General features: G+C 37.3%; 101 protein-coding genes, 1 tRNA gene and 1 pseudogene. 28 read left to right on the top strand and 75 right to left on the bottom strand.

From position 1 onward, the window contains the following. Positions 1–94: 94 nt before the first annotated feature. The 5 genes from rnr to BAQ46_RS15515 form a co-directional block, all read right to left on the bottom strand. Entirely contained in the window at positions 95–2515 is a 2421-nt protein-coding gene (rnr, locus tag BAQ46_RS15535) for a ribonuclease R (RefSeq protein WP_000391094.1), read from the bottom strand. A 142-nt stretch (positions 2516–2657) separates the two neighbouring features. Then, positions 2658–3398, bottom strand: coding sequence for a carboxylesterase (gene estA, locus BAQ46_RS15530; protein ID WP_000761976.1), 741 nt, complete (start codon positions 3396–3398; stop codon positions 2658–2660). 161 nt (positions 3399–3559) lie between these two features. After that, entirely contained in the window at positions 3560–3793 is a 234-nt protein-coding gene (gene secG, locus BAQ46_RS15525) for a preprotein translocase subunit SecG (protein WP_000557262.1), read from the bottom strand. 94 nt (positions 3794–3887) lie between these two features. Then, positions 3888–4580, bottom strand: coding sequence for an LrgB family protein (locus BAQ46_RS15520; protein WP_000078304.1), 693 nt, complete (start codon positions 4578–4580; stop codon positions 3888–3890). Continuing rightward, complete coding sequence (locus tag BAQ46_RS15515) at positions 4577–4945, bottom strand: CidA/LrgA family holin-like protein (RefSeq protein ID WP_000673222.1); 369 nt, start codon at positions 4943–4945, stop codon at positions 4577–4579. The genes BAQ46_RS15520 and BAQ46_RS15515 overlap by 4 nt, the downstream gene beginning before the upstream one ends. A gap of 275 nt (positions 4946–5220) precedes the next feature. On the opposite strand from BAQ46_RS15515, the gene BAQ46_RS15510 reads away from it, so the two are divergent. Beyond that, entirely contained in the window at positions 5221–6171 is a 951-nt protein-coding gene (locus tag BAQ46_RS15510) for a nucleoside hydrolase (protein ID WP_001125031.1), read from the top strand. Positions 6172–6221: 50 nt separating this feature from the next. Here the strand turns inward: BAQ46_RS15510 and eno are convergent, their stop codons facing one another. The 9 genes from eno to BAQ46_RS15465 all read right to left on the bottom strand — a co-directional run bounded on the left by eno (position 6222) and on the right by BAQ46_RS15465 (position 15278). After that, positions 6222–7517: a phosphopyruvate hydratase gene (gene eno / locus BAQ46_RS15505; protein ID WP_000103957.1), complete on the bottom strand. Its 1296-nt coding sequence runs from the start codon at positions 7515–7517 to the stop codon at positions 6222–6224. A 30-nt stretch (positions 7518–7547) separates the two neighbouring features. Then, positions 7548–9077, bottom strand: a complete 1530-nt coding sequence (gpmI, locus tag BAQ46_RS15500; RefSeq protein WP_001231150.1) for a 2,3-bisphosphoglycerate-independent phosphoglycerate mutase — start codon at positions 9075–9077, stop codon at positions 7548–7550. After that, a complete protein-coding gene (gene tpiA, locus BAQ46_RS15495) occupies positions 9074–9829 on the bottom strand; it encodes a triose-phosphate isomerase (RefSeq protein ID WP_001231036.1) in 756 nt (251 codons plus the stop codon). Before tpiA ends, gpmI begins: the two co-directional genes overlap by 4 nt. Before the next feature lie 32 nt (positions 9830–9861). Further along, a complete protein-coding gene (locus BAQ46_RS15490) occupies positions 9862–11046 on the bottom strand; it encodes a phosphoglycerate kinase (protein WP_001036343.1) in 1185 nt (394 codons plus the stop codon). 139 nt (positions 11047–11185) lie between these two features. Beyond that, the gene (gene gap, locus BAQ46_RS15485; protein WP_000161231.1) at positions 11186–12190 is read right to left on the bottom strand and encodes a type I glyceraldehyde-3-phosphate dehydrogenase; all 1005 of its coding nucleotides are present in this window, start codon (positions 12188–12190) and stop codon (positions 11186–11188) included. A 26-nt stretch (positions 12191–12216) separates the two neighbouring features. Next, positions 12217–13245 carry a gapA transcriptional regulator CggR gene (cggR, locus tag BAQ46_RS15480; protein ID WP_001258187.1) on the bottom strand — a complete coding sequence of 343 codons (1029 nt, stop codon included), beginning with the start codon at positions 13243–13245 and terminating at the stop codon, positions 12217–12219. A 135-nt stretch (positions 13246–13380) separates the two neighbouring features. Further along, positions 13381–13626: a glutaredoxin family protein gene (locus BAQ46_RS15475; protein WP_000869729.1), complete on the bottom strand. Its 246-nt coding sequence runs from the start codon at positions 13624–13626 to the stop codon at positions 13381–13383. Positions 13627–13635: 9 nt separating this feature from the next. Continuing rightward, positions 13636–14943, bottom strand: a complete 1308-nt coding sequence (gene rpoN, locus BAQ46_RS15470; RefSeq protein ID WP_000647985.1) for an RNA polymerase factor sigma-54 — start codon at positions 14941–14943, stop codon at positions 13636–13638. Positions 14944–15202: 259 nt separating this feature from the next. Beyond that, positions 15203–15278: transfer RNA gene (locus tag BAQ46_RS15465), tRNA-Arg, on the bottom strand. Positions 15279–15483: 205 nt separating this feature from the next. On the opposite strand from BAQ46_RS15465, the gene BAQ46_RS15460 reads away from it, so the two are divergent. From BAQ46_RS15460 to clpP, 8 genes are all read left to right on the top strand, one after another. Further along, a complete protein-coding gene (locus BAQ46_RS15460) occupies positions 15484–15690 on the top strand; it encodes a DUF1657 domain-containing protein (protein WP_000216166.1) in 207 nt (68 codons plus the stop codon). 93 nt (positions 15691–15783) lie between these two features. Next, complete coding sequence (locus tag BAQ46_RS15455; RefSeq protein WP_001170598.1) at positions 15784–16269, top strand: YhcN/YlaJ family sporulation lipoprotein; 486 nt, start codon at positions 15784–15786, stop codon at positions 16267–16269. Between the two features lie 29 nt (positions 16270–16298). After that, a complete protein-coding gene (gene spoVAC / locus BAQ46_RS15450; protein WP_000095407.1) occupies positions 16299–16775 on the top strand; it encodes a stage V sporulation protein AC in 477 nt (158 codons plus the stop codon). After that, a complete protein-coding gene (gene spoVAD / locus BAQ46_RS15445; RefSeq protein WP_000938956.1) occupies positions 16776–17792 on the top strand; it encodes a stage V sporulation protein AD in 1017 nt (338 codons plus the stop codon). Then, positions 17789–18139 (top strand): stage V sporulation protein AE, encoded by a 351-nt coding sequence (spoVAE, locus tag BAQ46_RS15440; protein ID WP_000575919.1) that lies wholly within the window; start codon positions 17789–17791, stop codon positions 18137–18139. The genes spoVAD and spoVAE overlap by 4 nt, the downstream gene beginning before the upstream one ends. An 11-nt stretch (positions 18140–18150) precedes the next feature. Beyond that, positions 18151–18357 (top strand): DUF1657 domain-containing protein, encoded by a 207-nt coding sequence (locus BAQ46_RS15435; protein WP_000215911.1) that lies wholly within the window; start codon positions 18151–18153, stop codon positions 18355–18357. A 20-nt stretch (positions 18358–18377) separates the two neighbouring features. Further along, on the top strand, positions 18378–19247 hold the full coding sequence (locus tag BAQ46_RS15430; protein WP_000018916.1) for a DUF421 domain-containing protein: 870 nt from the start codon (positions 18378–18380) through the stop codon (positions 19245–19247). A gap of 241 nt (positions 19248–19488) precedes the next feature. Further along, positions 19489–20070, top strand: a complete 582-nt coding sequence (gene clpP, locus BAQ46_RS15425) for an ATP-dependent Clp endopeptidase proteolytic subunit ClpP (protein ID WP_001049162.1) — start codon at positions 19489–19491, stop codon at positions 20068–20070. Positions 20071–20381: 311 nt separating this feature from the next. Here clpP and BAQ46_RS15420 read toward each other — a convergent pair whose 3' ends face one another. From BAQ46_RS15420 to BAQ46_RS15305, 24 genes and pseudogenes are all read right to left on the bottom strand, one after another. Beyond that, the gene (locus BAQ46_RS15420; RefSeq protein WP_000250307.1) at positions 20382–20630 is read right to left on the bottom strand and encodes an HPr family phosphocarrier protein; all 249 of its coding nucleotides are present in this window, start codon (positions 20628–20630) and stop codon (positions 20382–20384) included. 23 nt (positions 20631–20653) lie between these two features. Then, on the bottom strand, positions 20654–21604 hold the full coding sequence (gene whiA, locus BAQ46_RS15415) for a DNA-binding protein WhiA (RefSeq protein ID WP_000006561.1): 951 nt from the start codon (positions 21602–21604) through the stop codon (positions 20654–20656). Positions 21605–21693: 89 nt separating this feature from the next. After that, a complete protein-coding gene (locus BAQ46_RS15410; protein WP_000712175.1) occupies positions 21694–22647 on the bottom strand; it encodes a gluconeogenesis factor YvcK family protein in 954 nt (317 codons plus the stop codon). 3 nt (positions 22648–22650) lie between these two features. Then, complete coding sequence (gene rapZ, locus BAQ46_RS15405) at positions 22651–23532, bottom strand: RNase adapter RapZ (protein WP_000138457.1); 882 nt, start codon at positions 23530–23532, stop codon at positions 22651–22653. A gap of 20 nt (positions 23533–23552) precedes the next feature. After that, the gene (locus BAQ46_RS15400; protein ID WP_001190080.1) at positions 23553–24011 is read right to left on the bottom strand and encodes an NUDIX hydrolase; all 459 of its coding nucleotides are present in this window, start codon (positions 24009–24011) and stop codon (positions 23553–23555) included. Between the two features lie 228 nt (positions 24012–24239). After that, the gene (locus tag BAQ46_RS15395; protein ID WP_000455203.1) at positions 24240–25046 is read right to left on the bottom strand and encodes a DUF368 domain-containing protein; all 807 of its coding nucleotides are present in this window, start codon (positions 25044–25046) and stop codon (positions 24240–24242) included. Between the two features lie 165 nt (positions 25047–25211). Then, positions 25212–26168 carry a thioredoxin-disulfide reductase gene (gene trxB / locus BAQ46_RS15390; protein ID WP_001288072.1) on the bottom strand — a complete coding sequence of 319 codons (957 nt, stop codon included), beginning with the start codon at positions 26166–26168 and terminating at the stop codon, positions 25212–25214. Positions 26169–26252: 84 nt separating this feature from the next. Beyond that, complete coding sequence (locus tag BAQ46_RS15385; RefSeq protein ID WP_071742123.1) at positions 26253–27764, bottom strand: tetratricopeptide repeat protein; 1512 nt, start codon at positions 27762–27764, stop codon at positions 26253–26255. A 139-nt stretch (positions 27765–27903) separates the two neighbouring features. Then, positions 27904–28416 (bottom strand): acyltransferase, encoded by a 513-nt coding sequence (locus BAQ46_RS15380; RefSeq protein WP_071742122.1) that lies wholly within the window; start codon positions 28414–28416, stop codon positions 27904–27906. 23 nt (positions 28417–28439) lie between these two features. Continuing rightward, positions 28440–29090, bottom strand: coding sequence for a pyrophosphatase PpaX (ppaX, locus tag BAQ46_RS15375; RefSeq protein WP_000700956.1), 651 nt, complete (start codon positions 29088–29090; stop codon positions 28440–28442). A gap of 67 nt (positions 29091–29157) precedes the next feature. Then, positions 29158–29970, bottom strand: coding sequence for a prolipoprotein diacylglyceryl transferase (lgt, locus tag BAQ46_RS15370; protein ID WP_071742121.1), 813 nt, complete (start codon positions 29968–29970; stop codon positions 29158–29160). Between the two features lie 24 nt (positions 29971–29994). Then, positions 29995–30924, bottom strand: coding sequence for an HPr(Ser) kinase/phosphatase (gene hprK / locus BAQ46_RS15365; RefSeq protein ID WP_001127244.1), 930 nt, complete (start codon positions 30922–30924; stop codon positions 29995–29997). A gap of 156 nt (positions 30925–31080) precedes the next feature. Further along, positions 31081–31461: a phage holin family protein gene (locus BAQ46_RS15360; protein ID WP_001267308.1), complete on the bottom strand. Its 381-nt coding sequence runs from the start codon at positions 31459–31461 to the stop codon at positions 31081–31083. A gap of 115 nt (positions 31462–31576) precedes the next feature. Then, a pseudogene (locus BAQ46_RS15355) lies at positions 31577–31934 on the bottom strand (DUF4275 family protein). Positions 31935–31992: 58 nt separating this feature from the next. Beyond that, entirely contained in the window at positions 31993–34869 is a 2877-nt protein-coding gene (gene uvrA / locus BAQ46_RS15350) for an excinuclease ABC subunit UvrA (RefSeq protein WP_000045569.1), read from the bottom strand. 5 nt (positions 34870–34874) lie between these two features. After that, positions 34875–36851 carry an excinuclease ABC subunit B gene (uvrB, locus tag BAQ46_RS15345; protein WP_000441046.1) on the bottom strand — a complete coding sequence of 659 codons (1977 nt, stop codon included), beginning with the start codon at positions 36849–36851 and terminating at the stop codon, positions 34875–34877. Positions 36852–37126: 275 nt separating this feature from the next. Further along, positions 37127–37747: a hypothetical protein gene (locus BAQ46_RS15340; RefSeq protein WP_000025190.1), complete on the bottom strand. Its 621-nt coding sequence runs from the start codon at positions 37745–37747 to the stop codon at positions 37127–37129. Next, positions 37744–38505 (bottom strand): MerR family transcriptional regulator, encoded by a 762-nt coding sequence (locus BAQ46_RS15335; protein WP_000260368.1) that lies wholly within the window; start codon positions 38503–38505, stop codon positions 37744–37746. Before BAQ46_RS15335 ends, BAQ46_RS15340 begins: the two co-directional genes overlap by 4 nt. Positions 38506–38605: 100 nt before the next feature. Further along, entirely contained in the window at positions 38606–38833 is a 228-nt protein-coding gene (locus tag BAQ46_RS15330; protein WP_000524119.1) for a hypothetical protein, read from the bottom strand. A gap of 16 nt (positions 38834–38849) precedes the next feature. Then, complete coding sequence (locus tag BAQ46_RS15325) at positions 38850–39242, bottom strand: hypothetical protein (protein ID WP_000043107.1); 393 nt, start codon at positions 39240–39242, stop codon at positions 38850–38852. After that, on the bottom strand, positions 39239–39460 hold the full coding sequence (locus BAQ46_RS15320; RefSeq protein WP_001150194.1) for a hypothetical protein: 222 nt from the start codon (positions 39458–39460) through the stop codon (positions 39239–39241). Before BAQ46_RS15320 ends, BAQ46_RS15325 begins: the two co-directional genes overlap by 4 nt. An 18-nt stretch (positions 39461–39478) precedes the next feature. Further along, positions 39479–39868: a hypothetical protein gene (locus BAQ46_RS15315; protein ID WP_071742120.1), complete on the bottom strand. Its 390-nt coding sequence runs from the start codon at positions 39866–39868 to the stop codon at positions 39479–39481. Between the two features lie 11 nt (positions 39869–39879). Beyond that, positions 39880–40077, bottom strand: coding sequence for a helix-turn-helix transcriptional regulator (locus BAQ46_RS15310; protein WP_000538359.1), 198 nt, complete (start codon positions 40075–40077; stop codon positions 39880–39882). 334 nt (positions 40078–40411) lie between these two features. Then, a complete protein-coding gene (locus BAQ46_RS15305; protein ID WP_000438463.1) occupies positions 40412–41434 on the bottom strand; it encodes a YeiH family protein in 1023 nt (340 codons plus the stop codon). A gap of 151 nt (positions 41435–41585) precedes the next feature. Between BAQ46_RS15305 and BAQ46_RS15300 the strand changes: the two genes are divergently transcribed. The 4 genes from BAQ46_RS15300 to BAQ46_RS15285 are packed head-to-tail and all read left to right on the top strand — an operon-like array spanning position 41586 to position 43811. Then, positions 41586–42479 carry a LysR family transcriptional regulator gene (locus BAQ46_RS15300; protein ID WP_001100010.1) on the top strand — a complete coding sequence of 298 codons (894 nt, stop codon included), beginning with the start codon at positions 41586–41588 and terminating at the stop codon, positions 42477–42479. A gap of 51 nt (positions 42480–42530) precedes the next feature. After that, positions 42531–42899: a MerR family transcriptional regulator gene (locus tag BAQ46_RS15295; protein ID WP_001219201.1), complete on the top strand. Its 369-nt coding sequence runs from the start codon at positions 42531–42533 to the stop codon at positions 42897–42899. Positions 42900–42903: 4 nt separating this feature from the next. Further along, positions 42904–43449 (top strand): flavodoxin family protein, encoded by a 546-nt coding sequence (locus tag BAQ46_RS15290; RefSeq protein WP_071742119.1) that lies wholly within the window; start codon positions 42904–42906, stop codon positions 43447–43449. Between the two features lie 2 nt (positions 43450–43451). Beyond that, positions 43452–43811: a macrolide transporter gene (locus BAQ46_RS15285; protein ID WP_071742118.1), complete on the top strand. Its 360-nt coding sequence runs from the start codon at positions 43452–43454 to the stop codon at positions 43809–43811. A gap of 100 nt (positions 43812–43911) precedes the next feature. On the opposite strand, the gene BAQ46_RS15280 is transcribed toward BAQ46_RS15285, so the two are convergent. The 23 genes from BAQ46_RS15280 to BAQ46_RS15160 form a co-directional block, all read right to left on the bottom strand. Continuing rightward, the gene (locus BAQ46_RS15280) at positions 43912–44223 is read right to left on the bottom strand and encodes a YbjQ family protein (protein ID WP_000637521.1); all 312 of its coding nucleotides are present in this window, start codon (positions 44221–44223) and stop codon (positions 43912–43914) included. A 65-nt stretch (positions 44224–44288) separates the two neighbouring features. After that, positions 44289–46004 (bottom strand): ABC transporter ATP-binding protein, encoded by a 1716-nt coding sequence (locus tag BAQ46_RS15275; RefSeq protein ID WP_000944619.1) that lies wholly within the window; start codon positions 46002–46004, stop codon positions 44289–44291. Between the two features lie 309 nt (positions 46005–46313). Next, on the bottom strand, positions 46314–47516 hold the full coding sequence (locus BAQ46_RS15265) for a PDZ domain-containing protein (RefSeq protein ID WP_070807173.1): 1203 nt from the start codon (positions 47514–47516) through the stop codon (positions 46314–46316). Positions 47517–47757: 241 nt separating this feature from the next. Beyond that, positions 47758–49194 (bottom strand): S41 family peptidase, encoded by a 1437-nt coding sequence (locus BAQ46_RS15260; RefSeq protein ID WP_000830290.1) that lies wholly within the window; start codon positions 49192–49194, stop codon positions 47758–47760. A 118-nt stretch (positions 49195–49312) separates the two neighbouring features. Next, positions 49313–50206, bottom strand: coding sequence for a permease-like cell division protein FtsX (gene ftsX / locus BAQ46_RS15255; RefSeq protein ID WP_000645019.1), 894 nt, complete (start codon positions 50204–50206; stop codon positions 49313–49315). Further along, complete coding sequence (gene ftsE / locus BAQ46_RS15250) at positions 50196–50882, bottom strand: cell division ATP-binding protein FtsE (RefSeq protein ID WP_000594318.1); 687 nt, start codon at positions 50880–50882, stop codon at positions 50196–50198. The genes ftsX and ftsE overlap by 11 nt, the downstream gene beginning before the upstream one ends. 289 nt (positions 50883–51171) lie before the next feature. Beyond that, positions 51172–51495, bottom strand: a complete 324-nt coding sequence (gene cccB, locus BAQ46_RS15245; protein WP_000727972.1) for a cytochrome c551 — start codon at positions 51493–51495, stop codon at positions 51172–51174. A gap of 443 nt (positions 51496–51938) precedes the next feature. Next, positions 51939–53037 (bottom strand): peptide chain release factor 2 gene (prfB, locus tag BAQ46_RS15240; RefSeq protein ID WP_096001580.1). Its coding sequence is split into 2 segments (ribosomal slippage): positions 51939–52964 and positions 52966–53037, totalling 1098 coding nucleotides; the frame shifts between segments, so codons are not numbered across the junction. Between the two features lie 144 nt (positions 53038–53181). Beyond that, a complete protein-coding gene (secA, locus tag BAQ46_RS15235; RefSeq protein ID WP_048553050.1) occupies positions 53182–55689 on the bottom strand; it encodes a preprotein translocase subunit SecA in 2508 nt (835 codons plus the stop codon). Positions 55690–56193: 504 nt separating this feature from the next. Further along, positions 56194–56721: a hypothetical protein gene (locus tag BAQ46_RS15230; RefSeq protein ID WP_071742125.1), complete on the bottom strand. Its 528-nt coding sequence runs from the start codon at positions 56719–56721 to the stop codon at positions 56194–56196. Between the two features lie 41 nt (positions 56722–56762). Further along, entirely contained in the window at positions 56763–57401 is a 639-nt protein-coding gene (locus BAQ46_RS15225; RefSeq protein ID WP_000371027.1) for an ATP-binding cassette domain-containing protein, read from the bottom strand. 3 nt (positions 57402–57404) lie between these two features. Next, complete coding sequence (locus BAQ46_RS15220; RefSeq protein ID WP_061131956.1) at positions 57405–58169, bottom strand: hypothetical protein; 765 nt, start codon at positions 58167–58169, stop codon at positions 57405–57407. Positions 58170–58240: 71 nt separating this feature from the next. Then, complete coding sequence (locus BAQ46_RS15215) at positions 58241–58936, bottom strand: hypothetical protein (RefSeq protein WP_071742117.1); 696 nt, start codon at positions 58934–58936, stop codon at positions 58241–58243. Continuing rightward, positions 58923–59711, bottom strand: a complete 789-nt coding sequence (locus BAQ46_RS15210; protein ID WP_071742116.1) for a hypothetical protein — start codon at positions 59709–59711, stop codon at positions 58923–58925. Before BAQ46_RS15210 ends, BAQ46_RS15215 begins: the two co-directional genes overlap by 14 nt. A gap of 31 nt (positions 59712–59742) precedes the next feature. After that, positions 59743–60312: a hypothetical protein gene (locus BAQ46_RS15205; protein ID WP_071742115.1), complete on the bottom strand. Its 570-nt coding sequence runs from the start codon at positions 60310–60312 to the stop codon at positions 59743–59745. Between the two features lie 117 nt (positions 60313–60429). Further along, the gene (locus tag BAQ46_RS15200; RefSeq protein WP_016718925.1) at positions 60430–60912 is read right to left on the bottom strand and encodes a DUF2712 domain-containing protein; all 483 of its coding nucleotides are present in this window, start codon (positions 60910–60912) and stop codon (positions 60430–60432) included. Positions 60913–61234: 322 nt separating this feature from the next. Beyond that, complete coding sequence (gene hpf / locus BAQ46_RS15195; RefSeq protein ID WP_000671190.1) at positions 61235–61777, bottom strand: ribosome hibernation-promoting factor, HPF/YfiA family; 543 nt, start codon at positions 61775–61777, stop codon at positions 61235–61237. 321 nt (positions 61778–62098) lie between these two features. Then, complete coding sequence (gene cspC, locus BAQ46_RS15190) at positions 62099–62296, bottom strand: cold shock protein CspC (protein ID WP_001162041.1); 198 nt, start codon at positions 62294–62296, stop codon at positions 62099–62101. Between the two features lie 126 nt (positions 62297–62422). Then, on the bottom strand, positions 62423–63127 hold the full coding sequence (locus BAQ46_RS15185; RefSeq protein ID WP_001998620.1) for a ComF family protein: 705 nt from the start codon (positions 63125–63127) through the stop codon (positions 62423–62425). Then, the gene (gene comFA, locus BAQ46_RS15180; RefSeq protein ID WP_071742114.1) at positions 63127–64476 is read right to left on the bottom strand and encodes an ATP-dependent helicase ComFA; all 1350 of its coding nucleotides are present in this window, start codon (positions 64474–64476) and stop codon (positions 63127–63129) included. Before comFA ends, BAQ46_RS15185 begins: the two co-directional genes overlap by 1 nt. A 127-nt stretch (positions 64477–64603) precedes the next feature. Next, on the bottom strand, positions 64604–66019 hold the full coding sequence (locus BAQ46_RS15175; protein ID WP_071742124.1) for a C40 family peptidase: 1416 nt from the start codon (positions 66017–66019) through the stop codon (positions 64604–64606). Between the two features lie 146 nt (positions 66020–66165). After that, on the bottom strand, positions 66166–66480 hold the full coding sequence (locus BAQ46_RS15170; protein WP_000400857.1) for a winged helix-turn-helix transcriptional regulator: 315 nt from the start codon (positions 66478–66480) through the stop codon (positions 66166–66168). Between the two features lie 173 nt (positions 66481–66653). Further along, positions 66654–67496, bottom strand: a complete 843-nt coding sequence (locus tag BAQ46_RS15160) for a DegV family protein (RefSeq protein WP_000844764.1) — start codon at positions 67494–67496, stop codon at positions 66654–66656. Between the two features lie 239 nt (positions 67497–67735). Here BAQ46_RS15160 and BAQ46_RS15155 point away from each other — a divergent pair, with 239 nt between their 5' ends. Further along, a complete protein-coding gene (locus BAQ46_RS15155; protein WP_000926683.1) occupies positions 67736–68371 on the top strand; it encodes a YigZ family protein in 636 nt (211 codons plus the stop codon). A 74-nt stretch (positions 68372–68445) separates the two neighbouring features. After that, entirely contained in the window at positions 68446–69579 is a 1134-nt protein-coding gene (locus BAQ46_RS15150; RefSeq protein ID WP_000392770.1) for an LCP family protein, read from the top strand. Positions 69580–69612: 33 nt separating this feature from the next. Here BAQ46_RS15150 and wecB read toward each other — a convergent pair whose 3' ends face one another. Both wecB and BAQ46_RS15140 read right to left on the bottom strand, forming a co-directional pair. Then, a complete protein-coding gene (gene wecB, locus BAQ46_RS15145) occupies positions 69613–70728 on the bottom strand; it encodes a non-hydrolyzing UDP-N-acetylglucosamine 2-epimerase (RefSeq protein WP_000140134.1) in 1116 nt (371 codons plus the stop codon). Positions 70729–70802: 74 nt separating this feature from the next. Next, positions 70803–72173: a UDP-glucose dehydrogenase family protein gene (locus BAQ46_RS15140; RefSeq protein WP_000287649.1), complete on the bottom strand. Its 1371-nt coding sequence runs from the start codon at positions 72171–72173 to the stop codon at positions 70803–70805. Between the two features lie 488 nt (positions 72174–72661). On the opposite strand from BAQ46_RS15140, the gene BAQ46_RS15135 reads away from it, so the two are divergent. The 3 genes from BAQ46_RS15135 to BAQ46_RS15125 all read left to right on the top strand — a co-directional run bounded on the left by BAQ46_RS15135 (position 72662) and on the right by BAQ46_RS15125 (position 77453). Next, the gene (locus BAQ46_RS15135) at positions 72662–73735 is read left to right on the top strand and encodes a UDP-N-acetylglucosamine--undecaprenyl-phosphate N-acetylglucosaminephosphotransferase TagO (RefSeq protein ID WP_000378309.1); all 1074 of its coding nucleotides are present in this window, start codon (positions 72662–72664) and stop codon (positions 73733–73735) included. A 200-nt stretch (positions 73736–73935) separates the two neighbouring features. After that, a complete protein-coding gene (locus tag BAQ46_RS15130) occupies positions 73936–74673 on the top strand; it encodes a polysaccharide deacetylase family protein (protein WP_000597163.1) in 738 nt (245 codons plus the stop codon). Positions 74674–74777: 104 nt separating this feature from the next. Then, positions 74778–77453 carry a sigma-54-dependent transcriptional regulator gene (locus BAQ46_RS15125; RefSeq protein WP_046198054.1) on the top strand — a complete coding sequence of 892 codons (2676 nt, stop codon included), beginning with the start codon at positions 74778–74780 and terminating at the stop codon, positions 77451–77453. A 257-nt stretch (positions 77454–77710) separates the two neighbouring features. Here the strand turns inward: BAQ46_RS15125 and exsM are convergent, their stop codons facing one another. After that, the gene (gene exsM, locus BAQ46_RS15120; protein ID WP_000207029.1) at positions 77711–78124 is read right to left on the bottom strand and encodes an exosporium regulatory protein ExsM; all 414 of its coding nucleotides are present in this window, start codon (positions 78122–78124) and stop codon (positions 77711–77713) included. 189 nt (positions 78125–78313) lie between these two features. On the opposite strand from exsM, the gene BAQ46_RS15115 reads away from it, so the two are divergent. Beyond that, the gene (locus tag BAQ46_RS15115; RefSeq protein WP_000429773.1) at positions 78314–79495 is read left to right on the top strand and encodes a chromate transporter; all 1182 of its coding nucleotides are present in this window, start codon (positions 78314–78316) and stop codon (positions 79493–79495) included. Between the two features lie 38 nt (positions 79496–79533). On the opposite strand, the gene chbG is transcribed toward BAQ46_RS15115, so the two are convergent. From chbG to BAQ46_RS15090, 5 genes are all read right to left on the bottom strand, one after another. Next, complete coding sequence (gene chbG, locus BAQ46_RS15110; RefSeq protein ID WP_071742112.1) at positions 79534–80238, bottom strand: chitin disaccharide deacetylase; 705 nt, start codon at positions 80236–80238, stop codon at positions 79534–79536. Between the two features lie 50 nt (positions 80239–80288). Continuing rightward, on the bottom strand, positions 80289–81614 hold the full coding sequence (gene celF / locus BAQ46_RS15105) for a 6-phospho-beta-glucosidase (RefSeq protein WP_000145757.1): 1326 nt from the start codon (positions 81612–81614) through the stop codon (positions 80289–80291). A gap of 3 nt (positions 81615–81617) precedes the next feature. Further along, positions 81618–81941, bottom strand: a complete 324-nt coding sequence (locus tag BAQ46_RS15100) for a PTS lactose/cellobiose transporter subunit IIA (RefSeq protein ID WP_000989050.1) — start codon at positions 81939–81941, stop codon at positions 81618–81620. A 183-nt stretch (positions 81942–82124) separates the two neighbouring features. Beyond that, positions 82125–83432 carry a PTS cellobiose transporter subunit IIC gene (celB, locus tag BAQ46_RS15095; RefSeq protein WP_061131818.1) on the bottom strand — a complete coding sequence of 436 codons (1308 nt, stop codon included), beginning with the start codon at positions 83430–83432 and terminating at the stop codon, positions 82125–82127. Between the two features lie 16 nt (positions 83433–83448). Beyond that, on the bottom strand, positions 83449–83751 hold the full coding sequence (locus BAQ46_RS15090; RefSeq protein WP_001023567.1) for a PTS sugar transporter subunit IIB: 303 nt from the start codon (positions 83749–83751) through the stop codon (positions 83449–83451). A 382-nt stretch (positions 83752–84133) separates the two neighbouring features. On the opposite strand from BAQ46_RS15090, the gene BAQ46_RS15085 reads away from it, so the two are divergent. Next, positions 84134–85216 (top strand): polyamine aminopropyltransferase, encoded by a 1083-nt coding sequence (locus BAQ46_RS15085; protein ID WP_071742111.1) that lies wholly within the window; start codon positions 84134–84136, stop codon positions 85214–85216. 27 nt (positions 85217–85243) lie between these two features. Beyond that, positions 85244–85615 carry an adenosylmethionine decarboxylase gene (gene speD, locus BAQ46_RS15080; protein ID WP_048557375.1) on the top strand — a complete coding sequence of 124 codons (372 nt, stop codon included), beginning with the start codon at positions 85244–85246 and terminating at the stop codon, positions 85613–85615. A gap of 109 nt (positions 85616–85724) precedes the next feature. Here speD and BAQ46_RS15075 read toward each other — a convergent pair whose 3' ends face one another. The 3 genes from BAQ46_RS15075 to BAQ46_RS15065 are packed head-to-tail and all read right to left on the bottom strand — an operon-like array spanning position 85725 to position 87670. Further along, on the bottom strand, positions 85725–86042 hold the full coding sequence (locus BAQ46_RS15075; RefSeq protein WP_000379634.1) for a PTS sugar transporter subunit IIA: 318 nt from the start codon (positions 86040–86042) through the stop codon (positions 85725–85727). 9 nt (positions 86043–86051) lie between these two features. Then, positions 86052–87353, bottom strand: coding sequence for a PTS cellobiose transporter subunit IIC (gene celB, locus BAQ46_RS15070; protein ID WP_000617774.1), 1302 nt, complete (start codon positions 87351–87353; stop codon positions 86052–86054). 14 nt (positions 87354–87367) lie between these two features. Beyond that, on the bottom strand, positions 87368–87670 hold the full coding sequence (locus BAQ46_RS15065; protein ID WP_071742110.1) for a PTS sugar transporter subunit IIB: 303 nt from the start codon (positions 87668–87670) through the stop codon (positions 87368–87370). A 223-nt stretch (positions 87671–87893) separates the two neighbouring features. On the opposite strand from BAQ46_RS15065, the gene BAQ46_RS15060 reads away from it, so the two are divergent. The 3 genes from BAQ46_RS15060 to BAQ46_RS15050 all read left to right on the top strand — a co-directional run bounded on the left by BAQ46_RS15060 (position 87894) and on the right by BAQ46_RS15050 (position 90940). Beyond that, positions 87894–89111: a dicarboxylate/amino acid:cation symporter gene (locus tag BAQ46_RS15060; protein ID WP_000649370.1), complete on the top strand. Its 1218-nt coding sequence runs from the start codon at positions 87894–87896 to the stop codon at positions 89109–89111. A 248-nt stretch (positions 89112–89359) separates the two neighbouring features. Beyond that, on the top strand, positions 89360–90517 hold the full coding sequence (locus BAQ46_RS15055) for an acyltransferase (protein ID WP_071742109.1): 1158 nt from the start codon (positions 89360–89362) through the stop codon (positions 90515–90517). A 42-nt stretch (positions 90518–90559) separates the two neighbouring features. Beyond that, positions 90560–90940 carry a VOC family protein gene (locus BAQ46_RS15050; RefSeq protein ID WP_000609839.1) on the top strand — a complete coding sequence of 127 codons (381 nt, stop codon included), beginning with the start codon at positions 90560–90562 and terminating at the stop codon, positions 90938–90940. A 40-nt stretch (positions 90941–90980) separates the two neighbouring features. Here the strand turns inward: BAQ46_RS15050 and BAQ46_RS15045 are convergent, their stop codons facing one another. After that, positions 90981–92981 (bottom strand): YhgE/Pip domain-containing protein, encoded by a 2001-nt coding sequence (locus BAQ46_RS15045; protein ID WP_000676362.1) that lies wholly within the window; start codon positions 92979–92981, stop codon positions 90981–90983. A gap of 135 nt (positions 92982–93116) precedes the next feature. Here BAQ46_RS15045 and BAQ46_RS15040 point away from each other — a divergent pair, with 135 nt between their 5' ends. After that, a complete protein-coding gene (locus BAQ46_RS15040) occupies positions 93117–94001 on the top strand; it encodes a LysR family transcriptional regulator (RefSeq protein WP_071742108.1) in 885 nt (294 codons plus the stop codon). A 47-nt stretch (positions 94002–94048) separates the two neighbouring features. Here the strand turns inward: BAQ46_RS15040 and BAQ46_RS15035 are convergent, their stop codons facing one another. Then, positions 94049–95134, bottom strand: a complete 1086-nt coding sequence (locus tag BAQ46_RS15035) for a hypothetical protein (RefSeq protein WP_001231578.1) — start codon at positions 95132–95134, stop codon at positions 94049–94051. Between the two features lie 91 nt (positions 95135–95225). Further along, complete coding sequence (locus BAQ46_RS30675; RefSeq protein WP_000283184.1) at positions 95226–95375, bottom strand: hypothetical protein; 150 nt, start codon at positions 95373–95375, stop codon at positions 95226–95228. A gap of 244 nt (positions 95376–95619) precedes the next feature. Here BAQ46_RS30675 and cydA point away from each other — a divergent pair, with 244 nt between their 5' ends. From cydA to BAQ46_RS15015, 3 genes are all read left to right on the top strand, one after another. Further along, positions 95620–96975, top strand: a complete 1356-nt coding sequence (gene cydA, locus BAQ46_RS15025; RefSeq protein ID WP_000381959.1) for a cytochrome ubiquinol oxidase subunit I — start codon at positions 95620–95622, stop codon at positions 96973–96975. Beyond that, a complete protein-coding gene (locus BAQ46_RS15020; protein ID WP_000544181.1) occupies positions 96968–97993 on the top strand; it encodes a cytochrome d ubiquinol oxidase subunit II in 1026 nt (341 codons plus the stop codon). The genes cydA and BAQ46_RS15020 overlap by 8 nt, the downstream gene beginning before the upstream one ends. Positions 97994–98382: 389 nt before the next feature. Further along, a complete protein-coding gene (locus BAQ46_RS15015; RefSeq protein WP_000021134.1) occupies positions 98383–99741 on the top strand; it encodes an arsenic transporter in 1359 nt (452 codons plus the stop codon). The last annotated feature ends 67 nt before the right edge of the window (positions 99742–99808 follow it).

The raw sequence follows: 99808 nt of genomic DNA, 5'->3' as shown, positions 1-99808 counted from the left end.
GCTGGATTCCATAAAAAGCGAAAGTGGCTCGTTCTCCAGCCACTAAGAAAAAAGAAAAAGCCCCGCTTTTTATCAAAGCGAAGCCATCCTTTTCTTACTTACGCTTTTTCTTCTTCTTCTTGAATCCTGGTACGTTTTCGAAGAATGCTTTTTTCTTCTTGCCGTTACCATCTTTTTTCCCTGGTTGGCTAGCGGACGCGGATGCAGATCCTCTTCCTTTACCTTTGCCACCACGGTCAAATTTTCTACCTGTGCCACGTTCTCCGCCGCGCTCATTACTGCGTTCGCTACGTCCGCCGCGTTTCTTTCTGCCTGTTCTTGGCTGTTCAATCACGACTGGACGATCTTTGAACTTACGACGAGGCGTACCTTTCATGCCAACGATTTCAAAGTCGATTGCTCGCTCGTCTTTGTTTACGTTAATAACGCGAATTGTAATTTCGTCACCGATGCGGAATACGTTACCTGTACGTTCTCCGATCATTGCGAAATGCTGCTCATCATAACGATAGTAATCATCCGTTAAGTAGCTAACGTGTACAAGACCTTCAATTGTATTTGGAAGCTCTACGAATAAACCGAAGTTTGTTACAGAGCTAATCATACCGTCATACTCTTCGCCGATCTTATCAAGCATATATTCTGCTTTTTTCAGCTCGTCTGTTTCACGTTCTGCTTCAACTGCACGACGCTCCATATTAGAAGAGTGCTCTGCAATCTCAGGTAATTTTTCACGCCATTTTGCTTGTGTTTCATTGTCGACTTTACCGTTAATGATGTATTCACGAATTAATCGATGAACAATCGTATCTGGGTAACGACGAATTGGTGATGTGAAATGTGTGTAGAACTCAGTTGATAAACCAAAGTGACCTAAACTTTCTGCATCGTAACGCGCTTGCTTCATAGAACGAAGCATAACTGTTGAAATGACTACTTCTTCAGGCTGCCCTTGAACCATTTCAAGAATTTGTTGCAGCGCACGAGGATGTACTTCATTTGCACGTCCTTTTACTGCATATCCGAAGTTCGTTACAAACTCAAAGAAACGCTCTAGCTTATCTTCTTTCGGATCTTCATGGACACGGTACATGAATGGTACGTTCATCCAGTGGAAATGCTCTGCTACTGTTTCGTTTGCAACAAGCATAAATTCTTCAATTAACTTCTCTGATACAGAACGATCACGCATAACAACGTCTGTCGGTTTTCCTTCTTCATCTACTAATACTTTCGCTTCTTTAAAGTCAAAGTCGATTGCCCCGCGGCGCATACGTTTTTCACGTAAAATTTGTGCCAATTGGCCCATCTCTTTAAACATCGGTACGAGCGGCTCATAGCGTTTAATTAATTCTTCGTCCTCATCTTCTAAAATGCTTCTTACGTCAGCATACGTCATACGCTCTGTCGTTTTAATTACACTTTGGAAAATCTCGTGTTTAACAACGTCACCTAAATTATTGATTTCCATTTCACAAGATAACGTCAGACGGTCTACTTTCGGATTTAATGAACAAATACCGTTAGATAGACGGTGCGGAATCATCGGAATTACACGGTCAACAAGATATACACTCGTCGCTCTTTCCGCTGCTTCTACATCAATTGGAGAACCTTCTTGAACATAATGGCTTACATCCGCAATGTGAACGCCAAGCTTATAGTTACCGTTCTCAAGCTTCGTTACTGTAACAGCGTCATCTAAATCTTTCGCGTCTGCACCGTCAATCGTTACGATCATTTGGTCACGCAGGTCACGGCGATCTTTTAAATCTTCCTCTGAAATCGTTTCTGGTACACTGTTTGCGTGTTCCATCACTTCTTCAGGGAACGCTAAAGGTAAATGATGTTTATGAATAACAGATAAAATATCTACTCCTGGGTCATTTTTATGACCTAGAATTTGAACAACTTCACCTTCTGCACTTAAACGATTCTCTGGATAGCTCGTAATTTTCACAACTACTTTATGACCTTCTACAGCACCCATTGATGCGCTTTTCAATACGAAAATGTCACTTGTCCAGCGTTTATTGTCAGGTATAACAAATCCAAAGTTTTTCGATTCTGTATATGTACCAACTAATTCTTTCGTTCCGCGTTCTAAAATGCGTACAATGGAACCTTCTTGACGCGAACCACTCGATTGGGAACTAAGGCGTGCTAATACTGTATCGCCGTGAAGTGCACCGTTTAATTCTGTAGGCGGGATGAAAAGATCATCGTCTCCTGTTTTCTTCTCGTCTGGTACAACAAATGCAAAACCACGCGCATGTCCAATTAACTTACCACGTATTAAATTCATCTTTTCAGGAAGACCGTAACGGTTGCTACGAGTACGAATAACAAGTCCCTTTTCTTCCATCGTTACAAGTGCTTTTACGAAATCTTTAAAGCCCTCAGAACCTTCAATCCCAAATGCCTCTTCTAACTCTTGTATCGTTAGCGGTTTATACGCTTCTTCTCTCATAAATAATAACAACTTATCAATATGTTCTTGTATGATTTCTTCCAAGCAAAAATACCTCCTTTAAAACCTTATATTATTTAGTGTATCCGAAAGATAGGGGATGTATAAAGCGAAACTTCAATACTCCCCTTATGATTTTTACAGTTTTCACAAAAAATTCCTTATGAAAAAAAGAGGCAACTAGATCTTACCAATCTAGTTGCTCCAAGAAGTTATATACATCCTCATGTAGCTCGTCACGCTGCTTATCAAGTGTAATGACATGCGTAGAGTCTTCATACCATTTAATGTCTTTTAACGTTGATTCTACACCGTTATAAATAATGTTCGCACTATCTGTATTAATCATTTCATCATGACGCGCTTGTACAACAAATGTTGGTGCATAAATCATGTCCACATTGTTACGTACGTCAGCAATTAATTGTTGTAATGCTTTTAATGTATTCATCGGTGTCTTTTGGAATTCCAACATTTCTTGTTCGATTTGCTCTGGTGATTTTTGCTCACGCTTTTTATATTCGCGGGCATATGCCAATATACCTTGGTACATCGTTTCTTCACTCTTAATATACATTGGTGCACACATCGGCACTACACCTAAAACCGGTACTGTATAACCTAATTTTAGTGAAAATACTCCGCCAAGTGACAATCCAACGACAGCAATTTTCTCAAAACCTTTATCTTTTAAAAGCTGATATGCCTCCGTTACATCTTGCCACCAATCTTCAGGACCTGTATGAACAAGCTCTTCTGGTGGTACACCGTGCCCTTTATAAATTGGGGCATGACAAGTGTAGCCTTTCTTTTCTAAGAAACGCCCTAACATACGTACATCAGCTGAGTTTCCTGTGAATCCATGTAGTAATAAAACAGCGCGGTCTCCACCCTCAAATGTAAATGGTTTCGGAGATGCTAATTTCATCATGTACTTCTCCTCTTTCTCTTCTGTAATCTAGTCGTATTCTTTCTATATCTAGTGTACCATATTTATATTTCTATAATCTAATTAGAAACATCTTTCAAATGGCAAAACAAAAAAAGAAGAACCATTAGTACATCCTACTAACGCTCCTTCTTTCAATTCTATAAGTTTAAGTACGTAACACCAATTGTTAATGCGAAGAACAATACAGCTAAAACAATTGTAATACGGTTTAATACCGCTTCAATTCCACGTGCTTTTTGCTTACCAAATAATTGCTCTGCACCGCCTGAAATTGCACCTGAAAGGCCTGAGCTATTACTAGACTGCATAAGTACCATAACAATCATTAAAATCGATACAATAATAAGTAAAACGGATAATAACGTATGCACTTGGCGTACCTCCTACAAAGATTCAGTTATTGTAACTGTAGCATAAATTCTATAGAAAAGCGAGAGCTATAAGGTTGCTCTCGCTTTTCTTCTATTACATGAACATCATTGCAAATAGCGGCCCGAGCAAACATGTCAAAATGGCTGTTAATGTCATTGTTACCGATCCAATAACACCTTCATGTTCATTATTTTTCATCGCTCTCATCACGCCCATAATATGAGAAGCACATCCAAATCCGATACCTTTACCAACTGAGTTTGTAACGCGGCTCCATTTTAATAAAAGCGGGCCGGTAATCGTTCCAGTAATACCTGCAATAACAACGAAAGCTGCTGTTAATGACGGTACACCACCAACTTGCTCCGAAACACTCATCGCAACTGGCATTGTCACCGATTTTGGTAAAGAAGATAAAATTAAGCTTTTATCTGTTCCCATAAGTGACGCAATAGCAAAGTCACTTGCAATGGCAACTGTTGTACCTACTAATACACCACCGGCAATCGGTACAACATACTTTTGCAGAACGTGACGTTGTTTATAAAGAGGAATTGCAAATGCTACAACACCGGGTCCAAGTAGCTTTGCAATCCAGCCGCCACCACTTTCCATATAATGTTGATATGGTATATCAAGCACGATAAATAGGAAAGCCATTAATCCTGTTGCTACAAGCATTGGAATGGTGAATGGTGTTGGAAATAATTTATAGATTTTTTTAGATAATTGATATAATAGCACCGTAAAAAGAACCCAACCGATCCCGATTAATATTTGACTCATCGCGACTCTCTTTCCTTTCTATTCGCAAGATATTGTCCTGTATGTCCTGCGACAATAATGATTAAAAATGTACTCGCTACAACTGTAATGAAAAGAGAAATTCCTTTACTCATAAAAAAAGCACCGTAATTCATTAGGCCAAGCGTTGGCGGAATTAATAAAAACGGCATAATAGCAACGAGTGTTTCTGCTCCTAAATCGAACCATTTCACTGGAAGAACTTTTAGGCTAAGTAAAACAAGTAAGAGGAACATTCCAATCAAACTTCCTGGGATTGGAATATTTAACATTTCTTGTACCCAAGTTCCAACCATATAAAAAACGTAAAGAGCAGCAATTTGGACAAGAATCTTTGTAAATTTCATGTTCATCATCCCTCTTGTTTATACGATCTTCTGTTAATATCTTTATCATAGTATAAATTGTAAAAAGCTGCAATTTATCAACTTGACATCAAAAAACGCCTATGTTATACGCTTACAACCTTGATATGACTACATTTCTAAAAGAAAATTAAGTCAAAAACCTTGACCTAATATAAGAAGTTTTTATTTTCTGAATTTTAAAGGTTGTTATTTCAATAAAATAATCTTTTTACCTTTAAGCTTACATATATATAAACAAGATAGGTGGTGAACATATGCCCAAAAAAGTTCTTATTTTTTGTGATCCTGGCATTGATGATACGATGGCTCTCCTCTTAGCATTCTTTATCGATGAAATAGAAATCATCGGTATTGTTGCTGATTACGGCAATGTTCCAAAAGAGATGGCCGTACAAAATGCTCATTTTCTTAAGAATGAAACAAGGAATAGAAATATTAAGATATTCGGTGGTTCAGAACGCCCTCTTACTGGTGCCCCGCCTGCTTTTTTTACAGAAGTACACGGGAAACAAGGGCTTGGGCCAATTATCCCAAATGGGAATGTGACTAACGGAGAAATGGAGAATTTCTTTGAAGTGATTCCTCTTATTGAACAGTATAAAGATGAATTAATCATTGTAAGTTTAGGAAGACTTACCTCTCTAGCAATTTTATTTATCATGTGCAAACAGTTAATGAAACAAATTAAATCTTACTACGTAATGGGCGGTGCCTTTTTACATCCTGGTAATGTCACCCCTATTTCTGAAGCAAACTTTTATGGTGACCCTACTGCCGCTAATATAGTCCTTCAATCCTCACCTAACATGTACATCTATCCATTAAACGTCACCCAATATTCCATCATTACACCAGAAATGGCTGAATATATTGAAGCAAAAGGAAAAGCCCCACTCGTCAAACCGTTATTCGATCATTATTACTACGGCTATTATAAAAATGCTCTACCACATTTAAAGGGTAGCCCCTTCCATGACACAATGCCAATACTCGCTTTACTTGATAACTCTATGTTTACGTATCACAAATCCCCTATCGTTGTCATGACAGAATCCTCTGCACAAGGAGCAAGCATAGGGGAATTTCGTTCTTTAGTGAACCAAAAGCCATTTATTGATTGGCCGGGTCATCAAATTGCAATTGATTTTGATTATAACAGTTTCTTTAAACATTTCATGTCACTTATGACGGGGGAACAATTTTAGCATAAAAAAACAGACCGTGATTTCTCACGGTCTGTCGTTATTTTCTACAATTATCGTTTGATGTTGTAGAAAGATTTGATACCATCGTAAACAGCGATTTCGCCTAGTTCGTCTTCGATGCGTAATAATTGGTTGTACTTAGCAATACGGTCAGTACGGCTCATAGAACCAGTTTTGATTTGGCCAGCGTTAGTTGCAACTGCGATGTCAGCGATTGTAGCATCTTCAGTTTCACCAGAACGGTGAGATACAACTGCTGTGTAACCAGCACGTTTAGCCATTTCGATAGCTTCGAAAGTCTCAGTTAAAGTACCGATTTGGTTAACTTTAATTAAGATTGAGTTAGAGATACCTTTTTCGATACCTTCAGCAAGTTTTTGAGTGTTAGTTACGAATAAATCGTCACCAACTAATTGTACTTTGCTTCCAAGACGCTCAGTTAATAATTTGTGACCATCCCAGTCGTTTTCGTCTAAACCATCTTCGATAGAGATGATTGGGAAGTCTTTGCAAAGCTCTTCGTAGAAATCAACCATTTCTGCAGAAGTTAAGCCAGTACGGCCTTCGCCTGCAAGGTCATATTTACCAGTTTCTTTGTTGTAGAACTCAGAAGAAGCAACGTCCATTCCTAAGAATACGTTCTCGCCAGCTTTGTAACCAGCTTTTTCGATAGCTTCGATGATTACTTCTAATGCTTCACGGTTAGAACCAAGGTTTGGAGCGAATCCACCTTCGTCACCTACTGCAGTGTTAAGACCTTTGTCATGTAATACAGCTTTAAGTGCATGGAATACTTCAGCACCCATACGGATTGATTCTTTGAATGTTGGAGCACCAACTGGTAAGATCATGAACTCTTGGAAGTCTACGTTGTTATCAGCGTGAGAACCACCGTTGATGATGTTCATCATTGGAGTTGGTAATTGTTTTGCATTGAATCCACCAAGGTAACGGTATAATGGAAGACCTACGAAGTCAGCTGCTGCGTGAGCTACTGCCATAGATACACCAAGGATAGCGTTAGCGCCTAGTTTACCTTTGTTTGGAGTGCCATCTAATTCGATCATAGCACGGTCGATACCAGCTTGGTCAGTTACGTCGAAACCAACGATTTCTGGAGCGATAATTTCGTTAACGTTGTTTACTGCGTTAACAACACCTTTACCAAGGTAACGAGATTTGTCACCGTCACGTAATTCTACTGCTTCGTGTTCACCAGTAGATGCACCACTTGGTACGATAGCGCGTCCGAAAGCGCCGCTTTCTGTGTAAACTTCTACTTCTACAGTTGGGTTACCACGAGAGTCAAGGACTTCGCGAGCATAAACATCAATAATTGTTGACATAATAAATTCTCTCCTTTTTATATAAGCAAATTATTTAATAATTGTTTTACCTGTCATTTCTTTCGGTTGCTCAACACCAAGAAGTGTAAGCATAGTTGGAGCGATATCACCTAAGATACCACCTTCACGTAATTCTACGTCGTTCTTAGTAACAATGAAAGGAACCGGGTTAGTTGTATGAGCTGTCATTGGCTCTCCGTCAGAAGTTAATTCTTCGTCAGCATTACCATGGTCAGCAGTAATAAGTGCTACACCATCTTTTGCAAGAATCGCTTCTACAACTTTTCCTAAACATTCGTCAGTTGCTTCTACTGCTTTAATTGTTGGTTCCATCATCCCAGAATGGCCAACCATATCACAGTTCGCAAAGTTAAGAATGATAACATCATGTTTATCATTTTCGATTTCATTTACTAAAGCGTCCGTTACTTCGTAAATGCTCATTTCAGGTTTCAAGTCATACGTTGCAACCTTCGGTGAGTTAATTAAGATACGTTCTTCTCCTGGGAATTCAGCCTCACGACCACCGCTAAAGAAGAATGTAACGTGCGGATACTTTTCAGTTTCCGCGATGCGAAGTTGCTTTAATCCCGCTTGCGCAACAACTTCACCTAAAGTGTTATCAAGGTTCATTGGCTTGAATGCCACGTAACCATCTACTGTTTCACTAAAGTGTGTCATACATACGAATTCTGGAATGTGAGGTACTTTTTCACCACGATCGAACTCACGGAAGTCTTCGTTTGTAAATACACGAGCAATTTGAATTGCACGGTCTGGACGGAAGTTATAGAAGATAACTGCATCATCATCATTGATTGTTGCAACTGGCGTGTTATCTTCGTTAACAATTACAGACGGCAATACGAATTCATCGTAGATACCATTTGCATAAGAGTCTTCTACACACTCTTCTGCTGATTTATAAGTAGGTCCTTCACCATTCACCATAGCACGGTAACATTTTTCTACGCGATCCCAACGCTTGTCACGGTCCATGGAGTAATAACGACCAGAGATAGTCGCGAATTGTCCTACTCCTGTTTCTTTAATTACTTCATTTGTTGCATCGATATAGCTTTGTGCTGTTTTTGGTCCAACATCGCGGCCATCTAAGAATGCATGAATGTATACTTTCTCAACGCCTTCTTTAGCTGCTAAGCGAAGAAGAGCAAACATGTGGTTCATGTGACTGTGCACACCACCGTCAGAAAGTAAACCGAATAAATGAAGTGCAGTACCTTTTTCTTTTACGCTTTTAATTGCACTTTGGAACGTTTCGTTCTTATCGAACTCACCTTCACGAATTGCAACGTTTACGCGTGTTAAGCTTTGATATACAATGCGGCCAGCACCGATATTTAAGTGACCAACCTCAGAGTTACCCATTTGACCTTCTGGAAGACCTACTGCCTCGCCACAAGCTGTAAGCGTTGTGTGAGGGAATTTGTTCCAGTAACCATCAAAATTAGGTTTCTTAGCTTGTGCTACAGCATTCCCGTAAGTTTCTTCACGAAGTCCGAAACCGTCAAGAATAATTAGAGCTGTTGGCTTTCTCATTTTACCGCCTCCAGAAGACCTAAGAACGAAGCAGGCTCTAAGCTAGCACCGCCAACTAAAGCGCCGTCGATGTCAGATTGTGCCATGTACTCTTTAATGTTTTCTGGTTTTACGCTACCGCCGTATTGGATACGAACAGCTTCTGCAGCAGCTGGAGAAACAGCTTCTGCAACAACTTTACGGATGTGCGCACATACTTCGTTTGCATCTGCAGAAGAAGAAGATTTACCTGTACCGATAGCCCAGATTGGCTCATAAGCGATAACAGTTGCTTTAACTTGCTCTTCAGTTAAACCTGCAAGTGCTTTTGTCACTTGACCTGCTACTAGATCAAATGTTTTTCCGCTTTCGCGCTCTTCTAAAGTCTCACCACAACATACGATTGGTGTTAAACCATGTTCAAATGCTGCGATAGTCTTTTTGTTTACTGACTCATCTGTTTCAGCAAACATTTCACGACGCTCAGAGTGGCCAAGTACTACATAGCCAACTTTTAAGTCGCTAAGTGCTACTGGGCTAATTTCGCCAGTGAATGCACCATTTTTTTCGAAGTGCATGTTTTGTGCACCTACTTGTAAATCAGTTCCTTCAGTCGCTGCTACAAGGCGCTCTAAGAATAGAGCTGGAGAGCAAACTACTGCATCAACAGCTGAAGCTGCTGGGATTTGACCTTTAACTTCCTCTACGAAGCTAACTGCTTCAGATAGAGTTTTATTCATTTTCCAGTTACCTGCGATAATTGGTTTACGCATGCTTTGCACCGTCCTTTTTCTTTGGCTGCTACTTATTTGTCGTTAAGACAAACTACACCTGGAAGCTCTTTACCTTCCATGAATTCTAATGACGCACCGCCGCCAGTAGAAATGTGGCTCATTTTATCAGCCATACCGAATTTTTCAACAGCTGCTGCAGAGTCACCACCGCCGATAACAGAGTATGTACCTTCTGCATCTGCTAATGCTTGTCCTACTGCTTTTGTACCTTGTGAGAATGGAGTCATTTCGAATACACCCATTGGTCCATTCCATACAACAAGCTTAGAGTTTTTAATTACATCTGCATAAATTTCACGTGTTTTAGGACCGATGTCCACGCCTTCCCAGTTAGAAGGGATAGAATCGATATTAACGATTTTAGTTGTTGCAGTTTCAGAGAATTCCTCAGTGATTACAACATCAACTGGCATGTAGAAGTTTACGCCTTTTTCTTTTGCAAGTTGCATAAATTCTTTTGCTAGTTCGATCTTGTCGTCTTCACATAGAGATAGACCAATTTCATGACCTAAAGCTTTAACGAATGTGTAAGCAAGTCCGCCACCGATGATTAAGTTATCTACTTTGTCTAATAGATGACGAATTACACCGATTTTATCTTTTACTTTCGCCCCACCGATGATAGCTGTGAATGGACGATCTGGGTTAGAAAGTGCTTTTCCAAGAACATCTAACTCTTTTTCCATTAGTAAACCAGATACTGCTGGTAGGTAGTCCGCGATACCTGCTGTAGAAGCATGAGCACGGTGAGCTGCACCGAATGCATCGTTTACGAAGATGTCAGCAAGAGCTGCAAATTCTTTCGCAAGTTCTGCATCGTTCTTTTCTTCGCCCGCATAGAAACGTACGTTTTCAAGAACTAATACGTCGCCTTCGTTCATTGCTGCAACCATTTCTTGTGCAACTGGTCCGAATGCTTCGTCTGCTTTTTTAACATCTTTACCAAGAAGCTCGCCTAAACGTGCTGCTACTGGAGTAAGACGTAATTCTTCTACTACTTGACCTTTTGGACGGCCTAAGTGGCTTGCTAAAATAACTTTCGCACCTTGCTCTACTAAATATTGAATTGTAGGAAGAGCTGCACGGATACGAGTTTCATCTGTAATTTTGCCTTCTTTCATAGGTACGTTGAAGTCAACGCGGCAAAATACACGCTTACCTTTTAAATCTACGTCACGAATTGATTTTTTGTTCATTGGATTTCCCTCCGACTACTAGTTAGGATTGACAAAACCCACTCAAAAGCTTAACACATTTGCTTTTAAAACGAAAGAAGAGAGAGAGGGAACAAACCCTCTCCCTCGTTTTGTCATTGATAACTTATATAATTAAGAATTAAAGACCTTTTGAAGTCATGTAAGCTGCTAGGTCTACTACGCGGTTAGAGTAACCAGTTTCGTTATCGTACCAAGAAAGTACTTTAACCATGTTACCTTCCATTACCATTGTAGATAATGCATCGATTGTAGAAGAAGCTGTACATCCGTTATAGTCGATAGATACTAATGGCTCTTCGCTGTATCCAAGGATACCTTTTAATTCGCCTTCAGCTGCTGCTTTGAATGCTGCATTTACTTCTTCAACTGTTACTTCTTTGTCAAGTTCAACAACTAGGTCAACTAGAGAAACGTTAGCAGTTGGAACACGTACAGCGCCACCGTTTAATTTACCTTTAAGTTCTGGTAATACTAATGCTACTGCTTTAGCTGCACCAGTAGATGTTGGGATCATGTTTTCAGCTGCTGCACGAGCACGACGTAAATCTTTGTGTGGTAAGTCTAAGATTTGTTGGTCGTTAGTGTAAGAGTGAATTGTTGTCATCATTCCGCGTTTTACGCCGAATTTTTCGTTTAATACTTTAGCGAATGGAGCTAAGCAGTTTGTAGTACAAGAAGCGTTAGATACTACGTTGTGGCTAGCTGCATCGTATTGTTCGTGGTTAACACCCATAACTACAGTGATATCTTCGTCAGAAGCTGGAGCTGAGATGATAACTTTTTTAACTGATCCACCTAAGTGTTTTTCAGCGTCTGCTTTTTTAGTGAAACGGCCAGTAGATTCTACTACGATTTCTACTCCGTAGTCGCTCCATGGTAATTGTGCTGGGTCACGCTCAGCGATAACTTTAATTTCTTTACCGTTAACAACGATGCTGCTTTCGTTAGCAGATACTTCTGCGTTTAAAGTTCCGTGAACTGTGTCATATTTTAAAAGGTGAGCTAAAGTTTTAGCATCTGTTAAGTCGTTGATTGCTACTACTTCTACCTCTGGGTTGTTAAGTGCTGCGCGGAATACGTTACGTCCGATACGTCCAAATCCATTAATACCAATTTTAGTCATTTGAATTTCCTCCTTGGGGGATTATATTAAAGGGTAATACCCTTTGTTAACTGTTTTGCTGCACCTTCATCTGTAATTAGAATTGAAGTGTGCCCTTGTTTAATTACAGCCTGTATTGCCTTTGCCTTTGAAGAACCTCCAGCGACTGCAACAACGTGAGATACATTTTGTAAATCCTCTAGTTGCATACCAACTGTTCTTACTTTATGAACAACATTTCCTTGTTCATTAAAGTAGTAACCGAAAGCTTCGCCAACTGCTTCGCTTGCCTGAATCTTTAACCAATCTGCTTCTGAAGTATTTCTGCGACGTGCCATTGTTAACGCATCACCTATTCCATGAATGACGATATTGGAAGATCGAATCAACTCAAGAACTTCTTTCACGGAAGGCTCTGTCACAATAGACGCATATGCTTCGCTGCTAACATGGTCTGGAACATACAATAAGCGATAATTACTCATCGTATTTTGCGCCATTTTGGCACAAATGGTATTGGCTTCTAACTCGACGCCTTCTCCAATTCCACCACGTGCTGGGACAAATAGCATATGTAAATCTTTGCAATCAAGCTGCATCATGTCCGCAACAGCAGCTAGCGTAGTTCCTCCAGCCACAGCAACGATATTATTCGCTGTCAGACGGTCTTTTATACAAGTCACACAAGCACGGCCCATCTCCAGTTTGACCCAAGGTGATTCATCACTATCACCAGGGACAACGAAAACTTCATCCAAGTCTAATGTTTCCTTAAGTTGCTTTTCTAAAACCTTTAACCCGGAAATTTCTTTCATAAAGTCTTCCAAAGCAAGAACTAAAGCTGTTCCTTCTTCTGTCAAAGTCATTCCAGAAGAAGCGACGTGAACTAAGTTTTGTTCTTTCAAAACTTGAACTTCACTTCGCAATACTCGTTCTGTCATACCGAGACTTGCTGATAAATTTCTTCTTCCAATCGGCTGCATAAGCCTAATGTATTGAAGAATTTGCATTCTCGTTTGCATAACAGGTAGCAGATCAGGTAATAATTTTTTTGTGTTCTGAATCCATGAGCGCATATCTTTTCTCCTCACTACATCGGTTCATTTTCCCTCGTGGTCACTTTACGTCCCGTAGTGACATTTTGTGTCCCACATAGGTTAAAAAAATAATCCCTGCTACGTGTATTATTGTAACAGGAGATAGAAACTTATTCAACTCTTAACTGCATTCTTTATATAGTTTATTATGACACCTTTGTGAATGTTACCATATTCTACTTGTTTTCCGTCTATTTCTACAACCGGAATCATTAGATGATATTTTTCTAAAAGGTCATTATCTTCATATATATCTATTTCCTCAATTTGAAAAGAATATTCACATTGTACTTCCTGTAAAACTTGTTTCGCCTTCACGCAAAGGCCACAATCTTTTTTTGTATACAGTACAACTTTCATCTTCTTCACCTATCCGATTGTTTTTCGTAATGACGACGCTGGAATGTGCATTTGCTCTCTATACTTCGCCACTGTTCTTCGAGAAATAACGATTTCGTGCTCTTCTTCTAACAATTTTGAAATCTTTTGATCTGAAAGTGGCTTTTTCTTATTCTCTGCCTCAACAAGCGTTTGAATAAATTGTTTTACACGCTTTGTAGAGACTGCTTCATCTTCAGTAGTCGAAACGGCATTACTAAAGAACGATTTCATCTCAAATAAACCGTGTGGTGTTTGCACATATTTATTTCGCGTTGCGCGACTAATTGTCGATTCATGCACACTTAACTCTTCAGCTACTTCTTTTAAAGCAAGTGGCTTTAAATACTCCGGACCTTTCCAGAAGAAATCACGTTGTTTTTCCATAATAATGGTCATTACTTGCAAAAGCGTTTGTTTTCTCTGTTTCAAACTACGCATAATCCACTGCACATGCTGATACTTTTCTGAAACGTAAGATGCTACTTCACTTTCACTATTATTAAGAAGCGCACTATATTCAGAATGAATTTCAATTCTCGGCATATTTCTCTCATTCATTTGTAAAACGAGACGATCACCATCTTTTTTCACCGCCATATCAGGCACAATATAAAGTGGTTTATCAGAAGAAAACGCAAGACCTGGTTTCGGCTGTAATGACGTAATACAGTTCACCGCCGATTGCAATTCCTCATTACTACACTTCAACACTTGAACGAGCTTTCGCCAATCTTTCTTCACGAAATAAGCGAAATGGTCTTCTACAACCTCTTCTGCTAATCCATTCCGCCTTTGTAAGCGCTTCAATTGCAAAGTTAGACATTCCTGAATATTACGCGCTCCTACCCCTGCTGGCTCCAGTGATTGGACAAGCTCTACAGAGCGGTCAACTACATGAAGTGGTACGGAAAGAAGATTTGCTAACTCTTCGTTCGTCTCTTGTAAATACCCATTTCCATCCATGTTCATAATAATGAAAGAAGCTACTTTTCGCTCTTCTTCCTCTATTTTATAATACTGTATTTGATTTAATAAATGTTGCTGAATCGTTGTAGAATCCACACTGTAGATTTCCATCTGATTCTCGACTTGTTTGCTGGTACTTTTACTTGTGTTAGAGCTCTTTTTCTTCTCCCTCTCAAAACCACCTAACTCAATAAGGGGATTCTCTAACGATTGCTCATACAAAAACTCCGATAATTCTTGTACATTATACTGGAGCATTGTAATCGCTTGCCTTAACTCTTGTGTCATTGCCAAACGTAAGCTTTGTTCTTGTAAAAGACTTGCCTTCAAACTAATCTCCCCCTTGTTTCTATTGTACAATAAGTTTGGTAAAAGGAGAATGCTATCACAGACACCCATTCCAAAATATTATTAATTTATATGTATTAATGAGATTTACAACTTACAACCGAAATTTGAATAATATTGAAAGAAAATAATAACGGAATTAATTTATAATCAAGTACTAATAGTAAATCTTATTACCAGATATAACAAGAGGAAAATAAAAAAAGTCCTAACCTACAAAACGTAAGTTAGGACTTTTTGACGCGCCCAGAGGGATTCGAACCCCCGGCAGACGTGGTACCGGAAACCACCGCTCTATCCGACTGAGCTATGGGCGCATGATAATAGAAAACACTTCATTTTCTTCTCATAATAATAGCAATAAAATCCATCTAAATCAATAAAAATATCCCCGTAATCCTTTATGACGCTTAGTTATGAGTATATTAACAAAGCACCCACCCCTAAATTTTCCAATCATAAATTCACCCCAACTCACAAATTATAATCTTTGAATTGATATTCCAAAGGGGGCTTCATTCAATGACTGTAATTACGAAATTAAAACAAACTGTTTCTGGATTAAAAAGTGCACAAGCTAGCTTAGAGGGATTCGCTCTTGATACGGATAACCAACAAGCTAAGCAACTTTTCCAAACAGCTGCACAGCAAACACAAACGATTATCGATTCTTTAAACCCACGCGTTGAAGAAGTCCAACAAGAAGAACCACAATACTCACAGCAATAACGAATCAGTCTTGCTGTGAAATAGAAAAAGGATGATATGCAGTCATCCTTTTTCTATCACATTACATATTGCAATAGAAATGGAATGATAAATATGCAAAAACTCGGACTCATAACCGTATTATTTGCCCTTCTATTTAGCTCTTTTACCGGATGTGATAATAGTCCTTTAGATAAAAAAGTGAAAGAAGAAGCAAAACGAACGGAGAAAGAGAAAGGTCCAAAGTTAACAAAAACGAGTATGGAATCCTTTAATCAATCTATATCACAAGGAGCCAAGAAAAGAGCTCTCACTATGGATGAAATTATAAAAAGTACAGCAGTAAATTCAAATTTAGATCTCTACATAGCAGTTACACCTGAGCATCACGAAAGATTTGGATTAAAACCTCTCCGTAAGAAGCTCCAAAAGCAGCTAAGTGATGAGCACCCCACTTTCGATGTTCGTGTAAGTACAGATAAAAAAATCTTTATGTTACTTGAAAAGCTTGAAAGAAAAATTAAGGAAAAGAAGGTATCTAAAGATGAAATTAATAAACAATTAAAATTCATTGGTAAAAAAATGGAGTCTAACACTTAACGCTTTTTAAAAGAAAAGGAAGGTTTGCAATGTCTAGTAAAGATAAAAACTTAACCCCTGTGCAACAGGAATATAAAAAATTCGAGCAAGAACGCGAACCGAAGCGTCCTGTCTTAAAAAACTGTATAAAAGCCTTTTTCGTTGGTGGTTTCATTTGCCTAATTGGGCAACTCATTTCTACTTTTTATATTACGTATTTCGATTTCACTGAACGCTCAGCAGGGAATCCAACAGTAGCAACTCTTATTTTCATCTCGATGTTACTAACTGGGTTCGGCGTATATGATCGTCTCGGTCAATTTGCAGGTGCTGGGACAGCTGTACCTGTCACTGGATTTGGTAACTCTGTTGTCGCCGCATGTATCGAGCACCGGACGGAAGGGTTTGTCCTTGGCGTTGGCGGTAACATGTTTAAATTAGCCGGCTCCGTTATTTTATTTGGTGTATTTTCAGCTTTCGTCATCGCACTTATTAAAACGATTCTCGTTCAATGGGGAGGGCTATAAATGTTACAAGGACACCGAACGTGGGTATTTGAAAACAAACCAGTTATTATTTCGACAGGAGTCGTCGGCGGGCCGTTTGAAGCAAAAGGAAAAATCCCCGAAGACTTCGATATCCTTCATGAAGATTTATGGCTCGGACAAGATTCCTATGAAAAAGCACATAAAATTTTGTTCGAAGAAGCTTGTAGCCGCGCCACTGAAAAAGCAGAACTTCGTAAAGACGATATCCAATTTGTACTCGCAGGAGATTTAATTAATCAAATTACCCCTACAAGTTTTGCTTGCCGTACACTGGGCACTCCTTATCTCGGACTATTCGGCGCTTGTTCTACTTCTATGGAAGGTTTAGCACTTGGGGCGAGTATCGTAAATGCAAAAGGCGCAAAATATTTATTAACTGGGGCATCAAGCCATAACACCGCTGTAGAAAAACAGTTCCGCTACCCTACTGAATATGGTGGACAAAAGCCACCTACCGCGCAGTGGACAGTAACTGGAGCAGGAGCCGCTATTTTAAGTGATACTGGAAACGGCCCTAGGGTAACATCAGCCACAATCGGAAAAGTGGTTGATATGGGATTAACCGATCCGTTTAATATGGGAGGCGCAATGGCTCCAGCCGCCGTCGATACAATTGAGGCCCACCTACGCGAACGCCAAATCGACGCCTCTTACTACGATTTAATCGTAACCGGTGACCTCGGACATGTCGGCCGCGAAATTGCTTATGACTTATTACATAAACACGGAACGAAAGTAACGAGCGAACAGTTTCAAGATTGCGGGCTGCTCATTTATAGAGAAGGGCAACCTGTCATAGCTGGGGCTAGTGGACCAGGATGTTCCGCAACAGTCGTGTACGGTCATTTATTAAACAGAATGAAAAGAGGAGAGTTCAAAAAAATACTTGTCGTTGCGACAGGCGCTTTACTATCTCCACTTACATTCCAACAAGAAGAAACGATTCCGTGCATCGCTCACGCCGTTTCAATTGAATTCGGAGGTGCAACGCAATGATTTTTTTCTGGGCTTTCGTCATTGGCGGACTCATATGTGTAATTGGCCAACTTATGTTTGATGTCGGCAAACTAACACCCGCTCATACAATGGCAACACTCGTTGTTGCTGGAGCTATATTAGATGGATTTAATTTGTATGAACCATTAATTGACTTCGCTGGAGCTGGGGCAACCGTACCTATTACAAGCTTTGGTAATGCCCTCGTTCACGGCGCAATGGAAGAAGCCGCAAAACATGGCATCGTTGGCGTTATTACCGGCATGTTTAAAGTAACAAGCGCCGGTGTATCCGCAGCTATTATTTTCGGCTTCATCGGAGCATTGTTATTCAAACCGAAAGGATAAGGAGTGTTTGTATGACTGTTATCGCTAGCGTAAAAACCTGTCTCGCTAGTGTAAGGGGCGCTCAAGCAAGTTTAAGTTCCCTTTCACTAAATTCACAGGATGAAGAAACAAAACGTGTATTTCACGAATGCATGCTAGAAATGGACAGCATCATCGCTGATTTACAAAATAGAGTTTCAGTATTAGAACGTGAAGAACCTCAATATAAAGGGTTTTAAGTAGACTGGAGGAAATGACTATGTCTCACCTGCCGGAATGGACACTTGTCATTCTTCGCTCTGTATTCATATTAATTATTTTATTCGCTATTACGAAATGGTTAGGGAAAAGACAAATCTCTCAGCTCTCCTTCTTTGAATACATAGCCGGAATGACAATCGGTGACATCGCTGCCCAAGTATCTACAGGGCTCGATTCAAAATTTTTTCACGGCGTCTTTGCGATACTCATTTTCGCTGTGGTACCTTTTTTAACAGGAATCCTCTCTTTAAAGAACAAAACAGCTCGGGACTTCTTTGAAGGGAAATCTACCGTATTAATAAAAGACGGAAAGATACTCGAAGACAACTTAAAGAAAGAAAAATATACAAGTGATGAATTACTGGAACTTCTCCGTGGAAAAGGTGCTTTCAGCGTAGCTGATGTTGAATTTGCTGTCTTAGAACCGAGCGGAGAATTAAATGTATTATTAAAGAAAGATTCCCAGCCACTTACAGCAAAAGACATCGGTTTAAAAGTAGCAAACGAAAAAGAACCACAAACTGTTATTATGGATGGCAATGTCTTAGATGAACCGCTATCCGCAAGTGGACATAACCGCGCTTGGCTACATGCTGAACTAGAAAAGCTCGGTGTTGTTATTGAAAATGTCTTTCTCGGTCAAGTTGATTCATACGGACAACTGACTATCGACATTTATAATGACAAACTACAAATGCCTTCTCCTCAAAACAAACCTTTATTATTAGCATCATTAAAAAAATGTCATGCTGATCTTGAACTATTTTCCTTAGAAACAAAGTCGAAATCAGCGAGCGAAATGTATAGTAAAAACGCGAAACAAATCGAAAAGATTTTAAATAAAGTAACCTATCTTTTAAAAGAATAGATATCGAAAGAACGCTTCAGTCAAAAGGCGTTCTTTTCTTTTTTTCTACAGTTTTTATAACGTTTAAATTTATGTAATTCGGTTATGATGTTGAAGATACATAAGCAGGGAATTTCAAAAACATAGCGAATATTTCATGGTACAACTACATATTTTTTTGATTTAAAGTGGTTTCGTTTGACCTTTATTGACCATAATTGTATTATAAGACTAAGAAAGCTTTATAAGGAGGAAATAACAGATGAATTTAATTCCTACAGTAATTGAACAAACAAATCGTGGAGAACGCGCTTACGATATTTACTCTCGACTATTAAAAGACCGCATCATTATGCTTGGTAGCGCAATTGATGACAACGTAGCTAACTCAATCGTTTCCCAGCTTTTATTCTTGGAATCTCAAGATCCAGAAAAAGATATTCACATCTACATCAACAGCCCTGGTGGTTCTATCACAGCAGGTATGGCAATTTACGATACAATGCAGTTTATTAAACCGCAAGTATCAACAATCTGTATCGGTATGGCTGCATCTATGGGTGCATTCTTACTTGCAGCAGGTGAAAAAGGAAAACGTTATGCACTTCCAAACAGTGAAGTAATGATTCACCAACCACTTGGTGGTGCACAAGGTCAAGCGACTGAAATCGAAATCGCTGCTAAACGTATTCTATTCTTACGTGAAAAACTAAACCAAATTCTTGCTGACCGCACAGGTCAACCACTTGAAGTGCTACAACGCGACACAGACCGCGACAACTTCATGACAGCAGAAAAAGCTTTAGAATACGGTTTAATCGATAAGATCTTTACAAATCGTTAATACTTAAAAGCGGAAGCGGCTTATTTAGAGTCGCTGGAGCTGGATACATAAAAAAGCGCCTATTACAGGGCGCTTTTTTATAGTTAAATCTCCGCACGAACATACCCCACTCAGTATCCCTCTAAATATATCGGCGATTTTTCAAATATATCGACCGTAACTCCAATTATATCGGCGATTATTTTAATATATCGACGTTTCGACACAACTTATCGACTTACCGACAATTCTCGACAAGAACGCACATCCCACATACCCCCACCAACAAGCCCCAAACAACAAAAAAGCTATCGCACATGCGCGATAGCTTCTTATTGTACATATGCAGCTAATGCCTCTAAAGCCTCTTCTGCATCTGAACCTTCTGTTGTAATTGTTATCATGCTACCAGTTCCAATTGCTAAGCTCATAATCCCCATTATGCTCTTTGCATTTACTGTCTTCCCATCTTTTTCGATGAAAATATCTGCATGAAAGCGATTGGCCTCTTGTACAAACAACGCAGCCGGACGTGCTTGTAAACCGTTTTTTAATGAAACCTGAACTCTTTTTTGAACCACAGCTCCATTTCCCCTTTAACCTCTTATTTTTTTGCTACCGTTTCCCCCGCGCGTAATTTCTCTGCAATATCATCAATTTTACGCAAACGATGATTAATACCCGATTTACTAATTTTCCCCCCGGATACCATCTCACCTAACTCTTTCAATGTTACATCTTGATAATCTCTTCGTAATTGCGCAATTTCTCGTAGTTTATCCGGCAATATATCAAGACCAACCGTCTCATCAATATAACGGATATTTTCAATCTGCCTTAGCGCTGCACCAATTGTTTTATTTAAATTAGCTGTTTCGCAGTTCACTAAGCGATTTACAGAATTACGCATATCACGTACGATTCGAATGTCTTCAAATCTTAAAAGTGCATTATGAGCACCTATAATATTTAAAAACTCTGTAATCTTTTCTGCTTCTTTCAAATACGTAATGTACCCTTTTCTTCTTTCCAACGTCTTACTATTTAAATCAAATCCGTTCATCAGTTCACATATAGCATCATTATGTTCCTTATATAACGAAAAGATCTCTAAATGATAAGATGATGTTTCTGGGTTATTTACTGAACCACCTGCTAAAAATGCACCGCGTAAATACGATCGTTTACAACATTTCTTCTCAATTAATTCTTGTGATATATTTCGAATAAATGAAAAGTCGTCTCGAACGATATGAAGATCAGCTAATATTTCGCGTGACTTCTCAACAAGCCTTACGATATATACATTGTTTTTCTTCAATCGCATTTTTTTACGAACAAGTAATTCTACCGTCACGTCATATCCTTTTTTCAAAAGCGTATAAATCCTTCTTGCAATTGCCGCATTTTCCGTTTGAATATCGATTGATAGACGACGATTTGAAAAAGAAAGCGATCCGTTCATGCGAAGTAACGCTGATAATTCTGCTTTCTCACAGCATTCCTTCATCTCCAGATTCGTCAACTCTTTCTTTGTTTCTGATGCAAATGACACAGTCAACACCTCCTTATACGATTATTGTGGAACAAAAATCTTGTCCTATATGAAATGAGGAGCGTTACCTCAAACGAGGCAACGCACATCTACAACAGTGAATATAAAATAGAAGCTAGTTTTAATGTATCGTGTCTTACAACACGGTCATCATACTTCGCTAATTGATCTTGAATCACATTAATATTATTTTCAGTAAAACGCTCTTCATCTACTACAACTGGCGCTGACATTTCTTCCTCATATAACTGACGTAATTCACAAGGAATATCACGGTTATTTACAATTGCAGTATCGATAAATGGTTCACCTAAATGATCATGTAACGCCTGCACATGATCAAACGCAGTATATCCCATCGTTTCACCAGCTTGCGTCATAACATTACACACATATACCTTCTTCGCCTTTGCAGCAAGAACAGCGTCCCCAATTTTGTTAACAACTAAATTCGGTAATATACTCGTATACAAACTTCCTGGACCGAAAACAAGTAAATCAGCTCGTTTAATTTCAGTCAACGTTTCATGTAACGGCTCTACATCTTCTGGAGTTAAAAAGACACGGTTAATTTTCTTTCCGAAATAAGGAATCTTTGATTCACCTGTTACAATTTCTCCGTCTTCTAGTTCCGCATGTAGTACTGCACTTTGATTCGCTGCTGGTAATACACGTCCTCTAACATTTAAAACTTTACTCGTTTCTGTAATAGCATGGAAGAAGTCTCCTGTAATCGAGGTCATACCTGCCAATAATAAATTTCCTAACGCATGACCTTTCAGCCCATCTCCCGTTGTGAAACGATGCTGAAATAAAGCTTCCACCAGTGGCTCTACATCTGATAACGCAACAAGTACGTTACGAATGTCACCTGGGGGTGGAATTTCTAGCTCATCACGTAATCTACCTGAACTGCCACCATCATCAGCGATTGTAACAACTGCTGTAATATCAACCGGATATTGTTTTAATCCTCGTAATAAAACAGAAAGTCCAGTTCCGCCTCCCATGATGACAATTTTAGGTTTTCTCTCTTTTTTCATCCCTTAATGGCCCTTTCTCTTCTCCACATCACGATGAGATACATGAACACTATACTCTGGTTTCAAATGTTTCCCAAGGTATTCTGTAAGCGTAACAGAACGATGCTGTCCACCTGTACATCCAATTGCAATTACAAGTTGACTCTTGCCTTCTCTTTTATAATGAGGCAGCATGAAAGTGATAAGATCAGTCAATTTCTCTAAAAACTTATGCGTCTCATTAAATTTCAGCACATACGATGAAACTTCCTCATCTAGTCCTGTTAATGGCTTCATATGTGGAATGTAATATGGATTTGGTAAAAAACGAACATCAAATACTAAATCGGCATCAATTGGAATACCGTACTTAAATCCAAATGACATAACATTTACACGAAATGCTTGCTCAGTTTCAGTTGAAAATAGGTGAACAATTTTTTCACGTAATTCTTTCGGTTTTAAATCAGATGTATCAAGCACAATATTCGCGCGTGCCTTCATATCTGTTAATAAATTACGCTCTGCTTCGATTCCCTTTAACGGCAGACCAGTTGGTGCAAGTGGATGCGAGCGTCTCGTTTCTTTATAACGAGTTACAAGTGTGCTATCTTTCGCATCTAAGAATAAAATATGAGGAATAATCCATGTACGTTCTGATAAATCATCAAGCGCTTCCCATAAATGTTCAAAAAACTCTCGGCCACGTAAATCAATACCAAGTGCTACTTTATTCATTTTTCCTTTTGAATCCGCCATAAGCTCAATAAACTTTGGCAATAACATCGGTGGTAAATTATCTACACAGAAATATCCTAAATCTTCAAAACTTTGTAAAGCTACTGTCTTTCCAGCTCCAGACATTCCTGTAATAATTACCATTTTTATATCATTATTCTCTGTCATCGTATCCTCTCCTTGACGGTTTAACTCGGATCTAATCGATATGAAAGCAACTCAAAATCTGGGGTATATACAAATGTACCGTAGATTATGCCATTTCCTTTAATTAAATAATCAATAATGTGATAATCTCCTGGTGCCATTGCTAAATCATCAATTTTATCAAATGTATGCCAACCAATGATGCCTTCTTCGCTCTCTAGTTTGTTTTCTCCTGCAAAATCTGTCGCTAAAAAGGAGAACATCATCCATTCAGAAACAACTTTATCACCTTCTTGGATGACAAAGGTGAAGACCCCCTTTAACGCTGGGTTCTTTAAATAAATACCTGTTTCTTCACGATACTCGCGAACAACGGAATCTCTTACAGTCTCACCACGCTCCATTTTCCCGCCTGGTGCAACCCACCAATTCCGGCGAGGTTTTTGGAGTAAGAGTACTTCATTATCTCTAATTAACACACAGTTTGTCACTCTTTGCATGTTTCTTCACCTCAGCTACTTGCAGCAAATTTCTCACTGCATACTCATTTCATTATACTATCAAAAACAGTTTGCTACAACGAAGGAGCCAGTCCCCCTTTCGCTAAACACTGCTACTCAACAATTTTAAAAAAGCTTTTTATAACAAGCAATGTAAATGCCTGGACTTTCAATATATAGCATGAAAAATCCCCTTAACGACTTTTATCGCCAAGGGGACTCCAGCCCTTATTTCTTACCGAAATAAGTAACAATCGCAAATCCTAAAATAAAGGTAATAATTGAACTTATAATTGAAAATCCTCCAGTTGGAATACCAGGGAACACAATTACAATCGAACCGATAACTAGTCCAATAATTGCCGCAAATGTCATACTTTTATATCGATCTAATAAGAAACTAATTCCTTTACTACTTACAACGAACCCTACCATAACGCCAGCACCAATAACTGCAATTAAAGGTAAGTTGAGTGTAGTTAAAGCATTAATTGCTGTCGGATATACACCAATAATTAATAAAATAAACGATCCGCTAATTCCAGGAAGTAACATCGCCATACTAGCCATCCATCCTGCGAAAAATAAACCAATTGCATTTAAAATTGTTAACGTCGTAATTGGATCTGCTGTCTTATCTGGTTTAAAGAAAGCTGTGATGGCAACAAGAATTGCTGCAACGATTAATAAAACAATGTGCTTACCTTTAAACGACGACTTTGCATCAGCTTCTCTCATTAACATCGGTAATATACTAATAATTAAACCGAGGAAGAAAAATTGAGTCGGTTCATAATGATTTGCAAGTAAATATTTAATAACGTGACTTAACGTTAAAAACGCTGCTGCCACACCAGCTGCAAGTGGAATTAAAAATCCTAAATGTTTTTTCCATTCACGACTAAAGAATCCACTAATTGCCGCAAGCAATTGTTCATAAATCCCTAACACAACAGCGATTGTACCGCCGCTCACACCAGGAATTAAATCACTAACGCCCATACAAAATCCACGATATATATTACGCCATTCCATACTGAATAAATTCCTCATTTCTTATAGTGATTTTTTCCGTAAAGTCCAGTATATCAATAAGAAAGCTTATAATCCCAATATTTTTTGACAAAACTTTGACATTTTCACACAAAAAAAGAAGAAAGCTCCTATCGGTAGCTTTCTTCTCAAAAGGTATATTATCCCTTATTTTTCTGATACAGTTTTTAGTTCTTCTAATAATTCTTCTACGTAATGTTGTGCACTTTGTGCTGCAATACTACCATCACCTGTTGCAGTTACAATTTGACGTAGCATTTTTTCACGAACATCACCAGCTGCGAAAATACCAGGAACTTTCGTTTCCATACGCTCGTTTGTTTCAAGGTAACCATTTTCATTTGTAATACCTAGTTCAACAAATGGTTTTGATAGTGGTAACATACCGATGTATACGAATACGCCGTCAGTTTTGACTTCTTTCTCTTCTCCACTGTTTACATCTACAAGTGTTACACTTCCTACTTTACCATTTGCTTCGTTAATTTCTTTTATCGTGTGGTTCCAAATAAAGTCTACTTTTTCGTTTTGGAAAGCACGATCTTGTAAAATTTTCTGTGCGCGAAGCGTGTCACGACGGTGAACGATCGTTACTTTTGATGCGAAGCGTGTTAAGAACACACCCTCTTCAACAGCAGAATCTCCGCCGCCAATAACTACAAGTTCTTTCCCTTTAAAGAATGCGCCATCACATACCGCACAATATGATACACCGCGGCCGCCAAGTTCTGTTTCACCTGGTACACCAATTTTTTTATACTCTGCACCACTTGCAACGATAATTGCACGTGCTTTATATTCTTTTTTACCAGCAATAATTGTTTTGTATTCTTTACCATCGATGACTTCTTTCACATCACCGTATGCATATTCAGCACCAAATTTCTTCGCATGCTCGAACATTTTATTTGATAAGTCTGGTCCTAAAATAGACTCATAACCTGGGTAGTTTTCTACATCTTCTGTATTTGCCATTTGCCCGCCTGGAATACCACGCTCAAGCATTAATGTGCTTAAATTCGCACGAGATGTATATACTGCAGCTGTCATACCAGCTGGTCCTGCACCAATAATAATGACATCATAAATTTTTTCTTCTGACACACTATTCACTCCTATCCATTCCTACACAATTAAGTTACCCTCATTATACTGTTCGCATCATTTTTTTCCCAATGATTTGCTTATCTATGTGTGCGTACGCTTAACAGCTTGCACATACTTTCGAACAGTCGCTACAGATACATTATACACATCTCCGAGCTCCGACTGTGTCATCTTATTTCCTTGTTCACTGCGTACGATATATTCAACCGCAGCTGACCAGCCGTATACATTTGTAAAAACTGCCCCAGATGTATATAAACGTATAAACGTACAAAACCAAAATTGTAAACACTCTTCGATTAATTCATCATCTTTTTTCGTATAATTGTATAAAGCATCCGCGATTCGCGCGCACTGTTCAAATTGCTGTAAATCAGCTGGAATACTCTTATGGCTATTCAGTAAAAAGAAATACTTTGCAAGTTGCGATACGATTGGAACACCATTCTTCGCCTGCGTTACATCAAAGAAGAATCCAACCTTCTCCGGCGTTGATAATTCATTCATTAAATATAAAGCTAGCATTTGTTCCTCTAGCGTCGCACTTTGCTGGAATGATTTTCGTAATTCTTCCAATAACACATTTTGTCCTTCATCCGCTAAATTCAATGCATTCCACGGTTCTTTTCCCTTTTTATCAGGGTGCAATTCTACAACATGTTGCCACATTTTTTCAGCTACTTGCTGATCTTTCACCATATACGCAGAATATGCAAACCAATAATAGAAACTAACGTCTCCTTCGTATCCTTGACGCTTTAATAATTTGAACCATTTATATGCAGGCTCGAAATGACCAATTGTTGCAAGTGTCGTCCCAAGTTTCAAACGATGTTCAAACGAAATCGGATATACCGAAACTAACTGAGCAGCTAACACCTCTACTTGTTTATGCTCTCCAATTGAATATAGAAAAATAAGTGTATTACAAAGCGCATGTATATTACCAGGATTTTTCTCTAAAATCATTTCCGTTAATTTCAGCGCCTTATCTACATTACCAGATTGAAAATGCGCAATAGCTAAATTATTATGCCCCGACCAAAATTCCGGATAGTCTTTCGTAACAATTTCTAATGTAGCAATTGCTTCTTCCAATTGTCCGTTACGAATATAACGATTGGCTTCTTCCTGCATAACAATTAAATCATCTTCATCCTCAATCTCTTCCGCACCCATCGCTTCTTCTTCCATAATTTCAAGTAATTCTAATGTATCTTCAACAAATTCCTTCTCTTCTGCAACTTCTAAATAGCGATCCGCATACTTCTTCGCCTGCTGAAATAGACCCATATACGCATAATTATTTGCAATAAAATAATAACACTGTTCAAGTTCTGGATTAGATCTAACAAGCTTAAAGAAGGTTTGATTCGACTCTTGATATTCACCAGCCTCAGATAATACTGTTGCTAATTGACATAAAATAAACGGCTCCTTCTCGCTTTGTGCCGCTCTTCGAAAATATTTAATTGCATCTTGCAATTTTTGTCCTTTGTAAGCCCTCATCCCTTTTTTATAAAAGAAGTCCGCTAATTGATTAAAAGAGATAACTTGTCCGTTCTCCTTATATATTCTTTGATTTTTCCCCATATATCCTCCAGTTTTTTGTTTTCTTCGTTCACACATTCTTCTATCTATAAGTATAAACGATTCCGTAAAAAACAAAACAGTATATTATACTCAATTATTTCCTTTTTATTCATTAAAAAAGAAGAGAAATGTTACATTTCTAGTATGAACCTTCTCTAGCCTCCATTTGCTCTTTCGTATAAATAACACGCATTGGATTCCCACCCACGAAAGCACCGCCTGGCACATCTTTATGAACAAGTGTGCCAGCTGAAACAATCGCGCCATCCCCAATTTTCACACCTGGTAATATAGTCGTATTTGCCCCGATCATCACTTCGTTTCCAATAACGATTTCCCCAAGTCGATATTCGCGAATTAAATATTCGTGCGCTAAAAGCGTCGTGTTATAGCCAATAATCGAATTATCTCCCACAGTTATCTTTTCCGGGAACATAATATCCGGCATTACCATAAGCGCAAACGATGTTTTCTTTCCTACTTTCATCCGCAAAAAGGTGCGGTATAACCAATTCTTGACCGATAAAAAAGGTGTATAACGTGCAATTTGGATAATCATAAAGTTTTTCATTACCTTCCAAAAAGACACTGTTTTATACACGTTCCATAATGAATTTTCTCCTGAAACAGGATAGCGCGTTGTCCGTCGCACTTCACTCGCTCCTCTACTTATCTTTACGAACGATTCATGTCGGACAAAATCGGCAATAAATCACTCATTTTATCTAGCATAAAGTCTGGCTTGTAAGCCTCTAAATACGCTCTACCTTTCAATGTCCATGAAACCGCAGCTGTTTTCGTACCCGCATTTTGTCCGCCAACAATATCATGATGATTATCCCCAACCATCAATGCTTCTTCCGGTTTCGCATCTAATAACTGAAGCGCTTTTTGAAGTGGCTCTGGATGTGGTTTCACATGCTCGACATCATCAATTGTCACAACAACATCAAAAAACTCATCAAGCTTCGATAACTTTAATCCCATCTCAACAGTTTGTCGTGCTTTCGTTGTAACAATACCAACTTTATAACCTTGCTTCTTCAACTCTTGAACTGTTTCATATACAGTTTCATATTCTTCTACTAATTCATCATGATGATCATGGTTAAATTGACGATAGCTCGTAATTAACTCTTCAACCTTACTTTCGTCAATCTTGCTGAAAGTGTCATGTAAAGATGGACCGATAAATGGCAATACATCCTCACGCTTATATTGATTTGGATAATATGTATGTAAAGTATGTAAAAAAGAAGAAATAATAAGTTCATTTGTATTAATTAACGTTCCATCTAAATCAAATAACACTGTATTTATTTTCATTGCCTTAGTCCTTTCTCTTTCCTGAATATGAAAGAAGCAGCATCTTATAATAAGATGCTACTTTTCTCTAATTTTCTAAATATCTTTTATCAGCTTGCCCCATTTTTCGTCTCACAATAATGAAAATAATAGAAATAACAACAAGTCCAATTGACATTACTTGTGCAATACGAAGTGGCCCTAGCATTAAACTATCTGTACGTAAACCTTCTACGAAGAAGCGTCCTATTGAATACCAAATTAAATATGTGAAGAATAATTCCCCACGGCGCAAGTTCACTTTTCGTAACGCTAGTAATAAAATGACACCTGCAAAATTCCATAATGATTCATATAAAAACGTCGGATGGTAGTATACACCATCAATATACATTTGATTAATAATAAAATCCGGTAAATGAAGGCCTTCTAAAAACTGTCTCGTTACTTCATCACCATGCGCCTCTTGGTTCATAAAGTTTCCCCATCGGCCAATTGCTTGTCCCAGTAAAATACTTGGTGCAGCAATATCCGCCAACTTCCAGAATGAAACTCCGCGACGTTTCGCAAAAAGAATCCCTGTAATAACAGCCCCGATTAAGCCACCATGAATCGCCAAACCACCTTGACGAATATTAATAATTTGACTCGGGTTTTGCGCGTAATATTCCCATTCAAAAATAACATAGTACATTCTCGCAAATAGAATAGCGATCGGTACTGCAATTAATACAAGGTCAACAAATGTATCTTTTGGAATACCTAGCCTTTCTCCTTCACGAGTTGCTAGCCAAAGACCTAATAGCACACCTGTACCGATAATAATCCCGTACCAATAAACAGGAAACGGTCCAAGTTGGATAGCTACGCGGTCAAGCTGTGGTACAGAACCTAACAGCATATGTATGACCTCCCTCTCCAATGTTTACTCCTGATTTCCTAACTCAATCGCACTCATTAATCGTTCTGAGAACTGCTGTGCTGCATTGACTCCCATACGTTTTAAACGGAAGTTCATCGCTGCCACTTCAATAATAACAGCTAAGTTTCGACCAGGACGAACTGGAAGTGTAATCTTCGTAAGTTCTGTATCAATAATCTTCATCTTCTCTTCATCAAGACCTAAGCGATCATAATTTTTCTTTTGATCCCAAATTTCAAGATTAATAACAAGTGTAATACGCTTATAATTTCGCACTGCTCCTGCACCGAATAACGTCATAACGTTAATAATGCCTAGGCCACGAATTTCTAATAAATGCTCAATTAAATCTGGTGAGCTTCCGACTAACATGTCTTCATCTTCTTGACGAATTTCTACACTATCATCCGCAACAAGGCGATGACCACGTTTTACAAGTTCAAGAGCTGTCTCACTCTTACCGACACCACTTTGCCCTGTAATTAAAACACCAACGCCGTAAATATCTACTAACACACCATGAACGGCAGTTGTTGGCGCTAACTTACCTTCTAAATAATTTGTTAAACGACTTGATAGTCTTGTTGTCGTTTGAGAAGAACGTAATAAAGGCATGCCTGATTCACGTGATGCTTGCAGTAACTCATCTGGTACATCTTGATTACGAGTTACAATAATACATGGCGTCTCCTCAGTACAAAGCGCTTTCATTCTCTCTTGTTTTTGATCTGACGTTAACGTGTCAAAGAATGTAAGCTCCGTCTTTCCAAGAAGCTGCACGCGATCAGCTGGATAATATGTAAAAAATCCTGCCATTTCAATTCCAGGTCGTGATAAATCACTTGTATCAATTGGACGATGAATTCCTTCTTCACCACTTATTAACTCCAATTGAAATTGTTCAATCAAATCTTTTGTCCTTACTTTTGGCATATGTATAAACCTCCACTCCGCTGCGGGTTCAGTCTCATTTGATGTAAAATTCCATTCTACCGGATATTGTACCATTTTTTTCTGGAAACAAGAAATACGGTTTCTAATAAATAGAAAAAAACATTTCATACATATCATGAAATGTTTTTCTTTTTGTCATTTTCTCTTTTTTTCATATAAAGGTTCCACAATTGCCTTTTCAATAATCATATTAAAAATTGAAATACAAATTGCCGCAACGATCGCTACACCGAAACCTGATATATTAAATGCGTCTCCTAATAATGAATCTGCTATTTTTAACGTAATCGCATTAATAACAATTAAGAAGAAACCGAAAGTTACAACAGTAATTGGTAGCGTAATTAAAATTAAAAACGGTTTTACGAACACATTTAAAACAGCCAAAATAATACTCGCAATAATTGCAGTTTGTATATTTGCTACGTAAAACGCGTCTGGTGCAATCCCTTTTAAAAGTCCCGATACAGCGATTAACACAACGCTATTTACAAGAAGTGATACAATCCATCTCATTTTCTTACACATCCTTTTAAACATATATCTTTCATCATACGCTAATAGATAATAAACGCAAGTATGATACGAACACTTATATCAACTTATTCTACTCTTCATACTTGTATACCTACTAACACTTCTTTGCGAAATAAGGCCCACACCATCTATGCTCATGCGTTTTCACAAAGGTCCAAGTGAAATCTTTATCTACAATGTAAATATCGCCTTTATACATATCATCCATACTTAATAAACTTGCATCTTTTATTAGTAGTACATCATCACAGTGTTGATAGATGATGTAGCACTCCTTTTTCACTTCATTATGAAACGCGTTTTCCGCTTCTTCTCCCTCTAAACACTTCTTTTTCCTCATCACTTACATGATTTTCAAAGTTATCCTCCCAGCGCTTGCGAAAACATACACCCCAACTTTGAAACTCTCTCACCTTCATATTTTTCTTTCTTAAAACATCTATAAACTCCATGTTCTCCCCCTATGAACGAAAAACCGAGTGTCATTGCCACTCGGTTTTTCATAATACCTTATTGTGATAGTTCTACTTCTTTTATCTTCTCTTTCATTCTTGCTTTATCACGATTTAAAATCTCTTTTAAATACTTACCCGTATACGAGCGCTCTTCTTTCACTACTTGCTCTGGCGTTCCGGAAGCAACGATTTGTCCACCTTTGTCTCCGCCCTCCGGTCCAAGGTCAACGATATAATCCGCTGTTTTTATCACATCTAAATTATGTTCAATTACAAGAACCGTCTCACCACTCTCAACAAGACGTTGCAACACTTCTAGAAGACGTGCAATATCATGAGCATGTAAACCAGTCGTTGGCTCGTCTAAAATGTATAGTGTACGTCCTGTAGAACGACGATGCAATTCAGAAGCTAATTTCACACGCTGTGCTTCACCACCAGATAACGTCGTAGCTGGTTGCCCTAATTTCATATAACCAAGTCCAACATCTACAAGCGTTTGAAGTTTACGCTTAATTTTTGGGATATTAGCGAAGAACTCTACTCCGTCTTCAATCGTCATCCCCAACACTTCAGAAATATTTTTATCTTTATATTTCACTTCTAACGTTTCACGGTTGTAACGTTTACCGTGACAAACTTCACACGGCACATATACGTCTGGTAAGAAGTGCATTTCGATTTTTATAATTCCATCGCCACGGCACGCTTCACAACGTCCACCTTTTACATTAAAGCTGAAACGTCCTTTTTGATATCCGCGTACTTTCGCTTCATTCGTTTGAGCAAACACATCACGAATATCATCAAACACACCTGTATAAGTCGCTGGGTTAGAACGTGGTGTACGTCCAATTGGCGATTGATCAATATCGATTACTTTATCTAAATGCTCAAGACCTTTAATTTCTTTATGAGTACCCGGCTTCGCTTTCGCTTTATATAACTTTTGCGCTAACGATTTATATAGTACTTCATTAATCATCGTACTTTTACCAGAACCAGATACACCCGTTACCGCTACAAACGTACCAAGCGGGAATGACATTTTCGCGTTCTTTAAGTTATTCTCCTTTGCACCGACAATTTCCACTTTTCGTCCGTCACCTTTACGTCTTTCAAGTGGAACTGGAATAAACTCTTTACCGCTTAAATACTTCCCTGTTAGCGAATTCTCATCTTGCATCACTTCAGCTGGTGTACCTGCTGATACGACTTGTCCACCGTGAATACCTGCGCCAGGCCCGATATCAAGTAAATAATCAGCTGCCATCATCGTATCTTCATCATGCTCAACAACAATTAACGTATTACCTAAATCACGCATTTCTTGCAATGTACGAATAAGACGATCGTTATCGCGCTGATGCAAACCGATAGAAGGCTCATCAAGAATGTAAAGTACGCCAGTAAGACGAGAACCAATTTGCGTTGCTAAACGAATACGTTGCGCCTCACCACCTGATAAAGTTCCTGCGGCACGACTTAACGTTAAATAATCTAAACCGACGTTCACTAAGAACCCAACGCGCTCCTGAATTTCTCTTAAAATTAAATGAGCAATTTTTTGTTGTTTCTCTGTTAGCTCCACACTTGAGAAGAATTCCTGTACTTCTTGAACAGAATATTTCGTTACATCAGCAATCGTTTTTCCGCCAACGAAAACAGCTAAACTCTCAGGCTTTAAACGTCCACCTTTACACTTCGGACAAGCTTGCTCTGCCATATACTTTTCCATTTGCTCACGAACGTAATCCGAACTCGTTTCACGATAACGACGTTCAATATTTGGAATAACACCTTCAAATAAAATCTCATTTTCCTTTACTTGACCAAATTCATTCACATAACGGAAATAAACTTTCTCTTCTCCGCTTCCGTACAACACTTTATCAAACAAATCTTTCGGTATATCTTTCACAGGCACATCCATATCAACGCCGTAATGATTACATACAGATTGTAAAAGTTGTGGGTAATATTGTGAACTTGTCGGCTCCCAAGGCGCAATCGCATGTTCATTTAATGATAAATCCCAGTTCGGAATAACAAGTTCTAAATCTACCTCTAACTTTGAACCAAGCCCATCACAAGAAGGACATGCCCCGAAAGGACTATTGAATGAGAACATACGCGGTTCTAATTCTCCAATTGAAAAACCACAATGCGGACAAGCATGATGTTCACTAAATAGAAGTTCCTCTTCTCCCATAACATCGATTAACACTCGTCCCCCGCCAAGCTTTAATGCACTTTCAAGAGAATCTGCAAGACGGCTTGCGATCCCTTCTTTTACAACAATACGGTCTATTACAACTTCAATGGAATGCTTCTTATTTTTATCTAACGCAATATCTTCAGACACATCAAGCATTTCACCATCAACACGTACACGAACATATCCTTGCTTCTTAATATCTTCAAGCACTTTCACATGTGCACCTTTACGACCAGAAACGATAGGAGCTAGCACTTGTAATTTCGTACGTTCAGGATATTCAAGTACACGGTCTACCATCTGCTCTACTGTTTGTGACGTAATTTCAATGCCATGATTCGGACAAATCGGTGTACCAATTCGCGCAAATAATAAACGTAAATAATCATAAATCTCCGTTACCGTTCCAACAGTTGAACGCGGATTACGACTCGTCGTTTTTTGATCAATTGAAATTGCTGGTGACAATCCTTCAATCGTATCTACATCCGGTTTATCCATTTGCCCTAAAAATTGGCGTGCATACGCAGATAACGATTCTACGTATCTGCGCTGCCCTTCTGCATAAATCGTATCAAATGCTAATGATGATTTCCCCGAACCAGACAATCCCGTTACAACGACAAGCTGATTTCTCGGAATGGTTACATCAATATTTTTTAAGTTATGTGCTCTAGCACCTTTTACAACAATAAAATCCTTGCTCTTACTCACTCTTTTCACCCTTCCGCTTTTAATTCTAATAGTAAATCTCTTAATTCAGCTGCACGCTCGAAGTCTAACGCTTTTGCTGCTTCTTTCATTTCTGCTTCCATCTTCGCAATTGTCTTTTCACGCTCTTTTTTCGTCATCTTCTTAGCTGGCGTTGCTTCATATGTTTCCGGCTCTTCAGCAGCTGTCGTTGCACGGATTACATCACGCACACCTTTTTGAATCGTTTTCGGCGTAATACCATGCTCTTCATTGTAAGCTTCTTGTATACTACGACGACGCTTCGTTTCTTCAATCGCAATTCCCATCGATCTCGTTATACGATCTGCGTACATAATAACGCGGCCGTTTTCATTACGTGCTGCACGGCCAATTGTTTGAATTAATGAACGTTCTGAACGCAAGAATCCTTCCTTATCAGCATCTAAAATCGCTACAAGGGATACTTCTGGAATATCTAATCCTTCTCGCAATAAGTTAATACCAACGAGAACATCAAACTTACCAAGGCGAAGATCTCGTATAATTTCAATACGTTCTAACGTTTTCACTTCAGAATGCAGGTAATTCACCTTAATTCCTACATCTTTTAAGTAGTCTGTTAAATCCTCTGACATCTTCTTCGTTAAAGTCGTAATTAATACACGTTCATTTTTTGCAATGCGATCTTGAATTTCTCCTAATAAATCGTCAATTTGCCCTTCAATTGGTCGTATATCAATTGGCGGATCTAAAAGCCCTGTTGGACGAATAATTTGTTCTATTACTTCTGGCGACTGCTCTAATTCATACGGTCCTGGCGTTGCTGAAACGTAAATAACTTGATTCGTTTTCTCTTCAAACTCATCAAAAGTAAGCGGTCTATTATCTAAAGCTGATGGCAGACGGAATCCATGATCCACAAGTACTTGCTTACGCGCTTGGTCCCCGTTATACATCGCTCTTACTTGCGGCACTGATACGTGCGACTCATCCATAACAATTAAGAAATCTTCCGGGAAATAGTCTAATAACGTATACGGCGTTGCCCCCGCTGGACGAAGTGTTAAATGACGGGAATAGTTTTCAATACCTGAACAAAAACCCATCTCACGCATCATTTCTAAATCATAACGTGTACGCTGCTCTATACGCTGCGCTTCTAACAACTTGCCGTTATCATTTAATTCCTTTAAACGCTCTTCTAGTTCTTTTTCGATATTTTCAATAGCGACCTTCATCTTTTCTTCACGTGTAACGAAGTGAGATGCTGGGAAGATTGCTACATGATCACGTTCTGCTAATACTTCCCCCGTTAAAGCATTTACTTCGCGAATACGATCAATTTCATCGCCAAAAAACTCAATTCGAATACAATGCTCGTCAAGTGATGCCGGGAAGATTTCAACTACATCTCCGCGCACACGGAATGTACCACGCTTGAAATCAATATCATTACGACCATACTGCACATCAACAAGTTCACGAAGCAATTGATTGCGATCCTTTTCCATACCAACTCGAAGTGAAACAACTAACTCGCGGTATTCTTCTGGAGAACCTAAACCATATATACACGAAACACTCGCAACGATAATTACATCATCCCGTTCAAATAATGCAGACGTTGCCGAGTGACGCAATTTATCAATTTCATCATTAATCTGTGCGTCTTTTTCAATAAACGTATCTGTTTGCGGCACATACGCTTCTGGTTGATAATAATCGTAATAACTAACAAAATATTCAACTGCATTATTCGGGAAAAAGTCTTTCAACTCACTATATAACTGTCCTGCTAACGTTTTATTGTGAGCCATGACAAGTGTTGGCTTTTGCACTTCTTTAATGACATTTGAAATCGTAAATGTCTTACCCGTTCCTGTTGCTCCAAGCAACACTTGCTTTTTCTTTCCGCTATTAATTCCCTCTACAAGCTTCTCTATAGCTACCGGCTGATCACCTTGTGGGGAATACGCTGAGACAATTTCAAATTGACGTTCCAAGAAAATCCGACCTCCTCATAAAAATCTGTATTATTATTTTACCACGAATGCCCATAAAAAACCTAAAAAAACGAACAGATATTCGGTAAAGTTTTCGACAATATATATAGAAAAAGGAAGGAGAGTACACTTCCTTCCTTATCAAATCTTCTTCCGCATGAGCAAACAGTAAGCACCACACTGATTAAGATTCCACTTCATTTAAAATCCGCTCTTTTTCCTACTGTCATCCTCTCCTATACAAACTATCGGTATACTAAAAAAGCTACTTTCCTCTAAGAAAGTAGCTTCTCTTTCCCCTTCTCCTTCTTCGGAAAAAGAACATATGAAAATGAAATAACTGTATCCACTAAAAGTATAATCGCCCAAACTTGGCTAACCCGACTCGCTGCTTTATTTAAAACAATTCCCGTTTCTAACCAATTACGCCATTGTTCAACCGGGGCAAGACCGTACAGAAAGAAAAAGAAAATATGCACAACAACAAACAAACTAAGGTGCAATACCCAATTTTTCATTTCCTGTTTCGCATAAGCCATACCTGTTAATTCTACCTGTTCTTCTATAATAGGCGCCGGCTCATTCCGCCATTTCGCAACTAATTTTTGCGCAAATATATCAAGCTTCTTCAAATCCTTTTTCCCGTAGAAGACTGCATACAATAAAATGATTACAGTAATGATTTGAAAGTTAGAAAACTTTCCTGTTTGATAATAGTCCACTACCCCTAAAGTTAAAATAAACACTTCATTTACGAGTAGCACAATTCCCATAATAAAACTCGCCTTTTTCAAACGAAATCCGTAACGGAGTAAAAAGAAACCGATAGCCGCTAACCAAAATACAATTTCTGCCCCAATTAAAAAATACCAACGATATTCTGCGAGTATACTCATTTAGCCCTCTCCTTTTCATCATAGATACGAAAAGCTTCATCCATATATAGTAAAAGTTCTTCTTCAATCGGATACAGGCTCATTTTCTGTGAATCTTCCTTCGATTTTCTAACTTCCCATAACTTATCTAAAAACGCTTCATCACCATTAGCCATTTCTAAACATTTCTGCATTAATTTCTTCGTTGCCCCTTGTACCTCATCACTAGCTACTTCTTTACCGTCTTTCATAAAAGTACGGAATTGCTTTAATAAATCTACCCATTCTAAAACATTCGTATCTTCCTTACTCATGTTTGGTAAATTATGAAGCAATTTTTGTTCTTCCTTTGAAAACACTTCATTTTGAAATATTTCACGTATACGAGAAGACTGCTTCGAAAGCTGAATCAGTTCAAACATAACTTTCCAATCGAGTTCTCCTTCCACATCTACCGAATAAACAACTGCTTGTAAAACACTCTCCATTCGATTAAATTTCTTTTGTTCTTCTTGTACAAACCGAAGTTGTTTTTCAAGCGAATTTTTTAAATCTAGCTCACCTTTTACTAACATATTCGCAGTTTCTTTTAATGAAAATCCCATTTCCTTTAAAAACAAAATTTGTTGCAAACGAATAACGTCCGCTTCACTATATAACCGATGTCCACCCTCTGTTTTACCACTCGGCTTTAATAAATCTATTTGATCATAATAACGTAATGTACGTACCGTAACCCCTGTTTCTCTCGTCAATTGTTGAATTGAAATCACTACCATCACCTCTTCTCCTTCATTATAAAAGATGACGTTACGTAACTTTCAAGTGTTTTGTAAAAAAAATACAAAAGGCTGTTTATACGCTTCGTATAAACAGCCTTTACGGAAATAACCCCTTTTGCACAGCACGACCACAAAATAAAATAAGTGCCCCAACAACAACACTCGTTGCTGTTTTATGATAATGAGCTGAAACTAATAAATAATACGATAAACCTACAGTACCAAGCATAATACAAATACTCGGCACTGGATTATGAGAGAAGTTCTGCATTCCCCAAAACAAAGCAAAAATAGCCGTAGCGACACATAATACCGGTAATCCCATCCCAGTTCCCCTTTTTCTATCTATTCCTTGTTGCTAACACGCTCGTCGATGCCATACTTATTAATAGACCAAAAATAGCAATATATAATAACTCATTTACATGTACTACTGGCCTGTCTAAATACTTATTTACACAAAGATACATAATGAACAAGAAAACGAAGCTTGTCATACTAATCGTAAAATATGACTTCATCTTATTCACAACTCGCTCATCAATCGACGGTATTCCCTCTTCTTTCAAACGCTTCTGTTCTCTATATTCCGCAATGCCATATAAAATGACTAGTGCTACATTCGATATGAAAATAGTTCTCCATGAAATACTTAACATTATTAAACTCGCATTTAAAATAAGCTCCGCTAAAAATAAACTTCCTATAAACCTTATAACATCTTGCTTACTCATACATGATCCGCCTCTTTTTGATTTCTATACTTCCACTTCGGCCAATAGTTCACAAGAAAATACACCCACTGTCCTAGTACAAATAAAACAAACGGCATACCAGCACTTCCGTAAACAATTAAATTGTACAAACTCCATATGGCTAAACTAATCGCTAAAAACAACCCTAAATATTTAAACGCTTTATCTGACTGAAATCTCTCAAACTCATCCTGCATTTTTCATTCCTCCTATCACTATGCTCGTTTGCCTACCATAACTCCTATGATGAGACTACCCGCAAATAAGGAACTACATATCAGAAATATTTCTTGCACTGGTATAACAGCCCTGCCTATTGCTTTACTCGCAACAATATAAACAATAAGCAATAGAAACGCGAATACAAATGAGATATTTACATATTTTTTTATATTTTCATTTACTCGTTCATCTATATCTGGAAGTTCTTCTTTTCTGTACTTACGATTTTTGTAATTTGTATACAACACTAGAAATACAATCGCTAAAATATTACTACATACGAGCGGTAAAATTGGTATAGCCGGATTCATAATATGAACTATAACGTCTCCCAAAAACAATCCAAAAGTCGCACCGATCAATAGCTTTTTCGTATCGTTCATTTTTCCTCCCCTTACTCTAGCGTAAATATTTCTTCCACCTTCACTCCAAAATATTTGGCAATTTTTAAGGATAACTCTAGACTCGGGTTGTAATGATGGTTTTCAATCGCCACGATTGTCTGCCGCGTCACCTGCATCGCCTTTGCCATTTCAACTTGCGTTATATGATGTTGCTTTCTTAATTCTTTAATTTTATTTTTCACACCCATAGGCTCCACCTTCAAAAGTAAAGATATCTTTACTTAAATTATAAATATTTTCCAGTTATAAGTAAAGATATCTTTACAAATTTTAGAAAAATATTTCACTGAACATCTTTTCTAACAAAGTACAGAGGGAATTAAATTTATATCAGCGATTTCCTAAATATATCAGCGCAACTGAAATTATATCGGCGATTCCCCAAATATATCAGCGCAACTCCATTTATATCGGCGATTTTTTCAATATATCGACTTACCGACAAATACCGACATCCGTAGCACTATAAACATAAGAAAGAAGCTGTCCCAAAATATCTTTTGGAACAGCTTCTTCTTCCTACTACATAAATCCTAATGCATATACAAGAACATATCCAAGCACCGATAAGCAAACCGAGCCAATTAGCCCTGCCACGAATGCTTTGCTTCCTAACTTCCGGAACGTTTTAAACTCTACATTTAAGCCAAGCCCCGCCATCGCCATTGCGATAAGCATATAAGCGATGACTACAATATATCCCGCAACAACTTCTGGAATCACGCCAAGAGAATGCACCGCACTCATCGCTAAAAATCCGAAAATGAACCACGGAATTGGAAGGTCGCGCCATGATCTTTTTTCCTTGCTTCCCTCACTCTTACCAAACCATAATCCAATTAAAATCGCTACTGGTACAAGCATTGCAACGCGCGTTAACTTCACGATAACTGCGATGTCTACAGCCGTACTTCCTCCTGGCGCCGCAGCTGCTATGACATGAGCGATTTCATGCAGCGTCGCACCCGAGAATACACCGTAGCCGTACGGAGAAAAGCCAAGCACTGGATATAATAACGTATAAATAAGCGTAAATATCGTACCTAAAATAGCAATGATTGCAGCCCCAACTGCCGTTTCATCATCTTTTGCTTTCACTTGCGGCGCAATTGCCACGACCGCTGCCGCGCCACAAATCGCTGTTCCGCATGCTGTTAAAATTCCAAGCTTCTTCTCTACTTTAAATACTTTCGTTAGTCCGTATACAACGAAAATCGTAAATGTAATAACAACCGCTGCGATGACCAATACTTTCGGTCCCGCCTTCGCAATATCAACAAGATTTAATCGCATTCCAAGTAAGATGATCCCAAAGCGCAGCAACTTCTTACTCGCAAAGTTCGTCCCCGCAATTGCTTCATGAGGGACTCCAATTGTCGCACGCCAAACCATCCCAATTAGAATAGCAATTACTAATTGTCCCATAATATTTAAAAATGGAAGCTCCGCTAAATATTTCGCCACAATTGCGATTAATAGTGTAATCCCAATCCCTTGCGAAAATCCAAAACGCTTCTTCTTTTGTATAACAAGTGTCTGTTCCACTTTGAACCACTCCAATAATCATATTGGAACATGCATGTTCTTTCTACTTACATTATAAGAGAGTTTCTATAATAAGTTTAATACCAATACCAAATCTCTATCATCAGAAATACTTATGATAAGATGATAGAAAAAGAAAGGAGCCGATTATATGAACGTAGATATTTTAAAAATTTTTGTTACTGTCGTTGAGCAGAAACATTTCTCCCGTGCAGCAGAATTATTAAACCTTTCACAGCCTGGCGTAAGTATGCACATTCGCAACTTAGAAAACGAATTTGGAACTACACTCATTCAGCGATCCCCGAAGCACGTTCAAGTGACCGAGGCCGGAAACATATTATATATACACGCAAAGCAAATGCTCTCTCTTTATGAAGATGCCAAACAAGAAATTAATGAACTACATAACGTTGTAACAGGAACGCTTCGCATCGGTGCTAGTTTTACAATTGGCGAATACTTACTTCCAAAAATACTCGCTAATTATGCCAATGAAAATCCACGCGTCGAAGTTCATACCCTTATTTCAAATACAGAAGACGTTTTGCAAAGCCTTCGCTCTAATCAAATTGATATCGGCTTAGTAGAAGGTCAAGTTGTATACGCCGACGTTGACGTTGAAACGTTTATGCAAGATGAAATGAAACTCGTCGTCCCGCCAAACCATCCACTACTCCGCACAAATGAAATAAATGAAAGGACACTCCAAGATCAAGTATGGGTATTAAGAGAAAGTGGTTCTGGTACACGTGCCTATAGTGACCGTTTTATTCATCAACACCATTTAAAACTAAAGCGTTCCTTTACATTCAGCAGTATTCAAAGCGTGAAGGAAGCGGTGAGTGCTGGGCTTGGCATCGCTATCCTTTCTGATTGGACTGTACGGAAAGAGCTACTGGCAAAAGAACTATTCCACGTCGAAGTTCCAGATGAACAACTCATCCGTCCATTCTCCATCGTGCGCGGCAAATATTTTATTCCGTCTAAAGCTATTCAAGTGTTTCTAAATCATGTAAATTCTTTTGCGAAAAAACAGCATTGACCTTCACATTAGTGTGAAGGTTTACAATACATGTAGAAGGAGTGAAACGTATTGCGAATCGGGGAGTTATCAAAAGAAACTGGCGTTAGCGAAAGATCACTAAGACATTACGAAGAAAAGGGATTACTTCCTTCGAAGCGCCTCGCAAATGGCTATCGTGATTTTGACGAAAGTGCCATCGAAAAAGTGGAGCTTATTCAAATGTACTTACAAATTGGCTTGAATTTAGAAGAGACGGCAAGGATGCTGCGCTGCCTTGAAATTGAACCGCACTTATACGACAATCCGTGCAGCAGCATCCTTACGCTTTATGAAGATAAACTTAATGAAGTAACAAAGCAAATCTCATTGCTTTCCAATATTCAAACGAATTTGCAAAAACACGTTTCACTCCTAAAACAAGCAAAAGAAAAGGAATGATTACATGTTTGTTATACACGGCAGTTCAAGACAAAATGGAAATACGGAAGCTTTAACACATATGATGGTTGATGGAATTGAAACAGAACAAATTTATTTACGTGATCACACAGTCTATCCTATTACAGACCAGCGTCATGATGCTGAAGGATTCCAACCTGTAGATGATGACTACGAGCAGTTAACGAAACGCATGTTAGAGCACGACACAATTATCTTTGCTACACCATTATATTGGTACGGGATGAGCGGTCATATGAAAAACTTCGTCGATCGCTGGTCACAAAGCTTGCGTAATACATCCCTTCATTTCAAAGAAAAAATGAAAGGTAAAAAAATGTACGTTGTCATCGTTGGCGGCGATAATCCAAAACTAAAAGCATTACCGCTTATCTCCCAGTTCCAATACATCTTTGATTTTGTTGGTTCATCATTTGAAGGTTATATTATTGGGGATGCGAATGGGTTAGATGAAATCCAAAATGATGCTGAGGCTATAGCTAAGGCACAAGTTTATAATAACGAATTCAAAAATCACAAGCTGAAATAAGTTTGACAAACTATTTAGACTTAGCAACGCAAGAAGAATTAGAAAGCATGTTACAAGAATATCCTGGCACTATACTTTTCATTAGCCATGACCGTGCCTTTATTCGCTCTGTGGCAGACCATATTCTAAAAGTAGACGAGAGTGAACCTAGAGTATTCCACGGCAATTACGAGCAATACACCAAGAGAACAACCGAGGATTCTGTAAATGTTACTGAACAAGAATTGTTACGATTACAAACAAAATTAACAGAAATCATCGGCCGAATTTCCATACAAAATCATCACGATGACATCACATCTCTCGAACAAGAATACGAAACATTATTAGTTCAAATCCGGAAATGTAAAGAAGCGCTCTAATGTCTTCCCTATATATCGACGGGACCTGCCGCATTTCCCAAGAAATATTGAATCTTCGACATAGCATATAAAAAGCCGTGCATCAGCACGGCTTTTTACTTCAGATACGAACAGCAGTCCCGCTCACAGCAACCATTAGCATCCCTTCGCGAACTACTTCGTAATCCACATCGATACCAACGATGGCATTCGCATTTTTTTGTCTTGCGAGAGTTTTCATCTCTTCCATTGCGATGTCACGTGCTTCTTTCAATTTGCTTTCGTAAGCGCCTGAGCGACCACCGACAACGTCACGGACAGAAGCAAAAAGGTCACGAACGATATTCGCCCCCATAATCGCTTCTCCATTCACGATATCGACATAATCAATAATTTCTTTCCCTTGAATTGTAGAAGTTGTTGTTACAATCATACCGTGTAGCCTCCCATATAAGATTTCCACTTACTTATGGTGCGCTAATTCGGCAAAAATTATATTTACGAACTAAACTGCGCTTCGTATAATCTACTGTATCCTCCGCCTTGCTCAATTAATTCATCATGCGAACCTTGTTCTGCAATCCCATCTTTATTTACAACGACGATGCGATCTGCATTTTTAATCGTTGCAAGTCTATGAGCGATAACTAATGTTGTACGACCGACAGATAGTTCAGCAAGTGATTTTTGAATCGCAAGTTCCGTCTCTGTATCTAATGCGGAAGTCGCTTCATCTAATATTAAAATTGGCGGGTTTTTCAAGAACATACGAGCAATCGCTAAACGCTGCTTCTGTCCGCCTGAAAGTTTCACGCCGCGCTCACCGATAACAGTATCTAAACCGTCTGGTTGTGAGTAAATTAAATCTTCTAATTGAGCTCTCTTTACCGCCTGCCAAATTTCAGCCTCTGATGCTTTTAAATTTCCGTAAGCAATATTTTCACGAATCGTTCCTGAGAATAAGAACACATCTTGCTGCACAATTCCGATTTGCTTACGAAGTGAAGATAACGTCATATCTTTCGTATCAATACCATCAATTTGAATCGATCCAGATGATTGCTCATAAAAACGTGGTAATAGGCTACATAACGTCGTTTTCCCAGCTCCAGATGGTCCAACGAACGCAACCGTTTCACCTGCGTGGATTTTCAAACTAATATCATTTAAAATCGGTTCTTTATTTTCATATCCGAACGTAATGTTGTTATATTGAATATCACCGTGTACATGTTTTACTTCCATTGCATCTTTAGAGTCCACAATATCTGGCTCTGTTTCAAGAAGCTCTACATATCTTTTAAAACCGGCGATCCCTTTCGGATAGCTTTCGATTACCGCATTAATTTTTTCAATTGGACGGAAGAAAATATTCGTTAATAGAACGAATCCGATAAATCCACCGTACGTTAATTCTCCTTGCAGAACAAACCATGTACCGCATATTAAGACGAAGAGCGTTACGAGACGCATAAGCATATAACTAATTGACGAATTTAGCGCCATAATTTTATACGCCATTAATTTCGTTGTACGGAAACGAGCATTATTAACAGCAAATTGCTCTTTCTCAAACTTTTCATTTCCGAATGCTTGTACAACGCGAATACCACCAACGTTGTTCTCAATACATGCATTGAAATCAGCAACATCTGAGAATAAACGTCTAAATGTACCTGTCATTTTTTTATTGAAGTAAAGTGCTAACCATAATAAGAATGGAATGACGAAGAACGTTAATAGCGCTAACTTCCAGTTGATCATCATCATAAATGAAAATGCCCCAACTAAAGTCATTACGGCGATAAATAAATCTTCTGGCCCGTGGTGAGCAATTTCCCCAATCTCCATTAAATCGTTTGTAAGGCGTGAAATTAAATGACCTGTTTTATTATTATCAAAAAATCTGAATGATAGCTTTTGAATATGATCAAATAATTTCTGCCTCATATCTGTTTCAATGTTAACACCAAGCATATGTCCCCAATATGTAACGACATATTGTAAGCCTGCATTTAACATATAAACTGCGAGTAAACCGAAACAAGCCCATAAAATAAGCGTCCAGTTTTGCCCTGGCAATAACTTATCAATAAATTGATTTACGATAAGCGGGAAGCCGAGTTCTAATAATCCTGCGACGACCGCACAAGAAAAGTCGAGTATAAATAAACCTTTATACGGTTTATAGTAAGAAAAAAATTTACGTAGCATATCTTCCCTCCATTTTCCAAAATTAAAAAGACTCCCTAAATGATAACTATTATCAAATAATTATTCAAGTTATCCGTCTATGAAACTGAAAATAAGCTTTGCGATAGTTGTCGTTTTTGGCCGGAAAGTCGATATATTCGAATAATCGCCGATATATTTCGAGTTGCGCTGATATATTTGCAAAATCGCCGATATATTTCAAGTTGCGCTGATATATTTGCAAAATCGCCGATATAAATTTCATGTACTATAACTACCGCCCTGCTTACACAAAAAAGGCATCACCACAAGATGATACCTTTTCTTCTATTACATCGCTTCCGAATCCCACTCATGCTCCTGCTGAACAAACACAATACCTAATTCGTGATGTCCACCAGCGTATAATGCCGTTTGAGCAAGGCGAAGTTCTCCATTTGTATCTAAAACTTCTAACTTACAAAATGCTCCTGTCGTCTTCGTTTGAAGCGCATCATAAAATTCCTCAGCACTTCTTGGAATGACTCCATTTACTTTCGTAATCATTTCTCCAGGCAGTAAATTCAGCTCTGCTCCAATTGTATTTGGAATTGTATCTAGTACAACGAGTCCATCATTACGTGCAGCGAAGTACGCTGGTCTTGTTTCATCCGCAATTTTCTCTTGCATGGAAATTGTAAAACGTCCAAGCATTGCAACGCCCATTGCAATAATGGCAAGTACGTGCCACCAATAACTTGCGATTCCTAAAACAAGCACAAGTCCTGCTAATCCGTACACACGTCTTCCTGTAAATAATAAAGCTTCCGTCGGCTCATAACTTCTAATCCTTCTCATAAATCCAATTAAAAATGGAACGAGGAATAGAGAATATGTATGTGAACCGATTGAAACGACAGGCCACCATGAAATAAACTGCGTTACTGCGTCACCTGGTACAAGAATAAAAATAGGAACGATCCATAAACGCTTTGATTCGTGTAAACCAATCTTTAATCCGCGCTTACCCTTCCTAATCTTCGGCGTCGAATATCCTACTGCATTTTTAGAAATCAACAAGCCCTCTACAACGAGCATGATGCCTAGCAAAATAGCAAGGGATACGATTGTATTCTCTTCACCTTCTCCAAGCTGTAAGAAAGAAACTGGTAGCTTAGAAGATAATAGAACACATACAATCGCGATACTAAACGTATAAGCCGCTGATAAATATCGATACATAGCAGTTAATCCAAATAGTAACGTCCAAAGTAAAATGGCCCATAAGCTCGCCTTAGAAACAACAAGTCCGAGCCCAATCGTAATGATAGATACGATTAATCCGTATTTAACTCCCGCCAATAAAGATGTTCGCAGTTCAAACCAAATATCATAAACTTTAAAAGAAAAATCTTTTCGTTCTCGTAACATACGTAAGTATCCAACGAAGATACTACTTATTAGAAATACATAGACAGCAGGGTGTAAGAAAAAACGTCCAACTGCCCGCATTATTTCAAAAATCCACGCCTCCACGAACCCATTCACCACCATTTATATCATTCTTTCTTTTTATATTATCATAACTGGACAAACGTTTGTTTAACACAAAAAAATACAGGCAGCAAACCGCCTGTATTTCTTTTTATCCCACTTTAATGGGCAGTAAGCCTCCCACCTCAAAATTCAGCGAAAACAAAGAATTTAGGTGGGGAGTCAACTGTCCATAAAAGTCCGATTGGTGAGGGCTGATAATCAGCGGGGGATGAAGCCCCCCACTGATTAAAGTTTCACTTTACTTCGCCATTAATTTTAATGCTGACTGTAATTGTAGATCATTTTCTCCAGAACGGATTTTTTCAATAATTTTCGTTTGAATCGCCTCAGCTGTCTTTTTATCGAGCTGTCCTGTCGCTTCCATCTTATTCGCATTTTGGAATGCTTTCAGTGCTGATTCTGTCTCTTTACTAAAGTAGCCATCTTCACGTCCTGGTACATACCCTAAACTCTTAAGCATTTCTTGGGCATGTTTTACTTGTACATCATTTGCATTGTATGAAAGTGTCTTTTCAATTTGAATTGGTGTCGCATGATAATAATCTGGTTGTTTCACTTCTACAGTTGGCTTGATTCCTTTTTTATGAATCCAGTTTCCATCCGGTGTTAACCATTTGAACATCGTTAATTTGATGTTGCTGCCATCTTTAAATGGAACAGCTTGCTGAACAGTACCTTTGCCAAACGTTTTTTCACCAATTAAATCGTATCCTTCTCCCTCTTTTAGCGCACCCGCTAAAATCTCTGAAGCAGAAGCACTTCCATTATCAATTAATACTGAAATCGGATATGGCTTTCTCTCTTTTAGTTCCGTAGAGAATTTCTTCTTCTCACCATTTCTTTGCTCTACTTGTAGCATCGGCTTTTTATCCGTCATAATTTCTCCTAGTATCTCTTCTACACTATTTAAGTAGCCACCTGGATTACCACGTACGTCAATAACTAAGCCTTTTATGTTTTTCTTCTCTAACTCTTTTAACTGATCCTTAAATTCTTTCGCTGTATTTTCAGCAAAAGAAGTGATTTGCATATAACCGATATCTTTTCCACTCTCTTGTTTCACAGAGCTAAACACTGTGAAGATTGGAATTTTTTCACGCTTAATTTTAAATACAATCGGATCAGCTACTCCTGCACGCTTAATTTCAATCGCAACAGTCGTTCCTTTTTTACCACGAATCTTTAATACTGCTTCTTCACGTGATAAATCTTTCACACTATTTCCATCTACAGATAAAATTTGGTCATTCGGTTTAATTCCAATCTTTTCTGCTGGTGAGCCTTTAATTGGAGATACGATAATAAGCTTACCGTCCGTTTTGTTCACCTCAGCCCCAATCCCTTCTAACTCGGGATCAAGTGATTCACTAAACTGTTTAGCCGTTTCTTTATCCATATACGTGGAATAAGGGTCCTTCAGCGTAGACAACATGCCTTGTATTGCACCTTCGACTAATTTTTCATCTTTCACGTCTTCCACATAACGTGAATCAATTAGTGCATACGCCTCATTAATTTTTGCCAAATTCCCTTGCGCAGTGCTAGCGTTTCCATTCGAAATTGTTTGCGTTACTTCTGCTGGGTTAACCCCAAATAAAGACATACCCGCAAACATTCCGCCAGCACCAATTAAAAATGCAACAACCATTCCAATAATTGCAACTCTACGTTTCAATGCGGAATTCCCCTTTCCAAAACACACAGGTGGTGTAGCAAAAGGCATCACACAGTGTGTGATGCCTTTACCTATTTCTACTATATGATAAGCTTGTACGAATTATGTTTGCAACTTTTTATACTTTTAAGAAGCGACGAATTGACATTACACTTCCCCACATACCGATTAAAGCCCCGATTAACACTAGTAAACCAGCTAATTGGAATACGAATGGACTGTATGGTAGAAGTTCGAAAATTGTTCCGCCAAGTTTTTCGTTAAACACACCTTGCAACGAATTATACGTAACTAGAATTAAGCCAATTGGAATAATTGATCCTAATACTCCTAGGAATAATCCCTCTAATAAGAACGGCCAACGAATAAACCAGTTTGTTGCACCTACAAGTTTCATAATTTCGATTTCTGTACTACGAGCATAAATTGTAATTTTAATTGTATTAGAGATTAAGAACATCGCTGTGAATAAAAGACCAGCAATTAACACAATCCCGATGTTACGACCAGTTTTTACAGTATCAAATAATCGTTCAACTTGCCCTTTTCCGTACTGAACATTACTTACAAACTGCATTTTTTCAATCTTTTTCGCAATTGTTGCTGTATCTGTTGGTTCTTTTGCTTTTACAACGAATACGTTTTTAAGTGGGTTATCTTGTTCAAATAACTCAAATGTCTTTCCGCTATCGCCTAAACTTTTAATTAAACGTTTTAACTCTTCTTCTTTAGAAGAATATTTAATAGAGTCTACTTTTGCAATCTTACTCATATCATCTTCTAATTTCTTTTGGTCAGCTTCTTTTGCTGCTGGATCAATGTGTACACGAATTTCTACATCTTGCTCTACTTTCGTCGCAAAATGGTTCATATTCATAATCGCTGTTAAAAAGACACCTACAAGTAATAATGTAACTGTTACCGCACTAACAGAAGCAAACGTCATCCATCCGTTACGTGATAGATTCTTTACACCTTCTCGCAAATGTCGACTAAGGGTCTTAGCCTTCATATCCGTATCCTCCCTCCATCTCATCTCGAACAATTTTTCCGCCTTCAATCGCGATTACACGATGACGGATTGTATTTACGATATCTGCGTTATGTGTCGCCATAACGATCGTTGTACCACGCTCATTAATGCGCGTGAAAATCTTCATAATATCAAGAGCTGTTTCAATATCTAAGTTACCTGTTGGCTCATCGGCAATTACAACCTTTGGTCTATTAACAATTGCTCTCGCAATCGCAACACGTTGCTGCTCCCCGCCTGAAAGTTCGCTTGGAAGTGCGTCTGCACGATCTTCAAGACCTACAAGACCTAACACTTCTGTTACACGCTCACGAATTGCATCTGGCTCTTCTTCAATTACTTCTAAGGCAAACGCAACATTCTCATATACCGTTAATTTAGGTAGTAATTTAAAGTCTTGGAAAATCACGCCTAATTGACGACGGAAATATGGAACGTCTCTTTCTGCTAATGACTCGATAGTAAGACCATTTACATTAATTGATCCTGTAGATGGCTTCTCTTCACGATACATCATTTTAATAAATGTAGATTTTCCGGCTCCACTCGGTCCAACTACGTATACAAACTCGCCTTGTTTAATGTTAACTGTGAGACCAGCAATGGCTTTCATACCATTCGGGTACTCCTTATAAACATTCGTCATTTTTATCATTATTTATCACCCAATACTTAATGATTTTTTTCGAAATACTTTTCTGTACATTTGAAAATAAAAGCTAAACCTTTATTCTCTTTTAAACCACTCTTGTTGAAGGTAGTCTACTTATACTCTTTTTCTAAGCAATACTACTCTATGTAATATATTTCAGCAAAATTCTACAAACCTCATTGTAACATCAAACGGTTTCCAGTTTGGATACATTTTTGTTACAGTTATGTTACATTCCAAAAAAAGGGAAACGAGTTGATTATATGAATCAACTCGTCCATTTTACCCCTTTTTATTTATGTTCAGCTAACCACTCAGCTACTTTTTTCGCATCTTCACCTTGAATAAGTCCTGGCGACATTGAACCGCGACCTTTTTTAATAATTTCTTCGATATCTGCAGCGTCGTACTTCCCGCCTACTTTTCTTAAATCAGGTCCAGTTGCTCCTGATAAATCTGTTGCGTGACACCCAGCACAACTTCTTTGGAAAATTTGTTCTGCACTGTCTGTACTTGCAGACTGGTTCGAAGACTTACTCTCTTCTTTATTTCCACACGCTCCTAAAGCAAAAACGACTGATGTTCCTAGCGCAATAGCCAATAATTTCTTTTTCACTTCTATCGCTCCCCATTGTTGATATTCTTTTCATTCCTAACACACTCATTTTCATTATAAGCATTATCTTTATATAGAAAAACTAAGGTGTATTTCATATTCTTCAAAAATAAAGTGAGAACCCTAATGATATAAAGCTTTTATAAGTTGTTTCAATTCTGTGAACAACTTATAAACTTCTATAAAGGATTCTTTTTGAACGGGAATTTAGAAAAATTCTGTAGAAAACCTTACTCTATTGCCAATCTGTTTTACTATTTTCTACTTTTTACAAAACAATATACAACATTGTATGCTACATATAATCCCATCAAAAAGAGAAGTTGTCGTTTCCAACTTCTCTTCCTCTGTACTTCATCCATATAAATAAAATAGCACTCTTTATGTCCTCTATATCCTCAACGTGCGCCAACAATTTTGTTGGCTTTTTTTCACTTAGCTTATTAGATGCGAGAACGTAAGTAAGCATCAATAAACGGATCAATTTCTCCATCCATAACTGCTTGCACATTACCGACCTCAGTATTTGTACGGTGGTCTTTCACAAGAGAATATGGGTGGAATACGTAAGAACGGATTTGGCTACCCCATCCGATTTCTTTTTGTTCTCCGCGAATTTCATCTAACTCCGCTTGTTGCTCTTCTAATTTCTTTTGATATAATTTCGCTTTTAACATCTTCATCGCGTGCTCACGGTTTTTAATTTGAGAACGCTCTGACTGACACGTTACAACCGTATTTGTCGGTGTATGCGTAATACGAACTGCTGAATCTGTCGTATTGACGTGCTGTCCACCCGCTCCACTTGCACGATACGTATCAATTTTCAAGTCTTCTGTACGTATTTCAATTTCAACTTCATCATTGAATTCAGGTACAACTTCACAAGATACGAACGATGTATGACGACGGCCTGAAGAATCGAATGGTGAAATACGTACAAGACGATGTACACCTTTCTCAGCTTTTAAGTAACCGTAAGCGTTATGACCCTTAATTAATAAAGTAACGCTCTTAATACCAGCTTCATCACCTGGTAAGTAGTCAACAGTTTCTACTTTAAACCCACGTTTTTCAGCCCAACGTGTGTACATACGTAATAACATAGAACCCCAGTCTTGTGACTCTGTTCCACCTGCACCTGGGTGTAATTCTAAAATGGCGTTATTTTTATCATAAGGATCGCTAAGTAGTAACTGCAGCTCATACTCATTCATTTCTTGAATTAAGCCTTTTACTTCTGATTCAAGCTCCTCATGTAAATCTTCATCATACTCTTCTTTTAAAAGTTCATGCGTTATTTCTAAATTTTCGAATGTCTCATCTAACTGACGGAAACTCCCAACCATATCTTTTAACGCATTTGCTTCGTTAATGACAGCTTGTGCGCCTTGTTGATCATCCCAAAATCCTGCGCCCATCATTTTCTCTTCTAATTCTGAAATTTGTTTCTCCTTAGTAGGGAGGTCAAAGAGACCCCCTAAAAGCCGCTAATCTCTTAGCCATTTTCTCTAATTCCTGTCTAATTTCTACTAATTCCATTTCCTTCACCTCTATGTAATTGCTGTTACTTTCGTATGAAAACAAGGGAAACTCTCTCCACTTATGACGGAGAGAGTTTAATCCTTCTTAATTATACATTTTTGATGCAAAAGTTTGCAAAGCAGCCTGGGCTACCGCCCTATATTACTTCCCGATACCACAGCAGTTTTTATATTTTTTACCGCTACCACATTTACATAAATCGTTGCGGCCCACTTGGTCACCTTTTACAACTGGTTTTTTCTTCGCTTCTTCGCCATCGCTAGATGGGTGAACAGCTTCACCTTGAACAACTTCTTGACGCTCTAAGTTTTGTTCAATTTCAGCTTTCATAATGTAACGAGAAATTTCCTCTTCAATAGAAGCAATCATTGATTCGAACATTGCGAACCCTTCCATTTGATACTCACGAAGTGGATCAATTTGACCGTAAGCACGTAAATGAATACCTTCACGAAGGTGATCCATCGCATCGATATGCTCTGTCCATTTCGTATCTACAACACGGAATACAACAACTTTTTCGAACTCACGCATTTGCTCTTCTGGCATAAGCTTTTCCTTGTCATTGTAACGCTCTATTAATTTCGCGATAATTGGCTCGCTCATTTCCTCTGGAGCAAGGCGACGTAATTCTTCTTCTTTCACATCTCCTTCTTGCAGAAGGTTTGTATTTAAGTAGTCAACAAGACCTTTAATGTTCCAATCTTCTTCAATTTCCTCTTGTGTATGAAGTGCAACCGCACGCTCTACTGTAGATTTCATCATACCTTCAATAATACCGCGTAAGTTCTCAGACTCCATTACCTCTTGACGCTGTTTGTAAATAACTTCACGTTGCTGACGAAGTACATCATCATATTGTAGTAACTGCTTACGTGCATCATAGTTATTTCCTTCTACACGTTTTTGCGCAGATTCTACTGCACGAGAAACCATTTTACTTTCGATTGGCTGAGAATCATCCATACCAAGGCGATCCATCATCGCTTTCATATTATCTGAACCAAATCGACGCATTAGTTCATCTTCCATTGATAAGTAGAACTGCGTAACACCTGGGTCCCCTTGACGACCAGCACGACCACGTAACTGGTTATCAATACGACGACTTTCGTGACGCTCTGTACCGATAACGGCTAAACCAACGTTTTTCACATCGTCTCCAAGCTTAATATCTGTACCACGACCTGCCATGTTCGTCGCAATCGTTACAGCGCCTTTTATACCTGCTTCTGCAATGATATCCGCTTCACGCGCATGGTTTTTCGCATTTAAGATGTTATGACGTACACCTTTACGCGTTAACATTTTTGAAATAAGTTCTGACGTTTCGATCGCAACTGTACCGACAAGAACTGGTTGCCCTTGTTTATGACGATTTACAATATCCTCAACAACAGCATTAAATTTACCTTCCATTGATTTGAAGATTAAGTCTGCACGGTCATCACGAATAATCGGTTTGTTCGTTGGAATTACGATAACGTTCATATTATAAATGTTACGGAATTCCTCTTCCTCTGTTTTCGCTGTACCAGTCATACCAGATAACTTTTCGTACATACGGAAGTAGTTCTGGAATGTAATTGTCGCAAGCGTCATACTTTCATTTTGAATTTCTACGCCTTCTTTTGCCTCGATAGCTTGGTGTAACCCTTCGCTATAACGACGACCTTTCATAAGACGACCAGTAAATTGGTCTACAATTACGATTTCGCCTTCTTGTACAACATAATCTGTATCACGATGCATAACAACGTGCGCACGAAGTGCCTGATTAATATGGTGAAGAAGCGCTACATGTTTTAAATCAAATAAGTTTTCAATATGGAAAGCTTTCTCCGCTTTCGTAATACCATCTTCTGTTAACATTACATTTTTCGTCTTCACATCAAATGAATAATCTTTTTCATTTTCTAACGTACGAACGAATGCATTTGCAAACATGTACAGCTCTGTTGATTTTTGAGCTTGTCCAGAAATAATAAGTGGCGTACGCGCTTCATCGACTAAGATAGAATCGACTTCATCGATAATAGCAAAGTGCAGTGGGCGTTGAACGCACTGCTCTTTATATAAAACCATGTTGTCACGTAAGTAATCGAATCCAAGCTCATTATTTGTGCTATACGTAATATCAGCAGCATAAGCCTCTTGTTTCTCTTCGCGTGACATACTGTTTAAATTAATTCCTACTGTTAATCCTAGGAACTCATGAAGTTGTCCCATTTCGCTCGCATCACGTTGTGCTAAGTATTCATTGACTGTAACAACGTGAACACCTTTTCCTGTTAAAGCATTTAAATATACAGGTAATGTAGATGTTAACGTTTTACCTTCACCCGTTTTCATCTCAGAGATATTCCCTTCATGTAAGGCAATACCACCCATTAACTGTACACCATACGGACGCATTCCAAGAACACGAGTCGCAGCTTCACGAACAACCGCAAAAGCTTCAGGTAGTAGATCATCTACTGTTTCACCTTTTGTTAGACGTTCTTTAAATTCAAGCGTCTTCCCTTTTAATTGTTCATCAGTTAATGGCTTAATAGATGGCTCTAATGCATCAATTTGCTCAACTGTCTTCTGCATACGTTTAATTTGGCGTTGATTTACATCAAATACCTTTTTTAAAATACCGATCATAGGAAATACGCTCCTCTTTTTATTAAAATAAAACTTCCGATTGTTTTTTCTTTTTCTCTATTACAATCAGTCGTTATAAAAATCAAATGTATGTTATGCCAATTTTTCTCCTAATTAAAAAAACTAAAATGTATATACCTAATGATAATTGTAACACTTGTCTTATAACTATGACAACAATCGGCAAAATGTCGGGCCTTATATTCAAAAAAAGTTTTTATTTTATTTGTTACGTTCCTTTTCTCTGTCTCGCTATTTCAATTTCACGTTACAAATTTCGTATTAAATCTAAGTCCTATTCTTTCAAGTTTCCTTTTAAAGAACATGACTACCAGAAATTCCTTAATAAAATCTAAATCGACAATTACAAAAAGCCGGAAACTTCGCAGGTGTAGCATCCATGGGTACTTACACCTGCAAAAAAACTCCGACTTTAAAAAATATTGTTATGTTGCAAGATCTACAAACAACATTAAAATATAGCTGTATCAATCATAAATTTTATTAATTTATCGGTATTTCTAATTCATGATATTTCCCTTCCTTATCCTTTATACACGAAATGAATTTCACTTTAGTTGATTCATTTGAAAAGTTTTTATAATTTTTATAAGGGTCATCTCCTATAAAATAATTTGTCCCTATATACCCTCGTACTGTTTTACCAGCAGGTATTACAGGATCAAACTGATATTTTTTAGGTAATTCCATTGAATAAGGGATTACATTATAAAACTCACCTATTTTAGAATAAAACATTGTATCGGAAATAGACTTATTACTAAGCAAGTTAATATCTCGATTTGTTGTATTTGTAATATCTAAAGGTAAAACATACGTCACTACTTCACGGTCTTCATAGGGATCATAAACTTTTGTAGGATCAAGAGGATTAAGTGCATGAAACGTAACTCCTTGCCCATCTTCAAAAGTTCTATTAGATAAAAACTCATCTTTTACCACTTTATAAGATTCATTATTAAGATTTAATGTTTTAAATCTTAATAAACTAGCAAATATACATAGCAACAGACACAATCCAACGCTTATTAAGACATATTTTCTTGCCACTCTTAATCTACCAACTTTCCATTATTAACATGTACAATACGATCTACCATTTCATTATCTAGAACATGCACATCATGACTGGCTACAACAATAGTCGTTCCCTTGGCTTTTTCTACTTTCAAAATATCTAAAACATCTTTTATCCCATCACTATCTAAAGCATTCGTTGGCTCGTCTAATAACAGTAATTTTGGTTGTTCCATTAAAGCTTGCGCTATCCCTAAACGTTGTTTCATACCTAAAGAGTATCTTTTATACTTTCTCTTATCTGTTTTATCAAGTCCAACCCTTTGAATAATATTATAAATCTCCTCATCGGAGATTTTATTGTTAATCGATGATAAAAATTTCAAGTTCTGAAAACCAGTATACCCTGGAATAAAACTTGGATATTCAATCAATATTCCCATAGAATCCGGAAATTGCTTTTGTTTTCCAATTATTTCATTATCTATATAAACAACTCCAGAATTCAAACGCATTAACCCTGAGATAGCGCGTAAAATCATCGTTTTACCAGAGCCATTATGCCCCTTCAAAACTAAAAATTCGCCTTTTTTTACTGACAAACTAATATTATCTAACACAATATTTCCTTTTAATCTTTTCGTCATACATTCACATTTAATATAATTGTCCATAAATTATTCACCTATCACATCTAGTTTTTTAAAACAAAAACTACCTAATAAAATCATTACAACAACAATTACTACTCCGATTAAAAGTAACTCATGCCATTGAATAGATTGATTATTACCTAAAGTCAATTGAATTGAGCTGTGATCAACAAAATACCAACGATTTGGCATAACAAAAGAGCCTAAAAAATAAATACTATGAAAGAAAATAGACAAAAATAGGTATAACAACATTAGTACAAAAACAATAGTTATTGGTATATAAAATGTTAAAAACTCAAAAATCAAAGCTAATAAAAAGCTTATAATAATTTGAATTAGCATAGTACCTACTATCTTATAAGAAAATTGACTATATACATTTGAAAAAGAATGCCCGCCAAAAGTAAGCAAATAATAAACAGTAAACCAAATCAAATACATAACAATCCAAATACTAATTATGTAAAAAAACAAAGATAGTATTTTCGTTAACCAAAGAAAATGCTTCTTCTTAACACGAGGAAATAAATAAACACCATTCTGCTGAATATCTGAAAAAGCAAACTTCCCTACTAGCAACAAAGGAGTAATTTGAAAAAATATCCAATAAAACGGGATAGAAAATCGCCCCTCCTTATAAAAATAAGATAAATCCACAAAGTCTACTCCATGAAAAAATCGATAAAAGGTAACATCTACTAATACAGGTTCTTTACCATTACTCAGAGGCTGATTGTATAAAAAGGTAACTACAATCATAGCGTAAATTAAGAATAAAAAAGCCATTATCTTGACGGAATCTCTAAACCTTACATATAAATCTCTTTTTAACAAATGATATAAAATCATAATGTAAACTAGATCACCTCTGTCTCATCATTCATAGCAATATAACTTTTTTTAGATAAAATCCATACACTTATAAAAAAGATAAAAAAACATCCAAATAAGCGTATAAGTAAACCAGTAGCATCTTCAAACACATTTATATAAAAAGCATTTGTAAATAAAAATCCATGTAATATAAATCTATCTAATAAAACGGCAGTAATCATACATATTATTACAAGTAAACTAGGTAAAAATAATTGCAACAAAGCACTTATCATACATATAAAAATAGTCGCAAATAATTGAATGCAAAATAATAATGGATAATTCACAGAAATACTATTTACAGCCATCATATTTGACATCAAAAATAACTGTAAAATCATACTCCCAGCGAAAAAACAAACGAAAACGAATAGTTTCAAATAATATATAGAAACTAATTTCCATGCATTATTCACTCGGTAAACTACATAAATACTAAAAAAACTCGACATAGAATATACAGAAAAAACGATTGTTAAAGGAATAAATATGGTCGACAAATTATAAAACGACATAACCTTATACAGGGTTTCCAATTCGTTCATTTTCTCTTTTACAATTCCAGATTCAAAATAATTGAACAAGCAACCAATGATACTAGCATTAAGTAAAAAGAGAATACTTAACCAAATATATTTCATCCTTATAGTTTCTTTCATTACATTATAAAAGAACATGCTTCCTACTCCCCCGTAAATAAAGAACTACAGAACAAAACCAAATACATAACAGCACACTAAGAAAAATTTGTAATTCAAAAAAGCCGAAGTCTTTAATTAAATAATCTTTAGGATTGAGAATTCCCTTTCCAATACCAAGCCAAAAAATATGTAAAATAAATGGCACTAAATAAATAAAATAAACTCGTTTTATAAAAAATGACACTGATAAAGCCAAACTTGAAAAAACCGCACCGTATAAACCATTTAAAAATACATACATAAGAAAATATAAAGTCGGATACTCATAATAAACCGTATGAAATTGAGCTGTTGGTGAAACAGTAGCAGCCATATAATTTAATATCGGATGCGGAGCAACTGTCGGATAAGTCATCACATATAAATAAAAATGAAATAGTAAAGGGACACTTATAATAAAAAAAGATACAATAAAATTAATAAAATAAAGTAATCTAAAATAATGACGCGTTCCCATCTTAGAAATGACAGGATAAATAAATCCATAATTTTTATCAATTCTATAAATCCCAGCTACAGCCATTGCGGAAAGCATAGGAAATATAAGTAAATAAAACTCACTATAAAACGATAATCTATTAAAATATAAAATATTAGATAAATATGGGGATACCTTTATGATCCCAGCATCATTAAATCCTTTCGTTGTTACACACATAGAAATATATTGAGCAATGACAATTACTAACATAATAAATAAAGACAACCAAAACATCCTACCTTTTAAAATCCTTCCTAAAAAGTAACTCATCTACAGCTCCTCCATAAACCATTAATGAAATTTAAATCTTTTTTAACATGAACATTTGATCCGCAACACCATAACATTTATTTTCTTTATTTAACCAGATGTAACGAAAAGAAACATTTACTCTCTCACCTTCAAATTTAGGAAACTCAACTTCATACTGATAAACATCATTTGTACCTTTTCTTTTTACACTCTTAACTTCTTGTTTCCACTCAATTACTTTTCCATCAGTTTGTTCAATCCGCCCCAAAAGATACGCTGGTTTTTTCTTGTTCGTAACACCCGTTAAAAAAACATAATAATTTTCTGGTATAACTCCTGACTTTAAATTTTTATCTGAAAGCCTATCTTTTATTGCAATATCATTTCTATCTATTTGCCCTTGAAAGAAATCATCACCAGTTTCATTTTCCAAAAATACTTGTTCAAAAACAGTATTTTTATTAATTTCTTTCAACTGAATACTTTTCAAATTATCTTTTTCCGTTAAAGTATCTTCAATATTTACAATAGGTTCATCTACTTTCTTATGGCAAGAAGCTAATAAACAAATAATCAATATAAAACAACAGAATAAAATATATTTTGAAATAAGCTTCATTGCAGCACCTCCTATTCAAAAAATGAAATAGTAGAAAAAGTCGTATAATCCAGATGACGAACTAGACGACTTTTTCTAACGTTACACAATAAATGATTTTAATTTATAATTTCTAAATCAATATTCAGTGTAAGGTCCACTAGGTCTTACACTATCAGGACTCCAAGCAGTAGGATAAGCATTATTTTCTCTAGAATAACCACCGAATCTCACAGGTACATTTTTCCCATAGTTTTCATATGCGTAATTTTGGAAAAGATACGTTTTACCTGGTCGCACCGTTCCTTCATGCTTACCTGACTCACCTGAAACATTTACCCAATCTCTATCACCTTTACCTTTATTTTTATCCGCTTCTGTCCAAACATTGAAAGAACCACCGCCCTTCTCACTGCTCTTCACACGCATATACATAGAAGTAGGTGTCTCTTTAGGACGTGCGTTAGTAAAATCATATGCACTCCAAAGTCTAAAGGTAAATTCTACATGATCATCCCTTGTATCAGCATTAGCTGGTTCGGTTAAAACGAAAGTACTAGCTAAAATACCTAAAGATAAAACAGATCCAAGCATAAAACGACTTTTTTTCTTAATACTCACTAAAAGCACCTCCGATAATTTGTAGCATTATACTAATCTTATTTTTTCACCGAGGGAATAAATAAAATCTCTATAACGCAATATAACAATAACAATCTCTCGATGTACTCTCAATAGCATTCAGAAAACTTAATGTTATATTTATAATGGTAAACATTTTGACAAATTAACAAAAATAATAATACACTCCTAGCAAAAAATTACTTATAGAGATAACTACTTACCTATGCCTGTTCCAAATCATAAAGAGTAACTCACCTTTCGAAAAACAAAAACTAAAATATAAAAAAAGCGCAGCCATTTCGGCTACGCTTTTGAATTATTATTTAGTTTCAATTAAACCATATTTCCCATCTTTACGGCCATATACAACGTTAGTTTCATTTGTATCAGCATTTGTGAAGACGAAGAAATTATGTCCTAGCATATCCATTTGTAGGATTGCCTCTTCAACGTCCATCGGTTTTAAATCGAATCGTTTTGTACGTACAAGTTCTAGTTCATCCTCTTCTACCTCATCCAGAACAGCTACTGCTTCTGGAAGGATAAAGTTCGTTTTCATAGAACCTTTCTCACGTAACTTACGATTTACTTTTGTTTTATGTTTACGAATTTGTCGCTCAAGTTTATCAACTACTAAATCGATAGCAGCGTACATATCGCTATTAGTTTCTTCTGCACGAAGTAATAAATCAGTAAATGGAATTGTTACCTCGACACGTTGCTTGTCAGAGTATACTTTTAAATTAACTTTAATCTCTGGGAATGTATCAAAATAACGCTCTAACTTACTTAGTTTTTTCTCTACATATTCCTTTAATGCTGGAGTTACTTCAATATTTTCACCACGAATGTTGAATTTCATAGATGAATTCCTCCTTTCAAGCCTATGTACTATAATTTCGACACCGGCTTAAAAACTCCTTCTAACTTTTTTAAAAAAATTAGTGGAATTGCGATTTTTTTATCGTTTTTTGTTGAAATGAAAAGATGCATCGTTTCTATCTTTATTTTATCCTATTAACATCGTGAATAACGAATATAACTGTGGACAATTCGTTACAGAAAAGAAACAACTTTTTGACAACTCATTTTATAACAAAAACCCCTTGCAAAAAAACAAGAGGTTCTACCATATATATAACGTTGCCACAAGCGCAGCTTTCTCTTCCCAAAAACAATATACCTACAGTTTTACAACATTAGCTGCTTGCGGTCCACGTGCTCCCTCTACAATATCAAACTCAACTTGTTGCCCTTCTTCCAATGACTTATATCCATCTTGTTGAATAGCAGAAAAATGAACAAACACATCATCACCGTCTTCACGCTCAATAAACCCAAATCCCTTTTCTGCATTGAACCATTTTACTCTTCCTTGCATGTTCATTCCATTCCCTTCACTCTAAAAATCAGGGCATTTGCCCCATAATTTCACTATAACGAATGACAACTTACGAAGTCAAAGAAGACTTATCGTCTTTTTATTATCTCTTTCGACAGTTACAGATCAACTTCTACAGAGCGTCAAACTAGAAACTTCGCTTGCTCCTTTATCATAGAAAAGACTTCCAATTTGTCTCACTGTAATTCCTGTCGTATATACATCATCAACAAGTAAAATATGTTGACCATGAAACATCTCTTCTCTCTGAAAATAAAAAGGATTACTTCCCGAAAGCCTTTCTTTACGCGACTTCTTACTTTGCTTTTCTGTTTCCTTCCTTCTTAATGATGAATAAAAATTTTTGACAGGCAAACAAGCTGCTAATAACTCTGCTTGATTAAAACCTCGTTCATATTCCCGTTCCCTACTAAGCGGAACAGCAATAACGGTTGAAACGTCCGTAAAATACTTTTGAAATAACTCCCGAAAAGATTGATAAAAAATACGAACTAACTCCGCATCACCTCGAAACTTAAATTGCGCTAGTATACCTTTCATATCATCATTGTACACGTACAACGAACGATTTTTAAAAGGACGATATCCTTCCTCATTCCTCCATCTTACACAGTCCATGCAAATGTCATTTTCTTTATATCGAGTAGGTAAGTCATCTAAAGGACGACCACAATCCATGCAAATTCCTCCTATAATATAGGAAAGTTTTTGCTCACATCTATCACATACATATTTTTTGGGGGACTTTACAAAAAAGGTGTACCAACTAACTGTTTCCACCATATACTCATCACAAAGTAAACAATGCATTAATCGATCAATCCTTGTTCTTTCGCATTTTTGTTCATACTTTGAATATGTTTTTTCGCGCGTACCATTGCCTCTGTCTTACCGTAATGAAAATACATAACCTCACCATATGGCTCTTCAAAACTACGCCCCGCTCGGCCTGCAATTTGTACGAGCGCACTCTCTGAAAAAATTTCTTCTTCAGCTCCTAACACAGCCACTTGTAAGTTCTTCACAGTTACTCCTCTTTCTAAAATTGTCGTTGTAACTAATAACGGAATGTCTCCCTTTCTGAAAGATGCTACTTTTTCTTTTCTCATCGAATCTTCTGCATGCACGCCATCGATTCTATTATCCAACCCTTTCAACAACTGACTTATTTCTTCTATATATCGCACATGAGGAACAAATAAAAAAATAGGATACTTTTTGTTTAAGTTCATTTTTAACCATTGTAGTAACACGCGAGGAATTTTTTTATGATGGAGGCTTTTCTTCCAATTTCCGCACCAACTAAATAGAGGAACTGGTAACGGGTGACGATGGTATCTTCCTGACACAATAACACCTTTTTGTTTCCCCTTTCTGAAATTACGCTTCCATTTTTCATCAGGGGTTGCAGTTAAATAAATACGCGCTGCTTTCTCTTTCATTGCTTGCCTAACTGCATACTGTAACATTTGATCTGCATGATACGGGAAGGCATCAATCTCATCTACAATCATCACATGAAACGCTCTATAGTAACGTAACAGTTGGTGAGTCGTTGCAACGACTAACGCTGCATCTTTTTTATGATCTACACTCCCTCCGTATAAAGCAGCTACAGTTATACTTGGAAACACTTCTTGTAATCTCGGCGCTAATTCCAGTACAACGTCAGTCCTTGGCGTTGCGATACAAACTCTTTCTCCTTTTTGGAGCGCCTCTTCTATACCGTAAAATAACATTTCTGTTTTTCCAGCCCCGCACACAGCCCAAATAAAAAAAGATTCTTTCTGCTTAATCGCTTCTATAACTCCTTGCGCCGCCAACTCCTGACCAATCGATAAAGCCCCATTCCACTGTAATGGATTTAGCTCCCTGTCTCCGTTTCTTTCATGAATCCCGCGAACAAGTACAGCACATTCACTAACTCTCCCCATCGTGATACACTTCCGGCAATACGCGCATGCTTTACCGCACCTTTTACATAAAAATGATGCAAATAGCCGCTGCTCTATATTTCCGCAGCGCTGACATATATATTTAGAAGCCTTCTTCGTTATACCTTGTACACATACAACCTCTCCCTTCTTTTTCAAATCACTTAATTCTCTCCGTAAATCTGAAGAGAGTTCTTCTAATAGCAACTGTTTTCCAGCAAGCATTAGCACTCACCTCCAGCATTACTATAAACCTTTCTTATAATCTCGTAAAAACGCAAAAAAGCCGATAACCTACTTATAAAATAATAAGCTATCGACTTTATACACATGTTTTATTCGATTATAAATCCTAGAATCTACCGTATCCTAAGAAATGTTTTTGGTTGTAGCTACTGCTTAAGCTAGCATAAGCAATACCTTTATCACCAGCATGAATCATTTGGCCATTACCAACGTAAATACCGATGTGAGATGGGCCTGGTTTATAAGTACCTTGGAAGAATACTAAATCTCCAGGTTGTGGGCTACTTACTTTAGAAACTGAGTTCCAGTAACCTGCAACGTCTTGACGACCTACACCGAATACGTAAGAAATGAATCCACTACAGTCAAAACCACCGTTTGATGGAGATGCACTTCCCCAAACATATGGTAAGCCTAAGTATTGTTGCGCTTTACCAATTACGCCAGGAGCTGGAGCTGGGCCTGGTGTCGGTTCTGGTTTTTTATCTTCTTTTTTAGGTGCTTCTTTTTTAGGCTCTTCCTTTTTAGGTTCTTCTTTTTGAGCTTGTCCACCGTTGTTTGCTGGTGCCGCTGGCTGAGCTGGTGCCGCTTGTGCTGGTTGAGCTTGCGCATCTTTAGCAGCTTGCTCTGCTTGTTTTTGAGCAGCAGCCTCTTGTGCAGCTTTTTCTTGCGCTTCTTGTTCAGCAATACGTTGTAATTGTAATGCTTGTTTTTCAAGATCTTTCAATTGACTTTCCGTACTTGTCATTGAAGTTACAACTGTATCCATTTTACCGCTTAAATCGTTTACTGCTGCTGCTTTTTTCGCTTTTTCAGCGTCAAGTTCTTTTTTAGCAGTTTCAATTTGAGCTTGTGCTTCTTTTAATTCTTTTTGCTTTGTTTTTACCGTTTCAACATCTTTTTTCACGTTCGCTTGATCTTCTTGTTGTGTTTTCATGATATCTTCGTCAGACTCAAGAATTTTAGAAACAGAAGTTAAACGATCAACTAAATCTGCAACGTTTTTAGAGTTTACAAGAACTTCTGTTACAACGTTTGTGTTTGGTTGCTCTTGAAGTGCAACTAAACGTTTTCTTAATAACTCTTCACGTTTTGCAATTTTCGTTTGTAATTCTGCAATATCTTTATTTTTCTTTTCGATTAATTGCTCAGTGTCCGCAACTTTTTTCGTTGTTTCATCAAGCTTTGCAGCATTCTCTTGAACAGACTTATCTAAACCTTGAATTGTTTTATTTAAGTCATTCATTTGTTTTTGTAATTCATCACGTTCTTGTTGTTGTTTATGTAAAGTGTCATTTTGTGTATTAATTTGTGATTTCACGTCAGAAATTTTATCTTCTGCAAATACATTTGGTGTTAGTCCTGAAAACATTAACCCTGCCACTAATGCGCAAGATGCCATTTTTAGCTTTTTCATTTTATTTTTTACACCGCTTTCTTTTTTCTTTTTCCGTATATAACCTATAAAATTTATACCATAATTCGGGATTTTTTTTGCTAATGTTACGCTTTTGTAAAACAAATGTAATATTATATGTAACTCTATCGCAAAATATGCATATTTTTGTATATATGTGTAGAGTTTTAAAAGTTTTTTTAAGCAAAGAAAAAAACGCAAGGTTTCCCTTACGTTTTATTAAATATACTAATACGGATGAAATCAAAACGTTATTTCATCCATTTCTCAGCCCAATTTTGGACTTCATCCATAACACTTTCTAACGCTTTTCCCTTGTCCGTTAAGCCATACTCGATTCGAACTGGTACTTCTGGATAAACATTACGAACTACAATGCCTTCGCTTTCCAATTCCTTTAAACGCTCTGATAACATACGATCGCTCATATTCGGTATAATATCTGCGATTTCTCTAAAACGTTTTGACTCTTCCAGCAAAGATTTAATAATTAAGCCAGTCCACTTCTTACTAAGCAAAGTAAAAGCTGACTCAAACTTTGGACATAAACAAGAATTATGCTCCATATGTTTCACCTCTCTTCTATTATAATATAGTTTCTTGTAAAAAGTAAGTTATAAAACTTTCCTCGTTATTTTATTTTTCGTACATTTTACCATTTCCAAATATTAACTTGTCAACTTCACGTAAAATATCCGTAAAAAAACCCTCTTCCGAAAGAGAGCTTTTTATATCTTTATTACTTCGTATACCATCCAAGACCTAGTGCACCTTCACCTAAATGCGTTCCAATTACAGCACCGAAATAACCTGTACGGATTGTAACATGAGGATATTTTGCTTCTAATTCTGCCTTCCATTCATTCGCTTCCTCTTCACGTTGTGCATGAATGATAACTGCTTCCATAGGTACACCTTTACTTGCTTGCTCATCAAAAATTTCAATGATACGTTTTAACGCTTTTTTACGCGTACGAATCTTTTCAAACGGGATAATGATTTTGTCTCTAAAATATAAAACCGGCTTTACTTGTAACAGACTACCGATGAAAGCTTGCGCACTATTTAATCGGCCTCCACGTTGTAAATGGTGTAAATCATCTACTACAAAATAAGCGTCCATCGTTTTCTTCATTTCATCAAAACGGGCGATAATCTCTTTTGGATCCTTCCCTTCGCTTGCTAGCTTTGCACCTTCACGCACGTAGAATCCTTGTACTTCACAACTAATTTCAGAGTCGTACGTATATACATCAATACCCTCTACCATTTGACCAGCTGTCGTTGAAGTTTGATATGTACCACTAATCCCACTTGAAAGATGAATGCTAATAACTGCATCATAATCCTTAGATAATTCTTCATATAGCTCAACAAACTTTCCGATTGCTGGTTGAGAAGTTTTTGGAAGTTCTTCTTGCTCACGTACTTTTACATAAAAATCATCTGCTGAAATTTCAGCTTCTTCTTGATAAGATTCCGTTCCAAACACAACGTTTAATGGAATCATATATATATTGAGTTCATCACGAATATGCTTCGGTATATATGCTGTACTATCAGTAACAATAGCTGTTTTCATTTTCGTACCTGCCTTATAAAAAAGTTTTTATTTCCTAATTTTACACGAAAACTAAAAATGGTGCATCCATACATGAAAATGCGGGTTTGAAATTATACTCATCATCTCGACAAATTACAACAAAAAGGTAAAACACTCACCAAAAATTTCAGCTTATTTATAAAAAATGTTTGAATATAAAAACGCCCGCTTTTAAAATGTAAAGTACTAGTCATTTTGATGGATAGGAGCGTATACAAGTGTTATTACAATATTTAACAATAAAAGACTACGGTGAACACGAAATTGTTATTCAAAAATCAAGATTCATCTGTTATGTTAGTCGTGCTACAACCGAAGAAGAGGCTCAAGAATTCATACAAAAAATCAAAAAACAAAACTGGAATGCAACACATAATTGTTCTGCTTATTTAATTGGCGAACAAGATCAAATTCAAAAAGCAAATGATGATGGTGAACCTAGCGGTACAGCTGGCGTACCTATGTTAGAGGTACTAAAAAAACGCGGTTTAAAAGATACCGTCGTTGTCGTTACCCGCTATTTTGGTGGCATCAAACTGGGCGCTGGTGGATTAATTCGCGCATATGGAAAATGTACAAGCGAAGGCATTAATCATGTCGGTGTTGTCGAGCGAAAATTAATGCGTGTTATGCAGACCGAAATTGATTACACATTACTTGGTAAAATTGAAAATGAATTACGCAATTCAAAATATGCCATTAAAGATATACATTACCTCGAAAATGTCACATTTGATACGTATGTAGAAGAAGATGGAAAACAACCATTCACGGATTGGATGATTGAATTAACAAATGGGAAATGTACAATTACAGAAGGAGATATGTTGTACTTAGAACAAGATGTTATCTAAGAATAAATACTGTATCGCCTTTAAAGATTAATGTAGTGAATTACTTTCCTACAAATGAACTAAGGAGATTATATATGGAAGAACGTTATTATCATCTCCAAAATAGCAGAATAAAAAAGAAACGAAGAAGAAAGTTTTTCTACTTCCTTATTTTCTTATTTTTATTTGGTAGTGTAGGACTTTATATATTAAATTCCTACTCTTCTCTCATGGGGATGTATAGTGGTTTTACTCGTGAAAAATCGGATTTGAGAACCGAAGATGTAGAAATTACAAAGGAGCCTTTTACACTCCTTATTATGGGTATAGAAGATTATGCAACAGACGGCCAAAATGGTCGTACAGATTCATTAATGTTTGCGACAGTCAATCCGAAAACGCAAAAGATTTCGCTTATGAGTATTCCTCGGGATAGTCGCGTTCCAATTGTCGGAAAGAATAAAGAGGACAAAATTAACGCTGCGCATGCTTACGGCGGAGAAGAAATGGCAATCAAAACTGTCGAAGGTTTTCTAAAAGTGCCTGTCGACCATTATCTTAAAATTGATTTCCAAGGCTTTAAAGGTATTGTTGATGCTGTTGGCGGTGTTACTGTTGATGTCCCCTTCGATTTTTGGGAGCGTTCAGACGTGGATTACTACAAAAAAATCGAATTTAAGCAAGGACAACAAGAATTAAATGGTGAAGAAGCACTCGCTTACGTTCGTATGCGAAAGCAAGATCCGAATGGTGACTATGGCCGGGCTGCTAGACAAAGACAATTACTAGCTGCTGTTGCTCAAAAACTAAATTCCACCTCTACCGTATTTAAAATTAAAGATTTGACAGCAGTCGTTGGAAAATATATAAAAACTGACATTCCTATTTCTGATGGCCTTGCTCTTTACAAGAAACTTTCTGGGTTTGATCCTTCCACAATACAAACACTCAAACTTGAAGGAGAAGACAAAAAAATAGGTGGTATTTATTACTTCCTTCCAGATCCAAACGGTGTTGAGGCAGTACGTAACGAAATTAAAAAAGAACTAGGAGAAAAGGTAACCACGCAAGAAAATTCAACAACAAAAACGGAATCCACTCCTTCTTCAAATTCGAACTCTAACGAGAAAGCAAAGAAAGAAACGAATCAGAATCAGAACAAAACACCAACTGATCCCCCTCCTTCTACGAATGCTCATGCAGAGTGGATTATGAGAAATCAGCAATAAAACAGCCAAATCGCATGCGATTTGGCTGTTTTTTTATTTATTAAAATGTTTTAAGATTGCTTCTACAATACGCTCTGATGCACGGCCATCACCGTACGGATTAGATGCTTTTGACATCTTATCATGAGCTTCTTTGTCTGATAACAACTCATCAGCAAGACTAAAGATTGTCTCTTCGTCTGTTCCCGCTAATTTCAACGTACCTGCTTCAATACCTTCTGGACGCTCTGTTGTATCACGAAGAACAAGAACCGGTACACCTAATGACGGAGCTTCCTCTTGTACACCACCAGAATCAGTTAGCATTAAGTATGAACGAGCTGCAACATTGTGGAAATCAATTACATCTAGCGGCTCAATTAAATGAATGCGGCCATGATCGCCTAAAATATCATTTGCAGTTTCACGAACAACAGGGTTCATATGAACAGGATACACAACTTGTACGTCTTCATGCTTATCAACAAGACGCTTAATTGCACGGAACATATTACGCATTGGCTCTCCTAGGTTTTCACGACGGTGAGCTGTCATAAGTACAAGACGATCACTTCCAAGTTTCTCTAGTACAGGATGACTATATGTTTCTTTTACAGTCGTTTTTAGTGCGTCAATCGCTGTATTTCCTGTTATGAAAATACGTGATTCATCTTTATTTTCTTTCTGTAAGTTCGTCGCTGATTTTGCTGTAGGTGAGAAATGAAGATCTGCCATTACACCTGTTAATTGACGATTCATCTCTTCTGGGTATGGAGAATATTTATCCCATGTACGAAGTCCTGCCTCGACATGACCTACTGGAATTTGATTATAGAAAGCAGCTAAGCTTGCGATAAACGTTGTCGTCGTATCACCATGTACAAGTACGATATCCGGCTTTGCTTCTTTCATTACTTTATCCAAACCTTCTAAACCACGCGTTGTAATATCGATTAAAGTTTGGCGATCCTTCATAATATTCAAATCGAAATCTGGTGTAATTCCAAAGATACTTAATACTTGGTCTAACATTTGACGATGTTGTGCTGTTACAGTCACAATCGATTCAATTTTCTCTGGATGCTTTTGCAACTCTAATACAAGAGGTGCCATTTTAATTGCTTCTGGACGTGTCCCGAAAATTGTCATTACTTTTAAACGTTCAGTCATTTCATTGCCTCTTTTCTTTCACTAGTTACAAATCCTATTATGACATATAAGAATATACATGAATACATACCTTTTTAACGAATAACGGAAAAATCCCTCTTATGAATACTTTCTCTTCCAACAGAATAATAATCTATTCCTTGTTTCTTAACATCCTCATTAGTATAACAATTTCTTCCATCAAATAAAATAGGTTCTCTCATAAGTTGTACGTACTTTCCTAACGGATACGTTCGGATAGCCTCCCATTCTGTCACGATAAAAGCCGCACTCGCTCCTCTAATCGATTCATCTATACATTCGCTATATTGTATAGCCTCTCCAAAGATATTTTTCATATTTTGAATCGCCTTCGGGTCATATAGCACTATGTCTGCACCTATATTCATTAATTCTTGTATCATAATAAGGGACGGTGCGTCTCTTATATCATCTGTATTCGGTTTAAATGCTGCTCCCAGCACTGCAATTCGCTTCTTGTTCATATTTATTACTTTCTTCGCTTTCTCAATCAATAATAGCTGTTGTTTATTATTTACTTCAATGACGGCTTTTAACAAACGAAAATCATGTGCCACATTCCCTGCAATTTGCACAAGCGCTTTCGTATCTTTCGGAAAACACGATCCCCCGTAACCAATGCCCGCATTTAAAAAAGACGACCCAATTCTCTTATCCATTCCCATTCCTTTTGCAACATCTAATACATTAGCTCCTACCTTCTCACATATATTTGAAATTTCATTGATAAAACTAATTTTTGTCGCTAAAAAGGCATTCGATGCGTATTTAATCATCTCTGCACTTTTTATATCTGTAACATACGTTTGCAAATGTAATTTACTATATAAATTCTCAACTTTTCGCGCCGCTTCCTCATTATCAGCTCCAATTACAATACGATCTCCCTGAAAAAAATCGTAAATCCCTGAACCCTCCCGTAAAAATTCGGGATTCGATACAATATGTAATTCATGCCTATTTTGTAATGTCTCCTCAATCCATCCCCTCATAGCACCATTCGTCCCTACAGGAACAGTACTTTTTGTAACAACAATAATGTCTTTAGTCGCATATGTTCCAATATCAAAACATGCATTTTGAATATATGTTAAATCTGCTGTCCCATCTAATAACGATGGCGTTCCAACTGCAATAAATATAAATTCTGCATCATGAAATGCTTCTTCTTTACTTGTTGTAAAAGTTAAACGATTATTCTCACACGCATCATGTATTAATTCATATAAGCCAACTTCATAAATAGGCAGATCCCCTTGTTTTATCCGTTCAATTTTCTCATCATTTATATCAAAACATGTAACCGAATGTCCCAATACTGCCAATCCTACTCCTGTAATCAATCCAACGTATCCGGTACCTATTATCGTAATTTTCATTTCCTTTTCGCACAGGAATATACAATAGAAAATATACGAATACATAGAATTTCCCCTGTGCTTCCCCCTCTCACATTAAAAATGAGAAAACTTTTTTACTTCTTTATTATATGAATTGCTTTCTTCATTCTTTTTTAAGTTTTTGTAAAATTAAATATTGTCCATAAAACAAATAGAAATTTTACCGAGATTAAAGCTGCACGTTCAGACTTGAAAATTCCCACATTTTAACACGGAACTTACTCATTTCTACGTGTAACACTTATAATATTGAAATAAAATTATTCGCTATTAAAGAGAAAGAGAAAATGTCATATTCCAAAGCCCAATACGATTAACCTTCTCAAACGATTCAACATTCTGTATACCATTGTCATATATTCTATCTGCTTCCATTTACCATAAAACGAAAAAAAGATTGAATTCTAATCTTTTTGTGATACCATATGTTATGAGCCTGTAAATAAACATCATAATTTTCAGATAAATATATTAAAAAAAATTACGTTAGACTATAAAAGGGTGGGGTATTAATGGACTCACAAGTGATTTATGCCATTTTGGCATCTTTCATCACTGTACTCGTCGTTACTCCTTTAGTTATTAAGTTAGCTTTTAAAATAGGAGCAACAGATAAGCCAAACGCGCGTAAAGTGCACCAAAAGATTATGCCTCGTCTTGGCGGGTTAGCAATATTTATTGGTGTGGCTGTTGGATTTGTTGTCGGTGGCTTATATGAACAAAGAATGTTATCGATAACGCTAGGTGCGATTATCATTGTAATCATCGGTATTTTAGATGATATGTACGAGTTATCTGCGAAGGTAAAATTCGGTGGACAACTATTAGTTGCCATTATGATTGTAAAAAGTGGATTATTAGTGCAAGTATTATATATTCCAATCCTCGGGGATACTGAACTTGGATGGCTTGCTTACCCAATTACAGTATTTTGGATTGTAGGTATTACAAATGCAATCAACTTAATTGACGGCTTAGATGGATTATCCGCTGGTATTTCATCTATCGTACTGGCAACGCTAGCATACATGGCCTTCACTAGCCCATGGGGTACTGGAACGGCTATCATTTTACCGCTAGCACTAATTGCACTTGCAAGTACAATTGGATTTTTATTCTACAACTTCCATCCAGCAAAAATTTTCATGGGAGATACAGGAGCACTATTTTTAGGATACTGTATTTCTGTTATATCGTTACTTGGATTATACAAAAGTGTAACGTTATTCAGCTTTATCGTTCCAGTTATCATTTTAGGCGTACCTGTATTTGATACGGCATTTGCAATTATCCGTCGTATCGTAAATAAAAAACCTATTTCAGCACCAGATAAATCGCATTTACATCACCGTTTACTTGCAATGGGCTTCTCACATCGCAAAACGGTACTAATTATATACGCGTTTGGTATCTTCTTTAGCGTAAATGCTATTATTTTTACTAGTGCAACATTATGGTTATCCATTATTCTTCTTTTCGTTTTAATCTTCTTTACAGAAATTATTGCTGAAGTAATTGGACTTGTACATGAACGTTACAAACCACTTATTTCCTTTTATAAAAAAGTGAAAAAACGCGAAGACTAATTGTAGTATAGCCTTTACTATTATGAAATATTCAAATAGCATCCTCTTTCTTATAAGAGGATGCTATTTTTTATTCATTATTTTACATTTCCAAAATATAGCTTGTTTGAGAGTTCCACTATTGGAGAAAGATATACATAATAAGAAAAGGATTATATTTTCTTTTTTACATCTTGATTGTCAAACTGAGGGTGAATGTTATGATCAAGCGAGTATTTCAATACATTATTTTATTTTTAACGATTACTATGTACGCGTCATCTCATGCAGGAGCGACTACCATTCCCCCTGCTGAACATCATCCAAATACCGAAACTACCTCTTCTACCAAAAAAATCGCGTACTTAACATTTGATGACGGACCAAACAAATATACTACGCAAATTTTAAACATCTTAAAAGAAAAGAACGGAAAAGCAACTTTCTTTGTTATTGGTGGAAAAGTGCCACATTATAAAAAGACAATGCAACGATTAATTAAAGACGGACATTATATCGGGCTTCACAGTATGTCACATGATGTAAAACGCCTTTACACCGGTGATCCATCTGCTTTAATTACAGAGATGGAACAAACACAAAGCATCGTTCAGCAAGTTACAAAATTAAATTCACATCTCGTTCGTGTCCCGTATGGTAGCATGCCTTATTTAAAAAAAAATTACCGTGATGCACTTGTATCAGCCCAGTATAAAATGTGGGATTGGACAATCGATACATACGACTGGAAAAGCTATGATAACCCTTCTGCCATACTAGAAAGGGTACGTAATCAGAGCGATGAACAAGTCGAAGTAATTTTAATGCATGATTCGAGTGTAACCGTACAAATACTGCCACAAGTAATTGATTACTTACAGTCACAAGGATACAAGCTTCTTCCCTATAATCCATCTTCTCATCTCGAAGTAAACTTTTGGAAAGACACAAGATTGTAACAGCTTTAGTGCCTATGTGCTAAAGCTGTTTTATTTTTCTCTTCCCACCCTTCCCATTTTTGTGTAAAATTTTAAATAGTGATGAAGTTTCGAGGTGAATAGAAATGAAACGAATAGATCTCATTTTTAACGCAATACAAAAAAGCAATTATACAGAAGGTGTAACTGCATCAGAACTCGCTACCCTGTTGCAGCTAGATCGAGCCAATGTAAGTAGCGACTTAAACAAACTCGTAAAAGATAAACGTTTATTAAAAACAAATACGCGTCCTGTTCGTTTTTATATAGAAACGAACACTTCGTTGGAAACGCATTCAAAAGAAGCAACTTCATTAGATACATTTGCAGTTGAAAATACGAGCCTTAAAATCGCAATCGAAAAAGCGAAAGCTTCTATTCTCTATCCTCCAAACGGTATGCATACTTTACTGCTCGGAGAAACAGGCGTCGGAAAATCCATGTTTGCTTCTTTAATGCACGAATATGCAATTGAAGTTGAACAGCTTCCTAAAAATGCACCATTTATCGTCTTTAACTGTGCTGATTATGCAAACAACCCACAGCTACTACTCGGGCAATTATTTGGGATTAAAAAAGGAGCGTATACAGGGGCAAGTGATCAAAAAGGGTTAATTGAAAAAGCACATGAAGGGATCCTTTTCTTAGATGAGGTACATCGCCTTCCTCCAGAGGGACAAGAAATGCTTTTCACCTTTATTGACCGCGGAGTATATCGCCGCCTTGGAGAAACAGAAAACGAACGTAAAGCACAAGTATTGATCATTACTGCAACAACAGAAGAACCAAATTCATTTTTATTAAAAACATTTACAAGACGTATACCAATGACTGTCACGCTGCCACCACTTCGTGAGCGTACACATAAAGAACGTTTTGCTTTACTGCAACTATTTTTCACAAATGAAGCAATTCGCTTGCGAAAAGAAATTCACGTTAGCCCGAATGCAATGCGTGCTTTCGTCTTTTACAATTGTCCTAATAACATCGGCCAATTAAAAACGGATGTACAAATTGCCTGTGCGAAAGCCTATTCTGACTTCGTGACAAAGAAACGTGATTCTGTCTATGTTTCAAGCACAGACTTACCTTGGTATATGAAAGAAGGACTATTCATTGAAAGAAAGAGCCGTCATCTATACCAAATACCGAATGAAACATTTATATTTACAGGTGATGAAGGTTGGAGTAATCATAAAATAGAAAATGAAAAACAGTCTTCTATTTACGATTATATTGACTATAAATATGAAGAACTTCAAGCTCGTGGTATTGAAGAGGAAGAATTAGAATTACTAATAGAAAATGATATTCAAAGCTTTTTCGTACAATATTTTAACCAAATGTCAAAAAAGACAAGTCATGAAAATGTTTTTAAAATTGTAGATCGTAATATCGTTTCCGTTTGTGAAAAAATTGCTGAACTTGCTGAAAAACATTTATCCAAAACGTTCGATGAAAAAGTATTTCTCGCTTTAAGTTTACATGTACAGACAACTCTACAACGTTTACAGGCCGGAAAACAAATTCATCACCCGCAATTAAATCAAATTCGTACGAAATATAAAGAAGCTTTTTCCGTAGCTATGCAATGCATTCAACTACTGGAAGACGAATTACAAATAACAATGCCTATCGATGAAGCAGGCTTTTTAACAATGTTCTTCGTTGTTGATCCAATTCCTGCCTCACAAACAGAAGTAAAAGTATTAATATTAGCGCACGGCAACGGCATAGCAACAGAAATGGCAAACGTCGCAAATGAACTGCTCGGCATTGACGAAGTAACCGGTATCGATATGCCGTTACATGAATCGCCGAAAGATTTCTTAGAGCGTGTGAAAGTGTATATGAAAACACTCCAAAATGTAAACGGGCTTCTCTTACTCGTTGATATGGGATCTCTCGCTTATATTGGTGATATATTAGAAACTGAGTTCAAAATTCCAGTGCGTGTTCTTTCCATGACAAGCACTCCACATGCACTAGAAGCGGCTCGAAAAGCTCAGCTTGGCTACTCGTTAGATGCATTATATGAAACGGTGAAGAACTTAACACCGTTTTACTTAAACGTACAAGAAGAAAAGAAAAAACCACTATCACCAATGAAATCTGTTATTTTGACAGCTTGTTTAACTGGGGAAGGCAGTGCTTTAGCTATTCAAAAAATGTTGGAGAACTATTTGCGATTTGACAAAGACTTAATTGAAATCATTCCGATTAGTATCGTCCATGAAAAAGATTTAACGAAAATGATTGAGAACATAAAAAAAGAGCGGAATATCATTTGTATTGTTACGAATTTTGATGTGCAAGTGCCATGCTTAACGTATCATTTCCAAGACATTGTAAACTACACAGCGATTCAGCCAATTCAAGAATTAATTACGTATGAAGAAACATATGCAAAAATGGCTGATATCCTGGAACAACAAATGCAGCGTAACGACGGAGCATTACTTATCAAAACAATTCGTTACGCATTAAATACAATTCAAGAATTAATTTCCTTACAGCTAACTCCTGACAGTTTAATGGGTGTTATTCTGCATATGAGCTGTATGGTTGACCGTCTTCAAAAGGGAGAAAGCCTTCTCCCTCATCCAGATAAAGAGAAACGAAGACAAGATGAATACTGGATGTATATGAAAGTAAAAAAGGCATTGCAGCCAATTGAAAATACATTTGAAATACAAATACCTGATGACGAAGTGTTTTATGTTATGGACTTCTTCATTAAAAATCAGCCTCTAAAAAATTAATCGTGGCAGTTTTTTAGTATATCGATCTTAACTCAGATTTTATCAGCGATTTTCAAAATATATCAGCGCAACTCGAGTTTTATCAGCGATTTTCAAAATATATCAGCGCAACTCAGGTTTTATCGGCGATTTTCAAAATATATCAGCGCAACTCGAGTTTTATCAGCGATTTTTCTAATATATCGATTTACCGTCAATAATCGCTAAAATTCGCACCTTATAACAGAAAAGGCTGTTCAATATGAACAGCCTTTTTGCTACTTCTTTACTTTCCTAATTCTCCCCCTTATTTCACCCTTCTTATGGGACTTCGTATAAACATTTACATATACATTCGCCTGAATAATTTCTTGCAGTAAGCTATCAAACGCTCGCCCCTGTAAAGGCCCTTCAAAATCCCCCACATTAACTACACCAGTGACGACTCCTTCATTAACACTAATACCTTGCTTTAATGGACCAAATAAACTTAAAACAATTGGACCAATTTGATTTGCTTTCCCTAAATGAATTTGGCATGATGTAACTTTTTCGATGTTTTTCAATATGACCCGATATTGCAACTTCTTTAAATCCTCACTAAATATAAACTCTGCTACGCCATAAGCTTCTGTATTTACAGGAGGTATTTCCCTCTTACCTGTTAACCTCGCAAAGAAATGTGTTGTCATACGGGCATTCTCCTTATATAAATTTCCCAGCACTACTTCTACTACTTTATGGTTTATACATAATCATTTATGACTTTTTCAAGTGTTAATTACGAAGAAAAGATTCACATAATCTTTACACTAGAATCGTTCCTTTTTCTTTACTACCTCTTGTATAATGCACTTAGAAAAACATTCTAGGAGGTCGTTTTGGAAAATAACAAATACACTTTTCACACATTATTAGAGATTTTTCTCGTCTCATTTAAATTAGGACTTACTTCGTTTGGTGGCCCCGTCGCCCATCTCGGCTATTTCCACCACGAATATGTACAAAAAAGAAAATGGATGGATGAACGAATCTATGGAGATTTAGTAGCACTATGTCAATTCCTCCCTGGTCCTGCTAGCAGCCAAGTCGGTATGGGCGTTGGATTATTAAGAGGCGGGGTATTCGGAGCTATTATTTCATGGATTGGGTTCACTTTACCGTCTGTGCTTGTTTTAGTTTTCTTCGCCTCATTCCTTAATCAGTTCGACCTTGGAAGTACTGGCTGGATTCATGGGCTAAAACTTGTAGCAGTCGCTATTGTCGCTCATGCAATATGGGGAATGGCGCAAAAATTAACGCCAGACCGAAATCGTGCGACGATTGCAATTGCAACTGCCTCAATCGCCCTATTATGGCCAAGTAGCTGGACACAAGTCACTCTCATTATCATATCTGGCTTTATCGGCTGGCTTTTATATCGCAACGAACCAATTAGTCAATCTCAACATATAAAAGTACCTATTTCAAAAAAGATAGCAGTTTCTTGTCTCGTCTTATTCTTCGGACTATTACTACTGCTACCAATATTAAGACCGTTCTCTTATTACATCGCTTTATTTGATAGTTTCTATCGCTCTGGCGCACTTGTATTTGGAGGCGGACACGTCGTCCTCCCCCTTCTTGAAGGTGAGTTCGTACAAAACGGAATGATGACGAAAGAACAATTCCTAGCTGGATACGGATTAACACAAGCAATGCCAGGACCACTATTTACATTCGCCTCTTATATAGGAGCAGTGTTAAACGGGACGCTTGGTGCCATACTTGCAACAATTGCGATCTTTCTTCCTGCTTTCTTACTCGTTATTGGTGTTTTACCCTTTTGGGACAGTGTGAGAAAAATATCTTTCATACAAGGCGCACTACTTGGAGTCAATGCGGCCGTTGTCGGTATTTTATTAGCAGCTTTTTATGACCCGATTTGGACAAGCACGATTATGAACGCTGTAGATTTTGTTTTTGCATCTCTTCTATTTTGCTTGCTCGCTTTTTGGAAAACACCACCTTGGGTTATCGTTATACTTGGAGCCTTTGGCGGATATATTCTATCCATTTTGTAAATAAAAAAAGACGGCATAATGTAGCCGTCTTTTTTCTATTAAAACTTTACAAGCTCTATTCCTTCAGGCAACTCACTCTCTGTTAAAATACGCAATTCTTTCACGCGATCCATTACGTAAGAAGAACGCTTCACAAGCTCTGGGTCAATATAAGCTGGATGAACCATAATTTCTACCGTTTGTTCACCTTGTACTCTTTCTTTTAACTTCACGAAGTAATCTTCCGTCACACCATCTGCGTAAAAATCACTGTAAAATACGTCAGAAAATGGGCGTACTGCTCGCTCTTCCTCACAACGACGGATCGGAACATTATATGTAGCCGCTAATCTCTCAAGAACATCGTGCAAAACCGGTAATCCGTGCACATGGTGATGACTATCTAAATGAGTTGGCGTTAATCCGTAAGATAAGAATTTCTCAATTTGAGCAGTCCATTCTCGCTCGACTTCCTCTGGATTTACTTTCCCTTCCCATACGATGCTTTGTTTATGAAACAATCCATCGCTACTTACAAGTGACGGTACATCTCCAAGAAGCGGTTTCCCTGCCGTTAATACGAGATGTACGCCTACCCCTAACGTTTTATACTCTTTTGCTAAGCGTACCGCATGCTCTGTTCCTGGCATATTCATCATCATCGTCGTTGAATTTACAAGTCCATTTATATGTCCATCAATAATGCCGTAATTTGTACCTTCTGTAAGACCGAAATCATCTGCATTTACAATTAACTTAATCATTGTAATACCTCCTAATAGGATAAAAAAAAGCGGGCTAAATAGCGCCGCTTTTATTTCTCTACCTTTTTGAAGAACTGCGGAAGATATTCTTTATGCGCTTCCAACATTTCATCTAAAATTTGTTTTGCCACTTTATCTGATGGTACAAGTGGGTTAATTGTCATAGCAAGCAGCGCTTTATGATAATCCCCTGTAACAGCAGCTTCAATTGTTGTGCGCTCGAATGATTTAATTTGTTGTACTAAACCGCGAACTGGTACCGGAAGATCTCCAACTGCAATTGGTTTTGGACCTTCTTTCGTAATAATACAGTTCACTTCAACAGCCGAATCATGTGGCAAGCTTGCAATTGTTCCGTTGTTTCGTGTATTAACAGGCTGGATATCACCTTTATTATTATAAATAGACGTAATTAAGCTACATGCTGCGTCACTATAATAAGCGCCTCCACGTTTTTCTAATTGTGGTGGTTTAATATCTAAATTCGGGTCTTTATATAACTCGAATAAATCATCTTCTAATTGTTTTACTACTTCTGCACGTGTACCTTTTTCAACCGAAGCTTCTTTCTCTTCTTCTAGCATTTCACGTGTTTTGTAGTAGTAACGATGGTATGGACATGGAATTGCACGAAGGCCGCGAATAAAGTCTGGCTCCCAGTTAAGCGCAGCGATATTTTCCATCGTAATTTGCTTTTCTGGATCTGTTACAAGTTCTAACACACGATCCATTACACTTACGCCATCCAAATATACATCTAGTCCGTATACCATATGGTTTAAACCTGCGAAGTCAACGTGTACACGACTTGCATCTACCTCAAGTAATCTCGCAAGGCCCATACGGATTCCGATTGGAACGTTACATAGACCAACTACTCTTTGAATATTTGTATAACGAAGAACAGCTTCTGTTACCATACCAGCTGGATTTGCAAAGTTAATTAACCATGCATTCGGACAAAGCTCCTCCATATCCTTACAAATATCTAAAATAACAGGAATCGTTCTCAATGCTTTGAATAAACCACCAGGACCATTCGTTTCCTGACCGATTACATCATATTTTAACGGGATTGCTTCATCTTTTGCGCGAGCTTCTAATAAACCTACGCGAAGCTGCGTCGTTACGAAGTCAGCATCTTTTAATGCTTCGCGACGATCAAGCGTTAAATGTACCTCAATTGGTAAACCAGATTTTTTTACCATACGTTTCGCTAAGTTACCAACGATTTCTAACTTTTCTTTTCCTGCCTCAATATCTACTAACCAAATTTCACGAACAGGAAGCTCATCATAACGTTTAATAAATCCTTCAATTAACTCTGGTGTATAACTAGATCCACCGCCGATTGTAGCAATTTTAATTCCAGTCATGCTTTATTCCCCTTTCGCTTCAAGCTTTTTATAAAGATCGATAAACTCTGCTGCTAATTCTTTTACTGTAATCGCATTCATTAAATGATCTTGTGCGTGAATTAAAAGAACACTAATCTCTGTTTTTTCTCCTCTTGCTTCTGATTGTATGAGCTCTGTCTGGAAATGATGCGCTTCATTAATCGCTTCTTTCGCCTTTACCATCGCTTCATCAGCCTCTGCCATTTTCCCCTGTTTGGCAAATTGAAGTGCCTCCATCGCAAAGCTTCGTGCATTACCACTATTTAAAATCAATTGGAATGGAATTTGTTCTGCTGTAGTCATCATAATTACCGCCCTCTCTATTATCGTTCAACCGACTTACATACCCCTTCAGTTTGAACATTTCTATTAAAATATTAATTTATGAATGATAGTTTGGTGTTCTTGTAGATGGATCTCATCTTTTTGAACATGATATAAAAGTTAGTTGTTCTGACGAGCTATAAAAACTCGTCAGAACAATACTTTTTAAAGTGATACTGAATTGTCATTTCCTTTTGTTTCAGCTTTTGCAGCTTGTACATAAGTACGGTCACACATTAATACAAATGGATAGTAAATTACTACCGCAATTGCAAAGTTCACTACTTGTAATGCTGCACCAGCAATGCTTCCGCCCGCTACAAGATAACCACTAAAGATTGGTGGCATTGTCCATGGAACTAAAGCAACTGTTTTTGGTACCCATCCTAAAGAGATTGCTGTATAAGAAGTAATAACTAATACCACTGGTGTAAGTACAAATGGAATAATTAATGCTGGATTTAATACAATTGGTGTACCGAAAATAACTGGTTCGTTAATATTGAAGAAACCAGGTCCGATAGATACGCGACCTACACCGCGAAGCTGCGCACTTTTTGCAACAAGCATTACTGCAACTAAGAATGCTAATGTTGCGCCAGATCCACCAATGTACACGTATACATCAAAGAATGGCTTTGTGAAAATATGCGGTACATCATATGCAGACATACCACCATCAAATAGTTTCATGTTTTTTTCTAACGCTGGCAAATAGATTGGGTCAATAATACCCCCAATAATATTCGGACCATGTAATCCGAAGAACCATAATACGTGAATAAGCAACGCTATAATAATGGCACTTGGCAATGTACCTGCTAAACCTTGTAATGGTACTTGAATTGTTTCAAATACGAATTTATGAATACTTGTTCCTGCTAATTTTACTGCTAATTGAATGCCTGCTGTTACGATTAAAATAACGAATGCTGGAACTAATGCTGCAAATGATTTCATTACTGCTGGTGGAACACCATCAGGCATTTTAATTGTAATATCTCTTTGAACAAAGAATCTAAATGCCTCAGTTACAAGAAGAGCCACTATGATAGAAACGAATAGACCTTGTGCCCCTGTCCAAGCTAAATCAATACCACCTTCTTTTGGCGTTGTCGGAGAAATAATAATTAATGCACCGAATGTAATAATTGCTGCTGACAACGCATCTACGCCGTAAGATTTTGCTAAATTATAACTGATTCCAACTGCGACTATGAGGGCAAGTATAGCAAAGGAACCAGTCCACATACCGCCACCGACGTCTTTCCAAACTTCCCCGAATGCACCTTTCATAAATTTTTGGAATGCATCCACTGGTAAGTTATTAATAAGTACTGCAAATGATCCAACTAAAATAAGAGGCATAACTGCGATAAATCCATCACGGATCGCAACTAAGTGGCGCTGCGATCCAATTCTACCTGCGATAGGAACTAAATATTTCTCCATAAATGCAATAAACTTTTGCATTTCGCTTCCCCCCTAATTATTTTTTTAGTGTTAATGCGTGATCTAAAACTGCTTCTCCATTCATCATGCCGTAGTGCATTGGATTGATAACGTCGATTCCAACGTTTTTCTCATCAGCAAGCGTTTTCATTGAAGACAGCATGTAACGAACTTGTGGTCCTAGTAATAATACATCTGCTTGATCGATATTTGTTTTTACTGCATCCCCAGATACAGCCCAAATCTTTCCTTCTAGACCGCGAGCTTTTGCAGCCGCTTCCATTTTTGTAACTAGTAAACTTGTAGACATCCCTGCTGAGCAACATAATAAAATATTCATTTGAAAATCCCCCTTGTGTAGTATAAAAAATTTATATTTTATTTATTTTTCTTTACGCTATTTATTAATGCAATTAGCGTGCCAACTTTTTAAAACCACTAAAATCAGCACTTTTTCGACTATTTTCTTTGTGTGTTAACGCTTTCAATTAGTGTGTCGATCAAAAAACACACAGTGTGTTATAAAACAACACGCTTTTAACACATAACTGTATGAAAATAGATTAGTGTTTAGTTGTCTAGTTGTGTTTAAAACAAAAAAAACACTAAAAAATTTTTTAGCGTGAAAATCTATTAAAAAAACTCCTCTATCTATTGTCCAAGCAAACTCTACTAAATCACATAGAATAGAGTAAAGTAACACAATTCGAAAGGGGATTCCTATGCCAAAACATAGAAAACAAAGCAAAATAAAGATTTATAGAATAATAAGCTATAAAAAAGACAAACGTTCTGAATTAGACTCTAACAAATTTGAACTAGAACAGCAGGAAATAGAAAATAAGCAGGACAAACAGGATAAACAGGACAAGCAAGCACAAACGGAAAATGTAGTCATAGTACCCACGGATTCACACAACCTAGATATATGGGATGAAATTTCTTTAAAAGAAATACAAGCTGGTGAACATACAAGTTTATTGAATGAAAAAAGCAATTATCAAAATATTCATTTGCTACAAGTAAGCGATATCCGTTTATATTTGGACAAGCAATTACAATTTAGTTCCGTTGATGAACAAATTTATCATGAAGCTCTTGTGCATCCAATTATGTCAAAAGTAATTGATCCAAAACGTGTTCTCATATTAGGTGGTGGCGATGGCCTTGCCCTGCGAGAAGTTTTGAAATATGAAACTGTGCTACATGTAGACCTTGTTGATTTAGATGAGGCAATGATTAATATGGCACGTAATGTTCCAGAAATAGTATCTTTAAACAACAATTCATTTTTGGATAGTCGCGTGAATGTGCACGTATGTGATGCGAAAGAATTTCTAAATTCTCCTTCATCCTTATACGATGTAATTATTATTGATTTTCCTGATCCAGCAACAGAGATTTTAAGTACTTTATATACAAGCGAACTTTTTGCTCGGATAGCTACATTCTTAACAGAAGGCGGAGCATTCGTCTGCCAATCTAATTCACCAGCTGATGCACCTCTAGTATATTGGAGTATCGGTAACACAATTGAACATGCGGGATTAACTGTGAAAAGTTATCATACAATCGTTCCGTCTTTCGGAACTGACTGGGGATTTCATATTGCCGCTAATTCTGCCTATGTACTCGATCAAATTGAGCAATTATATGTAGTGCCAACACCTCGAACATTACCTTCTCTTCTTTCTCCTTTATTTCAATTTAGAGAAGAACATTTAGAACAACGTAATCTCGCTCTTTTAAACTCAGAATCGAATCTTGTCCTACATCAATGTTACAAACAGGAAATGGAATTTTAACAACATTATAGTAAGGAGCGCTACCTTATGGAATATTCTACTTTCGGTAAGCATATAATAGTAGATTTATGGGGAGTGGATTTTTCCCTATTAGATGATATTTACTTTTTAGAACATCATTTAGTTCACGCTGCTGATCAATCTGGTGCCCACGTTTTAAACGTAAGTACAAAAGAATTTCATCCGCATGGCGTTACTGTTTTAGTTTTACTATCAGAAAGCCACCTTTCTATTCACACTTATCCAGAAAAAAACTTTGCAGCCATCGACTGTTATACGTGCGGTACAACCGTTGAACCGCAAATAGCAATTGATTATATCGTAAGTATATTGAAACCAAATGAGATGCATATAAAAAAGCTAATCCGTGGTATAGGGGAGATTGTTACTGTCGATTAAATATCACTCTTACTCATTTGTAAGAAGGAGGATTGTAAATACCATCAGTGGAACACATATTCCACTGATGGTACAGACACATACATAAAAAACCTTGCATACGCAAGGTTCATTCAGCTACCGACATCTTCTTATATAATTCTACAAATTCACTCGCTAATTCCTTCACCGTAATTGCATTCATTAAATGATCTTGTGCGTGCACCATCAGAAGGGTAACTTCGGTCTTTTCACCACCAGCTTCTTTCTGTATGAGATCCGTTTGTACACGGTGTGCCTCTTTTAATTCCTCTAACGCTTCTTGTAATTTCGCTTCTGCTTCTGTAAACTCTCCACGCTTCGCGCAATCAATTGCTTCCATTGAACAACTTCTCGCATTTCCCCCATGCAAGATTAAGTGAAAGGCCTTCGTTTCTATCGTATCCATTTTAGTTCTTTACTCCCCCTTTTCTTCCGCCACTTTTTGTTTATCCCATATTTTTAAGAACGGTAAATAAATGAAGAATGCAAGCGCAAAGTTAACAAGTTGTAAAACAACACCTGAAATTTTCCCACCTGATCCTAAATATCCACTAAATAGAATTGGTGTCGTCCAAGGAACAGCAGCACCGCTCGGACGAGCAACTAATCCCCATTCCATTGCAAAGTAAGAAACAATTGTTAACACAACTGGAACCAATATAAATGGAATTAATAAAATTGGATTCATGACAATCGGCATCCCAAAAGTTACCATCTCATTAATATTAAATATACCAGGCGCAATTGACAATCTACCTATACTTTTTAATTGCTGACTTCGGGCAAATAATAACATTCCTACAACTAAAGCAAGCGTTGCACCAGATCCGCCCATATAAATCCATAAATCAAAAAACTGTGCAGTAATCGTATTTGGTATATCTTGCCCTGCTTGGTAAGCAATTCGGTTTTGATCCATTAACGACAACCAAACGGGACTCATTACACCACCAACAATAGTAGCTCCATGAATTCCACATGACCAAAGAACATGAACGAGAATAACAGCTATTATTGCGCCCCAAAGACTAGCACCAAGTACACTAAGTGGTTCCTGTAAAATTTGCCCTACAATATTATGGATACTGCCAAAAGAAGTATTTTCTATAATTAAGCGTAAAAGCCAAATAACCGTTACAACAATAAATCCTGGAACAAGCGCGGCAAATGAACGTGTCACAGCTGGCGGAACTGTCTCTGGCATCTTTATAATTATCTTTTTTTGTACAATAAACCGATAAAGTTCAGTAGATATAAGTGCAATAATCATTGCTACAAATAACCCTTGGCTTCCCATTAATACAGCTGGGATAGCACCTTCTACAAGTACACTCTCTTTTGTACTTGGTATAATATATGCAACTTGAAATGGTGTCGCAAGTAAAAACGTCACAAGCGACAATGCCCCGGATGCTAAAGCGTCCACTTTATAATATTCTCCAAGTCTGTAAGCGATTCCAAAAACAGCTATTAAAGCCATTATATTAAAAGTTGCACTAACTGGATACCCCAAAGCCCTCTGCCAATTCTCCCCAAACAAACCTGCCATAAAATCATTATAACCTGGTATTGGTAAAGCACTAATGATGAGGAAAAATGATCCTATAATTAAGAATGGCATCGTCAATACAAGTCCATCACGAATTGCTAGCAAATGCCTCTGCTCTGCAACCTTTCCTGCTACCGGCATTACATATTTCTCTAAAAACCGTATCATCTATCCCACTCTCCTCATGGTTTCATTGACAAAGCTGCTTGCAAGATAGCTTCCCCATTACAAAGTCCGTAATGAACGGATTGAATGACATCAACAGGTACCCCTTTCTCCTTACATAATTCCTTCATTTTCGGTAATAAATAACGTACTTGTGGCCCAAGTAAAAGTACATCGGCTTTATCAATATGGCTATTTACTTCAGAACCTGATACAGCCCAAATCTTTACCTCTATTCCTCTTTCCTCTGCTGCTTTCTCCATTTTAGTAACAATCAAACTGGAAGACATTCCCGCTGCACAGCAAAGCAAAATATTCATCTCGCTTCCCTCCCCCTTCTTCTCAACCTAAATGATGGCGCATCCCTTACCACAACTAGGTTACAAATATATATGTCTAGATTTCCTGCTGTATGCCGAGCTTAAAAACAAAAATTTCTCGGTTTTCACGCTATTCCATCTATCCGTATTCTCCTAGTAAAGAGGACTTTAACTCGCTATAATAATTCAGTATGATTTTTTTAATTGATAGGAGGATATATTTATGAAGGCATATCGCTTTCCACTTATTTTATTATCTTCTATCCTAATTGGTGGTTTCATTGGTTATTTCATGGGTGCCGATGCAGTTGCTTTAAAGCCGCTTGGTGACATTTTCTTAAACTTAATGTTTACGATTGTTGTACCGTTAGTGTTCTTTAGCATCGCGTCATCTATTGCTAATATGGATGGATTAAAACGTTTCGGTAAAATTATGTCTAGTATGGCTGGGACTTTCTTATTTACAAGTATTTTAGCTGCTATTTTTATGATTATTGTCGTGAAAGTATTCCCGCCAGCACAAGGTGTTGTATTAGAACTAACCCAACCTGACAAAGCTGAAAAAGCAGTTAGTGTTGCAGATCAAATCGTCGGTATTCTAACAGTATCTGACTTCTCGAAGTTACTATCTCGTGAAAATATGTTAGCTCTTATTTTCTTCTCTATTTTAATGGGGATTGCAACTTCAGCAGTTGGTGAAAAAGGAAAACCATTCGCTACATTCTTACAAGCTGGTGCAGAAATTTCAATGAAAGTCGTATCTTTCATTATGTACTACGCTCCAATCGGACTTGCTGCTTACTTCGCAGCATTAGTTGGTGAATTCGGACCACAGCTTCTTGGAACTTACTTCCGAGCAGCAATGGTATACTATCCAGCGTCTCTTATTTACTTCTTTGTATTCTTTACGTTCTATGCATACCTTGCAGGTCGCAAGCAAGGTGTACAAGTATTTTGGAAGAACATGGTCTCTCCTACAGTTACATCTCTTGCAACTTGTAGTAGTGCCGCAAGTATTCCAGCGAACTTAGAAGCAACGAAGAAAATGGGTATCTCTTCTGACGTTCGTGAAACAGTTGTCCTTCTTGGATCTACACTTCATAAAGACGGCTCTGTTTTAGGCGGCGTATTAAAAATTGCTTTCTTATTCGGTATTTTCAACATGGAATTCGAAGGACCGAAAACATTAGCAATCGCACTTGTTGTTTCTCTATTAGTAGGAACAGTAATGGGCGCTATTCCAGGCGGCGGTATGATTGGTGAAATGTTAATCGTTTCTTTATATGGCTTCCCGCCAGAAGCATTGCCAATTATCGCAGCAATCAGTACAATCATTGATCCTCCTGCAACGATGTTAAACGTAACAGCAGATAACGCTTGTGCCGTAATGACAGCTCGCCTTGTAGAAGGTAAGAACTGGATCAAAAACAAATTTGCTTAATAGTTAGAAAGAGGATGCTCGTTTTGAGCATCCTCTTTTTGTCGTTATTTGTTGATAAGTCGATATCCCTTGTCGAAACGTCGATATATTGAAAAAATCGTTGATATATTTGAAGTTATGAACGATATATCCGAAAAATCGTCGATATAATCTATTCCGCCACAAATTTGTTAAAATCTTCACAAATATTCCACATCCATTATTCATTCTCCGTACTATAATCATGTATGGAAAAGGAGATGGACCTAATGACACAAAGCGCACCTGAATTTAAAGTTCTGCAAAGCATTGCATTTCTTGCTGTCGTTTTGCAAAGTTCGTTATTATATACAATGAATCAAGGAAATGTCTTACTTGAGCAATCCCTCATTATGGGCATGCTATTTAACCTTGCAAAATTTTCAGCACCTGCATTCATATTTATCGTCGGCTTCCACTTAATTCGTCACTATACAAAGCAATTAGTATACAAAGAATATATTTCTGAAAAAGCCGCACATTTACTCATTCCTTATCTCTTCTGGTCTATTCTTTACTTATTAACAACAAACGATATGATTACACTACAAAGCGGAATAAAAAGTTTATTACTCGGAACAGCCGCACCTCACCTTTGGTACGTGATTATGATGTTCCAAATTCACCTATTGTTCCCTTTGCTGTGCACACTATTTTATTGGTTTCAAAAACGAACAGAAAATAAAAAAGACATATATAAATATATGACTATCTTTGCTTGTTTATATTTCCTCTTAATGTGGTATTCTTCGCACTACATTTTTAATGGAGAGAAATTGACTAGCTCAACAATTTTACATTATACAGACCGTTCCTTCTTCTTCTACTCGTTCTATTTCGTCATGGGAGGAATCGCTGCTGTAGCACTAAAAACGTGGCGTACATTTGTTATGAAACATATCCCGCTTATCACAATATTATTTTTCGTCTTATTTTTATTCATCAATTATGAGTTATTTAGTTTTTACGGAGCAAACTCTATTCATTTAACCGTTTCGACTTATTTAAAACCGTCTATGTTTTTATATATCGTATGCGAAATTATCATACTTTACGTGCTTTCTATTACAATCGTACAGAGACGCGGTTTCTTATATAAAGCTTTACGATTTATCGGGAATTACACATATGGTGCTTATTTAGCTCACTTTTTCTTCTTGCAACTATGTACAAAGTTTCTTTCTCTATTCACACTGCAAGAAAACACAATATTATATAGCCTATTATTATTTACAATAACAGCCACAATCTCGATTTCAGCAATGGTCATATGCAGTGCACTACCATTTCATACATGGATTACAGGACCTTCTCCTAGGGCAAATATGAGATGGGCGAAGATTGTACTTCGGAAAAATCACGAAAAGGTATTCAAACCATATCTTTGATATAATAGAATTCCATACACGAAAAGAAAGTAGGACACACCTATGATTAATCAAATTGGACAAATTATGTTATATGTAAATAATCAAGATGAAGCCATGCAATTTTGGACTGAGACAGTAGGATTCCAAATTATTGCGGAAGAAAATAACGGACAAGGTTTTCGCTGGATTGAAATTGCACCGTCAAAAGAAGCAGGAACAAGCATCGTTCTTCACGATAAAGAGTTAATTGCAAAGATGCAACCTGAATTAAACTTAGGTACTCCTTCACTTATGTTCTTCTCTAACAACTTAGATCAACTATATAAAGATCTTTCTGAGAAAAACGTTACTGTTGGACAAGTTGTAGATTTACCTACTGGCAGAGCTTTTAACTTTGCTGATAATGAAAACAATTACTTTGCGGTAATGGAACGCAAATAAAAAAGAAGCTATCCGAAAAAGTCGGATAGCTTCTTTCATTTTAAGAAACTTGTTCTGCATTCGTTTCCCTATGTTGTATATGGCTCGTGATCCAAGCAATTCCACCAGCAACAACGAGATAGCATAACAATATTAAAATTTGCATTTGTAATTGCGACCAATCTCCTAAAGAAATCACATCTTGCAATCCTCTAAGAGAATGGGACATTGGGAGAAATTGTCCAATCTTGCTAAGAACAGCTATATTTAATTCTCCTGGGAAAGTCCCACCGCTCGTCGCTAATTGCAAGACGAGAAGCGTTACCGCTAAGAACTTTCCAACAAGACCAAATACCGTTACTAACATAAGAATAAACGTCATGAACGTAAAGGAAATAACGATACTTGATAAAACAAAGAGTGGCACACTTGCAACTTCTAATTTCATAACTCCTAGCACAACTACATCTACAAGCAATGCTTGAATAAGTCCAATTACATATACTAAGCCTAATTTGTTAATAAAATGTACTGTTCCACTTACTTTCATATTTTGTCTACGGCCAAGCGGTAAAATATTCGACGCCATAATTCCGCCAACATAAAATGCAAGTGATAAGAAATATGGTGCAATACCTGAACCGTAATTAGGCACGTCAGAAACTGTTGACTTCACTAATTGAACTGGCTCTGAGAACATCGTATTGCGTGCATCATCATTGCGAACATCCGCTATCTTCTCTGCGCCCTCTCCCAATTTCGTAGAAAGTTCTTTCGCACCATCGTCAAGTTTAACAAGTCCGTTCGTTAACTGATCAGCACCATGATTCAGCTCTGTTCCCCCGCTCGCAAGTTGATTTACACCTTCTTGTAATGATGTAAACCCAGTTCCCCATTTCGTAAATCCACTAGCTAAATTTGTAGCACCATCTGCTATCTTTTTCGTTCCAGCAGTAGCTTCATTTAACTTAACTCCGAATGTATTCATACCTTCTTCAACCTTATGCTGACCATCTGCAAGCTTCTGTGCACCTTGTGTCAATTGTTTCTGACTATTATTTAAAGTGTTTGTTGCTTGAGCTAATCCATTAGAAGTAGCGATAATCTTTTGAAAAGCAGGGTCTTGCTGCACCTCTGGATGACTTTTCACGTACTCTTCTAATTGTTGTTTTACACTATTTGCTGCATTGTCCGCTTTCACTTGCCCGTCAGCAAGTTTCTCACTTCCGTTCACCCATTCATTTGTACCAGCACTTAATTCACTAACCCCTGATTGTAAGTTTTTTTCACCTTGTGCTAATAACTCCATACCACTATGAAGGGATTTTGCCCCTTCACTCAGCTCATTCGCTCCATCAGTTAAAGCTGATTGACTAGAAGCAAGTTTTTCACTTCCCTCTTTCACTTTTGATGTCCCGTCACTTAAACGATGAATACCATCTGCAAGCTGATTTGCCCCATTTCTTGCATCTGTCGTTCCTTCATGTAACTTCCCAGCACCATTACTTGCATCACTCAACCCTTGTGCTAAGTCTTGAAACTTTGAAAAGACACCTTCTGTATAAGATTTCGTAATACTATTTGAAATTTTTGTTTTCATATTTTCAACAGCTGTCGTTCCAATTTGCGCTGCTACAAAGTTTTTACCCGGATTTACTTTGTACTGCAATTGTGCTGGTTCTGGTTTTTCATCCATAAGTGTACTTACCTTTTTAGAGAAATCGGCTGGAATCGTAACAACCATATAATACTTATCTTCTTTTAGCCCTTCCTCAGCATTTTTTTCTGATACGAAATGAAAAGCCAGTTCCTTATTCTCTTTTAAATTTTTTACAAAATCGTCTCCTGCATGAATTGTTTTCTCATCCATTGCAGCACCCTTATCTAAATTTACAATCGCAACAGGTAATTTATCTAATTTTCCGTATGGATCCCAATATCCAGCTAAAAAGAACCCTGAATAAATTAAAGGAACGATTAACAAAAAAATTAAAGCGATACGCCCATGTTTATGGTGCCACATCGCTTTCCAATCTTTAAATACAAGTTGAATTCCTTTCATGAAACATACTCCTTCTCCGAATTTCACACCATTAGAATGGTTTAACAGATTTACTATACACGTCCATTTCCATACTGTATAATACATCTTTAATTATCAATCCATTCCTTTTGGTCTATAGAAAGGAGAGTCAAAATGGAACTTCTTCAACTAAAATACTTTCAAACAGTTGCACGATTAGAGCATATGACAAAAGCCGCTGAAGAATTGCATATCGCACAGCCTTCGCTCAGCAAAACAATTGCTAGATTAGAAAAGGACTTGGGCGTTCCGTTATTTGACCGCCAAGGGCGACAAATTACATTAAACTCTTTCGGGAAAGTATTTTTAAAACGAGTAGAGCGCATTTTTCATGAATTAAGTGAAGGCGAACGAGAAATTAAAAATTTAGCTGACTTACAACAAAGCTCTATTACGTTGGCTGTTTCTATTCCAAGAATATTACCCGAACTAATTGGTTCTTTTTTACTAGAACATCCTAACGTTCGATTCCAACAATTTCTCGCATCTACTCCTTCTATGAAACGACAACTAGATAATATAGAAATTGACTTTTGCATTTCTTCTGTGCCAATTGAAGGCGAAGAGATTATTTGGGAACCACTTATTACAGAAGAAATTTTCTTAGTCGTCCCTTCAGGGCACCGTTTATCAGAACGTGAAAGTGTATATTTGCATGAAGTAAAAGACGAACCGTTCATTAGTATGAACACTGGTTACGGATTTCGGCACTTAACAGATGAATTTTGTAAAGAAGCTGGCTTCACTCCACATATTGCTTTTGAAGTAGATGAACCAACCGTGATTAGCGACCTGATTAAGCAAGGCCTCGGCATCGCCTTTGTCCCAAGTTTAACTTTATTAAAAAACTCTACTTTAGCATTAAATAAGTTACGTATTATTGAACCAAATTGTGAGCGAACGATTGGGTTAAGCTGGTCAAAAAAACGTTACTTATCGAAAACTGCTCAGAAATTCCGTGAATTCGTAATTGATTACTTCTCCAATATTAGGACTTAAAATGATATTAAACAATAAAAGATGCCATCCCCATAGGGTGGCACCTTTTATTTTTCACTCTTCTCTAATTCTATTTCAGCTAAAAGCGGCAAAACATTATCAAAAATATGCGTATTGTTATTTTCGCCTGTTACATATCCACCGTAGTATCTACTAAATACGTTGTCATTTCGGAATGTGGCCATATGATCATATAATTCCTTTGCGAAATTTGTATCACCTGTTTGTAGTACGTACAAAATCGTTAATCCGTAAGCGGCTGGCGATTCATAATTCACAGTTTGTTTTCCCGTTTCTAAATTGTAACGACCGTATAGCTTTCCATCCTCCTGGAATTTCTTCTTTATAAATTCCAAATAAGCATCTGATGAAAGACCACCTAAACTACGATGATATGCAACGTATGATTGGTCAATCAGATTCACTTCTTTGTCGTACGTAAATGTACCATCTGCTTTATACTCTTTCGGGAATGCCCATCCATGCCTTGGATAATCCGCTAAAAATTGAACGACTTCCTCATATTGCTGAGCAGAAACTTTTCCATACTTTTTCATATAGGAGAATGCATGCGGATTTACATATGACGTTGTTGCAAAATCATTTTGTTTCCTTGCATCTGCATCATAATAATCAACATAATAATTATCTTTCTTATTATAACGAATTACAGCATCACTCAATTGATCTGCCAAGTTTTTATAGCGCTCTTCCTTGTACATTTCATAAGCGCGATATAACTGTTCTATAATACGAAGATCATCAATAAGTGCATTTGTAGCTGACTGCATTTCTCCCTTTTCAGAGATTTTCCATAAAACAATTTGGTTCTTATGTACAAAGTTATTTTGAATAACCTTAACTTGTTCATCGAATAACGCTTGATCGTCTTTATCGAGTGTATATTGCAGCCATAGTCCTGCTGATTCCGATAAAGCTTCACGGCCTTTCGCTTCACCAGTACCTGCTTTTGTATCCTCTAAACGATATGTAGCAAGCGTCCCATTTTCATTCACCATATGTCTTAAAATAAAATGTTCCGTACGGTTTCCTTGCAAAGCTGACCAAAATACAATTCCACCTAAAGCGATTAAAAGAATAACGCCAATCACTATATATATACGTTTCCGCAAACTTTTCACCTCCCTAGTAAGGCTATCCTTAATTTTACCAGAACATACGTAAATGTAAAAAAGACAATCTAATAGATTGTCTCCCGTTCCTTTATCCCTCACAAGCCTCTTTAGAAGGTCTATATAGCGATTCTACGAGTCGATCATACTCACTACGCGTAATCTCTTTATTATACAGCTTCAATAATAAATCTCTATGCTCTTTTGAAAATGCCATCTTTTTAATGACTTCAGGATACATAAAACATCCTCTCCATTTCACATAAACTTCTTCACTCCAAAAACAGAACTTATGTTCGCATAAAAGATTATAAAATATTCCTCACTAAAAAACAAACAAAATATTAACTTCTTTCTATTTAGAATATTCAAACATTATATTACCATATCCACTTTTTAAATACATATATATTTTTGGTAGTTTTTTTGAATAAATCTTCCAATTCAATCAGAAAATAATGGCAAAAAAGAAGAGGAGTTTACATATGGATACGGTAACATTAGCAAGAGCATTTTTCGGTTCTTCACTAGCATTCCACATTATCTTCGCAACACTTGGTGTCGGACTTTCATTAATGATTTTTATAAGTGAAATACTCTATCACTGGAAGAAAGATTCCGACTACGCCATTATGGCGAAAAGATGGACAAAGGCTTTTGCCATCCTTCTCGGTGTAGCAATTCCAACTGGAACAATCGTTGGTGTGCAAATCTCACTGCTTTGGCCTGGTTTTGCCAAAATTGTTGGGCAGGTTATTTCTGTTCCCTTTCAAATTGAGATTTTCGCCTTCTTTTTAGAGGCTTTGTTCATGTCCATTTATGTATATGCAGCTGACAAACTACCTCCATTCATGAGATTAATCTCGCTATTCTTCGTCATGATTGGTGCCACGGCATCCGCCGTGCTTATTACATCGGCAAATACATGGATGAATACACCCGCGGGCTTTTCAATGGGACCAGATGGATCAGTTTTTAACGTTGATCCGTGGAAAGCTTTCTTTAATCCGAGTTTTGGCACGAGCGCATTCCACGTTGTGATTACAGCCTACGCAACTGGAGCTGCCGTCATTGCCTCTATCGCCGGATTTAAATTATTAAAGAAGAATGTAAGTGAACGTGAAGTGGCATATCATAAAAAAGGACTACTGTTAGGACTCGTCGTGACATTTATTACAGGCGCTACGATGTGGCTTTCGGGACACGAATCGGCAATTGCTTTACATAAGCATTCCCCTGAAAAACTGGCATCTGCTGAAGCTTTATTTGAAACGACATCACATGCACCGTTATCAATTGGCGGCGTTGTAGATCCTAACACACTTGAACTAAACTATGCACTAGAAATTCCGAACATGCTTAGCCTACTAGTAGGACTAGACCCTAACACTGTCGTAAAAGGACTAAAGGAATTTCCACAAGAAACATGGCCACCATTTTACACGCATACACTGTTCAATTTAATGGTTGGCACTGCTGCCTTTACCTTTGCAGTTGCAGCAATTGCCCTCTTATATTGGTACTTTGTTTACCGAAAAAAAGAAACAGAGCTACCGAAGTGGCTTCTTTGGGGAGCTGCCGCATGTGGACCAGTTATGATGCTCGGCATTGAATTTGGGTGGATTTTCAGCTGTAGCGGTCGTCAGCCATGGACCATTTACGGTATGCAACGTACAGTCGACGCTTCTACACGCGCTGATTTTGTCGGTCCTTTATTTATTCTATTCATCATTTTATATATTGGACTCGGTATTTTAACAGTTTTTGTACTACGGACATTCTTTAAGAAACATCCGCTTACAAATGATTTACATCACGAAGGAGGCGATTCTCGTGCATGAGGAAAGTATTGCAATCATCATCTTATGGGCTCTTATTTTCGTATACAGTATATTAGGGTCCATCGATTTTGGAGCAGGTTTTTGGGGCATGGTATACGCAAAACATCCAACGCTAGCTGCCAAGCTTGCCAACCGATACTTATCACCGACTTGGGAAGTAACAAATACATTTCTCGTCTTTGTCGTTGTCGCTTTTCTTGGCTTCTTTCCGAAAGCCGCTTTTACCCTAGCAACGGTAATGTTCGTACCCGTTATGTTAATTCTAGTACTCGTGGCAATTCGCAGTACATTTATGGTATTTGCTTATTCCCTGCCGAAGTACCAACACCTTCTTCGTATTATTTCAGGTATTACAGGACTCTTAATTCCAGCCCTATTAATTACCGTTTTACCTGTTACAGAAGGTGCCTATATTACAATGTCTGAAGGAAAAGAAGTACTCCTATATGGAAAACTTCTTTCTAGTCCTGTTATTTATTGTTATATGCTCTTCGGACTAACTTCGGAACTATTTCTTTCCTCTCTCTTTCTTGCTGATTTTGCGAGAGAACAAGGTTCAGAAGATGCATATAGAATTTATAGAAGAAACGCGATTATCCTTGGTCCTGCAACGCTCGTTACGGCGATTATTGCCCTCGTTGTAATGGATCCGGAAACACACTGGCTTATGCAAGGGCTAATAAAGCAATTCACATGGTTTACAGTTTCTATCGTTTTATTCATTATCGGATACTCTTCTCTTTGGTGGACAAACAAGAAGTATGACACACTAGGATACCCTCGCATCGCTGTTTTAGCAGTCGTCGCTCAATATGCATTTGCAAGTTATGCTTACGGCGTTGCGCATTTACCGTATATTATTTATCCTGATGTAACTGTATTTACAAGCTTTACAACGGTCGAAACATTCTATGCATTGCTTATTCTATATGCAATTGGGATTGCAATTTTATTACCAGGATTTATTTTCTTCTGGAATTTATTCTTGAAGGATCGAACTTTTTTGAAGGAAAAATAATATTGTAGGGCCTGTTCCAAAAGGTATTTTGGGGTGGGCTCCTTTTGTCATGTTTTGTCGATAAGTCGATATAATTTAAAAATCGCTGATATATTTTGAGTTGCGCCGATATATTTCAATAATCGCTGATATATTTTGAGTTGCGCCGATATATCTCCATAATCGCCCATATAAATTTCATTTACTATCTTACTGCCCCCTTAATTTCTAGACTCCTCTCACAATAGTTATTTCACTAAGAGAGATACTTGTCCCATAACTTGAAAAACACATATTTATTGCACTCCGTTATACGTCTAGTTCTTCTTATTTTTTGCTGAATATACTACCAATACAAACCTTAAGACAAGCTACATTACTTTAAGGAAAAGTAGAAAGGTAGGTAAAATATGAGCATTGAAATATGGATTACTATTATTGTATTCTTCTTAACAATGATTGTTATCTTTTGGCGACCTCGTGGTTTAAATGAGGCGTGGCCGGCAGCAATTGGCGCTGGCATTATCCTGATTACTGGACTTGTATCAAAACCAGACGTCATGGACATTATTAGTAAAATTGGCGGTGCCTCCATAACAATATTAGCGACCATCGTTATGGCGGTTATATTAGAAAGCTTCGGCTTCTTCCACTGGTCCGCAGCGAAACTTGCAAACCTAGCAAAAGGCTCCGGGCGCCGCTTATACTGGTATATTCAATTATTATGTTTTCTTATGACTCTTTTATTTAATAACGACGGTAGTATTTTAATTACAACGCCAATTTTAATTCTTCTCCTAAAAAATCTTCAATTAAAACCGCATCAACAAATCCCTTATTTATTAAGCGGTGCTTTAATCGCTACTGCATCTAGTGCACCAATTGGTGTAAGTAATATCGTAAACTTAATCGCATTAAATATCGTGAATATGACTCTTTATATGCATACTGCTATGATGTTTGTACCTGCAACATTAGGACTATTGTTTATGTCATGGCTTATGTATACGGTTTTGAAGAAAAAACTTCCGAAAAAATTGCCTGTTTCTTCATATGATATTGAAGAAATATTCTTCACGAAAAACTTTCATCCGTTAAAAGGAAAAAATTCAGTTGATACGAAACAAAAACGGACAAGGTTCATGCTAAAAGTATTAGGCTTCGTCTTCCTTATGCGCTGTCTTCTATTCGTTGCATCCTTCTTATCCATCCCAATCGAGATTGTTGCCGTACTCGGTTCACTCGTTCTTCTTATTTGGAGATGGTACTACTTACGAACGAACCCTGTCGACATTTTGAAAAAGACACCTTGGCACATTTTGATTTTTGCTTTCTCTATGTATGTCATTATTTACGGGCTCCACAACGCAGGATTAACAGCAGCGCTTGTCCAATGGCTTGAACCAGTTGTAAGTCAACATCTGCTTTATGCTAGCTTTGCAATGGGTGGACTCGTTTCTCTCCTCTCCAATGTCTTCAATAATCACCCTGCACTTATGATTGGGACCATTACGTTAACAGAAATGGGATTAGATCCAGTCACATTAAAAACTATCTATCTCGCAAATATCATTGGTAGTGACATCGGTTCACTATTATTACCAATCGGTACGCTAGCTTCTCTCATTTGGATGTATATCCTGAAACAAAACAAAATTAAAGTAAAATGGAAAGACTATTTAAGTGTATCCCTTATCGTTATTCCACTCACAACAGTCGTTACATTATTCCTCTTATTCTACTGGGTACATCTCTTCTTCGCCTTATAAAGTGAAACTTTAATCAGCCCTAACTAATCGGGCTTTTACGGGCAGTTGCCCCCCACCTAACTTCTTT

The organism is Bacillus paranthracis (assembly GCF_001883995.1).
Lineage (GTDB): Bacteria > Bacillota > Bacilli > Bacillales > Bacillaceae_G > Bacillus_A > Bacillus_A paranthracis.
The sequence above is the reverse complement of the archived record's forward strand: the minus strand, read 5'-3'. Positions and strand labels throughout refer to the sequence as shown.

Excerpts from the sequence above, each read along its gene's own strand:
- spoVAE (WP_000575919.1), top strand. The coding sequence starts at position 17,789 with ATGATTTTTTTCTGGGCTTTCGTCATTGGCGGACTCATATGTGTAATT.
- BAQ46_RS15130 (WP_000597163.1), top strand. The coding sequence starts at position 73,936 with ATGATCAAGCGAGTATTTCAATACATTATTTTATTTTTAACGATTACT.
- BAQ46_RS15160 (WP_000844764.1), bottom strand. The coding sequence starts at position 67,496 with ATGAAAACAGCTATTGTTACTGATAGTACAGCATATATACCGAAGCAT.
- tpiA (WP_001231036.1), bottom strand. The coding sequence starts at position 9,829 with ATGCGTAAACCAATTATCGCAGGTAACTGGAAAATGAATAAAACTCTA.
- BAQ46_RS15100 (WP_000989050.1), bottom strand. The coding sequence starts at position 81,941 with ATGATGACTACAGCAGAACAAATTCCATTCCAATTGATTTTAAATAGT.
- BAQ46_RS15040 (WP_071742108.1), top strand. The coding sequence starts at position 93,117 with ATGGAACTTCTTCAACTAAAATACTTTCAAACAGTTGCACGATTAGAG.
- BAQ46_RS15490 (WP_001036343.1), bottom strand. The coding sequence starts at position 11,046 with ATGAACAAAAAATCAATTCGTGACGTAGATTTAAAAGGTAAGCGTGTA.
- BAQ46_RS15325 (WP_000043107.1), bottom strand. The coding sequence starts at position 39,242 with ATGAGTAAGCAAGATGTTATAAGGTTTATAGGAAGTTTATTTTTAGCG.
- BAQ46_RS15220 (WP_061131956.1), bottom strand. The coding sequence starts at position 58,169 with ATGGCTTTTTTATTCTTAATTTACGCTATGATTGTAGTTACCTTTTTA.
- BAQ46_RS15430 (WP_000018916.1), top strand. The coding sequence starts at position 18,378 with ATGTCTCACCTGCCGGAATGGACACTTGTCATTCTTCGCTCTGTATTC.
- BAQ46_RS15065 (WP_071742110.1), bottom strand. The coding sequence starts at position 87,670 with ATGAATATTTTGCTTTGCTGTGCAGCGGGAATGTCTTCCAGTTTGATT.
- BAQ46_RS15475 (WP_000869729.1), bottom strand. The coding sequence starts at position 13,626 with ATGAAAGTTGTACTGTATACAAAAAAAGATTGTGGCCTTTGCGTGAAG.
- BAQ46_RS15315 (WP_071742120.1), bottom strand. The coding sequence starts at position 39,868 with ATGAACGATACGAAAAAGCTATTGATCGGTGCGACTTTTGGATTGTTT.
- BAQ46_RS15075 (WP_000379634.1), bottom strand. The coding sequence starts at position 86,042 with ATGGATACGATAGAAACGAAGGCCTTTCACTTAATCTTGCATGGGGGA.
- cspC (WP_001162041.1), bottom strand. The coding sequence starts at position 62,296 with ATGCAAGGAAGAGTAAAATGGTTCAATGCAGAAAAGGGATTTGGGTTT.
- BAQ46_RS15215 (WP_071742117.1), bottom strand. The coding sequence starts at position 58,936 with ATGTTCTTTTATAATGTAATGAAAGAAACTATAAGGATGAAATATATT.
- BAQ46_RS15460 (WP_000216166.1), top strand. The coding sequence starts at position 15,484 with ATGACTGTAATTACGAAATTAAAACAAACTGTTTCTGGATTAAAAAGT.
- celB (WP_061131818.1), bottom strand. The coding sequence starts at position 83,432 with ATGCAAAAGTTTATTGCATTTATGGAGAAATATTTAGTTCCTATCGCA.
- hprK (WP_001127244.1), bottom strand. The coding sequence starts at position 30,924 with ATGCCAAAAGTAAGGACAAAAGATTTGATTGAACAATTTCAATTGGAG.
- BAQ46_RS15330 (WP_000524119.1), bottom strand. The coding sequence starts at position 38,833 with ATGGGATTACCGGTATTATGTGTCGCTACGGCTATTTTTGCTTTGTTT.
- BAQ46_RS15410 (WP_000712175.1), bottom strand. The coding sequence starts at position 22,647 with ATGAAAAAAGAGAGAAAACCTAAAATTGTCATCATGGGAGGCGGAACT.
- BAQ46_RS15090 (WP_001023567.1), bottom strand. The coding sequence starts at position 83,751 with ATGAATATTTTATTATGTTGCTCAGCAGGGATGTCTACAAGTTTACTA.
- lgt (WP_071742121.1), bottom strand. The coding sequence starts at position 29,970 with ATGCTGTTAGGTTCTGTACCACAGCTTGACCGCGTAGCTATCCAACTT.
- BAQ46_RS15265 (WP_070807173.1), bottom strand. The coding sequence starts at position 47,516 with ATGGTGGTGAATGGGTTCGTGGAGGCGTGGATTTTTGAAATAATGCGG.
- BAQ46_RS15015 (WP_000021134.1), top strand. The coding sequence starts at position 98,383 with ATGAGCATTGAAATATGGATTACTATTATTGTATTCTTCTTAACAATG.
- wecB (WP_000140134.1), bottom strand. The coding sequence starts at position 70,728 with ATGACTGAACGTTTAAAAGTAATGACAATTTTCGGGACACGTCCAGAA.
- hpf (WP_000671190.1), bottom strand. The coding sequence starts at position 61,777 with ATGAAATTCAACATTCGTGGTGAAAATATTGAAGTAACTCCAGCATTA.
- BAQ46_RS15185 (WP_001998620.1), bottom strand. The coding sequence starts at position 63,127 with ATGCATTGTTTACTTTGTGATGAGTATATGGTGGAAACAGTTAGTTGG.
- estA (WP_000761976.1), bottom strand. The coding sequence starts at position 3,398 with ATGAAATTAGCATCTCCGAAACCATTTACATTTGAGGGTGGAGACCGC.
- BAQ46_RS15310 (WP_000538359.1), bottom strand. The coding sequence starts at position 40,077 with ATGGGTGTGAAAAATAAAATTAAAGAATTAAGAAAGCAACATCATATA.
- ppaX (WP_000700956.1), bottom strand. The coding sequence starts at position 29,090 with ATGAAAATAAATACAGTGTTATTTGATTTAGATGGAACGTTAATTAAT.
- spoVAD (WP_000938956.1), top strand. The coding sequence starts at position 16,776 with ATGTTACAAGGACACCGAACGTGGGTATTTGAAAACAAACCAGTTATT.
- BAQ46_RS15280 (WP_000637521.1), bottom strand. The coding sequence starts at position 44,223 with ATGATTGTAACAACAACTTCTACAATTCAAGGGAAAGAAATTATTGAT.
- BAQ46_RS15520 (WP_000078304.1), bottom strand. The coding sequence starts at position 4,580 with ATGAGTCAAATATTAATCGGGATCGGTTGGGTTCTTTTTACGGTGCTA.
- gpmI (WP_001231150.1), bottom strand. The coding sequence starts at position 9,077 with ATGAGAAAGCCAACAGCTCTAATTATTCTTGACGGTTTCGGACTTCGT.
- ftsE (WP_000594318.1), bottom strand. The coding sequence starts at position 50,882 with ATGATAAAAATGACGAATGTTTATAAGGAGTACCCGAATGGTATGAAA.
- BAQ46_RS15320 (WP_001150194.1), bottom strand. The coding sequence starts at position 39,460 with ATGCAGGATGAGTTTGAGAGATTTCAGTCAGATAAAGCGTTTAAATAT.
- BAQ46_RS15210 (WP_071742116.1), bottom strand. The coding sequence starts at position 59,711 with ATGAGTTACTTTTTAGGAAGGATTTTAAAAGGTAGGATGTTTTGGTTG.
- BAQ46_RS30675 (WP_000283184.1), bottom strand. The coding sequence starts at position 95,375 with ATGTATCCTGAAGTCATTAAAAAGATGGCATTTTCAAAAGAGCATAGA.
- speD (WP_048557375.1), top strand. The coding sequence starts at position 85,244 with ATGGAATATTCTACTTTCGGTAAGCATATAATAGTAGATTTATGGGGA.
- BAQ46_RS15060 (WP_000649370.1), top strand. The coding sequence starts at position 87,894 with ATGAAGGCATATCGCTTTCCACTTATTTTATTATCTTCTATCCTAATT.
- rapZ (WP_000138457.1), bottom strand. The coding sequence starts at position 23,532 with ATGACAGAGAATAATGATATAAAAATGGTAATTATTACAGGAATGTCT.
- BAQ46_RS15135 (WP_000378309.1), top strand. The coding sequence starts at position 72,662 with ATGGACTCACAAGTGATTTATGCCATTTTGGCATCTTTCATCACTGTA.
- BAQ46_RS15140 (WP_000287649.1), bottom strand. The coding sequence starts at position 72,173 with ATGTATTCGTATATTTTCTATTGTATATTCCTGTGCGAAAAGGAAATG.
- comFA (WP_071742114.1), bottom strand. The coding sequence starts at position 64,476 with ATGCTTGCTGGAAAACAGTTGCTATTAGAAGAACTCTCTTCAGATTTA.
- BAQ46_RS15335 (WP_000260368.1), bottom strand. The coding sequence starts at position 38,505 with ATGGTAGTGATTTCAATTCAACAATTGACGAGAGAAACAGGGGTTACG.
- BAQ46_RS15050 (WP_000609839.1), top strand. The coding sequence starts at position 90,560 with ATGATTAATCAAATTGGACAAATTATGTTATATGTAAATAATCAAGAT.
- spoVAC (WP_000095407.1), top strand. The coding sequence starts at position 16,299 with ATGTCTAGTAAAGATAAAAACTTAACCCCTGTGCAACAGGAATATAAA.
- BAQ46_RS15455 (WP_001170598.1), top strand. The coding sequence starts at position 15,784 with ATGCAAAAACTCGGACTCATAACCGTATTATTTGCCCTTCTATTTAGC.
- BAQ46_RS15400 (WP_001190080.1), bottom strand. The coding sequence starts at position 24,011 with ATGCAAAGAGTGACAAACTGTGTGTTAATTAGAGATAATGAAGTACTC.
- exsM (WP_000207029.1), bottom strand. The coding sequence starts at position 78,124 with ATGACAACACATTTCTTTGCGAGGTTAACAGGTAAGAGGGAAATACCT.
- BAQ46_RS15055 (WP_071742109.1), top strand. The coding sequence starts at position 89,360 with ATGACACAAAGCGCACCTGAATTTAAAGTTCTGCAAAGCATTGCATTT.
- secA (WP_048553050.1), bottom strand. The coding sequence starts at position 55,689 with ATGATCGGTATTTTAAAAAAGGTATTTGATGTAAATCAACGCCAAATT.
- BAQ46_RS15170 (WP_000400857.1), bottom strand. The coding sequence starts at position 66,480 with ATGGAGCATAATTCTTGTTTATGTCCAAAGTTTGAGTCAGCTTTTACT.
- BAQ46_RS15290 (WP_071742119.1), top strand. The coding sequence starts at position 42,904 with ATGTTTGTTATACACGGCAGTTCAAGACAAAATGGAAATACGGAAGCT.
- clpP (WP_001049162.1), top strand. The coding sequence starts at position 19,489 with ATGAATTTAATTCCTACAGTAATTGAACAAACAAATCGTGGAGAACGC.
- BAQ46_RS15205 (WP_071742115.1), bottom strand. The coding sequence starts at position 60,312 with ATGAAGCTTATTTCAAAATATATTTTATTCTGTTGTTTTATATTGATT.
- BAQ46_RS15225 (WP_000371027.1), bottom strand. The coding sequence starts at position 57,401 with ATGGACAATTATATTAAATGTGAATGTATGACGAAAAGATTAAAAGGA.
- cggR (WP_001258187.1), bottom strand. The coding sequence starts at position 13,245 with ATGCGCTCATGGATTCAGAACACAAAAAAATTATTACCTGATCTGCTA.
- BAQ46_RS15045 (WP_000676362.1), bottom strand. The coding sequence starts at position 92,981 with ATGAAAGGAATTCAACTTGTATTTAAAGATTGGAAAGCGATGTGGCAC.
- BAQ46_RS15085 (WP_071742111.1), top strand. The coding sequence starts at position 84,134 with ATGCCAAAACATAGAAAACAAAGCAAAATAAAGATTTATAGAATAATA.
- BAQ46_RS15300 (WP_001100010.1), top strand. The coding sequence starts at position 41,586 with ATGAACGTAGATATTTTAAAAATTTTTGTTACTGTCGTTGAGCAGAAA.
- BAQ46_RS15125 (WP_046198054.1), top strand. The coding sequence starts at position 74,778 with ATGAAACGAATAGATCTCATTTTTAACGCAATACAAAAAAGCAATTAT.
- cydA (WP_000381959.1), top strand. The coding sequence starts at position 95,620 with ATGGATACGGTAACATTAGCAAGAGCATTTTTCGGTTCTTCACTAGCA.
- eno (WP_000103957.1), bottom strand. The coding sequence starts at position 7,517 with ATGTCAACAATTATTGATGTTTATGCTCGCGAAGTCCTTGACTCTCGT.
- BAQ46_RS15395 (WP_000455203.1), bottom strand. The coding sequence starts at position 25,046 with ATGGAATGGCGTAATATATATCGTGGATTTTGTATGGGCGTTAGTGAT.
- gap (WP_000161231.1), bottom strand. The coding sequence starts at position 12,190 with ATGACTAAAATTGGTATTAATGGATTTGGACGTATCGGACGTAACGTA.
- ftsX (WP_000645019.1), bottom strand. The coding sequence starts at position 50,206 with ATGAAGGCTAAGACCCTTAGTCGACATTTGCGAGAAGGTGTAAAGAAT.
- BAQ46_RS15385 (WP_071742123.1), bottom strand. The coding sequence starts at position 27,764 with ATGGGGAAAAATCAAAGAATATATAAGGAGAACGGACAAGTTATCTCT.
- BAQ46_RS15150 (WP_000392770.1), top strand. The coding sequence starts at position 68,446 with ATGGAAGAACGTTATTATCATCTCCAAAATAGCAGAATAAAAAAGAAA.
- chbG (WP_071742112.1), bottom strand. The coding sequence starts at position 80,238 with ATGATTAAGTTAATTGTAAATGCAGATGATTTCGGTCTTACAGAAGGT.
- BAQ46_RS15510 (WP_001125031.1), top strand. The coding sequence starts at position 5,221 with ATGCCCAAAAAAGTTCTTATTTTTTGTGATCCTGGCATTGATGATACG.
- BAQ46_RS15515 (WP_000673222.1), bottom strand. The coding sequence starts at position 4,945 with ATGAAATTTACAAAGATTCTTGTCCAAATTGCTGCTCTTTACGTTTTT.
- celB (WP_000617774.1), bottom strand. The coding sequence starts at position 87,353 with ATGATACGGTTTTTAGAGAAATATGTAATGCCGGTAGCAGGAAAGGTT.
- BAQ46_RS15360 (WP_001267308.1), bottom strand. The coding sequence starts at position 31,461 with ATGAGATGGATTGTATCACTTCTTGTAAATAGCGTTGTGTTAATCGCT.
- BAQ46_RS15435 (WP_000215911.1), top strand. The coding sequence starts at position 18,151 with ATGACTGTTATCGCTAGCGTAAAAACCTGTCTCGCTAGTGTAAGGGGC.
- BAQ46_RS15340 (WP_000025190.1), bottom strand. The coding sequence starts at position 37,747 with ATGAGTATACTCGCAGAATATCGTTGGTATTTTTTAATTGGGGCAGAA.
- BAQ46_RS15275 (WP_000944619.1), bottom strand. The coding sequence starts at position 46,004 with ATGCTACGTAAATTTTTTTCTTACTATAAACCGTATAAAGGTTTATTT.
- celF (WP_000145757.1), bottom strand. The coding sequence starts at position 81,614 with ATGACTGGAATTAAAATTGCTACAATCGGCGGTGGATCTAGTTATACA.